General features: G+C 51.6%; 97 protein-coding genes and 1 tRNA gene (1 of these 98 only partly in view). 41 read left to right on the top strand and 57 right to left on the bottom strand.

The features are described 5' to 3' along the window. The first annotated feature begins 23 nt into the window (after positions 1-23). A complete protein-coding gene (locus tag FH871_RS01220; protein ID WP_138989519.1) occupies positions 24-485 on the top strand; it encodes an Lrp/AsnC family transcriptional regulator in 462 nt (153 codons plus the stop codon). A gap of 50 nt (positions 486-535) precedes the next feature. Continuing rightward, positions 536-985: a hypothetical protein gene (locus FH871_RS01225; RefSeq protein WP_138989520.1), complete on the top strand. Its 450-nt coding sequence runs from the start codon at positions 536-538 to the stop codon at positions 983-985. A gap of 1 nt (position 986) precedes the next feature. On the opposite strand, the gene FH871_RS01230 is transcribed toward FH871_RS01225, so the two are convergent. After that, on the bottom strand, positions 987-1,622 hold the full coding sequence (locus tag FH871_RS01230) for a hypothetical protein (RefSeq protein ID WP_138989521.1): 636 nt from the start codon (positions 1,620-1,622) through the stop codon (positions 987-989). Positions 1,623-2,076: 454 nt separating this feature from the next. Here FH871_RS01230 and FH871_RS01235 point away from each other — a divergent pair, with 454 nt between their 5' ends. The 3 genes from FH871_RS01235 (at position 2,077) to bioB (ending at position 5,827) form a co-directional block, all read left to right on the top strand. Next, the gene (locus tag FH871_RS01235) at positions 2,077-3,393 is read left to right on the top strand and encodes a hypothetical protein (RefSeq protein ID WP_138989522.1); all 1,317 of its coding nucleotides are present in this window, start codon (positions 2,077-2,079) and stop codon (positions 3,391-3,393) included. 30 nt (positions 3,394-3,423) lie between these two features. Then, positions 3,424-4,716: a hypothetical protein gene (locus FH871_RS01240; RefSeq protein ID WP_138989523.1), complete on the top strand. Its 1,293-nt coding sequence runs from the start codon at positions 3,424-3,426 to the stop codon at positions 4,714-4,716. A 109-nt stretch (positions 4,717-4,825) separates the two neighbouring features. Beyond that, a complete protein-coding gene (gene bioB / locus FH871_RS01245; protein WP_114409402.1) occupies positions 4,826-5,827 on the top strand; it encodes a biotin synthase BioB in 1,002 nt (333 codons plus the stop codon). A 343-nt stretch (positions 5,828-6,170) separates the two neighbouring features. Here bioB and FH871_RS01250 read toward each other — a convergent pair whose 3' ends face one another. From FH871_RS01250 to FH871_RS01275, 6 genes are all read right to left on the bottom strand, one after another. Further along, positions 6,171-7,427 carry a glycosyltransferase family 4 protein gene (locus FH871_RS01250; RefSeq protein ID WP_138989524.1) on the bottom strand — a complete coding sequence of 419 codons (1,257 nt, stop codon included), beginning with the start codon at positions 7,425-7,427 and terminating at the stop codon, positions 6,171-6,173. 60 nt (positions 7,428-7,487) lie between these two features. Further along, positions 7,488-7,985, bottom strand: a complete 498-nt coding sequence (locus tag FH871_RS01255) for a metallophosphoesterase (RefSeq protein WP_138989525.1) — start codon at positions 7,983-7,985, stop codon at positions 7,488-7,490. A 109-nt stretch (positions 7,986-8,094) separates the two neighbouring features. Then, on the bottom strand, positions 8,095-9,552 hold the full coding sequence (locus tag FH871_RS01260) for a TolC family protein (protein ID WP_138989526.1): 1,458 nt from the start codon (positions 9,550-9,552) through the stop codon (positions 8,095-8,097). Then, positions 9,530-12,718: an efflux RND transporter permease subunit gene (locus FH871_RS01265; protein WP_138989527.1), complete on the bottom strand. Its 3,189-nt coding sequence runs from the start codon at positions 12,716-12,718 to the stop codon at positions 9,530-9,532. The genes FH871_RS01260 and FH871_RS01265 overlap by 23 nt, the downstream gene beginning before the upstream one ends. Before the next feature lie 107 nt (positions 12,719-12,825). After that, complete coding sequence (locus tag FH871_RS01270) at positions 12,826-13,977, bottom strand: efflux RND transporter periplasmic adaptor subunit (protein WP_138989528.1); 1,152 nt, start codon at positions 13,975-13,977, stop codon at positions 12,826-12,828. Between the two features lie 154 nt (positions 13,978-14,131). Then, positions 14,132-14,476 carry a hypothetical protein gene (locus FH871_RS01275; protein ID WP_138989529.1) on the bottom strand — a complete coding sequence of 115 codons (345 nt, stop codon included), beginning with the start codon at positions 14,474-14,476 and terminating at the stop codon, positions 14,132-14,134. A gap of 349 nt (positions 14,477-14,825) precedes the next feature. On the opposite strand from FH871_RS01275, the gene FH871_RS01280 reads away from it, so the two are divergent. Continuing rightward, positions 14,826-15,389, top strand: coding sequence for a DUF1697 domain-containing protein (locus FH871_RS01280; protein WP_138989530.1), 564 nt, complete (start codon positions 14,826-14,828; stop codon positions 15,387-15,389). Positions 15,390-15,421: 32 nt separating this feature from the next. On the opposite strand, the gene FH871_RS01285 is transcribed toward FH871_RS01280, so the two are convergent. After that, entirely contained in the window at positions 15,422-17,095 is a 1,674-nt protein-coding gene (locus tag FH871_RS01285; RefSeq protein WP_138989531.1) for a fatty acid--CoA ligase, read from the bottom strand. 95 nt (positions 17,096-17,190) lie between these two features. Next, the gene (locus FH871_RS01290) at positions 17,191-18,432 is read right to left on the bottom strand and encodes a NupC/NupG family nucleoside CNT transporter (protein WP_138989532.1); all 1,242 of its coding nucleotides are present in this window, start codon (positions 18,430-18,432) and stop codon (positions 17,191-17,193) included. Between the two features lie 280 nt (positions 18,433-18,712). Here FH871_RS01290 and FH871_RS01295 point away from each other — a divergent pair, with 280 nt between their 5' ends. After that, on the top strand, positions 18,713-20,317 hold the full coding sequence (locus tag FH871_RS01295; protein WP_138989533.1) for a hypothetical protein: 1,605 nt from the start codon (positions 18,713-18,715) through the stop codon (positions 20,315-20,317). An 83-nt stretch (positions 20,318-20,400) separates the two neighbouring features. Here FH871_RS01295 and ppk1 read toward each other — a convergent pair whose 3' ends face one another. Then, positions 20,401-22,599 (bottom strand): polyphosphate kinase 1, encoded by a 2,199-nt coding sequence (gene ppk1 / locus FH871_RS01300; protein WP_229316929.1) that lies wholly within the window; start codon positions 22,597-22,599, stop codon positions 20,401-20,403. Between the two features lie 1,199 nt (positions 22,600-23,798). Continuing rightward, positions 23,799-25,799 (bottom strand): DNA topoisomerase (ATP-hydrolyzing) subunit B, encoded by a 2,001-nt coding sequence (gene gyrB / locus FH871_RS01305; protein ID WP_138989535.1) that lies wholly within the window; start codon positions 25,797-25,799, stop codon positions 23,799-23,801. A 266-nt stretch (positions 25,800-26,065) separates the two neighbouring features. On the opposite strand from gyrB, the gene FH871_RS01310 reads away from it, so the two are divergent. Next, complete coding sequence (locus tag FH871_RS01310; RefSeq protein ID WP_138989536.1) at positions 26,066-26,686, top strand: hypothetical protein; 621 nt, start codon at positions 26,066-26,068, stop codon at positions 26,684-26,686. A gap of 134 nt (positions 26,687-26,820) precedes the next feature. Here the strand turns inward: FH871_RS01310 and FH871_RS01315 are convergent, their stop codons facing one another. From FH871_RS01315 to FH871_RS01360, 10 genes are all read right to left on the bottom strand, one after another. After that, positions 26,821-27,627: a LytTR family DNA-binding domain-containing protein gene (locus tag FH871_RS01315; protein WP_138989537.1), complete on the bottom strand. Its 807-nt coding sequence runs from the start codon at positions 27,625-27,627 to the stop codon at positions 26,821-26,823. 20 nt (positions 27,628-27,647) lie between these two features. Beyond that, a complete protein-coding gene (locus tag FH871_RS01320) occupies positions 27,648-30,791 on the bottom strand; it encodes a two-component regulator propeller domain-containing protein (protein ID WP_138989538.1) in 3,144 nt (1,047 codons plus the stop codon). 248 nt (positions 30,792-31,039) lie between these two features. After that, complete coding sequence (locus FH871_RS01325; protein ID WP_138989539.1) at positions 31,040-31,420, bottom strand: hypothetical protein; 381 nt, start codon at positions 31,418-31,420, stop codon at positions 31,040-31,042. A gap of 202 nt (positions 31,421-31,622) precedes the next feature. Beyond that, the gene (locus tag FH871_RS01330; protein WP_138989540.1) at positions 31,623-32,414 is read right to left on the bottom strand and encodes a M23 family metallopeptidase; all 792 of its coding nucleotides are present in this window, start codon (positions 32,412-32,414) and stop codon (positions 31,623-31,625) included. A gap of 84 nt (positions 32,415-32,498) precedes the next feature. Next, positions 32,499-33,209: a DUF6089 family protein gene (locus FH871_RS01335; protein WP_229316931.1), complete on the bottom strand. Its 711-nt coding sequence runs from the start codon at positions 33,207-33,209 to the stop codon at positions 32,499-32,501. A 32-nt stretch (positions 33,210-33,241) separates the two neighbouring features. Then, positions 33,242-34,231 carry a DUF6089 family protein gene (locus tag FH871_RS01340; RefSeq protein WP_138989541.1) on the bottom strand — a complete coding sequence of 330 codons (990 nt, stop codon included), beginning with the start codon at positions 34,229-34,231 and terminating at the stop codon, positions 33,242-33,244. 187 nt (positions 34,232-34,418) lie between these two features. Continuing rightward, positions 34,419-35,303: an NAD kinase gene (locus FH871_RS01345; protein WP_138989542.1), complete on the bottom strand. Its 885-nt coding sequence runs from the start codon at positions 35,301-35,303 to the stop codon at positions 34,419-34,421. Between the two features lie 92 nt (positions 35,304-35,395). Next, positions 35,396-36,064, bottom strand: a complete 669-nt coding sequence (locus FH871_RS01350; protein WP_114409423.1) for a CBS domain-containing protein — start codon at positions 36,062-36,064, stop codon at positions 35,396-35,398. 160 nt (positions 36,065-36,224) lie between these two features. Continuing rightward, the gene (locus tag FH871_RS01355) at positions 36,225-37,022 is read right to left on the bottom strand and encodes an alpha/beta fold hydrolase (RefSeq protein ID WP_138989543.1); all 798 of its coding nucleotides are present in this window, start codon (positions 37,020-37,022) and stop codon (positions 36,225-36,227) included. A 52-nt stretch (positions 37,023-37,074) separates the two neighbouring features. Further along, positions 37,075-37,650: an aminodeoxychorismate/anthranilate synthase component II gene (locus FH871_RS01360; protein ID WP_138989544.1), complete on the bottom strand. Its 576-nt coding sequence runs from the start codon at positions 37,648-37,650 to the stop codon at positions 37,075-37,077. Between the two features lie 81 nt (positions 37,651-37,731). Between FH871_RS01360 and FH871_RS01365 the strand changes: the two genes are divergently transcribed. From FH871_RS01365 to FH871_RS01380, 4 genes are all read left to right on the top strand, one after another. After that, on the top strand, positions 37,732-39,000 hold the full coding sequence (locus tag FH871_RS01365) for an NAD(P)/FAD-dependent oxidoreductase (protein ID WP_138989545.1): 1,269 nt from the start codon (positions 37,732-37,734) through the stop codon (positions 38,998-39,000). Between the two features lie 42 nt (positions 39,001-39,042). Further along, positions 39,043-39,840: a hypothetical protein gene (locus tag FH871_RS01370; RefSeq protein WP_138989546.1), complete on the top strand. Its 798-nt coding sequence runs from the start codon at positions 39,043-39,045 to the stop codon at positions 39,838-39,840. Positions 39,841-40,003: 163 nt separating this feature from the next. Further along, positions 40,004-40,960, top strand: a complete 957-nt coding sequence (locus tag FH871_RS01375) for an esterase-like activity of phytase family protein (RefSeq protein ID WP_138989547.1) — start codon at positions 40,004-40,006, stop codon at positions 40,958-40,960. Between the two features lie 222 nt (positions 40,961-41,182). Continuing rightward, positions 41,183-41,725, top strand: a complete 543-nt coding sequence (locus FH871_RS01380) for a C40 family peptidase (protein WP_138989548.1) — start codon at positions 41,183-41,185, stop codon at positions 41,723-41,725. Here FH871_RS01380 and argB read toward each other — a convergent pair. From argB to FH871_RS01430, 10 genes are all read right to left on the bottom strand, one after another. Further along, complete coding sequence (argB, locus tag FH871_RS01385; RefSeq protein WP_138989549.1) at positions 41,722-42,519, bottom strand: acetylglutamate kinase; 798 nt, start codon at positions 42,517-42,519, stop codon at positions 41,722-41,724. The two genes, FH871_RS01380 and argB, sit on opposite strands and share 4 nt — an antisense overlap. Beyond that, positions 42,516-43,463 carry an N-acetylornithine carbamoyltransferase gene (locus tag FH871_RS01390; protein WP_138989550.1) on the bottom strand — a complete coding sequence of 316 codons (948 nt, stop codon included), beginning with the start codon at positions 43,461-43,463 and terminating at the stop codon, positions 42,516-42,518. The genes argB and FH871_RS01390 overlap by 4 nt, the downstream gene beginning before the upstream one ends. A gap of 28 nt (positions 43,464-43,491) precedes the next feature. Continuing rightward, entirely contained in the window at positions 43,492-44,619 is a 1,128-nt protein-coding gene (locus FH871_RS01395) for an aspartate aminotransferase family protein (protein ID WP_138989551.1), read from the bottom strand. A 147-nt stretch (positions 44,620-44,766) separates the two neighbouring features. Next, positions 44,767-45,924 carry a hypothetical protein gene (locus FH871_RS01400; protein ID WP_138989552.1) on the bottom strand — a complete coding sequence of 386 codons (1,158 nt, stop codon included), beginning with the start codon at positions 45,922-45,924 and terminating at the stop codon, positions 44,767-44,769. Positions 45,925-46,139: 215 nt separating this feature from the next. Further along, positions 46,140-46,868: an alpha/beta fold hydrolase gene (locus FH871_RS01405; RefSeq protein WP_138989553.1), complete on the bottom strand. Its 729-nt coding sequence runs from the start codon at positions 46,866-46,868 to the stop codon at positions 46,140-46,142. Positions 46,869-47,000: 132 nt separating this feature from the next. Next, the gene (locus FH871_RS01410) at positions 47,001-47,648 is read right to left on the bottom strand and encodes a hypothetical protein (protein WP_138989554.1); all 648 of its coding nucleotides are present in this window, start codon (positions 47,646-47,648) and stop codon (positions 47,001-47,003) included. A 224-nt stretch (positions 47,649-47,872) separates the two neighbouring features. Beyond that, positions 47,873-48,511, bottom strand: a complete 639-nt coding sequence (locus tag FH871_RS01415) for a hypothetical protein (protein ID WP_138989555.1) — start codon at positions 48,509-48,511, stop codon at positions 47,873-47,875. Between the two features lie 135 nt (positions 48,512-48,646). Beyond that, positions 48,647-49,882: an ATP-dependent Clp protease ATP-binding subunit ClpX gene (clpX, locus tag FH871_RS01420; RefSeq protein ID WP_138989556.1), complete on the bottom strand. Its 1,236-nt coding sequence runs from the start codon at positions 49,880-49,882 to the stop codon at positions 48,647-48,649. Between the two features lie 240 nt (positions 49,883-50,122). Beyond that, entirely contained in the window at positions 50,123-50,587 is a 465-nt protein-coding gene (locus tag FH871_RS01425) for a heme-binding domain-containing protein (RefSeq protein WP_138989557.1), read from the bottom strand. Between the two features lie 103 nt (positions 50,588-50,690). Further along, complete coding sequence (locus tag FH871_RS01430; protein WP_114409442.1) at positions 50,691-51,365, bottom strand: ClpP family protease; 675 nt, start codon at positions 51,363-51,365, stop codon at positions 50,691-50,693. A gap of 228 nt (positions 51,366-51,593) precedes the next feature. Between FH871_RS01430 and FH871_RS01435 the strand changes: the two genes are divergently transcribed. Next, positions 51,594-51,992 carry a helix-turn-helix domain-containing protein gene (locus FH871_RS01435; protein ID WP_138989558.1) on the top strand — a complete coding sequence of 133 codons (399 nt, stop codon included), beginning with the start codon at positions 51,594-51,596 and terminating at the stop codon, positions 51,990-51,992. A gap of 98 nt (positions 51,993-52,090) precedes the next feature. Here the strand turns inward: FH871_RS01435 and tig are convergent, their stop codons facing one another. After that, complete coding sequence (tig, locus tag FH871_RS01440) at positions 52,091-53,449, bottom strand: trigger factor (protein WP_138989559.1); 1,359 nt, start codon at positions 53,447-53,449, stop codon at positions 52,091-52,093. A 115-nt stretch (positions 53,450-53,564) separates the two neighbouring features. Next, positions 53,565-53,646 (bottom strand) — tRNA-Leu (locus FH871_RS01445). A 259-nt stretch (positions 53,647-53,905) separates the two neighbouring features. Here FH871_RS01445 and FH871_RS01450 point away from each other — a divergent pair. The 4 genes from FH871_RS01450 to FH871_RS01465 all read left to right on the top strand — a co-directional run bounded on the left by FH871_RS01450 (position 53,906) and on the right by FH871_RS01465 (position 59,533). After that, on the top strand, positions 53,906-56,152 hold the full coding sequence (locus FH871_RS01450) for a bifunctional (p)ppGpp synthetase/guanosine-3',5'-bis(diphosphate) 3'-pyrophosphohydrolase (protein ID WP_114409445.1): 2,247 nt from the start codon (positions 53,906-53,908) through the stop codon (positions 56,150-56,152). A gap of 130 nt (positions 56,153-56,282) precedes the next feature. Beyond that, positions 56,283-56,801, top strand: a complete 519-nt coding sequence (locus tag FH871_RS01455) for a Fur family transcriptional regulator (protein ID WP_138989560.1) — start codon at positions 56,283-56,285, stop codon at positions 56,799-56,801. Between the two features lie 93 nt (positions 56,802-56,894). Beyond that, positions 56,895-58,178: an adenylosuccinate synthase gene (locus tag FH871_RS01460; RefSeq protein ID WP_138989561.1), complete on the top strand. Its 1,284-nt coding sequence runs from the start codon at positions 56,895-56,897 to the stop codon at positions 58,176-58,178. A gap of 107 nt (positions 58,179-58,285) precedes the next feature. Continuing rightward, complete coding sequence (locus tag FH871_RS01465) at positions 58,286-59,533, top strand: sulfite oxidase (RefSeq protein ID WP_138989562.1); 1,248 nt, start codon at positions 58,286-58,288, stop codon at positions 59,531-59,533. 109 nt (positions 59,534-59,642) lie between these two features. Here FH871_RS01465 and rodA read toward each other — a convergent pair whose 3' ends face one another. The 5 genes from rodA to FH871_RS01490 all read right to left on the bottom strand — a co-directional run bounded on the left by rodA (position 59,643) and on the right by FH871_RS01490 (position 66,245). Continuing rightward, entirely contained in the window at positions 59,643-60,923 is a 1,281-nt protein-coding gene (gene rodA / locus FH871_RS01470; protein WP_255516843.1) for a rod shape-determining protein RodA, read from the bottom strand. A gap of 45 nt (positions 60,924-60,968) precedes the next feature. Further along, on the bottom strand, positions 60,969-62,927 hold the full coding sequence (gene mrdA / locus FH871_RS01475) for a penicillin-binding protein 2 (RefSeq protein WP_138989563.1): 1,959 nt from the start codon (positions 62,925-62,927) through the stop codon (positions 60,969-60,971). 172 nt (positions 62,928-63,099) lie between these two features. Beyond that, positions 63,100-64,125 (bottom strand): SMP-30/gluconolactonase/LRE family protein, encoded by a 1,026-nt coding sequence (locus FH871_RS01480; protein ID WP_138989564.1) that lies wholly within the window; start codon positions 64,123-64,125, stop codon positions 63,100-63,102. A 141-nt stretch (positions 64,126-64,266) separates the two neighbouring features. Beyond that, entirely contained in the window at positions 64,267-65,007 is a 741-nt protein-coding gene (locus FH871_RS01485) for a LytTR family DNA-binding domain-containing protein (protein WP_138989565.1), read from the bottom strand. After that, positions 65,004-66,245: a histidine kinase gene (locus FH871_RS01490; RefSeq protein ID WP_229316933.1), complete on the bottom strand. Its 1,242-nt coding sequence runs from the start codon at positions 66,243-66,245 to the stop codon at positions 65,004-65,006. The genes FH871_RS01485 and FH871_RS01490 overlap by 4 nt, the downstream gene beginning before the upstream one ends. A gap of 574 nt (positions 66,246-66,819) precedes the next feature. Here FH871_RS01490 and FH871_RS01495 point away from each other — a divergent pair. Further along, positions 66,820-67,566 (top strand): AraC family transcriptional regulator, encoded by a 747-nt coding sequence (locus FH871_RS01495; RefSeq protein WP_138989566.1) that lies wholly within the window; start codon positions 66,820-66,822, stop codon positions 67,564-67,566. Positions 67,567-67,596: 30 nt separating this feature from the next. Further along, complete coding sequence (locus tag FH871_RS01500) at positions 67,597-68,751, top strand: NAD(P)/FAD-dependent oxidoreductase (protein ID WP_138989567.1); 1,155 nt, start codon at positions 67,597-67,599, stop codon at positions 68,749-68,751. Between the two features lie 612 nt (positions 68,752-69,363). Here the strand turns inward: FH871_RS01500 and FH871_RS01505 are convergent. From FH871_RS01505 to FH871_RS01515, 3 genes are all read right to left on the bottom strand, one after another. Next, a complete protein-coding gene (locus tag FH871_RS01505) occupies positions 69,364-70,593 on the bottom strand; it encodes a PepSY domain-containing protein (protein WP_171062725.1) in 1,230 nt (409 codons plus the stop codon). A 1-nt stretch (position 70,594) separates the two neighbouring features. Then, positions 70,595-72,982, bottom strand: coding sequence for an outer membrane beta-barrel family protein (locus FH871_RS01510; RefSeq protein WP_138989569.1), 2,388 nt, complete (start codon positions 72,980-72,982; stop codon positions 70,595-70,597). Between the two features lie 154 nt (positions 72,983-73,136). Then, the gene (locus FH871_RS01515) at positions 73,137-73,835 is read right to left on the bottom strand and encodes a FadR/GntR family transcriptional regulator (RefSeq protein ID WP_138989570.1); all 699 of its coding nucleotides are present in this window, start codon (positions 73,833-73,835) and stop codon (positions 73,137-73,139) included. A gap of 210 nt (positions 73,836-74,045) precedes the next feature. Between FH871_RS01515 and FH871_RS01520 the strand changes: the two genes are divergently transcribed. Next, complete coding sequence (locus FH871_RS01520; RefSeq protein WP_138989571.1) at positions 74,046-75,482, top strand: DUF1800 family protein; 1,437 nt, start codon at positions 74,046-74,048, stop codon at positions 75,480-75,482. A gap of 13 nt (positions 75,483-75,495) precedes the next feature. Next, entirely contained in the window at positions 75,496-76,719 is a 1,224-nt protein-coding gene (locus tag FH871_RS01525; protein WP_138989572.1) for a DUF1501 domain-containing protein, read from the top strand. Positions 76,720-76,805: 86 nt separating this feature from the next. Here the strand turns inward: FH871_RS01525 and FH871_RS01530 are convergent, their stop codons facing one another. Continuing rightward, entirely contained in the window at positions 76,806-78,332 is a 1,527-nt protein-coding gene (locus FH871_RS01530; RefSeq protein ID WP_138989573.1) for an aldehyde dehydrogenase (NADP(+)), read from the bottom strand. 4 nt (positions 78,333-78,336) lie between these two features. Continuing rightward, complete coding sequence (locus tag FH871_RS01535; protein ID WP_138989574.1) at positions 78,337-79,191, bottom strand: fumarylacetoacetate hydrolase family protein; 855 nt, start codon at positions 79,189-79,191, stop codon at positions 78,337-78,339. A 184-nt stretch (positions 79,192-79,375) separates the two neighbouring features. Here FH871_RS01535 and recO point away from each other — a divergent pair, with 184 nt between their 5' ends. Then, positions 79,376-80,068, top strand: a complete 693-nt coding sequence (recO, locus tag FH871_RS01540; protein WP_138989575.1) for a DNA repair protein RecO — start codon at positions 79,376-79,378, stop codon at positions 80,066-80,068. Between the two features lie 104 nt (positions 80,069-80,172). Here the strand turns inward: recO and lptB are convergent, their stop codons facing one another. The 5 genes from lptB to mazG form a co-directional block, all read right to left on the bottom strand. After that, complete coding sequence (gene lptB, locus FH871_RS01545; RefSeq protein WP_138989576.1) at positions 80,173-80,904, bottom strand: LPS export ABC transporter ATP-binding protein; 732 nt, start codon at positions 80,902-80,904, stop codon at positions 80,173-80,175. Positions 80,905-80,952: 48 nt separating this feature from the next. After that, positions 80,953-82,686, bottom strand: coding sequence for a single-stranded-DNA-specific exonuclease RecJ (recJ, locus tag FH871_RS01550; RefSeq protein WP_138989577.1), 1,734 nt, complete (start codon positions 82,684-82,686; stop codon positions 80,953-80,955). A gap of 110 nt (positions 82,687-82,796) precedes the next feature. Beyond that, the gene (locus tag FH871_RS01555; RefSeq protein WP_138989578.1) at positions 82,797-83,891 is read right to left on the bottom strand and encodes a T9SS type A sorting domain-containing protein; all 1,095 of its coding nucleotides are present in this window, start codon (positions 83,889-83,891) and stop codon (positions 82,797-82,799) included. Positions 83,892-83,941: 50 nt separating this feature from the next. Then, positions 83,942-85,099 carry a T9SS type A sorting domain-containing protein gene (locus FH871_RS01560; RefSeq protein WP_138989579.1) on the bottom strand — a complete coding sequence of 386 codons (1,158 nt, stop codon included), beginning with the start codon at positions 85,097-85,099 and terminating at the stop codon, positions 83,942-83,944. Between the two features lie 146 nt (positions 85,100-85,245). Continuing rightward, positions 85,246-86,097: a nucleoside triphosphate pyrophosphohydrolase gene (gene mazG / locus FH871_RS01565; protein ID WP_138990220.1), complete on the bottom strand. Its 852-nt coding sequence runs from the start codon at positions 86,095-86,097 to the stop codon at positions 85,246-85,248. Between the two features lie 159 nt (positions 86,098-86,256). Here mazG and FH871_RS01570 point away from each other — a divergent pair, with 159 nt between their 5' ends. The 4 genes from FH871_RS01570 to FH871_RS01585 all read left to right on the top strand — a co-directional run bounded on the left by FH871_RS01570 (position 86,257) and on the right by FH871_RS01585 (position 88,499). Continuing rightward, the gene (locus tag FH871_RS01570; RefSeq protein ID WP_138989580.1) at positions 86,257-86,922 is read left to right on the top strand and encodes a DUF1361 domain-containing protein; all 666 of its coding nucleotides are present in this window, start codon (positions 86,257-86,259) and stop codon (positions 86,920-86,922) included. Then, positions 86,906-87,298 (top strand): diacylglycerol kinase family protein, encoded by a 393-nt coding sequence (locus FH871_RS01575; protein ID WP_138989581.1) that lies wholly within the window; start codon positions 86,906-86,908, stop codon positions 87,296-87,298. The genes FH871_RS01570 and FH871_RS01575 overlap by 17 nt, the downstream gene beginning before the upstream one ends. 251 nt (positions 87,299-87,549) lie before the next feature. Further along, positions 87,550-88,203, top strand: coding sequence for a hypothetical protein (locus tag FH871_RS01580; RefSeq protein WP_138989582.1), 654 nt, complete (start codon positions 87,550-87,552; stop codon positions 88,201-88,203). Further along, positions 88,203-88,499 carry a transcriptional regulator gene (locus tag FH871_RS01585; protein ID WP_138989583.1) on the top strand — a complete coding sequence of 99 codons (297 nt, stop codon included), beginning with the start codon at positions 88,203-88,205 and terminating at the stop codon, positions 88,497-88,499. The genes FH871_RS01580 and FH871_RS01585 overlap by 1 nt, the downstream gene beginning before the upstream one ends. Before the next feature lie 55 nt (positions 88,500-88,554). On the opposite strand, the gene FH871_RS01590 is transcribed toward FH871_RS01585, so the two are convergent. Then, positions 88,555-88,947, bottom strand: a complete 393-nt coding sequence (locus tag FH871_RS01590) for an Hsp20/alpha crystallin family protein (protein WP_114403912.1) — start codon at positions 88,945-88,947, stop codon at positions 88,555-88,557. A 266-nt stretch (positions 88,948-89,213) separates the two neighbouring features. Here FH871_RS01590 and FH871_RS01595 point away from each other — a divergent pair, with 266 nt between their 5' ends. The 3 genes from FH871_RS01595 (at position 89,214) to aspS (ending at position 92,803) form a co-directional block, all read left to right on the top strand. Next, positions 89,214-89,903, top strand: coding sequence for a polysaccharide deacetylase family protein (locus FH871_RS01595; protein ID WP_171062726.1), 690 nt, complete (start codon positions 89,214-89,216; stop codon positions 89,901-89,903). A gap of 3 nt (positions 89,904-89,906) precedes the next feature. After that, entirely contained in the window at positions 89,907-90,959 is a 1,053-nt protein-coding gene (locus tag FH871_RS01600) for a glycosyltransferase family 1 protein (RefSeq protein ID WP_138989585.1), read from the top strand. Between the two features lie 74 nt (positions 90,960-91,033). Next, positions 91,034-92,803 (top strand): aspartate--tRNA ligase, encoded by a 1,770-nt coding sequence (aspS, locus tag FH871_RS01605; RefSeq protein ID WP_138989586.1) that lies wholly within the window; start codon positions 91,034-91,036, stop codon positions 92,801-92,803. 101 nt (positions 92,804-92,904) lie between these two features. Here aspS and FH871_RS01610 read toward each other — a convergent pair whose 3' ends face one another. After that, positions 92,905-93,396: a DinB family protein gene (locus FH871_RS01610; protein WP_229317055.1), complete on the bottom strand. Its 492-nt coding sequence runs from the start codon at positions 93,394-93,396 to the stop codon at positions 92,905-92,907. Positions 93,397-93,614: 218 nt separating this feature from the next. On the opposite strand from FH871_RS01610, the gene moeB reads away from it, so the two are divergent. Beyond that, entirely contained in the window at positions 93,615-94,760 is a 1,146-nt protein-coding gene (gene moeB, locus FH871_RS01615) for a molybdopterin-synthase adenylyltransferase MoeB (RefSeq protein ID WP_138989588.1), read from the top strand. Here moeB and FH871_RS01620 read toward each other — a convergent pair. Continuing rightward, complete coding sequence (locus FH871_RS01620; protein ID WP_138989589.1) at positions 94,703-95,146, bottom strand: hypothetical protein; 444 nt, start codon at positions 95,144-95,146, stop codon at positions 94,703-94,705. The genes moeB and FH871_RS01620 overlap by 58 nt on opposite strands. A 78-nt stretch (positions 95,147-95,224) precedes the next feature. Here FH871_RS01620 and FH871_RS01625 point away from each other — a divergent pair, with 78 nt between their 5' ends. After that, complete coding sequence (locus tag FH871_RS01625) at positions 95,225-95,626, top strand: T9SS type A sorting domain-containing protein (RefSeq protein ID WP_138989590.1); 402 nt, start codon at positions 95,225-95,227, stop codon at positions 95,624-95,626. 84 nt (positions 95,627-95,710) lie between these two features. Here FH871_RS01625 and FH871_RS01630 read toward each other — a convergent pair whose 3' ends face one another. Further along, positions 95,711-97,825: a TIM-barrel domain-containing protein gene (locus tag FH871_RS01630; RefSeq protein WP_229317057.1), complete on the bottom strand. Its 2,115-nt coding sequence runs from the start codon at positions 97,823-97,825 to the stop codon at positions 95,711-95,713. Between the two features lie 334 nt (positions 97,826-98,159). Here FH871_RS01630 and FH871_RS01635 point away from each other — a divergent pair, with 334 nt between their 5' ends. From FH871_RS01635 to FH871_RS01650, 4 genes are all read left to right on the top strand, one after another. Continuing rightward, complete coding sequence (locus FH871_RS01635; RefSeq protein ID WP_138989592.1) at positions 98,160-98,960, top strand: hypothetical protein; 801 nt, start codon at positions 98,160-98,162, stop codon at positions 98,958-98,960. Between the two features lie 146 nt (positions 98,961-99,106). Further along, positions 99,107-99,928 carry a hypothetical protein gene (locus FH871_RS01640; RefSeq protein WP_138989593.1) on the top strand — a complete coding sequence of 274 codons (822 nt, stop codon included), beginning with the start codon at positions 99,107-99,109 and terminating at the stop codon, positions 99,926-99,928. A 109-nt stretch (positions 99,929-100,037) separates the two neighbouring features. Beyond that, positions 100,038-100,940 carry an AraC family transcriptional regulator gene (locus tag FH871_RS01645; protein ID WP_138989594.1) on the top strand — a complete coding sequence of 301 codons (903 nt, stop codon included), beginning with the start codon at positions 100,038-100,040 and terminating at the stop codon, positions 100,938-100,940. A gap of 84 nt (positions 100,941-101,024) precedes the next feature. Beyond that, positions 101,025-101,870, top strand: a complete 846-nt coding sequence (locus tag FH871_RS01650) for an oxidoreductase (RefSeq protein ID WP_138990221.1) — start codon at positions 101,025-101,027, stop codon at positions 101,868-101,870. Between the two features lie 94 nt (positions 101,871-101,964). Here FH871_RS01650 and FH871_RS01655 read toward each other — a convergent pair whose 3' ends face one another. Next, on the bottom strand, positions 101,965-103,383 hold the full coding sequence (locus FH871_RS01655) for an alpha-L-fucosidase (RefSeq protein WP_138989595.1): 1,419 nt from the start codon (positions 103,381-103,383) through the stop codon (positions 101,965-101,967). A 74-nt stretch (positions 103,384-103,457) separates the two neighbouring features. Between FH871_RS01655 and FH871_RS01660 the strand changes: the two genes are divergently transcribed. Next, the gene (locus tag FH871_RS01660; RefSeq protein ID WP_138989596.1) at positions 103,458-104,819 is read left to right on the top strand and encodes an amidohydrolase family protein; all 1,362 of its coding nucleotides are present in this window, start codon (positions 103,458-103,460) and stop codon (positions 104,817-104,819) included. A gap of 16 nt (positions 104,820-104,835) precedes the next feature. Here FH871_RS01660 and FH871_RS01665 read toward each other — a convergent pair whose 3' ends face one another. Further along, the gene (locus tag FH871_RS01665) at positions 104,836-105,747 is read right to left on the bottom strand and encodes a metallophosphoesterase (RefSeq protein WP_138989597.1); all 912 of its coding nucleotides are present in this window, start codon (positions 105,745-105,747) and stop codon (positions 104,836-104,838) included. Between the two features lie 118 nt (positions 105,748-105,865). Between FH871_RS01665 and FH871_RS01670 the strand changes: the two genes are divergently transcribed. Then, positions 105,866-106,396: a PolC-type DNA polymerase III gene (locus tag FH871_RS01670; RefSeq protein WP_114403925.1), complete on the top strand. Its 531-nt coding sequence runs from the start codon at positions 105,866-105,868 to the stop codon at positions 106,394-106,396. Positions 106,397-106,413: 17 nt separating this feature from the next. Here the strand turns inward: FH871_RS01670 and FH871_RS01675 are convergent, their stop codons facing one another. Then, positions 106,414-107,079 carry a M15 family metallopeptidase gene (locus tag FH871_RS01675; protein WP_229316935.1) on the bottom strand — a complete coding sequence of 222 codons (666 nt, stop codon included), beginning with the start codon at positions 107,077-107,079 and terminating at the stop codon, positions 106,414-106,416. A 148-nt stretch (positions 107,080-107,227) separates the two neighbouring features. Here FH871_RS01675 and FH871_RS01680 point away from each other — a divergent pair, with 148 nt between their 5' ends. The 4 genes from FH871_RS01680 to FH871_RS01690 all read left to right on the top strand — a co-directional run bounded on the left by FH871_RS01680 (position 107,228) and on the right by FH871_RS01690 (position 112,508). After that, entirely contained in the window at positions 107,228-108,463 is a 1,236-nt protein-coding gene (locus FH871_RS01680) for a nucleoside recognition domain-containing protein (protein WP_138989598.1), read from the top strand. Positions 108,464-108,596: 133 nt separating this feature from the next. After that, positions 108,597-108,770, top strand: a complete 174-nt coding sequence (locus tag FH871_RS33030) for a hypothetical protein (RefSeq protein ID WP_171062727.1) — start codon at positions 108,597-108,599, stop codon at positions 108,768-108,770. A 232-nt stretch (positions 108,771-109,002) separates the two neighbouring features. Then, positions 109,003-111,999: a glycoside hydrolase family 3 N-terminal domain-containing protein gene (locus tag FH871_RS01685; protein WP_138989599.1), complete on the top strand. Its 2,997-nt coding sequence runs from the start codon at positions 109,003-109,005 to the stop codon at positions 111,997-111,999. Positions 112,000-112,025: 26 nt separating this feature from the next. Continuing rightward, positions 112,026-112,508, top strand: a complete 483-nt coding sequence (locus FH871_RS01690; protein WP_229316937.1) for a DinB family protein — start codon at positions 112,026-112,028, stop codon at positions 112,506-112,508. A 51-nt stretch (positions 112,509-112,559) separates the two neighbouring features. Here FH871_RS01690 and FH871_RS01695 read toward each other — a convergent pair whose 3' ends face one another. Further along, the gene (locus FH871_RS01695; protein ID WP_138989600.1) at positions 112,560-113,204 is read right to left on the bottom strand and encodes a hypothetical protein; all 645 of its coding nucleotides are present in this window, start codon (positions 113,202-113,204) and stop codon (positions 112,560-112,562) included. A gap of 1,451 nt (positions 113,205-114,655) precedes the next feature. Beyond that, positions 114,656-115,343: the 3' portion of a PAS domain-containing sensor histidine kinase gene (locus tag FH871_RS01700; protein ID WP_138989601.1), read on the bottom strand. The gene runs 641 nt beyond the window's last position; only the last 688 of its 1,329 coding nucleotides appear in the window; its start codon lies beyond the right edge, outside the window; it ends in the stop codon at positions 114,656-114,658.

Below are 115,343 nucleotides of genomic sequence, written 5' to 3' on the forward strand. Positions count from 1 at the left end.
CACAAACAGAAAGAAATTTTTCCGTGGAAAAACCAGATCACATAGACGTTCAGTTGCTTAAACTGTTGGGAGAAAATTCGAATGTGACCATCAAGGAATTGGCAGATCAGGTAAACCTGTCGCACACACCGGTTTTTGAAAGGGTGAAAAGATTGGAGTCGAATGGTTACATCAAAAAATACATCGCCATCATTGATGCGGAAAAGCTCAATTACGGGTTAATTGTTTTTTGTAATATCAAGCTTAAGCAGCACGATAGAAGTATTGGTCATGAGTTTGTAAGCGATATTCTTAGACTGGACGAAGTCGTCGAATGCTACAATATTTCCGGGGATTTCGACTTTCTATTGAAAGTGTATGCGAAAGACATGAAGCACTATCAGGATTTTGTATTCAACAAACTTGGTTCGGTGACAAGCATTGGAAGCACCCACAGTACCTTTGTGATGTGTGAAAACAAAAACTCCTATAACGTTAATTTGTAGTCTGTGAATCCGGCTCGTCTCGACCGATTGAGCAGAAAAACCCAAAGCCCATGCGATATTTTCTGCCTTCAGGACTCCTGATTTTGATCCTCAGTAGCTGCGGTGACGGTTCCCGCCGTTCGGAAACTACGGAAAACCGGGCTGATTCGCCGGTTACGTCTATCGATACCGTTTGCTACCGGCAGGTGGTGGGGCGCGATACCACGCTGCTCCGGCTGGTCATTCAGGGCGCCGACGTAACGGGCGAACTGGCTATTTTGCCGGATGAAAAAGACCGGGCGCGGGGCCCGTTGAAGGGTACCTTGATGAATAATCAGATCCGGGCCAACTGGCAGCGTTCGGGCGAAGGCGTGACGCAACCGCACGAGATCACCTTCACGCTCACCGGCGATGCCATTACGTGGCACGAAGGCGAGCGTGTTGAAACAGAAGGACGGTGGGTGTTGAAAAAACCGGAAAGCGGTTTTAGGTATACGTTACTGAAGACAGAATGCCGGTAGATTATTCCAGCCCCAAATCGGTCAGGATTTTCTGCGTTTTGGCGTCGTAACTCTCCACGGTTTTCAATTCGATGGCGAAGGAGTTGTTTTTGCCAAACGAACTCGCGTCGATGATTTTGGAAACCCGGTAATCCAGTTGTTCGGGCTTAAACCGGACGTTAAACAACGGCTTCGGTTTGTTGGGATACTGGCTGTGGTAGAGCAGTTGCTTCATCGCGAGCGGGCGTTTTTCGGGCGCCACCGACTCCAGCAAATCACCGAGTTCACTCTTCATTTGTTCATACCATTCGGCCACCACTTCGGCCGGCAATTCAGCTTCCCACTGCGAAATGTGCTGCCATTCTCTCAGCACACCCACCACTAATTTTTTGGCCGACCCTTTGCCATTTTCAGCAAAACGGAGGGTATACAACAGAATGGGAATTTCCAGATTCTGCTCCGGCCCCAATCCTTCAATGTAGGCATACTGATACCCTTCGTACGAATGCCGTTCGTTTCGGAACCATTCTTCAATGCCAAAGCCGTAGGTTGCTTCGAAAGCCGTCCGGCTTGAGGTGGCATTATCAGACTTATAATTAGGGCCGGATGGTTCTTTGTAGCCCCTATTATTATTCGTTAAACGAGCAAGATAAAACATACTATTAGGTTTTGATACTATGTAAATTTGTATTTTCGTTTAAATCAAAAAACGATTGCACTTTCCTTTCAATCCTTATGAAGCACTTCAACGTCTCTCGAAAAACCGAAAATTTGAATCGCAAAAAGCCTGTAGTGAACAAAAAGATCACTTAGGCAGACTTCATCACGCTGCGGTTCTACAGAAAGGATCAGCTAGTAATCAGTAGATTAGTGAACGAAACATTCGCCAAAAAACCGGTAACCGCCTTGACGCTGGTTTTGGTTTTATCGTACCGGTTGGATAGCCTGTTGGGCGGTGTTCACAAGTCAAGATCGTAGTTCTACTGCAAAGGTCGCCAAATCTGACAATTTAGCCAACAATTTTTACGACTGGCCGAGTATGATTTTTTTTATTTGGCAGCCACAGCGACAATACCGAACTTTACCCCGAATTAAAACCACCCATTCGTTACATGCTATTTTTTGAGGATACGGTTTCAGTCGTAAAAGTCGTCGTTTCATTACTTCTCGCCCTGGCCAGTTGGCTTCTGATTCGATTTCCCGCTCCTTTCCGCCACCACCTGAACCCACGGCCCGCTTTGACGCTCTGGGTTTCGTTCATCGTTTTCCGGGTTATTCCGTTCCTGATCGTGTATCTGATCCTGGATTTTGCCCCCCGCAGTGATACCGAATTCTTCTACAAGAAGGCCATTGCAGCTTTTGCGGGCAAAATGGTCTACCGGGATTTTCTCTCCTACCACGGCCCGCTGTTTGGCTACCTCATCAGTCTGCCGCTCTACTTGTGGTACAATGCCAAAATTCTGATTCCCTTCATGGCGCTCATCGAGTTTGCCATCGTCTGGGCCACCTGGCGTTATTACCAGGCCAGCCGACCGGATTCCCTGCTGATGGCGGTTTTGTATTTTTTATTGCCCATGCCATTTGTCGCCATGATCCTGAGCAGCGAAGAAGACGTCTGGTTCTGGGGCGTGGGACTCATCACCCTGCTCTACACCCATCGTACGCAGAGCAGTCTGTGGATCGGGATCATCTGGGGGCTGTCGATGATTGTCATCAAAAGCATGATTATCGTGCTGCTGGTGCCGGTTTTCTTTCTGGTCGACAACAAATTCAAGTACGTGCTGGGGCTGGCAATCGTTGGCGTTCCGTCCATCGTCATCCTCTATCTTCTGATGGGTGATGCGTTTCTGATGCCGCTACAACATTCCGGCTACCACATGACACCCAACATCGTCAGCATCACCCGGCCATTTCTGAGCAGTCTGTATAACCAGATGAGCCTGACGCGGCTCAACACGATCAGCCTTTTCATCACCATGGCGTTGTCGTCGTGGGTAGCCATCCGGTTCCGGCACCTGGGCTATCGGCAGATTTTTCCTTCGCTTTACATCCTAACGTTCGGCATCTTCATGCTGGCGCAACCCAGTGCCCCCGGCTTTTACCTGTTCATGTACATGATCGTGGTGCTGTTTGAAGTGGCCCGACTGGAAGATAAAGCGTTCCATTTTCAGCTCATCCTGCTCAACTTCCTGATTGTCATTCAACCCATCATCTGGGTAATCTATGTCGGGATGCTGAATTATGACGACTGGCAAACCGTTTTTGCCGCCCCGGTGAACACCGCCGATTATCTGATTCAGATCATTGAGGTGGGGCTTTTGCTTTCTTTGGTCTGGCGCACGTTTAACCACCTTAAATCACTGGACCGGGCCACGAGCCCATCCTTTCCGCCCCAATCCTGGTCGACGGGTCGTTCGTCGGTTTCGTAAGGCGGGTTTTCTTTTCATAGAACGTCAACTATGTTTATTGTTTACGCGAAGGCCGTAACCGCCTTCCTCCTGAGTGCCGTGCTGCTGGTTGCGTGGTTCAAACGCCCGGTCCTTGAGTCGTTTCTGGACGAAAAGAAGGTGCCCTGGCTGGTGATTTTCTGGGTTCTGCTGCGGCTGGTTCCGTTTGTGGTGATTTATATTTTTTTCGACTTTTCGCCCCAATCGGACGTCGCCAACTATTATTACCCCATTGGCATCTCCGCCAAATTGCGGGAAATACCGTACCGGGATGTCCTGAATCCGTATTCGCCCTTCTACGGTTTCTGGATGGAAATTCCGCTGATTTTCTGGGATAATACCCGCTCGCTGGTGCTGTTCTTAACCCTGATCGAACTGGTAGCCGTGTGGCTGACGTACCGAACCTATAAAGGCGTTTTACCCCGCGCAGAACGGCTTTTCCGGGTCTTATTTTACATGATGCTTCCCGTTCCTTTCGTGATGTCCATCTTGAGCGGACAGGAAGACGTGGCACTCTGGATTTTTGCCCTGCTGGCCATTGTCGCCCTCCAACGCGACGGCAATGCGTACCTCTGCGGTTTACTGCTGGCTTTGGGCATTCTATCGACCAAAGCGGTTTTTATCCTCATCATTCTGCCATTTTTCCTCCTCACCCGCCGGCTGATTCCATTGATGGCGGGTCTGGCCACGCTGGCTATCCCGGTTCTGATTTTCCTGTACATTAAAACCGGTTCGCTGTTTATCGAACAACCGCTGGAAGAAGGAAAATACCTGAAAGCACCCAACTGGGCTTCCCTGCTGCATCCTTTTACCTCCGGTTTCATCAATGCCGAACTGTCGGTCTGGAACTACGCCGGGCTGGTCATTTGTCTGCTGGTGGGGATTCAGGTGTTGCGGTTAAGAGGAAACCACGATTACCGAACGTATTTTCCGCTGTTCTACATCGCCACGTTCAGCCTGATGACGGTGGTCCAGAAAAATGCCGTTGCCAACTATACTTACCTGTTTATGTTGCCCCTGGTGTTTCAAATGGTCGACTTCCGCGACCGAACGTCAGTGGTTTTTCTGCTGGTGTTCAACATCGCAGCGGCCATCCATCCGTCCCTGTGGTGGCGAATCGGGCAGCCGTATTATCAAACGGTGAGCGAAATTTTCAGTAAACCGGTTTATATCCTGGAATATAGCATTGAGCTTTTCATCGTCGTTTACCTGCTTTATCTGGTGGTAAAGGCGCAAAAACAGCTCAAACTGGCTCCGCAGTTGGCTCCTATTCCACCCCTAAAACCCGAACCAACCCGGATGTAAGTTTCAGAAACCGGTAGACATCGGTGGATTGAAGTGGCTTTGTGTTTGCGCTAAACTCCTCCACCCCCTATATTTGGCTTTATTACCTGACAAGCTCTAGATTGTTGCTATGACTGACGTTCGTACTGACTGGACCCGCGACGAAATCGCCGATATTTATAACTCCCCTGTTCTTGATCTGATTTACCGGGCCGCCACGGTTCACCGCCAGCACCACGATCCGCAGGAAGTGCAGGTTTGCACGCTTCTTTCGGTCAAAACCGGGGGCTGTCCGGAAGACTGTGCCTATTGTCCCCAAGCCGCGCGCTATCATACCAGCGTGAAGGTTCATAAACTCATGGAAGTGGACGAAGTGCTGACAGCCGCCCACCGGGCGAAGGAGTCGGGCAGCACGCGTTTCTGCATGGGAGCCGCCTGGCGCGAAGTCCGCGACAACCGGGATTTTGACAAGGTGCTGGAAATGGTGCAGGGCGTCAACCGGATGGGCATGGAAGTGTGCTGCACGCTTGGGATGCTGACGGAAACGCAGGCAGAAAAACTGAAAACCGCTGGTTTGTACGCCTATAACCACAACCTCGACACCAGCGAAGAATACTACGGCGACATCATTTCGACCCGCACCTACGACGACCGGCTGGATACGCTCGGCAACGTTCGGCAGGCCGGCATCTCGGTCTGCTCCGGCGGCATCATCGGCATGGGCGAAAGCCACCAGGACCGCATCGGAATGCTGCTCACCCTGGCCAATTTGCCCGAACACCCCGAATCCGTGCCGGTCAATGCGCTGGTTCCCGTTGAAGGCACTCCGCTGGAAGACCAGCCCCGCGTATCGGTTTGGGAAATGCTTCGGATGATTGCCACCGCCCGGATCATCATGCCCAGAGCGATGGTACGCTTATCGGCGGGCCGGGTTCGGATGAACACCGAAGAGCAGGCCTTGTGTTTTCTGGCCGGTGCCAACTCCATTTTTGCCGGCGATAAACTGCTGACTACGCCGAATCCGGAAGAAGACCAGGATCGGCAATTGTTCCAAACGCTCAACATCCGTCCGCGCAAGGCGTTTAAGGATGCGGAGAAACCGGCGGTGGTTTTTGAGCAGATTCCGCTGTAAACGGTTTTCGATAGAGATTTTGGTGGTACGGCAAGGTGATTGATCGCCTTGCCGTTTTTTTTATGTTGTTAATAAATTAGTTATAAAAACCGCAAGCCCACCGTTTCAACTGTGGGTTCGTGAGAAGAAATTAATTGAATGGTTGAAACCGTTTTAACGGTTTTGAGGCTCTTGAATCGTTAAAACGGTTCTCAACATTGAATCTATTTTGGTAATTTCCCACGGTTATAACCGTGGGCTAATAATTAACCTCCTACATCTCTACAATTTTGACATTTAAAGAGATGGCTAGCAGAATTAGGGGCATAAGCGAATAGCTCCAATCACTATCTTAAAAAAGTAACTACTTCACAATCACATCCTTTTCTTTCCCAATCGTGTTGAACAGGGCGTCCTCGATCCGGTCGATGGCCTTTTCAAACGTCCACTGCTCCTGAACAATCCGCCGGGCATTGCGCGAAAGGCGATCCGCCAGGCCACTATCCGTCAGTACCCGCTCCACCGCCTGCGCCATCTCCTCCGGTTTTCGATTGACTAACAAGCCGTTGTAATTTCCAATGACGGTTTCCCGAACTCCTCCTTCCGCTACGGCTACCACCGGCAAACCGCAAGCATTGGCCTCCAGCGGAGCCAGGCCGAAGGGCTCTAAAGTCGATGTATACAACAGACAGGACGCCGTGTTGAGGAGTTGCACCAGTTCCTGATGCGGTATTTTCTCCCGGGGTTCAAAGTTCACCCGCAGCGACTGGCTCAGGTCTTTCAACTTGTCGACATACGCCGTGTCGCCCATATCGCCCACCCAGATCAGTTTCGGGCGGATGGCTTCGGGAATCAGCGCCAGCGACTCGATGGCCAGATCGGGCCGTTTGTGCTGAAAAAACGCCCCCAAGCCCATGACAAACGGTTCGCGGGGTAAATTTTGATAGGGAAACAGGCTGGCGTCGATGCCCAGATAACAGACTTCACCCGCGCCACCGTAGGCCCGAAGAACGTTTTCGTTGCTGAAATAAGAATTGACCAGCACTTTATCGTAACTGCGGTAGTTCTGAATTTCTTCCCGTACCCGCACGCGTGCCTGACGAATCTTGAATATATCGTCCCAGTACTGGCTTCGGTAGTCGGATTTTCTCCAGTTTCCGTTGGCCGGTGGAAGTCCTTCCCAGATCAGTTCCGGTGACGATTCAAAGAGCGTGCGATTGGGTTCGCCCAGGTAAAGGGCTTTCGGAATAGTAACGAACCGCCCGATGTAAGGCATCGAAAAGTTGATGCAGGAATTGGCAAACAGGACGTCAAAACCGGCCGCGTTGATCTGATCGGCGCAGCGGCTGCAAAAGTCAAGCATCCGCCGGATGCGGGTTTCCGGCTCAAATTTCAGCGCCCAAAGCTTGTCCCGGTATTCGTCCCGGATGCGGATGTCCATCGACAACGGCAGGATGTGCGTCTTATCCACATACCGGTCCACGTCCAGAAACTTCGTATCGGCGACCGAAGACGTCCACACTTCAATGGAATGACCGCGCTGGGCAAGCCCTTTAATATGCTGGTGCAAAGCCCGGCTTCCGCCCCCGCTCCGCAGATTATGCCAAACTGCAATTTTCATCAACTACCACTCATTCAGGTAAACCAGTTGCCAATATAGTATTAATTTTCGGCAACTTTTTTACCGCTTACCCAATTCTATCACTTCCATATCCCGGACCCGACCCGCATCAAGCGTAAAGCGCAGCACGGTTCGAACCGGGTGAAAACCGTGCTTTCCGGCAGCTCCGGGATTGATAAACAGCAGGTTATTGATTTTAGGATCGCGGGTAACCTTTAAAATATGGGAATGACCACACACAAACAGATCGGGTGGATGCTGAATCAAATCGGGCCGGACAATAGGATTATACCGGGGCGGTGTGCCGCCGATGTGCGTCATCCAGATGGAAAGCCCTTCCAGATCAAACCGCTGGTGTTCGGGACATTCGTGGGTTACCTCCCTGTCGTCGATGTTGCCGAAAACACCCCGGAACGGTTTGAAAGCCCGTAGGTCGTCAATAATCTTCACCGAACCAATGTCACCGGCATGCCAGATTTCATCGCATTCCGCGAAATGGGTGAACAGGTACGGGTCTAAAAAACCGTGGGTGTCGGAAAGCAGGCCGATGCGAGTCAAAATAGAGAAGGGTTATTACGCAGCGTTACACAGAGAAAATCAGAGTTACGCAGAGTTCAAATTGATAACTCTGATTTCCTCTGATAAACCCTGTGTAACAACATTTAGTTTACTGCCAGCCGCCCCCCAGTGCCCGATACAGGTCGATGACCGATAAGAACTGCGCCCGTTTGGTGCTAATCAGCGAGAGTTCAGCCGCCAGCACACTGCGCTGCGCCGTGATTACTTCCAGGTACGAAGCATAGCCCGTCGCGAATAATTCGTCGGAAATCGTGGCCGCCTGACCCAATACCGCCACTTCCTGGGCCTGCAGCTCCGCCACCTTGCGATAATTTTCAATGCCCCGCAAACTGGTGGTCACTTCACTAAAACCGGTCAGCACGGTTTTCTGGTACCCGTAAAACGCTTCCCGGCTTTGGGCAACCGACAACGAATAGTTTGATTTCAGGTACCGGCGGTTGAAAACCGGAGCCGCCAGCCCGCCCAGCACACCGATTGCCAGCGAAGCCGGGTCGAGCAAAACCGACGCCCGGAACGCATTCAGGCCCACGTAGGGCGTCAGTGTCAGGGACGGCAAGAACTCCGCCCGGGCCACCTCCACGTCGACGTTCGCGGCTTCCATCGCCAGTTCGGCCTGCTGGATATCCGGTCGGCGACGCAGCATCTGGCTCGGAATCCCGGCCGAAAGCTGGGCCGGCAATTCCTGGTTGCTGATGGTTTTAGTCCGTGCGATGGGCTGCGGAAACCGGCCCAGCAACTGATTCAACTGGTTTTCGGTCTCCACAATTTGCTGCTGCACCTGCGCTTCGAGACTCCGGGTGTTGAGCAATTGCGCATTGAATTGCTGAACGGCGAGTTCGGTAACGCGTCCGGCGGCTTTCTGAACTACCACCAGTTCGGACGCCCGTTGTTGCAACGCCTGGTTTTCGCGAAGAATCTCCAGTTCGCTGTCCAACGCCAGGAGCCCGTAATACAGGCGGGCGACCTCGGCAATGAGTGAGGTAACGATCAGTTGACGCCCTTTTTCGGATGCCAGAAAGCGCACGTAAGCCGCTCGTTTGCGGTTTCGCAGTTTCCCCCACAGGTCAATTTCCCAGTTGCTTCGAAAACCGAGAAAGTAATCCGGCGTTGCATCGGGAATACGTTGTTTACCATCGATGTTGGGCGACAGGTTGGTGTCAAAATTTCCCACACCGTTCAAGGTGTAACGACCAAACCGATCGACGCCGGCGGCAGCCACGGCACTGACCGAAGGCACCAGCGCGCCCCGGCTGTACTCAAAATTAGCACGCGCCATTTCGATGCGCTGTGAAGCAATCTGCAAATCCGGGTTTCGGGCCAAAGCCGTATCGATCAGACTTTCCAGGTCCGGGTCCGAGAAAAACGCTTTCCAATTCAGGTTGCCAACCGATGTCGAGTCCGTGTTTCCGGTAAACGACGTGGGCAGCGTCCTGGCTTTCGGCAGTTGCAGGGGTTCAGAAACCCGGCAGCTACTCAATAGAAAAAGCGGAATGAGATAAAAAACGAATTTTTGATAACTGGATTTATGAATGAACGGTCGTTCCATTTTCGTGAGTTTGAGTTAATACCGGAACCTGATCCAGCCCGTCGTCTTTGGGCGGTTTGGCTTGCAGCAGTTGGGCGAGTTTGGCAAATGCAACATACAGCCCCGGAATTAGAAAAAGTCCGAACAGCGTTCCGATGAGCATACCGCCCGCAGCCGCCGTCCCGATGGAACGGTTACCGAGCGCCCCGGCACCGGAAGCAATACAAAGCGGAATCAATCCGGCAATAAACGCGAAGGAGGTCATCAGAATCGGTCGCAGACGCGACATGGCTCCTTCCATCGCGGCTTTCAGGATCGACATTCCCTCCTGCTGTTTCTGGTTCGCAAACTCTACGATCAGGATGGCGTTTTTACCCAGCAAACCGATGAGCATAACCAGTGAAACCTGCGCGTAGATGTTGTTTTGCAAACCGGCCAGTTGCAGACAGAGAAACGACCCGAAAATACCGGCGGGCAGCGACAGCAAAACCGCCAGCGGCAAAAACAGACTTTCGTACTGCGCCACCAGCAACAGATACACGAAGACCAGACAGATCACAAAAATCCAGATGGCCTGGTCGCCCGACAACACTTCTTCGCGTGTCATCCCCGACCAGTCGAACGTAAAACCGCGCGGCAGTTTTTCCCTGGCCACTTCCTGAATCGCCTTGATGGCATCCCCGCTGCTGTAGCCGGGCGCCGACTCGCCGTTGATCATGGCCGAGGTGAACATGTTGTAGCGGGTCAACTGCTCCGGGCCGTAGACCCGTTCCATCGTGATAAAATTGGAATACGGCACCATTTCGCCCTGCTTGTTCTTCACCCGCAGGTTCAGCACATCTTCCGGTTTGGCCCGGTATTTGGGTGCGGCCTGAACCATCACCTTGTACATCTGATTGAAGCGGATGAAATTGGACGCATAAAAGCTCCCCATCAGCGTCTGGAGCGTGCTCATCGCGTTGTCGATGGAAACGCCCTTCTGAGCGGCTTTATCCTGATCGACGTGCAGCACGTACTGCGGAAAACTGGGGTCGAAACTGGTGAACACCCGGCTGATTTCCGGTCGTTTTTCCAATTCGGCAATAAATTCGTCGGTTACTTTTTTGGTCTTTTGCAGATCATCACTCCGGGTGCGGTCCTGCAACCGGATTTCAAAACCGCTCGAATTACCAAAACCGGGTACCGTGGGTGGCGAAAAGAACTGGATGCTGGCGTCGTTGATGTTCTTGGTTTTATCGGCCAGCAAGGCAATCACATCGTCAACCGACTCTTTGCGTTCGTCCCAGCTTTTGAGGTTGATCATACCCATCCCGTACGACGCTCCGGCGCCGTCGGTCATCAGACTCAAACCCGCCAGCGTCGATACGTTCTCGACCGATTCGAGCTTGGAAGCCGCCTGCTGCACCAGATCCATGACCTCCTCCGTCCGTTCCACGGTGGCCCCAACGGGCGTGGTCACGTTCACGTAAATCATGCCCTGATCTTCCGTCGGAATAAAACCGGCGGGCAAAATGGTGTTGATCCCCCAGGTAGCCGCCACAAAAAGCAGCAGAACGCCCCAGGTCACGACACCCCGATTCACAAACGGACGCAAACCACGCCGGTATTTCCCGGCCAGAGAGTCATATCCCCGGTTAAATTTGGCAAAAAACCGCCCCAGCAGTCCCTTTTGTTCTCCGTGAACAGGCCGTAACAAGAGAGCACACAAAGCGGGTGTCAGGGTCACGGCGTTGATCCCCGAAATCACAATGGAAATCGCCAGCGTCAGCGAAAACTGCCGGTAGAAAATACCGACCGGCCCCGACAGGAAAGCGACCGGAATAAATACCGCCGACATCACCAGTGTAATGGCAACAATGGCTCCGCTGATTTCCTTCATGGCCGCAAACGTTGCCGCCCGCGGAGACAGGTGTTCTTCGGTCATTTTGGCGTGAACGGCCTCGACGACCACAATGGCATTATCGACCACAATCCCAATCGCCAATACCAATGCGAAGAGTGTAAGCAGGTTTACCGAGAAACCGATTACGTCCATGAACGCAAACGTACCGACCAGCGCCACCGGAACCGCCAGGGCGCAGATCAGCGTCGAACGCCAGTCCTGGAGGAACAGAAAAACGACGATGAACACCAGAATGAAGGCTTCAAACAGGGTGCGAACTACCTCGTGAATCGAGGCATCCAAAAAGCGCGACACGTCGTAGGCAAAGTTGTAAGTCATGCCCGGCGGGAAAGTCGTTTCTTTCAGTTCGGCCAGGCGTTTTTTGACATTGGCAATCACCTCCTGCGCGTTGGAACCCGGTCGCTGTTTCAACATGATAGCCGCCGAGGGACGACCGTCGTTTTTAGACAGAATACCGTAGTCCAGCGATCCGAATTCAACTTCGGCCACGTCTTTCAACCGGAGAATCGAGCCGTCGTCCAGGGTGCGGATCGCGATGTTTTCGTACTGCACGGGTTCAATAAATTTCCCCGTATAGCGCAAGACATACTGCAAAACCTGGGCATCACGGTCGGCACTTTCACCCGCTTTTCCGGGAGCCGCTTCCACGTTTTGTTCCCGAATGGCCGCGATGACTTCATCGGCAGAAACGTTGTAAACCGTCATGCGGTCGGGCTTGAGCCAGACCCGCATGGAATATTCCCGCGCACCCAGAATATCGACAAACCCGACACCGTCGATGCGTTTGAGTTCCGCCAAGATGTTGATATCGGCAAAGTTATAGATGAATTTCTCATCCGCCGTTGAATCCGTGCTGATCAGGTTCAGGTACAACAACATGCTATTGACCTCTTTCTCCGTCGTTACCCCCGCCTTGATCACTTCTTCGGGAAGTTCATCCAGCACCGTCGTTACCCGGTTTTGAACGTTCACAGCCGCCAGATCCGGATCGGTGCCGACTTTGAAGAAGACCTGAATCAGGGTAGAGCCGTCATTTCCTGAAATGGCGGTCATGTAAGTCATATTCGGCACACCGTTGATGGCCCGTTCCAGTGGCATGGCAACGGCTTTGGTGCTCACTTCGGCATTGGCTCCCGTATAACTAGCCGTTACGACAACAGACGGCGGAACAATATCGGGGAACTGGGTAACCGGTAAATTCATCAGCGACAGTACGCCCAGCAACGTAATCAAAACCGAGATTACGGCGGAGAGCAAAGGCCGTTTTATGAAGGTATCAAACATAATTTCGTGCTGATAAATCTAAAGTACAGGCATTCCTCCGATCGCGGATGCGACCAAAGGTTGCTCTGTACTGAAGAGTGGGGTGTAATGATCGAAAGTCTGGCCGGTTAGTTGGCAACGACTTCAGTCTCGGACTTTGCGGGGTTTAAGGTCAGCAAACTCTCGGGCGACAGTGCCTGCGGAACAATTTGCATCCCATCACGGATGTTCTGAATGCCTTCGTAGACGATCTTTTCGCCGGGTTCCAGCCCCGATTTCACGAGGTAAAACTGGGCGACGCGGCTCTGGGGAACGAAGCTCCTCATTTTCACTTTGTTAGACGCATCAACCACGTAAACGTAGTTTTTATCCTGGATTTCAAATACCGCCTTCTGGGGAACCAGAACGGCATTATCCACCTCATTTTTCAGGCGAATCTTGCCCGTCGCGCCATGCTTGAGCATTTTGTCAGGATTTGGAAAACGAGCCCGGAAAGCAATCGTGCCGGAGCCATCGTCGAACACGCTTTCCATCGTTTCAATTTTACCGGCCTGCTTGTAAGGGGTATCATCGGCCAGGAGCAGCGTCACTTCCTGTCCACTGCTGCTGTGTTTTCCTTTTTTGATGTATTCCAGGTATTCTTTTTCCGACACGTGAAAATACGCGTAGACTTCGCGGATGTCCGAAACCGTTGTCAGCAGCGCACCTTCTTCGATCAAACTCCCCATTTTAGACGGAATCCGGTTGATCACACCGTCAAACGGAGCACGGATGCTGGCGTGAGCCAAACGCAGCGAAGCATTTTCCTGGGCCGACTGGGCCTCTTCAATGGCGGCTTTGGCGGCATCCAGTTTCGACTTCGACAGTTCCAGTTCAGAAGCCGAAATCACTTTCTTGTCAACCAGCAACTTAACACGACCCAGCTCTACCTCGGCGGTTTTGGCTTCGGCCATCGCACTCTTCAGATTGGCTCTTGCCTTGGCCAGTTCGGCCTGATACTCAGCCTGGTTGATCTGGAACAGCAATTGTCCTTTTTTCACCTGACGACCTTCGTCAACATGTATTTTATCTAGAAACCCGCCTACGCGGGCACGAATTTCCACGTTCCGGACGGCCTCCACATTGCCGGCGTATTCACGCTGCAGGGTGGTCGACTGTCGTGTAATTTCAAAAATGGGGAGAGCCGGTTTTTCAACCTCGGTTTTCTCCTCAGCCTGGCTGCTACAACCCGTGATAAAAGCACTGATTGATAGCGCAATGGCAATGATGTATCCTTTCATGTTTGTGATATGATTTCTCGTTAAGCGTTTAAGCGTATAGGGAAGTCAGGACATGCTCATCCCTGAACAGAGTCCGACCTGAATTTTCAGTAAAAAGGTAACCAGGATATTGTTGTACTGAATTGAAAGCGCTCCGCCTGAGCGGAAAAACCCCTTAGGCTTGAGGTGGTGGAGAGTTTATCTCCTGAACATGCGAAAACACACGAATGGACTTCAGTCCAACGGGTCGGGCAGCCAGGTGCCAGTAAACAGGCTTCAAGGAAAAAGAAAAAAGAGGGGCAGAGAAATAATCGTGTTCAATATTGGCGACGTCAGATTCTTCTTTGGCATCGTCCTGCTCCGGGAGGGCGTCGATAATCCCAAGCCAGTTTTCAAGAATTAATTCACCGATGCTTTCGATTCGGTTAACGGACAAGTCTTCTTTTTGGGCACCATGAAGCATCCTCGGCGAAAAATGTTCGGGCACATCGACACTAATGTTGATGATGTGCAGCGCCATTAGCCAGCAGAATAACCGGTGCAGAAAGAAGTTTTTTCTCCGTTTACTCATTTGAGTGTTGTATCCTTAATCGTTACAAAATTAAGTACATATATCGGAAATATGCAAATATAATTCGTAAAAACGGCCATATTTGCAAATAGTTACTGCTTTTTCTCCGATCATTACAATTTAACAGAAGTAATTTTACCGTTTTACGATAGCGTGTACTGCATTTGTAAGTATTCTCTATAAAAAGAAACACAGAAGCGGGAAAAGAGTTCGACTTATATTCATTCCGCTTTGAATGTTGGACTGGTTCACATAAAATGCGCCTGTTATTTTACGCACAACTTACTAGTCTCACTGTATGAAAACCGCCCTTGCTATTCTTCGTGGCATCAATGTCAGTGGTCAAAAAAGAGTCCCCATGAATGAGTTGAAGCACTTGTTCGGGGAATTGAATTGTCAGCAGGTCAAAACGTACATTCAAAGCGGTAACGTTGTCTTTACCCATTCTGCTACCGATGAGGAGCAACTGGCGAGACAGATTGAGCAGAAAATTGTTGAAACATTTGGCTTTCAGGTGCCGGTTTTGACCCGGTCATTGAGCGAACTGGCCGACATCGTTGCCCAAAATCCTTTTCTTCAGGAAGATCATACCGACATCGACAAGCTTCATGTCACGTTTCTGTCGGATGCGCCTGATGCCTTAAAGCGTGATAAAATAAAAGAGTTAGCCGTCGGCGCCGACCGGTTTGCCCTCTCCGGAAAAGAAATATACGTGTACTGCCCCAATGGCTATGGCAACACCAAACTGAGCAATACCTTTTTTGAAAACAAGCTCAAGGTGACAGCCACGACCCGAAACTGGAAAACCGTTCATGAGCTTTTGAAAATGATGCAATCATTGAATCCGAACACGGAACGGTAGCAAACAGGATTTTTCTGGTCCGGAAGTCCTTTTCAGGAGAATAGCAGTGTTTTCATCTCGGCCCGGATCTTCTTTTTGTCGATTTTACCAACGCTGGTTTTCGGAATTTCATTGACCAGCACAATGCGATCCGGCACGTACCATTTGTTGATGTCCCCGCTCGCAATCTGCCCCTGCAAGGCGGTTTTGATCGTTTCAGACGTTACTTTGCCCACATACTCCGGTTTCAACACCACCAGCGCGTGCGGGCGTTCACCCCATTTTTCGTCCGGAAACCCGACCACCGCCGACTCTCCCACGCCCTCGATTTGCGACAGACAGTTTTCAATTGCCAGCGACGAAACCCACTCGCCACCCGACTTGATGACGTCCTTGGTGCGGTCGGCAATGATCACCCAGTTGTCGGGGGTAATGGCCGCCACATCGCCCGTGTGGAGCCAGCCGTCGCGCCAGAGTTCTTCGCCCCGCTCGGTTTCCTTGTAATAGCCCTGCGTGAGCCAGGAGCCCCGCGCCGTCAGTTCGCCCAGCGAATGGCCGTCGTGCGGAACCGGCTGTCCCTCATCGTCCTGCAACTGAATGTCGATAAAGGGCGCAATGCGACCAGCCCGCGTCCGAAACTCCACCTGCTCGTCGATGGGCAACGCACGTTCGGCATCATTCAGGTAGGTGAGCGACAGAATCGGAGCGGTTTCAGACAATCCATAACCCGCGTAGATCTGAATGCCCAGTTCCAGGGCGGCTTTTGCCAGCCCTTTTGTCAGCGCCGAGCCGCCGATGATGACCTTCCAGCGACTCAAATCCACCTGTCTGGCAACCGGGCTATTCACCAGCATGGTCAGAATCGTCGGAACACAATGCGAGAGGGTCACTTTTTCTTTCAGGAGTAATGTCAGAAGCATTTCGGGCTCATACCGCCCCGGATACACCTGCCGCGCCGACAGCATGGTTGCCAGGAGCGGAAAACCCCAGGCGTGGACGTGAAACAGGGGCGTGATGGGCATGTATACATCATGGGTCGAATGAAACGCGACGGCTTCATACCCGCAGATGTAGGTCACCAGCCCCATCGTGTGCATGAACAACTGCCGGTGCGAAAAATAGACTCCTTTGGGGTTGCCCGTGGTGCCGGTGGTATAAAAGGTCGTAGCCCAGGTATTTTCGTCAAAATCCGGGAAAACGTACTGGTCCGAAGCGGTTTTCAAGAGACTTTCGTATTCGCCGACAAAACCGTCCGGAATCACAACCTCCTGATTTTGATATACTTTATCGCTCACCAGAATGAACGTTTCTACCGTCGTGAGCTGGCTTTTGATCGCATCGAGCAACGGCAGAAAATCTTCATGAATTACCACCACTTTGTCTTCCGCATGGTTCATGCAATACAGAATCTGGGCGGGAGACAACCGCACGTTAATCGTGTGCAGAATAGCACCCAGGCACGGAATGGCAAAAAAACACTCCAGATACCGGTGACTATCCCAATCGAAAACCGCTACCGTATCGCCCGGCTTCACCCCGCTGGAAGTCAGCAAATTGGCCAGGCGACGAACCCGCTGGTTGAAGTCTACGTAATTCATACGGAACAGGTCGCGGTAAACAATTTCCCGCTGCGGCTCGTATTTGAGCGACTGTGCCAATATCGTTTTTACCAGAAGCGGTTGCTCCTGAGCCGAAGCCGTGCGGGGAATCAGTTTCGTCGCGATCATCACAAGAGGAATGGGAAGGCCAGTAATAGGACAAGAAAATCCTGCTGAAATTATAGAATTTCAGTCAAATCCTGCCGTCCTCTAGCGGTTTTATTTTACAGCAGCAAACCGGCAAGCGTTGCCGACATATACGACGCCAGCGTTCCGCAAATCAGGGCTTTGAAACCCAGTTTGGCCAGATCGCTCCGGCGCGAAGGGGCCAGTTCGCCAATACCGCCCACCTGAATGGCGATCGACGAAAAATTGGCAAATCCGCAGAGCGCAAAGCTGGTGATGGCGATGGTTTTGGGGTCGAGTGTGTTTTTGATTTTCACCAGGTCGAGATACGCTACAAATTCGTTCACCACCATCTTGGTGCCCATCAACGACCCCGCAGCCTGAATATCCTTCGACGGAACGCCCATCGCCCAGGCAAAGATGGAAAAGACATGGCCCAGCAAAAAGTTGAGACTCAGGTTCGGAAATCCGAAAATGTAATACCCGATCCGGAAAAGAATGCTATCGAGCAAGGCCATCAGAGCGATGAAACCGATCAGCATCGCAATCACGTTGAATCCCACTTTCAACCCTTCAGCCGCGCCGGAAGCAATGGCATCGAGCAGGTTGGCGTGGCTTTTTTTGATTTCCAGCTTCACGATGCCTTCCGTTTCCGAAACTTCGGTTTCGGGAAAAACGATTTTGCTGATCACCAGCGCACCCGGTGCGGCCATCAGACTGGCGGCCAGCAGATACGGTGCCGGAACGCCCAGCGAAATGTAGACCGCCAGAACGCCCCCGGCAATGCAGGCAAAACTGCCCGTCATCGACGCCAGCAATTCCGATTGCGTCATGGTTTTCAGATACGGTTTGATCATGATCTGCGCTTCGACCTGTCCGACAAACGTACTCGACACATTCGACAGTGCCTCGGCACCACTGACGCCCATCAACCATTTCATGAACAGCGCCAGCACCGCTACAACCCGCTGCATGATGCCCAGATGGTAGAAAATATTGACCAGAACCGCTACGAAAATGATGGTTGGAATGACCTGAAAGAAGAAAATGAAGCCATTTTCGGGACCAAACGCTTTGCTGAGCAATTCGCGGTTGACCAACGGAGAAAAGACAAATTCAGCGCCCTTGACTGATTTCTGTAACAGCCGGTCGACAAACTGCCCCAGTGTCTGGAAAATCTGCTGACCAATGTCCGTTTTCAGAATAAAAACCGCCAATCCAAACTGGAGTAACAACCCGACTCCCACAGTTCGATAGTTAATTGCTTTGCGGTTATTTGACATGGCATAGGCGATGCCCAAAATCAATACGATGCCGATCAGTCCGGTAAAACGGCTCATTCAATACGCTGGTTAGTTGAAGTGTACGGTAGTTTACAAAAAACTTGTGAAGATAAGAAGGAATGCCGGGTCCCGAATGCGAATTAGCCGGTTTTCTCATCGGGCAACGGTTTATTTCCTGTTCGCCAATGTCGTGGCTTCTCCCATGTTCAGTGTCTCACATCCCGTTGCCATTCTCTTTTTTCTACTAATTATCAGACAAAAACAAGGAAATTTTGTTGTCTTATTATCTCTGATTATCAGTGAATTAAATTGAACTATTCCAATAATTATTTAATATATGAAAAAGATAGTATTTTCTTTTTTTCTGACAACGCTGCTGTTTCTCAGCAACGCCTGTCAGAATCCGCTGGATGATGTGGGAATTGGATTTAAAGACCCCATTGAAAACGGAATTGTTGAGCTCCGGTTTCAGAGTCTGAAAGGACCAATGCCAAAAGAGATTGAGCTAGCGGTGGCCGGAGTCGATGCCGACCAAATTGTGACAACCCTCAATACAACGAATTACAAAGTAAATGCGGATGGCGTGCTGATTCTGGCGGCTTCTCCCGAGGCCATGTATTCGAAAAACGATCCGCTTCATTTTGTTGTTGCCGCCCAATCAGCGGGTTATCTGGACATTATCCAGCCAGTTGAACTGGCCGACACCGGCCGACACCGTTTGTCACCCAAGTGGCTCAAACTGAGTGATCCGCCCACCCACCTATCGGCGACGCAGGTAGAAGCGGTCGAACTACCGCTGGTTGCCAGCTTAGCCATCAAGACGCCCGTTGTCAACCAGAAACAGGATAATGTAACGGTTCGGATCGAACCCGGTTCTGATTTTAGGGAAGCCGATGGAACCATATTGCGTGGCCCTTTGACGGCGGCTTTGCTCCACATTGAAAACCGGGGTAACAACCCCGCCGATTTTCTGCCGAATGGTGCCATTATGTCGTCGGTTACCAGTGCTGGCGGAGAAAAGTTGGGATCATTGCAACTCAGCCAGATTGCGGGGGCTTTCTCGCTGGAATTCTACGATGACCAGTTCCGGCTGGTTCAACAGGTTTCGAAACCGGTTTCCTGTGTCATGACGCTCAATCCAGCCACCATCAACCCCGCCCTGGGTCGCCCGCTTCAGCCGGGCGACGAAATTCCATTGTATCGCTATGACCGGGTTAGCAGCCGCTGGCAGCAGGAAAAACCGGGAGTGGTTACCCGAAATGCTTCCACCGGACAACCGGAATGTACCCTTTCGATCGCACATCCGGCTCTGTGGGTGGCTGGCTGGACCCAGGCGGTTTGCGACGAGGGGCCCATTTTTACGGTAAGTAGTAAACTGAATCAGGTTGACATCCAGTACCTCTGCAAGGTGGTCGATGCCGATACGCGGCAGGAACTGAGCTCGTTTTATACGCCGTTGAACAACGGTAGCCGCATTGTCCTGACGAATCTTTTGCAGAACCGGCAAGTCCGGTTGCAGGTTTTTGCCTTCAACGATGCATACAGCAGCGGTAATCCGGGACAGCCGGTGCTTGAAACCGCGCCCCAGCAAACCTGCAACCGCAGCCCCCAAGTCCTGGATTTGCAAAAATTAGCGGTTCCACCGCCCATCACCGTAAGTTTTAATTTTGCCTGTCCGCCCCCCACGAAACTGAACGAATCCAAGTTGCCAGCCCGGATCCGTTTGCAATACAGTGAAGCCGGGAAACGGAATTGGCGCGATCTGGTTACCCTGGATCGGAAAAGTACCAAAACCGTATCCTATAAGCTACAGGTCAAAAAACCGTATGATATTCGGGTTAGCACCGATGGCGGAGCAAGCTGGCCGCTGGAGAAAAACCGGTTTGTGCCCGACCACAACACGCTGGCATTCGAGATTGCCTCGCCGGAGTTTTGTAACTAGTTGGTTACGGTGGCTGACGCGTATGAAGGGTGCGTCAGCCACCGTAGCGACGGCCCGGCGTAAACTAAATTCCGTAAACCGCATCAACTCGTATGAACCTCCGTTTCCGGCTGCGTTTCCGGTTGGGGTGGCTCAGGCTCGATTGGTTTTTCGTTCACGAATAATTTCGCCTGCATCACTTCTTTCTGCGTCACTTCAAAAAACTTCTTCTGAATGTTGAACGGCTGCTCTGTTTCTTCCTCTACGCAACATCTTACGTAAACCCCGTCTTCGTGAAGTTCATAGGCGTTTACGTTGTCACGCAGATTGTAGTCCAGCAGATGAATGGCCTGCTGTTTCACCCGTTTGTCCACCAGCAAAAACAATGATTCGATGCGCCGGTCGAAACTGCGTACCATGACATCGGCACTGCCACCGTAAATCTTCGGATCGTCGTTGTTGTGGAAATAAAACAGACGCGTGTGTTCCAGAAAGTCGCCGACAATCGACCTGACGGTAATGTTCTCACTCAGCCCCTGTCGATGGGGTCGCAGGCAGCAAATACCGCGTACGATGAGCCGAATGGGCACCCCCGCTTGAGACGCTTTATAGAGCTCATCGATCACCTCCTGATCTTCCAGGGAGTTGATTTTGATGCAAATGCCGCTCGGTAAGCCCGCTCTGGCGTTTTCGGATTCGGCCCGGATGAGCTTGACCAGCTGCTTCCGCATATCGCGCGGGGCGGTAATCAAATACTGGTAATCGTTGGGCAGCGAATGTCCGGTAATGACGTTGAAAAACTCGGAAATATCGTGCGTATACACCTCGTCGGTGGTCAGCAGGCCAATGTCGGTATAGAGTTTCGACGTCTCTTCGTTGTAGTTTCCACTCGACAGGTGGGCATACCGCACCACGCGCGAACCTTCACTCCGAACCACCAGTAGCAGTTTCGTATGCGTTTTATAACTACTGATCCCGTAAATCACAAAACACCCGGCTTTTTGCAGCCGCTGGGCTTCCCGAATGTTGTTTTCTTCGTCGAAACGGGCTTTCACTTCAAACAAAACCGAAACGTGTTTGCCGTTTTCGGCGGCTTTCAGCAAGGCTTCCGTGATCCGCGACCGTTTGGCCAGGCGATAGATTGTGAGTTTGATAGCCAGCACATTGGGATCTTCGGCAGCCTGTTCCAGCAGTGACATCACTGGCTCGAAGTTGTTGTAGGGATGATGGAGCAGAATATCCCGCTCTTTCATCAACTCGAAAATATCTGCATTTTTCTCCCGACGCATTCCCAATGCCGGTACGGGAGCCGGGGGCGTAGGTAGTTCATCGCGAAATTCCGGATGCCGAACGACTTGCCAGAGGCTGGTATAATCAATCAGTTGCGCATTTTCAAACAGATTGTAGTCATCGATTTCCCAGCGCTTTTTCAACAGATTTACCATCCATTCCGACGCATTGGGTTCGATTTCGACACGAACCACGCGACCCAGCCGACGGTTTTTGATCTTCTGCTTGATTTCGTCGATAAAATCGTTTTCGATGTCGTCGCTTTCCTCCAGCGTGAAATCACCGTTTCGCGTTATCCGCATCAGATTAACCGAGTCGATCTCCACGTTCCGGTATAACTTCTTGATTTCCTGACGGATAATCTCTTCAATCGGTAGAAAACACGTTTCGTCTTTGCGCTCAAACGGCATGAAACGGGGCAAGTTGGCCGGAATCTGAACGAACGATAACCGCTGGTTTTCGTCATCATCCCCGGCTTTCACGGGGCGGCTGGGGTCCTGGGTAACGACGCTGAAAATCAGCACCTTTGCCAGCAACATCGGAAAGGTGTGTGTATAGTCGTAGACCATCGGCGTCAGCATGGGATAAATGGTCCGGTCGAAATAATCGACCGCCTTTACCCGCTCGTCCTCGGTAAGGTCATTCAGTCCGACAAACCGAAAGTCGATGTCCTTGAACGAAGCCTTCAATTCGTCGAAAACCGCACGCTGGTCCCGGCTGAATTGCTGTGCCGCCGTCATCAGGGCTTTTCGGAAGGGAATTTCCCGCAAACCGGAGTAGTCGACGCGCTCTTTTCCGTAGTCAAGGTAATTGTAGAGACTCCCGATGCGAATGGTAAAAAACTCGTCCAGGTTCGACGCCGTAATGGCCAGGAACTTGAGTCGATCGAGCAAATGGCGTTCTGGCGTGCGGGCCTGATCCAGCACCCGGTCGTTGAATTTCAGCCAGCTCAGGTCACGGCTGATGTAGTTGCTCTGGTCGATGACATTCGCCAGTTTTTCGTTTATTTTCATAGCCTTACCATCTTCCGAATCGGATGGTAAAGTTACTTTACGCCCTGAGAAAAACGAGAAAAGATTCCCGAAAGAACCCTTCCTTTCCATATTATCTTTTTGTGAAGGACTTTTGCCGGTCATAGGTAGGGATGAACTTTATTGTATTCAAGTAACGCATAGTATGACAACTTCGTACGCTACTTTTTAGTTTATGGCACCTGTCTGTCACTTCCTACAAACAGATTCTGTACCAAAAGGGTCGTCTATTCAAAAAAAACGGTAAAGAAGAAAGCCGAAGCATTTTTCGCACTCATTCTTTCCATGCTATACTTTTTCAATTATTGTATACGCAAAAATAATTCATTTATAATTGAAAGCTTCAGTTGTGTTTTAGAAATTTTGGTACGAGAATTGTACATTATCAATCCATTCGCATACGAAATGGATTGGTTTTTATACTGACTGATCTACAAAATAGACTGACTTATAATGATTTGCACATACCATTCCGCTGAATAATAACCCGGTTAATCGGGTCTATTATTTATTCATCTATTATGCAGTGGGTTAGCTTAACAATAAAAAAACAAACAAATCGTTTTATTGGCAATACCAGCAACAAATTCTCTACAATCTGGCAATTTTTTAACCCAATGGGGTACACCTAGAACCGCATCACAATGCTGTTTTTGTACCGGATAGCCTTTTTTCACAGGCTATTTACTTAATTCAGGGTGATCTATTCTAAAAAAAACAGGCCTTTGACAGCCTTTTATGCTAAGCAGCAGTGAGTTGTTTAGCCACTTCATCTGCTCAGATTTAACAGTATACCTATGATCCAATCGTGTTTTGTCGCCTTTTAACATGCGCTATTTATTGAACCTTTTGGGTAGCAATTAAAAATTTCCGGTGGCACCAAGTCATTGACTCTACTGGTCGTTAATCCAAAAATAAAATCAAATTAATTCCCTCCGCAGTATGTGGCTAAAACCGAGAATACCCTGGCGTTTTTTTTCAGTAATCCTGGTTTATTTCACCATTCACTGGTTTATTGAAAGCCTACCCGATTTGATCCGTTATTTTTCTAACCGCCCCTAAAAACAGAAAATTCTGTTGTTCTTCCGAATGATGGTTTTTACCAGCAGGGGTTTCCCGGAACATTCCGGATAACCGTTCCTGAGTGAACAAAAAAAAGCGGGCTATTCGCCCGCTCTGTCTTACACGTCTACTTTTGCATATTTGGCGTTTCGCTCAATGAACTCCCGGCGGGGCGCCACCTCATCGCCCATCAGGGTTGAAAAGACGTGGTCGGCTTCGGCGGCCGACTCGATCGTCACCCGCTTGAGGCTTCGTTTCTCGGGGTCCATCGTCGTGCTCCACAACTGTTCCGGATTCATTTCTCCCAGACCTTTGTACCGCTGCACGTTCACGTTCTCCTCACGACCCGATCCGGCCAATTCCCGAATAGCGGTTTCGCGTTGTTGCTCCGTCCAGCAATACCGTTCTTCCTTGCCTTTTTTGACCAGGTAAAACGGCGGCTGGGCGATGTACAGAAACGCATTGTCGATCAGCGAGCGCATGTGGCGGAAAAACAGGGTCAGAATCAGCGTCCGGATGTGGCTGCCATCGACGTCGGCATCGGTCATAATGATCACCTTATGATACCGCAGTTTCTCCAGGTTCATCACGGTTTCGCCATTGACGCGTTCGTAGCGAATCCCGAGCGCCGTAATGATGTTCTTGATTTCTTCGTTTTCGTAAATCTTGTGCTCCAGGGCTTTTTCCACGTTCAGGATTTTCCCCCGCAACGGCAAAATCGCCTGGAAGGCACGGTTACGGCCCTGTTTGGCAGAACCGCCGGCCGAATCCCCTTCCACCAGGTAGATTTCGCAATTCTCCGGATTGGTGTCCGAACAGTCGGCGAGTTTACCCGGCAAGCCCATACCGCTCATGAAGTCCTTGCGGTCCGTCATGATGCGTTTGTAGGCCAGATCGGCGGCAATCCGGGCCTGTGCTGAAATCAACACCTTCCGAACGATCGACGAGGCTTCTTTCGGGTGTTCCTCCAGCCACATTTCGAGCATTTCAGCCACTGTCGAGCTAACGGCTCCAACGACATCGCTGTTCCCCAGTTTGGTCTTGGTCTGGCCTTCAAACTGCGGTTCAGCCACTTTCACCGAAATAACGGCGGTTAGCCCCTTGCGGAAGTCACTCCCGTCAAAGGTCACTTTACCGGAGTTTTTCCCCAGCAAATGCGCATTGCGTTCGGCATATCCTTTCAGAATCCGCGTCAAGGCGGTCCGGAATCCCTGCACGTGTGTGCCGCCTTCAATCGTATTGATGTTGTTGACGTAGGAAGAGATATTTTCGCCCGCTTCCATGTTGTAGACCATCGCCACCTGAACGGGTGTCGTACCGGTCTCGCGTTCCATGTAAATGGGCGACATGCCTTCCAGGGAAGGACGGCTTTCATCCACATACTTCACAAACTCGGTCAAACCGCCTTCCGAATAAAACTCCGTGTGAAGGGGTTCGCCCTGTTCGTTCATATCACGCAAATCGGTCAGGGTAATGCGAATGCGTTTGTTGAGAAAGGCCAGCTCGCGCAAACGACCGGCTACGGTATCGTATTTGTAAACGCTTTCGGTAAAAATCGAATCATCGGGTTTGAAGCGTACCGTTGTTCCGGTATCCGTTGCCGTACCGATCTCCCGAACGGGATAAACCGGCTGCCCGATGTGGTATTCCTGCTCGAACACTTTGCCTTCGCGGTGTACTTCTACGTGCAGAAACGTCGAGAGTGCATTCACGCAGGAAACCCCCACGCCGTGCAAACCACCCGACACTTTGTACGTATCCTTGTCGAACTTACCCCCCGCGTGAAGCACGGTCATTACCACTTCAAGGGCTGATTTGCCTAATTTAGTCTGCATTCCGGTCGGAATACCCCGGCCGTTATCTTTCACCGTAATCGAATTATCTTCGTTAATCGTAACCTGAATGGTATCACAATAACCGGCTAAAGCTTCGTCGATGGAGTTATCAACTACTTCCCAGATCAGGTGGTGTAACCCTTTGATACCAACATCGCCGATGTACATGGCCGGTCTTTTCCGAACGGCTTCGAGACCTTCCAGGACCTGGATATTGTCTGCATCGTAATTACCTCTGGAACGTTCTTCGGGTGTGATGTCGGCTTCAATTAATTCGTTTGTCATAGAATGCAATCAGTATAGCTCCGTTTTACGGAATTGTTATAAGAAATGCGGTTAAAAGGACGATTTCGGATAGTAAAAATACAAATTTTTCGGGTCATTTCCTAGCCCCGTTCGGCTTAACGTATAAATATACCTACAAAACAATGGACAGCAAAATTTTGTGGTTACGAATAGCGGTAAAAATGAGCGGGAATTGGCATTTTTAAAACTAAACCAATCCCTTTTTCGTCTATCTAAAGGGAACATCCATCAAGCATAGCAAGTACATGAGAAAACTGTTGTTTTTCGTAGCCATTTCCGCCTTCGCACTGACTTTCAGCCAATGCAGCGTCAACCGCCAGATCACGCAGGCCAAAGCCCTGGGCGATTGCAAATTCAATATCACATCGGCCGACAGCGTTTACCTGTCGGGCATCGACGTCCGGAAACTGAAAAATCTGGAAGATCTGAATCCCATGAAGTATCCGCAACTGGCCACGGGATTCATGACCAAAAGCATTCCGCTGAGCGCCCGGATCAACATCGACATCACCAATCCGACCAATAAAACGGCGGCCATCGACCAGTTGGAATACAAAATTATGCTGGCGGAACAGGAGCTTTTTAACGGATTTGTCAACCAGCGTATTGAAGTGGCCCCCGGTGGCGGCTCAACGCGCGTTCCGATCAAGCTGAACGCCAATGCCTACAAACTGATGACCGACGAAAAAACCCGCGATGCGTTCACGGATCTGGTGCGGAACATGAGCGGTTCGAACAGCGCCAAACCGTCGATGCTGACGATCAAAATCAAGCCAACCCTTGCGCTGGGGAATAAGAAAGTCAACTATCCCGGTTATATCACGATCGATAAGGAAATGACGAATAAGATTCTTTTGGGGCAATAACTACCAATAGCGAACACGGAATATTGAATAACGAATATCGAAGTACGGTGCAGGCATGATTTCGATATTCGCTATTCAATATTCCGTGTTTGATGTTCAATTTTCAATGTTATTCAATATTCCGTGTTCGTTCCTTACAAAGAATAGCTTTCCTCTACTTTCCACACATTACTCGCATAAATCAGCAGCTCGCGGACGCGGTGGCCGAGAACGAGACGGCATTTGGGCCGGGCGCCTTTTTCGAGGTAACTGATGGCTTCCCGGTTCAGAATGTGGCTTTTCCCGATCCGGATGAAAGCATCCGGGGGCAGAAGTTTTTCGAGTGCATCAAGCGTTAGATTCGGCACATTGAGGTGTTCCTGTTTGGAGCAATAGACGTTGATCTGCTTGTTGGCCGATTCGCAGTACATGATGTCGGCGACCTCAATGCGATGAAGCGCCACCGAATTCTGAAACGTCAGAAACCGGGGACCCGACAAAACCGCCGACTCCGGGTTCTGGCTGAACGCCCTTTCCAGTTGAGCCGTCAACTCGATTTCATGCTCTTTGTCGGCCTTCCACTTGTGATAAAACAGCCGGAATTTCGCTTTCAGAATCAGCGGATCGATGGGCTTCACCACAAAATCCGAGTGCAGATGCGGGGCGGCTTTTTGAACCGCCGTGAGTGCATCGTCGGGATAGCCCGAAATGAAAATGACGCCGTAAAACTGTTGCTGCAAGGTGAGTTCATCCAGCAATTCGAAACCGCTGCGGATGGGCATCTTGATGTCCAAAAAAATCAGATCCGGTTTTTGTTCCGCAATCAAATCCAGCCCCTCCGTCACATTGCCGGCCTCGCCTACGACACTCACTTCCGGCACAGAGGATAACATGCTGCGCAACGTCCGACGAACCGGCAGCTCGTCGTCGACAATGACCGATCGTACCATCAATGCGTTCATAGTGAGTCGTTTAAAAAAAATCAGGAGATCGATTCGTCGGAATCGACCAAATTCTCTTCCGGTGGCAAAACCGGGTAAAGGGGTAAAAGAGCCTCCAGCCGAACCCCCGACACTCCGGTTTCAAAGTTAGTCAAATCGGTTACGTGCTGCGAACTTTTCAAGGCGTTATACTGGTTAAGCTGGTCGAAAACCGCCTGGTTGATAGCCAGCCCCCGGCCCGTGCTCCGGCGCCGGTATTGCCGGGCTTTCACCAGCCCAACTCCATCGTCTTCCACTTTGATTTGCAGATACCCGGCAGACTGGCAAACGAAAAGACGCACGGTTCCACCTTCGGGTTTATGTTCCAGCCCGTGTTTGATGGCGTTGGAAACATAGCCCTGAATCAGCATTTTGGGCAGGTTGGTCTCCATCGGAATGCCTTCGCACACCTCGATTGTAAACTGAACCCGGTCGCCAAACCGCAATTTTTCCAGATCCAGGTAATTCCGCACAAACTCCAGTTCCTCCTGAAGCGTCCAGAAAACCCGGCTGCGGGTCATCAACTGATTCCGGAAAATGGAGCCAAATTTGGCCAGATAACTCACCACCGTGTCCGGATCCGACTCATAGGTAATCGACTGAATGGCGGTCAGGAAGTTGGCGACAAAATGCGGATCGATCTGATTCGTAATGGCTTTCACCTCCAGCAAAGCCCGCTTCCGGCTGGCTTCAGCCAGTTGACGCCGGATTTCCGACTCCTGTTTTTCCCGGTTGGCGGCTTCCACTTCCAGTTGCGCCACCCGACGCTGAATCTGGAGCTGTTTCAACCGGCGTTGCGCCAGCACCCGCACCTGCCGCAGACGCCCGTAAAACAGCCCGCCAACCACCAGAACGATCGCCAGCGTTCGGAACCCCCAGGTGGCATACCAGGGTGGGGCAATGCGAAATTCCTGCACAATAGGTTCGGTATTCCATAGGCCCTCGGCGCGCAACACCTGAAGGGTCAGCCGGTAGGAGCCGTCGCCCAGGTTTTGCAGGGTGAACGAATTTTCACGGATCGGTTCCGACCATTCGGGGGTTGTCGGGTTGCCATCCAGACGTTCCAGGCGGTAGTGGTAAGTCGTACTCGCCAATAAGTCCGTGCTCCCGGTTTTCTGAAGTTGAACCTCCAGGTCGTTTTCGCTGGATTTGAACGCTATTTCACCGGTTTGCGTCTCCACCACCCGACCCGACCGCATATCCCGAAATGCCTGAATCCGGGTTGGCACCGGTTTTAACAACTGAAAAAGCCGCTTTTCCGAAATCATCATCATGCGGTCGCGCGTGGCAACCCACAGCCGTCCGTGTGAATCGAGCAGAATACCATTGAAAATGCACTGACTGCCGCGAAATCCGTTTTCCCGGTCAAAATACGCAAGCCACTCTTCGCCCGTTTCATAAAACCGCTCCATATCGAACACAAACAAGCCTTCCAGCGTCCCAACCAGCAGGAAACGGCCCATGGGTCGGCAATAGGTAATGGTTCGCTGGATGAAGCCGGGAGCGATCCGCCGGTATGTTTTATAATCGTACAACCAGAGTCCATCCCCGGTTGAAAGCCACAGGTTCCCGCGTTTATCACGCCGGACTTCGGCCAGCGTTTGGGTCGGCAATCCCTTATTTTTTTGGGTAAGCTGCCGGAAGGATCGGCCGACCCCATCCCACAACAGCGTTTTATTCAAACCCGAAATCCAGAAACGCCCGAATCGGTCGGTTTCAATGTTTTCATACTGGTCGGGCGGCATCGCCACCACATCCAGAAGTGCCAGCGTCCGGCGGTTGTAGATGAATAAATTCGTGTTGGAAACAACCAGGTAGCGGTTTCGACGGACATCGTCGTAAAAACCCAACGGCAGCGTAGCCGTGTCGGAACCCGGCAACCGGCGGAAATCCCGGCCGTCGAAACGGAAAATTCCTTTTTTCGGTTCGGCCACCAGCATGATGTTTCCATCGGCATCCATCCGGCTTGCGGGCTGAAAATAGTCGGCGGGCATCGATTTGCGATACGTCCGGTCGGCCACAATGCCCTTGTCAGTCAGGCGGCTTAGCCCTCTTCCCCAGGAGCCAAACCAGATGACGCCGTTCCGGTCTTCGGCCACGTTGTTGGTTTCTTCCAGCCAGCCTTCCGAGTTGTCGAAATATTGCCAGCCACTCATTTTGATGTTGATCAGCCCATGATGCGCCGTACCGACCCAAAGATCGCCCCGGTGATCGAACAGCAGCCGGTTGGCGGGCGACGAGCTGATGTGGGAGTTGGTCACCGTTTTGCCATCGTACCAGCAGATGTCGAGGTCACCCTTCGTTTTCTGAAAAGCCAGTTCGCCATTGAGGCCAATGGCACACAGCGATACTTCGGAAACCGGCACCGGCACCTCATACAATTTACTCACCGTCTGGTTTTCAATCCGATAAACCGTCGACCCGGCCATCGCATAAAAACGACCAGCCGGATCGGTCAGCAACTGTGTCAAGGCAAGCCGGTCGACCAGCAAGGTCAGGCGGTTGTTCTTCACTTCCCACAACCGGCCGTCATCGGTCAGCAACAGCATCCGGCGATTGGGCCAATCGGTCAGGATGCCCCGAAACCGTTGTTCCGGATTGGTAAAAAACCGTCGGGTCACATCCTGCATCCGGTCTTTCTCCCAGCAATACAGCCGCTGGCCAACGTTCCCCGGTTCCATTCGGGCGGCAAACCACAGCTTGTTTTCGTGGTCGGCGGTCATGAACACCACTTGCTGCTGGGGTTCTTTCCGGCCGTAGTTGACCGAAAACTCCTTGACGGTCAGTCCTGTTGTGGTGATGTTGTTCATCCGGAACAGGCGGTTTCCCGCGCAGGCCCACACCGTTCCGTCGGGCGCATCGGTCAGGTTGTCACCCCCGTCCGGCAAGGCCGGAATTTGTCGCTGGTTGATAATCGGAGGAACGCCGTTGAAATAATTGAGTCCGAAATACGTACCGATCCAGATTCTGCCAACGCGGTCCTGATACAAACCCGACACATAGACGTACGACAAACCGTCGTAGACGCCGTAAGTTCGGTCGGAGAATTGCTGGGCCACGCCCACGCCCGTCCAACCGCAACTCACCAATCCGATCAAAAGCCGGATCAGGCCATAGTTTCGTTGAAAGAGTAGGCAGAGGGGCATGGCAATGCGATAGAATGATGACAATCAAGGTACAAAGGATGTCGCGGTATCACAATGGGGTGTGATCCTCAACCGATGAAAATGGCTTTTGGACGGTCATAACGAACCGATCACTTCCTATGATTTTTCAGATTTACCCCAAAACCAGACGAGCCACACTGCGCAGTGTGGCTCGTCTGTTCGATGAGTGTGGCTAAAAAACGATGGGTCCGCGGTACGTCAAGATGGTTGACAGGCGCGATTGACGCTTACAGGTCGGAGGTCAGGCGGGTTCTTTTGCAACTGCCCACCTCAAACCGGACCGAACTCGACCATTTGGTCACCTGCTTGCCATTCAGCGTTGCGACCGCATCGAGCGAGTAACTGCCAACCGGTCGGCTGATGTTCAGAACGACGCCCGCCGTTTCTGACCCGCAGGGTGGCACACTTTGCTGGGTCGTGGCCAGATACGGTTTGGAGAGCAATCCAACGGTTTTCCCGTCCAGTTTCACTTCGACCTGGTCAAACTTTGAAGCCGACAGGCTGGTGTAAATCAGATAAGAGCCTAAATCCTCCGGTTTTACCTCGTTAGAATCTTTACAGCTAACAACAGCAAGAAGCGTAGCAAGTGCTAAAACAAATTTTTTCATGGCAGTAGTAAATGTTGTTGGTGATTAATGAGTCAAAATTAATCACAACTGCCCGCAGGATCGGGCAATGCCTTACCAGCCAGACGAATAGCTACCTACAGCCGATGAAAGAGTGAAACGGAGCGATGTATTATTGAACGGCAAAAAGAATTAAGAGTGAAGAGTTGGCTGACGAATTACACTCTTAATTATTCACTCTTCACTAATTAAAGTTTTTGGCTGTGAGAAGCCACTCGTAGGGGTTTTGGGGTTGCGGGAGTCCGTCGGCCTGGAGTTGCAGGTACATGATGTGCAGATGCGTTGGCGAACGGGTTGCGTAGGCATTGAAACCGGTACGGCCTACTTCGCTAATCTTTTGCCCCGATTGTACCCAGTCGCCCGGCCGAACCACAATGGCGTTGTTGTGGGCATAATACCACAAGCCGTCGAGAATGGGGTCATAGATCCAGATCCAGTTGCCCCCCCGGTATTCCTGCCCTGGCGTCCAGGCGGTTTCGATGGCCAGCACCACGCCACTGGTCATCGCCAGCACATCAGCCGGGCGGTCGGTGTTGTCGTCGATGCAGTCCTGGTTGCGGTCGGAAATAAAAATGTCCTGCGCGGGGTGGCTGCCCCGGACGTTGTAATCGAATAGGTCGAAGCCCCTGGCCCGGTAGCCTTCTCCGCGTGAACCACCAATGGCGTCGGGGGAATAGTTGCGAAGGGGAAACGAAAAATAGGCGGTTTGAAGAATGCTGTCGCGTCGGGTGCTGTCGAGTCGGAAAGGTTCGGCGGTGCGGAATTTCCCGCGCAGGCCAAACATGATGTCACTAAAGTGTTTGCGGGCCGAATCCGGAAGCACACTTTCTTCCCGAATCTGGGTGTAAAGCCGCTGAAACTGGTAACACATCGAATCGACCGGCGGAATGTCGGACCCGGCCCAGGCCACAGTTTGCGACGAAGCTGAATTTGATAAACCAATCCACAAAGCGCTTAGGACGCCGATCCACCGCATAGTTTCCCAAAATCCTGATTTCACAATAACGAGTTGTATTCGATCCGCTGAAGGCCGAAAATACGCAAAAAGTCCCGAATATGGTTATTCAGGGCACGTAATCCGGTAGAAACGGTAGGTCAACGTGACGCCGAGGTAGGTGTATGTATCTTTGGAAACGGGGTCGCCGTTCCGCAATTTATCCGTATCACCAAAGGTATTGGCCCCGAAATTGTCCAGGTAATCGGATCCGGAAAACCGGGTTCCGTATTCAAGCCCCAGACTCCAGGGTCGTTTAAATTCGTACTTCACGCCCACGCCCAGCGGGAAATGGAAGAGCGATTTTCGCTGGTAGCCCGGACTCCGGGGGTTGGTCTTAAAGGTGAACAGGCCCAGTCCGCCAAATACGTAGGGCGTCCAGTTCTTCACTTTCCGCTGACTGGCATAATTCAGGAAGTTGTATTCCATCAACACGTTCAGTTCCCGGATCGAGGTCTTAAATGACAGATCACGCGCCTGTTGAAACGGATCGTTAAACCGGCTGTCTTTCCCGGCAATCTGCCCTAAACCGGCGTTGATCCGCACCGTGAACGGCTGACTGACGTTGTAACGCACCAGCAAATTACCGGCGGGGCGAATGTTTCCCGGAATCAGGCTGGGGGCCAGGTCGCCCTTGTAAATCATCCCGCCCAGACCGGCACCCACTTCCCAGGTCGGAGTCGATTGTGCCCACGCGCTACAGTTCATCACCAGACAAAAAACCGTTATCACCCAGCCATCCGTCAGAAAACGGACGACCGACTTACGATCAGGCACCAAAATATACGGGCAGACAGACAAGGGGTAATTTATTTGATCGGTGGGCATTTAATTCGTGGCGTCAGAACGTAATGTACCTGAAAGCTAATGGTCATGTAGCCATCGTTGAAAACCCCGTCGGCCCCCCGCGTAGAATAAGCAGGATCAGCGGCCAGCACGCCCATAGGGTCGGTCGTGTTCAGGTAGTTTTGTAATTCAGCAACGCGGTCGCCCCCTTTCCGGGCAGCGGTCGGCTCCAGACGGCGGTCGGACATCACCCGCGCCAGATCGTCTTTCAGGATGGTTGGATCCGGGTAGGCTCCGCCGGCATCGTCCAGGTAATCGCTGGTCGTATAGCGGAATCCAATTTCACCGGCCAGACCAAACCGGTCGTTCAGCCGGTATTTCACCCCAAAGCCCACCGGAATTGCCAGGGTGACCAGGGAATACGGTTTTACGCCGTTTTGCCCCTGCCCTTCCGTTCCGAGCGGTTGCAGTTTTACCCAGCGTTGCTCCGTGTCGTCGGGCGTGGTGCCGAAACCAACCGGGGTTCGGGCTTCCGGGCTGTGGGCAACGGCCGCAATTCCCAGAAATACATACGGCGTCAGTTTGGCACGGTAATTCGGATTGCGTCCGTCCGGCACAAACTGATAAATCCCGGAGAGGGCAAATTCTTTCAGATCATTGCGAAAATGCAGGTTCCGGGCGTATTGAACAATCCCGGAATTGAGGTCTTTGCGGTTGTAGGTATAATCGTCACCCGCGATTCGCGCCCAGGTAAACGACGCACGCGCGGCCAGCTTCGGCGTAAAGTGCCGGGTATACATGGCCCCCGCGCTCCAGCGCATCATTAGAAATGTGGATTTAAGGGGTTTGCGATACCCGGCAATCTCGCCGTAATAGCTGGCGGTTCCCAGTCCCAGACCCACTTCCGAATAAGGTACAAAGGGATTTCTGCCATTTTGCGCCTGTGCATCGACCGGTTGCATCGCCAGACAGGTGGCAGCAATCAAACTGGTAATCAGTAGGTTATTCTTCATGTTTCTTTGCTTACTACCGCACCGGAAACCCGGAGCCTCTGATTCATCGACTGGAATTTTGACCGGTTTGGCCAATCTCCTCCTCTGAAACGCCCGTTTTTGGTATTTTATTGGGTCGCTTGCTAAAACTGTTGCGCATTCTGAGCGAAAGAAGGCTCCAGATTGCTGTAAAGGTATTTTGTCCGGTTTAATTTCGAATATCCCAGCCCCAGCTTAGCTTGTTTCGCAGCGTATTCAGAAAACTGTCATCGCTCATCTTAACCAGTTTGGCCGCAAACGTTTCTTTTCGGACACTCAAACGGGTACCGGTGTTGATGGTACGAAAACGGGAGTCTACCGAAACCAGAAACGTATTGCTGCGACTTTCCACTTCAAACGACAATTGCGCCGAATCCGGCACCACCATCGGCCGGACGTTCAGGTTGTGCGGGCTGATGGGCGTCACGATGAAGTTGCTGTTGTGTGGCAGCAGCAGCGGCCCTCCACAACTCAGCGAATACCCGGTCGAGCCCGTAGCCGTTGAAATGATCAGGCCATCGGCCCAGTAGGAATTCAGAAACTCACCGTTGAGGTAGGTATGAACGGTGATCATCGACGACGTTTCGGTTTTGGTAATGGTCACATCATTGAGTCCGAACGGAACCCCGTCGAAGAGGTCTTCGTCTGATTGAAGATTCACCAGCGTCCGTTCATCGAGCCGGTAGTCGCCGATCGACAGAGCTTGCAGCAGTCTTGGCAGCATTTCCGGATTTTCGGGTGAAATGGTGGTCAGAAAACCGAGCCGGCCAATGTTGATGCCTACAATCGGAATACCGCGCGGCCCGGCGTGGGTGAGCACTTCGAGCAGCGTTCCGTCACCGCCGAGGCTGAACGCAAAATCGGCGTCGAAAATGTTGAGGTACGAGGTATACGTTAAGGTAGAATGGTGGGCGATACCGGCAGAATCCAGGAACGAACGGTAGATTTCAGATAGCTGCACTTCTATTTGCCGCCGGGCCAGCTCATCGAACATGGATTGGATGAACGGGGTAGCCAGGTCGGCAAAATTGCGTCCGTGAATAGCAATTTTCATAAAAATCGTCAGTCAGTTCGTCAGTCAGATTTGCAAAGATGAGAGAAAAGTCCAAGAATCTGCTATCGACTGCCGACGGAATGCCGGATGAATTACGAATCCAGGTACCGGAGCAACAAATCGAGTCGTCCCTGGTCGATGGATTCGATGGGGGTATTGGCAAAAGCCGCTTCGATGGAGTAGCCAAAGCGTTCGAGTGTGGCAACCACCGGCGTAATGTCTTTGCGATTGAGTTTGAGCGTGAGCCGCGATTTATCGGGCATTCCGTAGGCAGCGCCCGCAAAGTAACTGCTGATGATCCGGACGTTGTTCGATTCGACCAGCCGACTGATTTCGGCCATCGAGTAATCGCGTTCGTTGATGGAGAGAATCAGAATGGCGCCCGCTTCCTGAACGCCCAGCAATTGGGCAAACTGTTTGAGGAGTTCAATGGCAGAAACCGTCCCGACAAACTCCTGTTCGTCGTTCACCACCGCAATCACCTGCAGCCGGTGTTCGGTAATTAAACTCAGGAGTTCGTAGAGGTGCTGGGATTCATGAACCGACAGGTGCTCGAAAAGCCGCATGACCTCACTCAACTGGTGGGTATCATCCGGCACATCCATCAGCAGGTCTTCATTGACGAGGCCCTTGTACTGGCCCTGATCGACAATGGCCAATTGGCCAACACGGTGTTCCTGCATCCAGTCGAGGGCCTGCCCAACGGTATCCGTCGGCTTCAGGGCCGGTATCATCGGGTCTATTAGTTCGGAGGCCAGCATCGATGTCGGTTGTTTACTACTCTGTACCTGTTTATTGTCCAAAAGCATCCGGAAAATTTCTGGAAGAGATCTCCGATGTTGTGTAACTGGAACAGTATAGTTGAAAACTAAGAAATTTCCGTTAGAGTTTCAAAATCTTTTCGGAAATTTCTTAATTCCATCAGGCAATGGTGAGATCGCTCTGCCGACTGGTAGCATTCAGGGGTTGTCGGATGAGCCAATCGGTCAGCAGCGTATTGAAACGATCCGGATGTTCCATCATGGGCGCATGACAACATTTATCAACAAAGTGCAATTCTGAGTTGGGAATCAGGCGATTGAATTCGTGGGCTACTTCCGGTGGCGTAATGGTATCGTTCAGCCCCCAGATCAGGAGGGTGGGTACGGTAATGTGCTGGATTTCCTTCGCCACATTGTTGCGTTGGGCCGATTTGGCAATGGCCACAATCCGCAGGCATTTCGGAATGCTGTTGGTAATTTCGAAGACTTCGTCGATCAGTTCTTTCGTCGCTACTTTCGGGTCGTAGAACGTGTAAGCAACCCGTTCGGCAATGTAGTCATAGCTGCCCCGTTTCGGGTAAGAACCGCCCATCGAGTTTTCAAACAACCCGGAGCTGCCCGTCAACACGAGCCGTTTCACCATATCCGGATGTTTCAGCGTGTACAACAGCCCGACATGGCCGCCCAGGGAGTTCCCCAGCAGCGTCAGATTGTCCAGATCTTTGAAAGCCAGAAACTCTTCAATAAACTTCACAAGTCCTTCCAGTCCGGCTTCCCGAATGGGCATTTCATAAATTGGCATCACCGGAATTACAACCCGATACCGGTCAGCGAAGGCGTTGATCACGCCGTCCCAGTTGCTTAAAGCGCCGAATAATCCATGAAGTAAAAGCAATACGTCGCCTTGTCCTTCATCAATGTAACGGAAGTTACCTTCTTTCCGAACACGATAGTTCATAGCGGTCTTGGTTTTGTCGTAGAAAAATTGGAAAAGTACAACGAAATGGTCACTATTTAGTTGTTTTCACAAAGGTAATCCAATTTTTTAAAATTGCTAATCCGTACTGGGTCAATGCCGCTTCGGGGTGAAACTGAATGCCCCAAAGGGGCAGATTTCGGTGCCGAAACGCCATGTTTTCGCCCTCATTCGTAGTGGACAGTTCGGTCAGTTCGGCGGGCAGGTCTACCAGCACCAGCGAATGATACCGGGTAACCATGAACTCGTCCGGCAAATTAGCTACCAAAGCATCCTCAGCCGATTTCCTAATCACCGATAGTTTTCCGTGCATCGGTTTGGCCGCCTTGACCAGCCGGGCGCCGTAATATTCGCCCAACGCCTGATGACCTAAACAAACACCCAGCATCGGAAGTTGCTCGTGGTAGTGTTCGATTACGTTTAACAGACAACCCGCCTGTCGGGGTGTTCCGGGGCCGGGCGACAAAACTACGCCGTCGTACGATTCCGCCGTGATCTTGTCCAGCGACGCCGTATTGCGCACCACCCGACACGTTGCCCCGGCCTGTTTCAGGTAGTCGACGAGCATGTAAGTAAACGAGTCGATGTTGTCCAGTACGAGTAAATGCATGGGGGATGAGAAACTAAAAGTACAAAAGTAATCATCCTATCCGGTAAGCTGTATTTTTGTAAAAAAACGAACTGAATCCTGATGCAGTCCAAATCTTCTGTAGTCATTGTGGGAGCAGGCATGGCCGGCCTGACCTGCGCCGTTTACCTCCGCCGGGCCGGTATCGAGGCCACCTTACTGGAAGCCTCCGACGGCGTCGGTGGCCGCATCCGGACGGATGTTGTCGATGGTTTTCGGCTCGACCGGGGTTTTCAAATCCTGCTGACAGCCTATCCCGAAGCGCAACGGTTGCTGGATTACGGTGCATTGAAACTACAGCCGTTTCGTTCCGGTGCGCTGATCCATCAGCCCGCGGGCGGCTGGATTCCGTTCATCAATCCGCTGCGCGAGCCGTCGGGTCTGTTTCAAACCCTGGCTTCCGAGGCAGGAACCTTCAGTGATAAACTGCGGATTGTCGAACTGATGCGGTACGTATCGGGGATCTCGAGCGAGACTTTTTTTCAACAGGAAGCCACCGATACCGAGACTTTTCTGGAAGATTTCGGATTTTCGGAACAGATCATCAACCGGTTTTTCCGGCCATTTTTCGGCGGTATTTTTCTGGAAGATGCCCTGGCTACGTCGAGCAATTTCTTCCAGTTCTGTTTCAGGAATTTCTATACGGGTGACGCGGCTCTGCCAGCCGCGGGCATGGAAGCCATTCCGCAGCAACTGGCCAAACGACTGAGCCCGGCTCAGATCCGGCTCAATGCGCCGGTGCGGCAAATCCGGGATTCTACCCTCACACTGGAAACCGGTGAAAGCCTTCAGGCTGAAGTGATTGTGTTGGCCGTGGATGCGTCAGCCGCCAACCGCCTGCTGGGCCTTGAAAATCCGGTGCGGCTGTTCAATGCCACCACCAACACGTATTTTACGGCCCCCCAGTCGCCCAAAGCAAAACCATCCGGTGCTGAAAAACTGTTGTTGTTGAATGAAAACCGCCAATCCGCCCTTCATAACATTGCCATTCTGAACGACGTGGCTCCCTCCTACGCCCCCGACGGCCGGGCGTTGATTTCGGTCAGTACGCACGGACTGGAAGTGGTGGATGAAAAAGCCCTGGCCGAACGGATTCAGAAAGAACTGGTCGGCTGGTTTGGTCATGAGGTCGACCAATGGCGCTGGCTGAAAACCTACCATATTCCGGAAGCCCTCCCAACCTATTATCCGGGCACGCAGCACGCTCCGCTGAAACGCGCCGAAAATCTGTACCAATGCGGGGATCAAACCGCCTATCCATCGCTCAATGCCGCGATGCAGACCGGGCGGAACGTCGCCGAGCTGATCATTGCGCATGAAACCGTTGAATAGGCACCGACGCACGGTTTTCCGTATACCCAAAAACAGATTTTAATGCGTTGGTTTGTCCGCTTCCTGGTGTTTCTGCTGATTTTGCCGCTGGCGTACTTTGCGGCCTTTCCGCAGATTTTTCGCTGCCAACTTCTGGAGTATACCGCTGACTTTCAGCGGCTCACAGCCAATGTATGGGTCGACGCCAGCACCCCGGAACGCCAGCGAATTTATTTGCTTTTTGAAATCAATGAAGCGAAAAAGCGGCTTGAACAGTTATGGAACAGTCCGGCGAAAGGCCGGGCTACGGTGATTTTTTGTCAGTCGCCCGAGCAATACCAGCAGTATTGCCACGATGGCGAAGGCGCGGGTTGCAGCCTCGGAACGCCCTGGGGCGAATCGTGGATCATCATCAATCCGTATGGCCGCAACCCCGACGTGCTGGCCCACGAGATGTGTCACGACGAGCTTTTTACCCGCCTGGGCTGGCTGAAAACCCAGCGCCAGATTCCGCAGTGGTTCAACGAGGGGCTGGCGCTGCTGATCGACCAGCGGTTTACGACGGCCACCGACAGCCTGCGTCGCCACGACGAATTCCAGGATCACTGGGAGGAGCAATCGCACGGGCAGCAGGTGGTTTTGAAGCTGACCGAACTGGAATCGCTGAAAGATTTTTTTTCGGGAAATTCCAACCGGGTCATGCTGGCGTATATGACCGCCGGTCGGGAAGTGTCCCGCTGGCTGGCGGTGGTGGGCCGCAACGGATTGACGAAACTGGTCGACCAGTTGAAAGCCGGCGACGATTTCGAGACGGTCTACCAACGGCTGGAGCGGGAAGCGAAAACCGGTAAAAGAAGTTGAGCGCACCGGAAATTTCGATGCGCCGGGCCACCGAAACCACTATGGTTCACCCCTACTTTCGGATGCGATCTGCAATTCCGGCCAAAGAAGTGTAACTTGACCAAAAAAGCGAAAACCATGAAATCGCTTTCTGCTGATCATCACCGACTCCGTAACTCGTTTCATGAAGAACTTACCGGGCCTTCTCTTTAGCCTATTCGGTTTGGCTTTCACATTTCCAACCCACAGCCAGACCGTATCCTTCACGCTCAAAGACTACCTGACACTGCCCCGCAGCCGCAACCTCCACAATATTTCCGGAATAGAATACATTTCGGAGCGACAGGAATGGCAGTTGGCCGAAGACCGGGGAGCGTACCACCTTTTCAGAACCATTCACCAGCTTTCCGACTGGGTTTGCGAGCCGGATTCGAGCTTTCAAACGGGTCTTTTCCTCGAAGCCGTGCGGTATGATCCGGCCCTGGATACCTATTTTTTTGCCGTCGAAAATGAAAAGGAGTCCTACGTTGGTTTTAAACGACATTCGCTCCCGCAGCCGGGCGATGCCATCCAGCGACTGACCTTGCCCCACGCCATGCCCATTCCCCAAAAAAACAAAGGCATTGAAGGGCTGGCCGTAACTCCGCAGTATCTGTGGGTTGCACCCGAAGCCGGTTCGCGGGAAGAAGCCCGGGTTGACCATCCGCTGATTCATTTTTACCGGTACAAAAAAAGCAACGGCTCGGTGGTGTTCGACGCTGAGTTCAGTTACGAGATCGACCGGAATGTCTGCCCAAGCGACTCCAACGAAGCCCTCGGTGGGGTGTCGGAGATTATTTCCGTTCCGGGCGACGAAACCCGGCTGCTGGTGCTGGAACGCTGTTACGAAAAAACCACGAAGGCCGTCACCGTAAAACTCTACGAAGCGCAGGTAGACGAAGCGCGTCGGCAACTCCTCAAACGGAAAGACAAACCGGCTTTCGATTTCAACGGGCGGAACGGTTTTCGGCCCGACAACCTGGAGAGCATGGCCTGGGGCGAAGACGTCGATGGCCGGAAAATGCTGGTGGTGATGTCGGACGACAATACCGGTAAAAACCAGTGGACCCAGGTTGTTTTGCTCGAAATGCAGCCCAACTGACTTTTTAGTAAGCGGCATCAAGTTCTCCTCCATTTCCATCCCTCTAATGGGTCCCAAAAACCGCTTGCCCTCAGCAGCTTAGCCCTACTTCTACGCCTGGTGAAGCGTAAAAGCCCGCCATTATTTATTTGTTACCAAGGTGTAAAAAGGAGTAAAATGTTTGGACTTTTTAGCAAACGGTTCTATTTTTAGAGATCGAAACTTGACTTGACCTACTAATTTATGATTAGAAAAGTGCTCCTGACGGCGCTTTGCGTTGTCTCGTTTGGCATTGCTCAAGCCCATCGCCCGCTAAAACGAATCGCGAAAAAACACCCGGTAAACCATCCCGTTTCGGCGGATACCACCGATCGAACTGCTTTTTACGAGCGAATTCCCCTGGTTCACGACATTCTCGGCTACGCCAAAAAATACATTTCTTCGCGGTATCGCTCCGGCGGTTCGTCCCCACGCGGCTTCGATTGCTCCGGCTTCACCCGGTTTTGTTTCAGTAAATTCGGGATTACCTTACCGCATTCCAGTGCCGCTCAGGGCAATGTCGGCGTCAAAATCGATCAGGAGGTAGCCCGCCCCGGCGACCTTATTTTCTTCAAAGGCCACAGTTCACGCAGCAGTCACATCGGACACGTCGGCATGATTGTCGAGATTGTGGGCGACCGCATCAAGTTCATCCATTCGGCCTGGAACGGCGGGGTGCGTTACGACTGGCTGCACGCGAGTTACTACCAACAGCGTTACGTCGGCATCCGGCGGGTGGTTGGCTAGGCGGGAACGCCCGAACGCAAAACCGTACCGACGCCATTCCCGCTCACCGCTTCGGCAACCTGATTGGCGTGGCAGATAATGACGCGTTTCACCCCCTTTTCAACCGCTTTGAAGGCGTTGTCCAGCTTGGGAATCATGCCTTTGTTGATAACTCCCTGGCTTTTGTAATCGGCGTAGATTTCGGGCGTCAGTTCGGCAATCACACTGTCGTCGTTGTCCGGATCGGACAAAACACCCTTCTTTTCGAAGCAATAGACGAGCGTCACCTCGTTGCGAACTGCCATGTCCACCGCAATCGCCGATGCCATGGTGTCGGCATTGGTATTCAGCAAACTTCCGGTGCGGTCGTAGGTCAGGGGCGCAAAAACCGGGGTCAGATTCTGCCGGACGAAATACTGAATCTGGCCGGAATTGACCTCTTCGATATCGCCAACAAAACCGTAGTCGATGGCCCCCACTGCCCGTTTTTTCGAAAGGACGGTATTGGCATCCGCACCGGTCAACCCGATGGCATCGACGCCAAGGGCCTGTAACTTCGCCACAATCTGCTTGTTAACCAGCCCGCCGTAAACCATCGTTACGACATCGAGCATGGGCTGGTCCGTAATCCGGCGTCCCTCGACCATCTTGGTCGAAATGCCCAGCTTTTCGGCGACCTGAGTGGCAATTTTACCGCCCCCGTGAATGAGAATTTTATGCCCGTGAATCCCGCGAAACGAAGCTAGAAAGTGGTTCAGTGCGTCGGGATTATCGATGACGTTTCCGCCTATTTTAATGATTGTCAGACTATTCATAATCCTTGCAATACGCCTTTCAATACCGCCTGCGCCGACCATTCCCGGTTGGCGGCCTGTTCGATCACGAGCGATTGCGGGCTGTCCAGTACCTCATCCGTTACTTTCATATTGCGTCGAACCGGCAGACAGTGCATGAATTTACCGTTGTCGGTCAGCTTCATTTTATCCATCGTCACCATCCACGACGCATCCTGGGTCAACACCTGTCCATACTGCTGGTAGGACGACCAGTTTTTGCCGTAAATAAAATCGGCGCCTTCAAATGCTTCGTCCTGGTTGTAGGACACGCGGGCGTTGCCGACAAACTCCGGCGCCAGATCATAGCCTTCGGGGTGCGTCACCACAAATTCGGCATCCATGTGGTTGATCCACTCACAAAACGAGTTGGCCACGGCCTGCGGAAGCGGTTTGAAATGCGGCAGCCACGTCAACACGATTTTAGGACGTTTCCGGACTTTGAACTCTTCGATGGTGATGCAGTCGGCCAGCGATTGCAGCGGATGGCGCGTGGCCGATTCGAGATTGACGATGGGAACGCCGGCGTATTTTTTGAACTGGTTCATCACCACTTCCCGGTAATCCTGCTCGCGGTCTTTCAGGCCGGCAAAGGCCCGAACAGCCACAATGTCGCAGTATTTTCCGACCACGGCGGCCGCTTCCTTGACGTGTTCGGCCTTGTCGCCGTTCATAACGGTTCCTTCTTCCATCTCCAGCCCCCAGCTATCCTGCCCGACGTTCATCATGATGACGTTCATGCCGAGGTTCTGAGCGGCTTTTTGGGTGCTCATGCGGGTCCGCAGACTGGAATTGAAGAAGATCAGGCCAATCGTTTTGTTTCGGCCCAGCGACTGATCGGCAAAAGGATTCTGTTTGGCATTCAATCCCTCCTGAATGAGGGCATTCAAATCGGTTACGTCGTCGTACGCTAAAAAATTGGTCATTTCTAGTAGCAGAGTCAGGTTTAAGCGGTTAAGAAACTACGCGCACTTCTTTGCTCAATGCTTCCAGAAATACATCGACTTCTTCGCGGCCCAGCGCCAGCGAAGGCAGCAGGCGAATGGTGTTTTTTCCCGCAACGCCCGTAAAAATGCGGTGTTCGAACAGCAACGAATTCCGCAGGGATTCGACCGGGAAATCATATTCAATCCCGATCATCAGTCCCCGGCCCCGCAGGTCTTTGTAACCGCCAATCTGCCGAACGCCGTCCATAATATATTCACCAATTTGGGCGGCATTTTCGATCAAATTCTCTTCCTGCATGATGTCCAGAACCGCAATACCGGCCGTACAGGCCAGGTGGTTGCCGCCGAAGGTGGTGCCGAGCAAACCGTAGGTCGCATGGAATTTGGGCGAAATCAGCACCCCGCCAATCGGAAAACCGTTGCCCATGCCCTTCGCCATCGTGATCAGATCCGGCGTGATGCCGCTGAACTGGTGGGAGAAGAACTGGCCCGAACGACCATAACCGCACTGAACCGCGTCCAGGATCAAAATGGCGCCGGTTTCATCACACTTCTGACGCAGGGCTTGCAGAAATGCATCGGAAGCGACCTGAATCCCGCCAACGCCCTGGATGCCTTCGATGATAACGGCACAGGTTTCGTCGGTAATACCAGCCTTTGCGGCTTCGATGTCGTTATACGGCAGGAACGTAACGTGTTCATTGTAGTTGATGGGGGCTACGATGGACGGGTTGTCCGTAGCCGCTACGGCTCCGGCGGTCCGGCCGTGGAACGACTTTTTGAAAGCCACCACGTTTTTCCGACCCGTATGGAACGACGCCAGTTTCAGGGCATTCTCGTTGGCTTCGGCCCCGGAATTGCACAAAAACAGCGCGTAATCCGGGTAGCCCGACATCGTGCCCAGTTTTTCCGACAATTCTTCCTGCTGCCGAATCCGTACGGAATTGGAATAGAACGAAATCCGGTTCAACTGCTCCGTCAACGCCCTGACGTATTTGGGATGGGTATGGCCGACTGAAATAACCGCGTGACCACCGTATAAGTCGAGGTAACGATCCCCCTTGGTGTCCCATAAATAGCTGCCCTGCGCCCGAATGGGTTCGATGTCGTAGAGCGGATAGACGTTGAAAAGCATTTTGAAACTGGATTAAGCGAATTACTAATTTCAGGTACTTGATTTTCAGCCTGCAATTTTACGCATTCTGGCGATAAATCGTTGCTAAAAATGTAAAAAGCAGGCCTGACTGCCTGCTTTTGATAACCATCAATAGCGGACAGAGGTTCAAAGTCGGCCGGTGGGTCGTTTACCCGTCTCCAAAACCGCCACCTGATCGGGCGAAAAGGGAGCTTCGTGTAGGGCCGCCGATTCGTGGTAGCAGCGGAAAAGGTCGGCAATGAAGTGAATCCGCTCGGGCAGATCGGCCCAGTCACGCGCGCCGGTTTCCAGCAAGCTGTTGGCCGTAGGGTCGATTTGTAGCAGCAGCGTTTGCAAATCCGGGTTGGTAATCAGCCGGAGCGATGCCGGAAAATCCACCAGCAAATCGCGGCCCAGCCGCAGGCGCACATTGGGCGGAAAAGACATCGTCATCAGTTGTTCGGTCACCACCAGCCGAATCTGCTGGTGGATGGCCGCCACCAGCGATTCGATGGCACGGTCCAGGGGGGCAATCTGGCCGATGGTTTCCAGAAAAAACAACCGCATTCGGCCCAGCACACTGCCCGCCGGAAACACAAGTTCCATCAGGCGGTTTTTCAGCACCGCCGGATCGATGGGAGTCAGGTGGAGCGATTCGGCAATTTCGGGTTGCAAGCGGGTTTGTTCGTGAAAACCGATCCGGAGATTCGCCAGCAGCCGGAGTTCGGCCTGTTGCTTCGGATCGGTTTCAAACCAGGACTGGTAATACGACGTGAAAGCCTGCCGCAGATATTGCTGCCCTTCCGGTGGGTTGCCGGGCCGGAGTTCCCGTAAAAATTGTTCGAGATGAGCCGGATCGTAAACCGGATCCGGCTGACAAATCGCTATAAACCGGGCAAACGCGCGCCCGATTTCGATAAAAACCTTCCGGTTTCCCCGGCTCACAGCCTCGCTCGCCCGGTTGAGCGCGGTCACCACAACGGTGTTCCAGATCAGGGCGCGAATGGCATCCGGTTTCTGTTTGGCACCCAGTTGCCGCACCAGACCAATGATTTTCTGAATGGCCTCGCCGGCTTCCGACTGAATGCGCAAACGGGCTTCCAGTTCCCGGACCACATCTTCCCGGCGGATGGTTTGCCCGGCCTGTTTGGAAGCCCAGGTGGCGTAGGTACACCAGTTGGCTCCCCCGCCTGCGCGTTCGGCAAAAGCCGACGAAAGTTCGTAGTAACACTGTGTAATCTGCAGGTTTCGAACCACCGGGTCGGTCAGGGCGGCAATCCGTTCGACATCGGCGACCGTAGGCATGCGTCTGCTGCGTAAAGGGATGTGGTGAATTGCGGATTCCGACATAACTTCCATCCGTAGATATGGGCCTAAAGGTATCGCAAACTACCCAGAACCAGCCGGGTGATTTATTAATCGGTCATCCGGCTTTTATCCCCTTTCTGTTCGGATTGCCGTAAAACGAAAAGCGGTATCAGGTTTCCCCCATACCGCTTCGGATTCCTTCAATGGTATCGTTATAAACCGGCCACAAAGTCCCGGAGGGCCATTATCACGTCGTCCGGGCTTTCGATCATGCCCAGGTGGCCGGCATTTTCCAGGACAACGGTTTTCGTATTGGAAACCGCGGTGAACAATTCCCGGCTTTTTTCAATCGGTACGATCTGATCCTGCTGGCCCGCAATAATCATTACCGGGAAAGCGGCCTCTTTCAAAACCGCCGTCCGGTCGGGGCGCGAAGCCATGGCCTTGACCCCCGCAATGAGGGCTTCTGCCGGAAGTGTCGAATACTGTTGTACGTACTGCTGCACCACATCCGAATGGTTTTTACGGAAGGTTTCCCCGAACATTTTAGGAACGGTTTGTTCGATAAAGGGCTTCGAACCGTTGGCCTGCATGGTGTCAACCGCCTTCTGCCGGGCCTCTTTTTTGGCTTCATCGTCGGCAAAAGCCGTTGAATTGAGCAACACCAGACCGCTGACCCGCTCGGGATGCTGTTCGGCAAAAGCCAGCGCAATGTAGCCCCCCATCGAATGACCAACCAGCACGCACGATTCAATTTCCGACGATTGCACCAAACTAAACAGATCCTCGGCGTAGGCATCCATCGATTCGTGGCGGGTTTGTTGAGAAAGATCGGGTTTCACAACGCGGTAGTGGGCGGCCAGCTTGTCATAGACTGCGTTCCAGATGGCCGCATCAACGCCGTGGCCGTGAATCAACACAATTACTGGTTTCTCACTCATCGTTCCATTGCTTTTAAGGTGTGTACTGCTAATAACCGGAAAGTCTGAAAACAGTTCGGCGTAGTAGCCGACCCGAAAGTCGATTACTACGCCAAACTAAGTTGTCTTTATGACCAAGTCGGGGGCGATTCGCTACGCCTGCGCGAGCACATCCACCAGAATCAGTACCAGACCGGCAATCAGTGCTAAAAGACCAATCAACGACAAGACCGGAATTCCCAAAATAACTAAAATCAAACCAACTACGCCGAGAATAACACCCGCCCGGAGCGTCCGGCTCATGGCTTTTGCTTCGTCCGGAGCCAGCGAGTTTTTGATTTTCTTATCGATTTTCTTCATCATCATCCGCTCCGCCAGATTCATTTTGTGCGTCGAGGTCAATGCTGAAGCCGATGTTTTCGTGGTCGTGGTAGCGGCTTTGGCACTCGCTTCCGCCAGCATGGTTTGAACGCGGGCCATCCGCTTCTCCAGCTTTTTGTTACCAGCCAGTTTATTATCATTGCGAGCAACGGTTTCCTGGAGTTTCTGCTCAACGTTTTTCAGCGCTGCCGCCGTAGTCAGGGGCGTTGCCTGCTCAGCGGGCGTCAGGACCGGTGCTTCTACCGATGCCACCGCTACGTCTTCCACCGGAGTCGGCACGGCCTGAACCGCAGAAACCTCCTGACGGCTGCCAAAGCGTTCGACCGGCATTTTCTGATAGGTAGCATAGGGACGGCTACAGGCACTCAACAAAGCTGAAGAAAGCAGTGCATACACTGCCAGTTTGGAAAATGTTCTCATGAAATGTAAATTGGAGATTAGATGAGTAATGTGTATTCGTTGTAACTGGGGGCAAAAAAGCAGAATGATTATCAACCCTGCAAAACTTGACTCTATTTTTTACAAAAAACTCTACAGGCAACGGGATAAATTTATTTACCGCACCCAAAAACGGTCATTTTACGCCAGAAAGGCGGAAATGCAGCGCGCCCGGTTTCGAAAAACCGGGCGCGTTATACGTGCCGTCAGACGATCAATCCGACCAGCAGCAGGACAAGTCCAACAATGAGGAGCGTGATCCCGATGGCGTTGGAAGTCGTGGCTAAGTATAAAATCAAACCGACCAGAGCCACAATGGCACCCACGGTCACGATGACGTTTACGGCTTTGGGAGCGTTGGGGTGGTTGGGTGCGAGGGCTCTTTTGATTTTTTTATCGACGTTTTTCAACATCAAGCGTTCGGCCAGATTGGGCTTTTTGGCCACACCAGCTTTGCGGGCATCCATCGCCGTTTGCGTGTTTTCAGCTCCCAGCATTTTCTGAATGCGGGCCATGCTTTTCTGTAGCTTGTTGCTCGTCACCTTGTTGGCACTGCTGGCGACAACCTGATCAACGGCCGCTTTGGCTTTTGCGGCATCCGCTGATGGTGTGCTGACGACCGTAGGCAGAGAAGAAGAAGGGATAATTGCCGCGTCTGGTTGGGTGGTGACAAGGGCTTTTTCAGTAGACACCACTTCAGTAGGTACTGCTACCGGGGTTTGGGTTTTCCGGCTGCCATAATGCTCGACAGGCATTTTCTGGTAAGTGGCATACGGACGGCTGCAGGCGCTGAATAAAACCGTGGCGATCAACGCATAAATCACGTTTCGGGAAGAAGTTTTCATACGGGTATAATTGAGGTTTTGACGAAGCATGATGGTTGCTTCGTATCCAAAACTTCCCAAAACCGGATTTGTTCTGTTTCCCAAAAAAAATCTGACGGACTGGAACCGGGTCGATTCCGGTTCCAGTCCGTCAGGCTAGGCGGCTGACCGCAGAACGTGCAGCGACGACTTCCCGAATTTTTCCCGGGCGTAATCGACTGTGATGGTCAATTCCTTCACTTCCTTCGTGGAGGGCAGTTCGTACATGGCATCCGTAATGATCGACTCGCAAATGGAGCGTAATCCCCTGGCTCCCAGGTTATACACCATCGCCTGATCGACTACGTAATCGAGGGCCAGATCGTCCCAGTACAATTGAATATCTTCCATCTGGAACAGCTTGGCATACTGCTTGGTGATGGCGTTTTTAGGTTCCGTCAGAATCCGGCGCAAAGCCTCAGAACTGAGGGGTTCGAGGTAGGTCAGGACGGGCAAGCGCCCAATTAATTCCGGAATCAGACCGAACGATTTCAGATCCTGCGCCGATACGTGCCGCATCAAATGCGCGCGCTCCAGCGATTCGTTCAACCGGCGGCCACCCGAAAAACCGATGGGCCGGGCATTAACGCGCTTGCCGATGTGCCGGTCGATGCCGTCAAAGGCTCCTCCGCAGATGAACAGGATGTTTTCCGTGTTGAGCGCAATCATGCGCTGGTCGGGGTGTTTGCGCCCGCCCTGGGGTGGCACATTGACGATGGACCCTTCCAGCAGCTTCAACATTGCCTGTTGTACGCCTTCTCCGCTCACGTCACGGGTGATGGACGGATTGTCCGATTTCCGGGCAATTTTGTCGATCTCGTCGATGTAAACGATGCCCCGCTCGGCGTTCTCGACGTTGTAGTCGGCGGCTTGCAACAAACGGGTCAGAATGGTTTCCACATCCTCGCCCACATACCCGGCCTCGGTAATGACCGTGGCGTCGGCAATGCAGAAAGGCACCTGCAAAATCTTCGCGATGGTCCGCGCCAGATAGGTTTTGCCGGTTCCCGTATCCCCGACCATCACAATATTCGATTTCTCAATCTGAATTTCGTCATCCGTTGGCGGCTGCATCAACCGTTTGTAGTGGTTGTAAACGGCAACGGTCATCACTTTTTTGGCCTCGTCCTGCCCGATGATGTATTGGTCCAGGTAACTTTTCATCTCCATCGGTTTGACGAGATTGAAGTTGGGGCGGTCTTCCGGATTCGACCGTTTGGGTTTGGTTTCTTCCAGCACCACCTGATGGCCCTGCTCGATGCAGAAATTACAAATATGGGCATCGATGCCCGACAGCAGGAGGGACACCTCGTTTTTCCGTCGTCCGCAGAACGAACAGCTCACTTGTGGCATAAAAATTTTTCTAAACGATTTAGATCGCGTTTTCGCTTAACGTTGGGTATCAGTCGCCGGGTTCCGGCTCAACTGATAAAAAAGCAGAACCCACTGGGGGAACCGGGTCGTGCCAAAACAAATATACTAGAAAATTCGGTTGGGTAATTGATGAGGGTGCATTCAGAAAACGATACGAGCTTGGAAAGCAAACCGAACCCGGTTTTGCGCCCCAATCCAGCCGCTTTTTGTGGAGACTTTTTATTTTTCGGGAATGACCCCCAGCCGCGCCCGCTCCGTTTTGACCCATTCGACAATCAGTTGCTGCTGGGCCTCGCTCAATTTGGCATCCTGATGAATCAGCGTATAGGCTGGCAAAGGCATGTGCCCTTCCTCCACTTCTTCCGCCATTTCCTCCAGCTTGTGATCCATGCGCTTTTTGTCGTACTGGGCAAAATTGGAGAAATTGAGTTCGCTTTTGCCCTCTTCGACGTGATTGGCCAGCCACAGGCTCACCGGACTGACGCTGGCATACCAGGGGTAAGTCGTATGGTTGGAGTGACAATCATAGCACGCCCGTTTCAGGGTGGTCATCACCGCATCCGGTACCGTTACAAAATGCGTGACGTCCTGGGGCGTATCTGCGGGTCCTTCATTTTTTTCGGGCCGAATGAATTGAATACCAACGAATAACACGATAATTCCGATCAGGATATTCTTTTTCATAGCCGTAGTTTAGAGGAAGACGCTAAAATAGTGACTTTCCCGGTAAAAAAAACGGAAACCGTCGCAGACAGTTTCCGTTTTGGGTATCCGATTCTTCCGGATCTTATTTTTCCCGACGCAATACCTCATCGATCAGGCCGTATTCCTTGGCTTCTTCAGCCCGGAACCACTTGTCGCGGTCGGAATCTTTTTCGATTTGCTCCTTCGTTTTTCCGGAATGATCCGCGATGATTTCATACAGTTCATCCCGCAATTTTACGATTTCACGGGCGGTGATTTCGATGTCGACCGACTGGCCCTGGGCTCCCCCCGACGGCTGGTGAATCATCACCCGGGCGTGGGGCAGTGCCGAGCGTTTGCCGGCAGCTCCTCCACAAAGCAATACCGCACCCATCGATGCGGCCAGGCTCGTACAAACCGTGGCGACGTCGGGCCGGACATACTGCATGGTGTCATAAATTCCCAAACCGGCATACACCGAGCCACCGGGGCTGTTGATGTACATCAGGATATCCTTTTTCGGGTCGGCAGATTCCAGGAAAAGCAACTGTGCGACAATGATGTTGGCGATGTTATCATCAACGCCCATCCCCATGAAGATGATCCGATCGGCCATCAGCCGGGAGAAAACGTCGACTTCACGGAAGTTCATCGGACGTTCTTCAATCACGGAGCGGGTCATATTTTCAACGGTATGGTTCACGTAGCCATCCACCGTCAACCCGTTCAGACCCATGTGGTGAACGGCAAATTTGCGGAATTCATTTCCTTGATTCATACTGATTATTCTTCTGTTTAGCGCAACGAAAATACAAACTTAACGCACTCTCTGGTATCCGGTTGTCAGCCTTCGTTTTTTTTTCCGGAACAAAGGCAGGTTGATGACTGAAAACCGGTTTTGAAACCAACTTCCCCTTTGTCCGTGTTACGATACAAAAATGGGCAATCAAACCCGGTTTTGATAGTCGGTTTGACTTATTATATTATCAGAATTTCTTGAGACGTCATGACGATAAGTTCCCAAATCCGTTTACTGCGCCAACAGAAGGGGTATTCGCAGGAAAATATGGCCGATATGCTGGGACTCTCCACCACCGCTTACGGAGATATTGAGCGGGGCAAAACGGACGTAACCATCTCGCGCTTGCAGCAAATTGCGACCGCACTCGGCACCACGGCGGCCCAGTTGCTGTCGGGAGAAATCCCCCCGCATCAGGAATTGTATCCGGCGGAAGTGGTTCACCAGGTCGAAACATTGAAATCCGCGCAGGAGCGAAAAGACCTGGAAATCGAAAAGCTCCGGATGGAAGTGGCCTACTGGAAACGGAAAGCCGAAGACATGGCCCTCGTCGAAGTCGTCCGCCATCTCGTTCCACCGACCGACCGAAACCGAATCGGGTTTTAATCCCCACCCTGTTAGCGCCGGGCCGAGTTTCGGCCGAAGACCCTGACAGCGGTGGGCATTAAAACCCGATCTCTACCAAATCGATTACCGCAACCGGTTTATACCGGTTGGCGGGTGCTCACCAATTCCTTAAACTCATCCACGGAAACCGTTCTTGGCTCCAGCGTCAACTTGCTTTTGATCAGCTCGATCACTTTATCGTCGGAAAGGCGGTTGTACATTTTCATGTAATTTTCGCCTTTTTCATCCATCAAATACTGCTGGGCAATCTTGTCGATGCTCTGGTTCATCGACTCATCGTCGCCGTAGAAGCCGAACTGTTCGCGCACCATGCCCCGCGTCACGTTCAGCACATCTTCGTACGTCACGTTGATCTCGTTCTGGCTGGCAATTTTGTTTTTGATCAGTTGCAGTTTCACCGAACGGGCGAAGGCATCGTATTGCTCTTCCACTTCGGCTTCCGTCACACTGCCTTCGTTGGTGGTCAGCAACCACTGCTTCAGGAAATCATTCGGCAGTTCAATGGTAATATTATCGAGCAAAGCCTGTTCAATATCAAGCCGTTCCAGTGTCGCCGACTCACGTCCGTAGTTGCCTTTGATCACCTCCAGCACTTTTTCACGAAACTGCTCTTCCGTTTCAACCGCATCTTTCCCCAACACTTTATCGAAAAACTCCTGGCCGATTTCCGCCGGTTCGCTGCGGGTAATGTCATCGACGGTAAAGGTAAATTCACCTTCCAGATTGGCGGCTTCCTCCCCTTTCAGGCCGGTAGCCAGCCCGCGGGATTTTTCGTCAACAAATGTTTTCTGAATATCGAAGGTGACGGTATCGCCTTTTTTCAGACCCACAAATTTCGGCAGTTCTTCGGCCGCGATTTGCTTGGTTGGGAAAGCGGTTTTGGTGGCAAACGGTTCGCCGTCTTCTTTCGCCTGTTGCTTCAGTTCGCCGTAAATCATGTCGCCTTCGGCTGATTCTTCGACGTGCCCCTGACCGCTAAACCGGGTTTTCAGTTCTTCGATGGTTGAATTCAACTCGGTTTCACCCGCTTGAATTTCGTACGATGGTACCGGTGGCAAAGCGTCGAAATCGACTTCAAAATCCGAAGCCAGGCCCAGGTTATAATTGAATTCAAACTCATTCTGGCTATCCCAGTCGATGGCGTCGGCCTGCTCACGGTCGGGCAGCGGGTCGCCAACCACCTGCAATTTATGGTCGCGGATGTAGTTGCTGACCGTGTTTTTCAACAACTCGTTGATTTCTTCCACCAGCACACTTTTGCCGTACATTTTCTGAATCAACGAGGTAGGCACTTTGCCCGGACGAAACCCTTTGATGCTGGCCCGACGTCCGTAGTCTTTCAATTTCTTATCTACTTCCGGCTGATAGTCGCTTTTCGATAGCTTGATTTTCAGCGAAGCGTTGGTTTCCGTTGATTTTTCTAATGCAATTTCCACAGAAAAATATTGAGTGATTGAGTGAATGAAAGAATGAGTGAATTAACAAACGCGGATATAGAGATAAAAATCTATTCGCTCATTCGCTAATTCACTCATTCACAATTAAAACTTGTACGGGCGGAGGGACTCGAACCCCCATGCCTTGCGGCACCAGATCCTAAGTCTGGCACGTCTACCAATTTCGCCACGCCCGCGAATATCTAGTTGGGGCTTTTAGTCGTTAGGGTAGTGAAGCGTTCTGTATTCGCGCCCAAAGCCCATCCTGTTCTAACTCCCAAACTAATTTTGGCCTGCAAAAGTACAAATGATTTCTGTATTGAGCAACCACTTCCTGAACGAGGATTATTTTTTCTAACTATTCCTTTGATTTGCTGAGTCAGTTTTCTAATATTAATGTATATCCTGTAGCCGAAAGTGATGCAGCGTATAACCCAAGAAGAAGGACGCACCCCTATGGACATAACCGCTGAACCGGTCATCGATCTTGACCAGGAACGGAAAGAAATTTTGAAATGCTACCGCCGGTTACTGCGGGAAGCGAAACCGATGTTGAAGGATAATGACGCCAAATTGATCAAAAAGGCGTTCAATACGTCCCTGGAAGCCCATCAGAGCATGCGCCGACGGTCGGGCGAACCCTATATCTATCACCCGCTCGCCGTTGCCCAGATTGCCGTTGAAGAAATCGGATTGGGGACCACCTCCATCGTTGCCGCCCTGCTGCACGACGTCGTGGAGGATACCGACATGACGATTGCCGACATCGACCGGCTCTTCGGTCCGAAGGTTGCCAGGATCATCGACGGCCTGACCAAGATTTCGGGAAAATTTGAATACGGCACCTCGCAACAGGCCGAGAACTTCCGCAAAATGCTGCTGACGTTGTCGGACGACGTGCGGGTGATCCTGATCAAACTGGCCGACCGGTTGCACAACATGCGGACGCTCGACTCAATGCCCCGCGACAAACAGCTCAAAATTGCTTCCGAAACGATTTACATCTACGCCCCGCTGGCCCACCGGCTGGGGTTGAACGCGATCAAGTCGGAACTCGAAGACCTGTACTTAAAATACGCCGAACCGGAAGCCTATAAGGACATTGCCCGGAAACTGCGGGAAACCAAAACCGCCCGGGATCGCTTCATCGCCCGCTTTATTGAGCCGATTGAAGAAGATTTGAAAGAAATGGGCTACGATTTTGTGGTGAAAGGCCGCCCCAAGTCCATTTATTCCATCTACAACAAGCTCAGCAAACAGAAAAAACCGTTCGAGGAAATCTTCGATCTGTTTGCCATCCGGATCATTCTGAACGTACCGCCCGAAAGCGAAAAAGCCGGTTGCTGGCAGGCCTACTCCGTCGTAACGGATCATTACAAACCCAACCCCGACCGGTTGAAAGACTGGATCAGCACCCCCCGCGCCAACGGCTACGAGTCGTTGCACACCACGGTGATGAGCAAAGCCGGGCAGTGGGTCGAAGTACAGATCCGGACGGCCCGCATGAACGAAATCGCCGAAAAAGGGTATGCCGCTCACTGGAAATACAAAGGCAACGAAACCCAGACCGGGCGTGGCATCGAAACCTGGATCAGTCAGGTGCGCGAAATGCTCGAATCGGCCAGTAACGAAAAAACCGGGGCCATCGAGTTTCTGGATGATTTCCGAAGTAACCTGTACAGCGAGGAAGTTTTCGTCTTTACGCCCAAAGGCGACTTAAAGGTGTTGCAACGGGGCGCCACGGCCCTGGATTTTGCCTTCGACATTCACACCCAGATTGGGGCGCGGTGTATGGCGGCCAAGGTCAACACGACGCTGGTGCCGCTCAGCCATGTGCTCAACAATGGCGATCAGGTCGAGATCATTACCTCCAACAAGCAAAAACCGAACGAGGACTGGCTGCGGTTTGTGGTAACGTCGAAAGCCAAAACCAAGATCAAAGACCTCATCAAGGAGGAGAACAAACAGCACATTACAGACGGGCGCGAAGCCGTGGCCCGAAAATTGAAAACGCTTCGTCTGGAAATGACGAACGAGGTTCTCAATCAGCTTCGGGCGTATTTCGGTTCCAAAACATCCAATGATTTCTTCTACCGCGTTGGCAAGGGGCACATTGATGTTCAGGAGCTGAAGCGGTTCAAGTCGGACAAGGAATCCAAGGAAAACCGCCAGAACAAACTCAATACTGACACGCTTCAGGACGGAAAACAGTTTGAAAAAGAACTGAAGAAACTCCACGGCGAGCGGGCCGACGCCGACATGCTGCTGATCGGCGAAGACATGGACCGGATCGATTACACGCTGGCAAAGTGCTGCAATCCGATCTCGGGTGACGACGTTTTCGGGTTTGTGACGGTCAACGAAGGCATTAAAATCCACCGAACCACCTGCCCGAATGCCGTTGAACTGATGTCGAACCACGGCAACCGGATTATCAAAGCCAAGTGGACGTCGCAGCGCGACCTGGCTTTTCTGGCCGGTTTGCGGATTACGGGCACCGACCGCGTGGGTCTGGTGAACGACGTGACCAAAATCATCAGTAACGAACTGCACATCAACATCCGGTCGATCACGATTGACTCGAAAGACGGAATTTTTGAAGGCACCCTGAAGTTATACGTTCACAACACCCGTCACCTCGAAGAGTTGATGAAAAAACTCGAAAAAGTCGATGGAGTCGTGAAAGTAGCCCGGTTTGATTAATTTTGTACTGCATTAGCGAGTTCTGGGATTTTGGAGTGGATGGATATGGGTGCAAAAAGTCTCGTATATACTTTACTACCAGCTTCTTAAGCTCAACACGCCGAACTCCGGAATCCATAAATGTGAAGTTATGCCCATAGCGAAACAAGCCAACCTCGATGCCGCAAAGAAAATTTTTACGGCGTATTTAGAAAGCAAAGCCCTGCGGAAGACCCCGGAACGCTTCGCTATTCTGGAAGAGATCTATAACCGTGAAGATCATTTTGATGTCGATGAACTCTACATCTCGATGAAAAATAAGAAGTATCAGGTCAGTCGGGCGACGGTTTACAACACCCTCGATGTGTTGGTGGATTGTGATCTGGTAACGAAACACCAGTTCGGAAAAAACCTGGCGCAATACGAGAAGTCGTACGGTTACAAGCAGCACGATCATATTATCTGCACGGATTGCCACCACGTGATGGAGTTCTGCGATCCACGCGTCCAGAATATTCAGTCACTGGTGGGTGACATGCTGAAATTCAACGTGATGCACCACTCGCTGATTTTCTACGGTAGCTGCCAGCGCGACCATTGCGAAAACCGGACCAAAAGCGAGGAAGAAAAAGATCTTCAGGAACACGGCGGACAACCGCTGGTGTCATAGGAATTACTAATTATGGGGCAATAGCACCCAAACACTTCGTTTCAACGACTAAAACCTAACTCGATGAACGCAGTCATTTTTTAAATTTTTATTATGGTAGATGTATTACTCGGCCTGCAATGGGGCGACGAAGGTAAGGGGAAAATTGTGGATGTACTGGCCCCGCAGTACGAAGTGGTGGCCCGGTTTCAGGGTGGACCGAATGCCGGTCATACGCTGGAATTCGACGGCTATAAGCATGTCCTGCACCAGATTCCGTCGGGAATTTTCCGGACGGACATCAAAAATATCATCGGAAACGGCGTTGTTCTCGACCCGATCGTGTTCCGGAAAGAGATCGACGGTTTAGCCAAATACAAGCTCGATCTGACGCGTAACCTCTTTATTTCCAAAAAAGCATCGATTATTCTGCCGACCCACCGGCTGCTGGATGCGGCTTATGAACTGTCCAAAGGCGAATCGAAAATCGGTTCGACCCTGCGCGGAATCGGCCCAACGTACCAGGACAAAGTAGCCCGTCAGGGTCTGCGCGTTGGCGATGTGCTTTCCCCGAACTTCCGTGCTAAATACACCAAACTGGTTGACCTCCACAAGATCACGCTGGACCACCACCAGTTTGATTACCAGTCGGTTCTGCCACAGGCCGAAGCGGAATTCTTCGAAGCGGTGGAATTCATGAAACAGTTTCAACTGGTTGAAAGTGAATACGAAGTCAACCGGTCCTTAAGTGCGGGTCAGAAAGTGCTGGCGGAAGGTGCGCAGGGATCACTGCTCGACATTGATTTTGGCTCCTATCCTTTCGTCACCAGTTCGAACACGATGTCGGCGGGTGCCTGCACCGGCCTGGGCATTGCGCCCCGGCAAATTGGGGAGGTGTTCGGTATTTTCAAAGCCTACTGCACGCGCGTTGGCAGCGGACCCTTCCCCACCGAACTGTCGGACGAAACCGGCGAACGGATGCGGGCGGAAGGCCGGGAATTCGGCGCAACGACGGGTCGCCCCCGCCGGTGTGGCTGGCTCGACCTGCCCGCCCTGAAATACGCCATCATGATCAACGGCGTGACGCAACTGATTATGATGAAAGTCGATGTCCTGAACATTTTCGACACTATCAACATCTGTACGCACTACCAGTTGCCGGACGGCACAATTACGGAACAATTGCCTTATGACCTGTGTGATACGGCTGTCGTCCCGGTTTATAAGGAATTCAAAGGCTGGAAAACCGATCTGGCTAACTTTCATATCTACGAAGAAGTGCCGACCGAACTGGCTGCTTACATCGACTTTTTAGAAGCCGAACTGGGCCTGCCGATCAGCTTTATCTCGACCGGCCCGGATCGGGGCGCGATCATTCACCGCGAAGCCGTCGTATAACACCCGGTTTATACTACTGATTTGAGAGACCTGCAAGGACGAAAGCGCCCTGTAGGTCTTTTTTTATTACTTTTGAGCCATTCAACCCAATCCTTTTACTTGCTTTCATGAATCGATCATCGCTCTTCAACCGTCGGGGTTTCCTCAAAAAAAGTACGCTGGCCACGATGGCCGGGATGCTGGGCACCAAAATTGCCTTCGCCGACCGCCTGCCGACCGGCTATATTCCCCTTGCTTTTCAGGAACCGGGTCACGCTGAACCCAACCCGATGCTGATCAAAAACAAGGACCTGATCGTGCTGAACGACAAACCGTGGAACGTTGAACCGCCTGCCCATTTGCTCGACGATGCCATTACGCCCGCCGATAAAATGTTCATCCGAAACAATGGTCTGATTCCCGAGAGTGTCGATGCCGCCAACTGGAAACTTACGATTAACGGCGAAGCAGTAAAAGCGGCTAAAACCTATTCAATCAACGATTTAAAGAAGAAGTTTAAAACCTATTCCTACCAATTGGTGCTCGAGTGCGCTGGTAATGGGCGGTCGGGCTACGCCCCCCAAACCGCCGGAAATCAGTGGAGCGACGGTGCCGTAAGCTGTGCCGAATGGACGGGCGTCCGGCTGAAAGACATTCTGGCGGATGTCGGTTTGAAAGACGATGCAGTTTACATCGGATATTACGGTAAAGATTTGCACATCAGCCAGGACCCGACCAAACCGGTTATTTCGCGGGGTGTTCCGATCAAAAAAGCACTGGAAGACGAAACGCTGGTGGCCTGGGCCATGAATGGCAAGGACATTCCGCTGACGCACGGGCACCCGCTGCGGCTGGTGATTGGCGGCTGGCCCGCTTCGGTTTCGGGCAAGTGGCTGCACACCATCGCCATTCGTAACAAGGTACACGACGGGGCGAAAATGACGGGAAAAAGCTACAAGGTACCGATCAATCCGGTTCAGCCGGGTGTCGATCCGCCGGAGGATCAGTTCAGGATCATCGAATCCATGCCAGTCAAATCCCTCATCACGTTTCCCAAAACCGGGGCGATGGTGGATCTGGGCCAGTCGATCAGCCTGCGCGGCCACGCCTGGGCGGGCGACCGGGCGGTGAAAACCATGCAGGTTTCCTTCGACTTCGGCAGTACGTGGCAACCCTGCAAACTCCAGAACCCCAAAAACCGGCTGGCGTGGCAGCAGTGGACGGCAGAGCTAAAACTTCCGCAGAAAGGCTACTATGAAATCTGGGCGAGGGCCATCGACGATGCGGGCGTTTCACAGCCCATGGTCATGCCCCAATGGAATCCGGAAGGCTACTGCAACAACGCCTGCCACCGGATTGCTGTCAAGGTTGTTTAGAAAAGTAATTTCTAATGTAAAATGATGAATGCCAAATGTAAAAGTGTTTCAGATCGAGCACTTTTACATTTGGCATTCATCATTTTACATTGGAAATTACCTTGTTCCTTTACCGCGTAAACATTCCCACCCGGCGGGAATCCAGTTTCAGGAAAATAAACAGCAGAATCGAAAACGACCAGAGCGACGAACCGCCGTAACTGAAAAACGGCAGCGGAATGCCAATGACCGGCATCAGGCCGATCGTCATCCCGATGTTAATCATCAGGTGAAAAAAGAGAATACCCGCCACCGAATACCCATACACCCGGGCGAAGCGCGTTCGTTGTTTTTCGGCCAGGATGACAATCCGGCACAATAGAAAAACAAACATAATTAACACCACTGCACTTCCGATAAAACCGTGTTCTTCGCCAATTGTGCAGAAAATGAAATCCGTACTTTGTGCGGGTACAAAGTCCAGTTTGGTTTGGGTTCCTTCCAGAAAACCTTTTCCCTGTAATCGCCCGGAACCAATGGCAATCTTGGCCTGCGTCACGTTCCAGCCCACGCCCAGCGGATCGGCCGCCGGGTTGACCAATACTTTGATCCGGTTCTGCTGGTGCTTTTGCAATACACTGTTTACAAAGAAATCGACACCGGCCACAATCGCAATCATCGAAACCGCCGTGATGCCGATGATCATCACATTCTGCACCGAACGCTGGTAGCGGGGCGTCAGGAAGAAAACCAGCAGACCGAGGACCAGAATAACCCCAAACAAAATGAATTTCGGCACAATCAGCGTCAGAATGAACAGGGCCACGATCACAATGGCGATCAGCGGGTAGATTCCCGGCAGCCCTTCGCGGTAGAGCATGATGATGAAGGAAGCAAACACCAGCATCGAGCCAGTTTCGTTCGACGCAATGATGAGCAAAGCCGGCAAGGCAATGATCCCCGCACACGAGAGCTGGTCTTTCAGTTTGGTCAGGTTGACGTTCGGATAGTCGATATACCGTGCCAGGGCCAAAGCCGTACCCAGTTTGGAAAACTCGGCAGGTTGAATGGAAAAAGCCCCCAGTTTAAACCACGATCGCGAACCGTTGACATTGGATCCCGCTACCAACACCAGTAACAACAACAGGATCGTAATGCCGTAGATGACAAAGGCAAATGTATCCCAAAACCGGTAGTTGATCACCAGAATGGCAATAATGAGCAATACCGTTGTGCCAATCCACATCAATTGTTTACCCGCTTCCGTGGACATATCGAACAGATTCGTCTGGGTTTCGGGGCTGTAAACGGCCGCGTACACGTTCAGCCAGCCCATCAACACGCAGGCAATGTAGAGCATGAGCGTTACCCAATCGATGTTTTGCGTAATTTGCGGTTCTCTCGAAACCAAAGGAATGATGACCGGGTCGCCGGTCTGCTTATAGAAGATGAATACTTAATTTCCGTTGGTAGTCACCGGCCGGGAAGCCAGCGAGTGGGTTTCCGGTGGGGCAGGAACGGTTTTCACGATCATCGGTTTGGCCGTGCTGTCCTTCGGCGGTTCTACAAACTTTCTGGGTGCCGGTTTTTTGGGTGGCGTAATCGCGGGAAGGTAGTTGGCTTCCTTCACTTTTTTGTCCAGCGCGTGGTTATCGACCCGTCGTTTGATGTATTTTTCGATCACGAGCGAAGCCACCGACGCTGCGGCAATTCCACCCCAACCCGCATTTTCAACGAAAACTGCAATGGCAATTTTCGGATTTTCGCGGGGTGCAAAGGCAACAAAGATGGAATGATCTTTCCCTTTCTTGTTTTGGGAAGTACCGGTTTTTCCACACATCGTAATGCCCGGAATCACGGCGGCCAAGGTGGTAGTGCCGTGTTCAACCGCGCCCTGCATCCCTTCTGCGACGATTTCAAAATGGCGCGGATCAATACCGACATCGTGTTTTTCGAGGTATTTCGGGTCAATCCCTTTCCCCGGCTCACCAATGCCACTCACGATGTGGGGGGTGTAGAACCAGCCCCGGTTGGCGATGATCGCAGCGACATTGGCCATTTTCAACGGGCTGATCAGCAACTCGCCTTCACCAATGCTGAGGGAATATACCGTCGAAAATTTCCAGTGCTTTTCACCGTAAAGTTTGTCGTATAACTCCGCATCCGGCAAGCTTCCTCGCAGTTCGCTCGGCAAATCGATGCCGAGCCGACTCCCGATCCCAAACTTCGCGACCATGTCGTGCCAATGGTGCAAGCCCATCGCCGACGCCTTGAAGGTATTTCGCTCCGCGTTGTTGTAGAGCAGCCGCCGGAAAACGTGGTAAAAGTAGGGATTGCAGGAATACTGAACCGCCCCGGAAAGATTCAGTCGGCCCGACCGATTGCAGTGGCACTTCATGGGCGAACCGGCGTGGCTGAAAATCGAACCGGGCGACACCGCGCCGTCCTGCAAAGCCACCAGGGCCTGAATCAGTTTAAACGTCGATCCGGGCCGGTAACTTGCCATCACCGGACGATTGATCAGCGGTTTATACGGATTTTTGGCCAGCTTGGAATAGCTTTTTGAGAAAAACCGGCTCGATAGCAAATTCGGGTCGTAGGTTGGCGCCGACACCATGCACAAAACCTGGCCGGTCGATGGTTCGATGGCGACAACACTGCCCACTTTGTTCTGCATCAGTGTATCGGCATACTGCTGAATTTCGACATCGATCCCGGTATGCAGGTTTTTGCCTGCAATGGCCAGCGAATCGAACGCGCCGTCTTTCCAGGAGCCTTTCACCACACCGTGGACGTTCTGCATCACGAATTTAATGCCCCGCTGCCCCCGCAAAACGGATTCATATTGTTCTTCCAGGCCGCTGCGGCCAATATAATCCCCCTGTCGGTAATACGGTGTTTCCTGTTCGTCAAGCTGCTTGCGGCTGACCTCGCTGACGTAGCCCAGCGCATTCGCCATGGTGTGGGCCGGATACGTCCGCATCGAGCTTGTGACGTGCTCGAAACCGCGGTAATCCACCAGCGCATCCTGAATCCGGGCAAAATCTTCTTTCGACAACTGCCGCAAAAACAACGACGGTTTTCGGTAAGAATGCGCCTTGGCTGCCGCCATAATGCTGTCAAATTCGGTGCGCTCCAGGCTCAGCAAGTGACAGAAGGCTGCAGTATCCGGAATTTGTACTTTTTGGGGGGTGACGTACAGATCGTACACCGGCGTATTGTAGACCATAAATTTCCCGTTCCGGTCATAAATCTGACCGCGATACGGGATCTCGATGACCCGTTTTATGGAGTTACTCGACGATTCCAGTGAATAACTGTCATCCAGGATTTGCAGATAAAACAAACGCGACAGATAGACCAGTCCAACCAGACAGAAAACGCCGATGACAATGTATTTTCTGTTCTCAATCATAACCTTATAACCCAGAAATCCTCACTACACATTTCATACCAGCTTCAGTACAAATATAGCGAGATTAAGAACAGCGTGAAGAATTATGAGTGAAGAGTTAAGAATAAAGTACTTGGCTCTCCGGAATCCCGGATCAAAACCGGGGTTCTGGAGAGGAAATCGAGGGCGGTTTTCAGAACCCTCTGGTTAGGGTTTTGATCCGGATGAGGTACATATCGGCGGTAATGTAGAGCGTCGAACCGTCGTTGCCGAAGGCGCAGTTGGCCGTGGCGACGCCGGTCCGAATCCGGCCCAGCAACTTGCCGGGACCATCGGCCCGGTCGGGCGCAACGATGAGTATGCCGCCCGGCCCGCTCGACCACACATTGCCGGCTTTATCGACTTTAAGACCATCGGGCAAACCCGGCAGTTTTTGTTTTATTCCTTCACTGGCGTCGTAAAAAATCCGCCCTTTGCCCACCGTTCCGTCGGCCTGAACGGGATAGGCCATGATATACGGTTTTTGTGGATCCGACTGGGCAATGTACATCGTTTTTTCGTCGGGCGAAAAGGCAATTCCATTCGGGCGGGTGAGGTCGTTGATGAGCAAGGTCACGTTGCCGTCGGGTTCCACCCGGTAGACGCCGAAAACGTCCAGTTCCCGCGCTTTGGTATCTTTTTCCCGGTTCGGCAAACCGTAGGGCGGGTCGGTAAAATACACACTGCCGTTCGAATGCGGAGCCACATCGTTCGGGCTGTTGAAACGTTTGCCCTTGTAATGGTCCGCCAGCGTTTTCTTGCCGCCCGATGCGCCCCCCAACACCAGCGCCGAGACGCGCCGGTCGCCGTGTTCCGCCGAAATCAGCCTGCCCTTGCCGTCTACTGCCAGCCCATTGCTGCCGGGTTCATCGCTGTAGTGGCCAACGCCGGTGTAGCCCGACGGTTTGATAAATGGCAGACAACCGTCTTTCTCCGTCCATTTGTAAACCGTATTTTGCGGAACATCCGAGAACAGCAGATAACCGCCCTCCTTGACCCAGACCGGCCCTTCGGACCAGACGAAACCGGAAGCCAGCACTTCCATTGGGGCGTCTTTCGCAATCAGCGCATCCAGTTTGGGGTCGAGTCGTTCAATGGAACCGATGGTGGGATAAGGCGTCTGGGCAAAAGCGACACCGGCAAGCCCGGTCAGCAGGACCGACAACATACTTCGTTTCATAATTTTCGGTAAGGCGTTAGGATTCAGGGGCAAATTACAAAAATATCCGGTTTCGGCCAGCCGACATCTGTGGGCCATCCGAAACCGGAATAAACGCTGTAAACCGTATTGAAACGGGTCGGCGTGAACCGAAAACCGTCCTTAAATTTTCTCCAGCAAGTTTAGAAACTCCTGTTTCTTGTTGCGCGACACCGGGATGTTTTTGTTGTTTTCCATGATCACCTCACCCCCATCGCCCCGGATGTAACGCTGAACGTAACGCAGGTTGATGAGGTAGCCGTGGTGTACGCGGCAGAATCCCTTGGTTTCCAGCACATCTTCCACTTCTTTTAAGGTCTTGGAAATCAGAACGATTTTGCCATTGGTCAGGAAAAACCGGGTGTAACCGCCGTCCGATTCGCAGTAGTAAATTTCTTCACTGTTGATGATCTGCAGTCCTTCGAGCGTGGGCAACGCGATGCGGTCACCGGTTTTCTGGCGGTGCAGGTAGTCGACAAAACTCTCGACTTTGGCCGGGGTCCGGGTCAGCCGCTCCTGCTCGGCTTTCTGAACGGCTTTCACCAGTTCATCTTTATCGATGGGTTTCAGGATGTAATCCAGCGCGTTGTGCCGAATGGCCTTGATGGCGTATTCGTTGTAGGCCGTTGTAAAAATAACGTCGAATGTATTGAAACGGCAGGCTTCGAGCATATCGAATCCGCTCATGCCGGGCATTTCGATGTCCAGAAAAACCAGGTCCGGGTGGTGCATTTCAACGGCCTGGTAACCTTCGATTCCATCCACGCAGGACGCCAGCAACTGCACTTGCGGGCAAAACCGCTGGAGCAACAAGGCAAGTACGTCCCGGCAATGTTTTTCGTCATCGACAATAATGGCTGTCATGGTTGTTTAAGTTTCATGGTAAACGTAACACAGGTTCCCGCTGGCGCTCCCACCGAATCGACCAGATCGGCCACGTCGATCCGGGCATCGACGCCGTAAATTTCATTGACAATCTGCAACCGTTCTTCCGCAATCCGGCTGCCGTGGGCTTTGTGGGCCATCAGTCCGTTGCCCTGCGACTGTTTCGACGCTTCGCGGCCAATGCCGTTGTCGGCGATGCAGATCACCAGAAAACCGGCCACCTGCTGACAATCGATCTGCAAAAGCGGGTTTTCGGTTTTCTGCTGCAACAACCCGTGCCGGATTGCATTTTCGACATACGGCTGCAACAGCAAGGGCGGCACGTGAACGGTGTCCTGGCTGATGGCGGGGTTGATCACCAGTGAAAAGTCAAAAGTATTGTCACTCCGCAACTGTTCCAGTTCGATGTACGTCTGCAGGGCCTTCAGTTCACTGCGCAACGACACCCACTCGGTTTGGGTGTTGTCGATCATCTGCCGCATCAGCCGCGAAAACTTGGTCAGATACAGCGAAGCTTCGTCTACCTCGTTTTGCAGAATAAATTTATTGATGGCATTCAGGCTGTTGAACACAAAGTGTGGATTCATCTGCATCCGCAGGGCCAGCAGCTTGGTTTCTGCAATCCGTTTGTTGTTTTCCAGCAATTGCCGCTCGGTTTGCTGATACGCCTGTTCAATCTGTACGCGCCGGATTTTCTGGGCACACAGACGGGCAATGCTCGTCAGAATGTGCAGATGACGGGACTGAAAAAAGTTCTTGTCGGGGTGTTCCGCGTCAATGATGCCGATCACCTTTCCTTCCAGCAGAATCGGTACGGTAATTTCGGAAAACCGCATTTCGTCGTCCCGAAGATAGCGGGGGTCCTGCGAGGTATCGCCGATGATCTCGGCTTTTCCCGTCAGCAACACCGAGCCTACTATTCCCTGCCCGATGGAAATTTCAATGGGCTGGAGAATTTCGTACGACCGGGGATTTTTGGGACCGTGGGCGGCTTTCTGCACCAGCACGTTCCGTTTCTCATCCAGCAGATAAACCACACAGTCGACGAAGTTAAGCCGGGCGATGCAGTTCTTTGCAACGTCCCACAGCACCTCTTCGACGGTTGTTTGATCAATGAGTGAAATCGCAAAAAAATTGATGGCTCGTTCGGTTTCGAGCTCTTCTTCTAACGCCTTTCTTTCGTGATCCGCCGTTTTATTTTTCTCATGTTTTGACACATTTAGTCTGGTTGATGTCCTTAAAGCTATAGTGAATTCTTTAATCGAAAGTAGGGCTAATTGCGCTCTTTTGAAAGAACGGATGAATAACTGGTCGTTTCCGGCCCATAACTTGTTGAAATACGCCGGTAAGTCGCTTCCGGTTCTTATCCAGCGGCACAAAAAAGCGCCCGGCCAGGGCCAGGCGTTTTAAACACTACAAAATACACACTACTTACTATCAACGACATAGGTCGTCTTGTCAGATTTCGACCCGCTATAGCGGTTTTGATTGAATGGCTTTCCCAAAAGTAGCGGAGCTTCCCCCGCCCTCCCAACCGGAATCAACAACGGGGGTCTTCGGGTTGACAGTTGCCGGGTCTGAATCGGTAAGTAGCCTGCCAGCCGGTTTTCACTTCGCAGACGAACTGGCGTTTGAGCGGGGCGACACCCCAAAGTTCGTCCGAGACCGCTTGGCAAACTTTGATCCGGGAAATGAGTCGATTTTCCGGGCGACCTGCGTTTTTTTAGTTTTTTTCCGGTAGGTTAACGGTCATATGGCCGCCCTTGGCGACTTGACACGACCATGCCGACAATGACAGGAATTGAATACCAGGAAATCAAACCGGAGGCCCCGCTTTCTGATTTCGTCGATAGCTTTTGGATGCTGTCCAATCATTCTGGTCAGGAAAAACCGGTGATCATTGTGCCGGATGGCCGAATTGATCTCTTCTTCTCTTTTCAGGAACCGTATGAACTTACCCTGTTGGGACTGGAAAGCGAGCCTTCCCCCGCGAGCCTGACTCCGGGAAGCCGCTTGTTTGCCGTTAGTTTCAAATTACTCGCAATTGACTACCTTTTTGATCGAAAATTTCCCACACTGGTCGATTCCGTGTACCGTTTACCGCCGGATTATTTCGGAATTACAACCCACGACTTCAAGGCATTCGATCACTTTTGTGGTGTCCTTAGCAACCATTTTATCAGTCGGCTACCCGCCGATATAGACCCCCGAAAGCAAAACCTCTTTGCGCTCATGTATTCTTCTGATGGCTCAATCCCGATTCAGGAGATTGCTGAAACCGTAAACTGGAGTAGCCGACAAATAAACCGGTATTTCAACCAGCGATTCGGCATCTCCCTCAAAGCGTACTGCACGATTCTGCGGTTCAGGGCTTCTTTCCGGCAACTCAAAGAAGGCAAGCTTTTTCCCGAACTGGACTTCACGGATCAGTCCCATTTTATTAAAAATGTCAGAAAGTTCGCCGGTGTGACACCACGGGAACTGAGCAAAAACGAAAACGACCGATTTATACAATTTTCAACCTTGCCGAAGAAATAGTTTTGTGGCCTAAAACAAACGTTTCAGACCATGTTGTTGAACAACAAAAAAATAGCAATCGTAGGGGGAGGACCCGGCGGTTTAACCCTGGCGCGGCTTTTACAACTTAACGGAGCAACGGTAAAGGTATACGAAAGGGATTTCAATGCCGAAGTCAGGGTTCAGGGCGCCACGCTCGACCTGCACGAAGAATCGGGACTGGAAGCCCTTCGCCGGGCGGGATTAATCGATGCTTTTTACGCCAATTACCGCCCGGAGGCAGGCAAACTGCGGATTTTAGACAAGCACCTGGTCGTCAAAATGGATACGCATGCCGGAGACGATTTTGAGGAAAACCGCCCGGAAATAGATCGTGGGCCGCTCCGAAATATACTTCTGGCTTCCTTACACCCCGAAACCGTCGTCTGGGATCGTCAACTGGTTACCATGACGGCGCATCAGGACGGCTGGCTCTTACAATTTAAAAACGGTACCAGTGCCACTGCGGATCTTGTCATCGCGGCTGATGGCGCACGATCTGCCATTCGCCCTTTTATTACCGCGATCAAGCCGGTTTATGCAGGTATTACCATCGTGGAAGGCACGGTGTATCATTCCGAAAAAAATGCACCGGGATTAACGCATCTTCTGAACGGTGGAAAAGTATTTGCCTTCGGCGACGAAAAATCGTTGATTTTGAGTGCAAAAGGGGATGGCAGTCTTTCCTTTTACACCGGTTGTAAGGTACCTGAATACTGGATTCGGGAGAGCGGTATTGATTTCAGCAGCAAGGCGCAAGTCTTCGACTGGTTTAAAATGGCATTTGCATCCTGGGACTCTACCTGGCAGGAATTGTTCGAAAGCGATGACGTCTCCTTCGTACCCCGGCCCCAATACCATTACCCCATCAACCAGCAATGGCCGCCACTGCCCAACCTGACCATGCTCGGCGATGCGGCCCATGTGATGCCGCCCTATGCCGGTGAAGGGGTCAATATGGCCATGCAGGATGCGTTTGAATTGGCAGAATGTCTTTCTGACAATCATTTTCCTGATCTTCAAACCGCTATAGCCGCTTTTGAAAAACAGATGTGCGCGCGGGCTTCAGAAATCACAAAAATGACGCTGGAGGCCACCAAAATGCTTCACTCGGATGATGCCATCCCAAAACTGATTCACGCATTCAGCGCTTTTGAAAAAGACTAATCAATCCTTGAAGACCAAAAACCGGTTTCAGCGAACTAGTGTTTATGCCGATTGCGCTTCCTTGATCGGCATAAACACTAGTTCAGGCTTCAGCATCTGCCATTTACTGCACAATTCCGGGAAACGTAACCAAATACTCGTAAGTCGTTAGCATTCAACAGGGTATACGTATCCTGCTTTGTAACATACCCGTCGTTATTGATCGCGTATTGGGAATACGTATTGCTGAACAGACTATACGGCGCAAAAGCTTCCCGTTTTTCGCCCTGTGCAGGTGTTTGCTGTACTGGCCAAAAACCGTTACATAGGGATCTACCTGCATTTCCTCCGGGTTTAGCGCATTCCGGTCGTTCCGAATCGGGTCGCCAAAAGCCGTGTATTCAAGCGTAGATTCACGGATTTTCACATTCTGGGCGTTGAACTCCGTTGTTTTACCACCAGAATTTCGTCGTCAAGGCCGACGGTTTGGGGTTGTTCAGTTGCGGATTGACGTGGCGAAACCGGCGTTTCGCACTCGCAGGATACCAACCCGGTCAACGCTGAAAAACAAAGAAACAAGGTGGTAATCTGATCGATTGGCTCATTCTTTGGGGCAATTTGCCAAAGATTTTGTCACGCTTTCACCGGAACCCTCGGTTGATAAACCGGTTTTCGCTTCACTTCCTGACTGGCCGGAACTGGAACCCTCCGGGGCCTGGCTACCGGTTTTTTGTATTTTTTCTGATACCAGATCAGGAACCCGGACCAGGGCAGGGTGGCCGAAAACAGGCTGGCCAGAAACATCAGAATTTTCCCAAACAACCCAAATGCCTGACCGGTGTGCAGATCCCGGTTGGCGTGCTTGACGTTGTCGGCGGCCGAATAGTCGTTGAACAGCTCCGATTTCAGCAGCTTCCCGGAATATTGATCAAATTCGAACACGTTCTGTTTTTTGACAATCTCGTATGGATACCGTAGATTGACCTTGACCACATCTTTTTCATGTTTGGCAAAATTGATGTGGACTTCGTTCCAGCCGGGATGATGGGGCGCGACGGTTTCGAAAGCCTGCACCGGACTGAACACCCGCCCCGGCTGAACGACGGAAACCGGCTTTTTCAGCTCTTTTCTGGCATCGCCCAAAACCGCATACACCAGCTTTTGAGACGGTTTTATGGCCCACCAAATCCCTGTAAGCGTTACCAGCAGGAGCGGAAAGACGAAGTAGAAACCGAGAACGTTGTGAAAATCGTAATTGATTCGCTGCCATTTCGCATCAAATTTCAGCGTAAAAGCGGTTTTAACCTGATTTTTCTTCCGTGGAAACCACAGCACCAGCCCCGAAATCAGCATGACCAGGAAAATCACGATGTTCACCTTGATGATCCATTTGCCAACTTCTCCGAGCAACAGGGTCTTGTGCATTTTTTCAACCGTGTGCAGAAAATCCTGATCCATATTCCACGGTCCCAGCACCGCGCCGGTATACGGATTCAGTGAAACGACTGTTCTCTTTCCCTCATATTCTTCCTCATCCTCTTTGCCCGGTTTCTTATGGCTCACGGCATTTTTGTCGACCAACCGGGCAATGATGGTTCGGTCGGCGGCCGAAAACAAGCGGATCTGCTCGATTTTCTGGCCGGGAAACCGTTGCGTCACCATCGCCGTTGCCTGCGCCAGCGAGAGTTTAGGGCGGTTCTGCGGTTCGACAAAGCGAAATTCCTTTTGGGTGATGTTCCGGATTTCTTCCTCAAAAACGAAGAGGCAACCGGTGATGCTCACCACAAAAACCACAATCCCCGACGCCAGCCCAAGCCACAGGTGGAGTAAACCGCTTAGTCGTTTGAACGAACCTTTTTTCATATCAGAAGCTGTACGAAAGATTAAGGAAAACCTGACGGCCCGGAATATCCTGGATTTTCTCGCTGGTCTGGGCGGTCGTATACTCGATGGTCTGTTTGTTGTTCGTGTTGAATACATCCATCACGCGGACGCTCAGCACCACTTTTTTCTGTACAAAATACCGGGATAAACTGGCATCCCAGTACGCCAGCGTCTTTTCTTCTTTCTGGCTGGAAACCTTGGGGCCAATGCCGTTCCAGGCCACCTGAAAAAAGGTATTGCGTCCGATCGTCACGTCCGAAATCAGCTTCGCGCACCAGTCAAACTGGTCTTTGATGGCATCACCCCCGCCCTGGTTTTCGTCTTTTAACTGGGAGTCGAAGCGGGAATAACTTCCGTTGATACTCCAGAACGATAACGGTTTAACGGCCGCAATCAATTCGACCCCCTGGATGTAGGCGGCATTGAAATTGTCCGGTTTTTCGAGCACCACACCCGGCGACACATCGTACAATACTTTCTGGATCAGGCCGTCGATCTGACGTCGGAAAAGATTCACGCCCACATTCCATTTTGCTGCGGTTTTCATGTAGCCGAGTTCAAAACCCCAGGCTTTTTCCGGCCGCAACAACGGGTTGCCGGTTTTGATTTTAGCCACATCCGAGCTATCGACAAACGGACTCAGGTCTTTAAAACTGGCCCGCCGGATTTTCCGATCCACCGAAAACTTGATGAATTGCGTCGTGTCCAGATTGAAGATAAACGACGCACTGGGCAGCGGAATCAAATAATTGCCGTGGGTGGAATAACTCTGTTCGAGCGTCTGGTTGTGAAAATCGGTATACTCCGCCCGAACACCGATCACGCTCCGCAACCGGCCTTTGGTAATGGCCGACTGAACATAACCGGCCGTGATTTTTTCGGAACTCGTAAAGTTATTGGCCGGGCTCTGGGTTCGGAGAAACAGGTTTTTAGCGTAGTCGAACTTGTCGACCAGTTGAATGTTTTCGCGGACGCGGCTGCTGTATTTCAAACCGGCGTTCCAGCTTACGATGTGATTGGAATGCAGTGAATAATCGGCCTGAACGAAGTCATTCCGGTCGTAATTGTTCTCATACGTATTGGTTTTAGCCGGTTTGGCATCGGACGGCAATCCCTCGCCATTTAATTTCTGATCGGTCTGGTATTTGGGTTTGGGGTAATCGCCATCGACGTGGTTATACGAAACCGTCAGCCGGCTTTTGGGGGAAAGTTTCTGCGAAAAATTCAGGATGTATTCGTTGAAACTCCAGTCTTCCGTCTGATCTTCCGTCCGCAGGGTGCGGCTTGAAAAGGAGCGGTCGGCTTTCAGTACTTTGGTATCCTGGGTTTTGATTTTAAGCTCCCGCTGCCATCCTCTCACGTATTCGGCTTTCAGATCGGCGCCTTTCCACAAATCCCAGCGGGTTCCCAGTTTGATGTTATCACTCGTTATTTTGCGGCTTTCTTTGGAAAAAATGTCCTGATAACCCGTCACCTCCCCATTTTTCAATACCGTCACCCGGTTGGTTTCCGTCATGGAATTATCCCCGGTGAGCAGCACTTCGTTGCGATCATAGGCACCGTAGAACTCGCCTTTGCCAAATTTGTGAGAAGCCTGTAACGAAGCATTGTAACCGCCCAGGCTGTTGATGCCGACCATCGCCTGACCGTGGGTTCCGTACCGCGAATTTTTCTTGAGAATGATGTTGACGACCCCGTTCATGCCATCGCCGTCGTATTGAGCACCCGGACTGGCAATAATCTCGATGCGCTCAATGGCCGAAACCGGAATCTGGTTCAGGACCACTTCCCGGTTATTCCCCGTAATCCCCGCATTTCTTCCGTCGATCAACACCAGCGTATACGATTTTTCCAGGCCCCGGTAGCGAATGTCGCGCGGCACACCCGGAGGGCCTCCCATCGCAACCGACGGCATCAGCCGTAACATATCACCCACCGAAGATCCTTTGGCAATTGGCAAATCCGCTGCCTGATAAACGATCTTACCCGGTTCGATGCAGGTCACACCAATGTCGCCTTTGACCACGACTTCCGAAAGTTGCGATACGGCGGGCAGCAGATCCAGGTTCAGACTGATCACCTGATTATCGCGTTCGATAACGATAGGTCCCTGTTCGCGGCTTTCGTAGCCGATGCCGCTCGCTTTCAGGGTATAAGACCCTTTGTTGAGTTTATCAAACAGATAATCTCCGTTCTCCCCGGCAACCACCCCTTTTACGAAAACGCCCTTTTCGAAAAGTTGGAGTGAGCCGTAACTCACCGATACGGTATTGTCTTTTTCCCCGATTTTGCCGCGAATCTGGGCTTTCTGCGCCCGGGCCAGTAAACAGGTTAAACTGAAGAAGGCGAAAAGTAGGTATTTTGGCATCAAGTTAGCGGATAGGCTTCCGGACTATTATTAACTAGACTGGTTATTAATAGTGGCAAAGAAAAGCGCTGATCTCATACCTGACAACTTAATTTAGATTTATTTTAAATAAACAACAGAAAAGCGTATCCTGTCCATTGGAAGTACAATTTTTTCAGGAGAGCAACACAAAATGCGGTTCCAGGTGCTTCAGCATCCCACTGGCAAATTCGGCTGGCGTCCCGGTTTTTAGAATATTGATTAAGTCCTGGTGCGTGACGGAACCGACGGCGTGAAACTGGTGGCTGGTTTCGTATTCAACCACGTATTCGAAAACCGGCATCAGCATCGCCTGAAACCGCTTGATGGTTTCATTCCCGGCCATTTCATACAAGGTGGAGTGAAAAGCGATTTCGCATTCAACCTTTTCCGGTATGGAACTCACCTGACTTTCCCGCTTCACCACCTCCTGAAGTTTCTGAATGCCTTCCTCGGTTTTGCGGGCAAACAGCAAAGCCGCCTGCCCTACTTCCAGCACCAGCCGGAACTCAAAAATCTGCTTGCGGGTGTCGGCTCCCAGCATGTGCGGCTGCATCATGCGCTCCAGTCCGCTCAGGATGTCGGGTTGCGCCAGGATCATCCCCCGCCGTTTTTTGGTTTCAATGATGCCCAGCATCCGAAACCGGCTCAGGGCCTCACGCACCACATTCCGGCTGACACCCAGTGCTTCGGCCAGTTCAATTTCCTTCGGAATTGCGTCACCGGGTTTGAAGGCTTTGTTGGCTATGTATTCACGAAGCCGTAACTCAACCTGATCCGCCATGGAGGTTGAAATAATGGGCAACATCCCCAGCGAAGATTCTACTTTTTCCATCTTTCACGCACGTGTTGGTGTGCTTTTTGAAAAACTAAGGTATTATAAAAAAAGATATGTAGTACATTCCAACAAGCTCAGGCGACCAGAAACTTTTTAGGCCATCCCCTAAAACCGCAACCAGCAGGTAGGCCGTTTTGGTTTGTAACTTAAACAACTAAAGACTAAACTTCTAGTCGTTTAATTTGTCCAAACCCGAAATACGGATTTATGAAGGAGCGAGTCAACAAGCAACACCTCTTCTGGCGGGCGGGTTTTGGCGCAACGCCGGACCAACTGCGGGAAGCCGATCGCCAGCCGCTGCGGAAAGTAGTGAGCCAGTTGTTCACCAACAGCCGAGCATTTACGCCCCTGTCGGTGGTGAGTGATGACCAGCCCGACAAAAAAGAGTTGAAAAGCCAGTTTAAAGAAGGCAAACTCGACCGGGAAATGCTGAAAGATCGCATCCGCGAAAACCGGGAAGCCATCCGGGATCTGAATGTGCTGTGGGTGGAACAAATGGCCTCGGGCCGGGCTGCCTTGCGGGAGAAAATGGCGCTGTTCTGGCACGGCCATTTTGCCTGCCGCAACCAGAATAACGTCCGAATGGTGCAGCAGTATACGAACCTCATTCGCGAACAGGCGCTGGGCAACTTCGGCGATTTGCTGATGGCGGTTTCAAAATCCCCGGCCATGCTGCAATTCCTGAATAACCAGCAAAACCGCAAGAATGCACCCAACGAAAATTTTGCCCGTGAGGTGATGGAATTGTTTACACTGGGTCGCGACAATTATACCGAACACGACATCAAAGAAGCGGCCCGGGCTTTCACCGGCTGGGGATACAATCCACAGGGTGAGTTCATTTTTCGCCGGAATGTACACGACGATGGCGAAAAAACCGTGTTCGGAAAAACCGGCCATTTCCAGGGCGACGACATCATCAAACTCCTGCTGGAGCGGAAAGAAACCGCCACCTTCGTGACCACCAAACTCTACCGGTTTCTGGTTACCGACGAAATCGCCCCCGATTCGGCAGACCAGCAACGAATCAGTCAACTGGCCGACCAGTTCTACCGGAGTGGCTACGACACAGCCGGTTTGCTGGAGACGATTTTCACGAGCGACTGGTTTTATGAGCCGAAACACATCGGAGGGCGCATCAAGTCCCCGGTGGAATTGCTGGCCGGAATGCAGCACAGTCTGGGGATTCATTTTGAACAGAAACAGCCGGTTTTATACGTTCAGCGCACGTTGGGACAGGTTTTGCTCTATCCGCCGAACGTGGCTGGCTGGCCGGGCGGACGCAACTGGATCGACAGTTCGAGCCTGCTGTTTCGGATGAAACTCCCCGATCTGGTGCTAAAAGCCGGTGAAGTGACGATCAAACCCAAAGACGATGGTGACGTGAATACGGCCCTGCTCGCCCGAAAAGTAAACCGCCTGTTTGCTTCCACCATCGACTGGCCGACCTTCGAAAAAGCCTTCCAGAAAGGCAGTGAGGAATACCTGCTGGATGAACTGGCTTCGTATTTTTTGCCGCAGCCCCTGAGTCCTTCGCAGCGGAATTTACTCCTGAAAAAGGTAAAAAAAGAAGCCCCCCGCAGCGAACAAATCCGAACCCTGACAGCCCTCCTCCTCTCCTTACCCGAATATCAACTGTGTTAAAACCATCCAATCCATGCACCGTCGGAAATTTTTCAAAAATTCAGCGTTTGCTACAGTGGGCACCCTGCTGATTCCCAGCTTCCTGAAAGCGTATGAAAGCAAGCATCTGGGATTGAACCAGCCTGTGGGCAAAACGCTGGTGATCGTTCAGTTGTCGGGTGGAAACGATGGATTGAATACCGTCGTACCGTTCCGCAATGACATTTATTACCGCGAACGGCCAACAATTGCCATTGCCCCGGAAAAAGTATTGAAGCTTAATGACGAGATTGGTTTCAATCCGGCACTCGAAGCATTGAAAGGTCTTTACGATGACGGTTTGGTAACAGTGGTCAACAACGTCGGCTACCCCAACCCCGACCGTTCCCATTTTCGCTCGATGGACATCTGGCAAACCGCCAGCGATTCGGATAAGTACCTGACAACGGGCTGGTTAGGGCGCTATCTGGATGCCAATTGCCAGGGAAACGACTGCATTGTACACCGGGCAATCGAAGTGGATGACACGCTGAGTCTGGCCCTGAAAGGCCAGGATCTGAACGGTTTGGCGTTGCTCGACCCGAAGAAACTATACAACCAGACCCGCAGCGGTTTGGTAGCCGAGCTTTCCAACATAAAGCCCGCTGCGGAGGTAGTAGCCTCGCACCCGAACGTTTCGTATTTGTATAAAACCCTGGCCGAAACCGCTTCGTCGGCTGAAGTTATTTACGACCAGTCGAAAGTTACCCACACGAAAACCGTTTACCCAGCCAGCGAGTTGGGCAACCGGCTAAAAACCGTCTCGGAACTGATTACGTCGGGCGTCAACACAAACGTCTATTACATTTCCATTTCGGGATTTGATACGCACATCAATCAGCCGGGGCAGCAGGAACGGCTGTTGCGCCAGTATGCGGAAGCCGTGGCGGCTTTTACCAAAGACCTGAAAACCAATGGAAAACTAAACGATGTGCTGTTGATGACTTTCTCGGAATTTGGTCGCCGGGTGAAGCAGAACGCCAGCAACGGCACCGACCACGGCACGGCCAATAACCTGTTTCTGGTTGGCGGAGGACTCACCCCGGGCCGGGTTTTCAACGAAGCACCGAACCTGACGAACCTGGATGAAGGGGATTTGAAGTATACCGTCGATTTCCGGAGCATCTACGCGACCTTGCTCCGCGACTGGCTGAAAGTGGATGATCAGGCGGTTTTAGGGCGGCAGTTTGAGACGTTAAAGGTTGTTTCGCAGAGTTGAGCGGAGGACATCAGAGTTAATCAGAGAAAAATAGTGAAAACTCTGATTAGCTCTGATGTCCTTCGCTTAACTCTGCGAAATAACTTTTATTTTTTCCACTCTCCATCCACTAATCGAAAGATCGCCAGTGGGTTATCGGCTTTCAGCGCATCGGGCAATAACGCATCCGGGAAGTTCTGGTAACAAACCGGACGTGCAAACCGCCGGATGGCGTTCGTACCCACCGAGGTCGAGCGAACGTCGGTGGTGGCCGGATACGGCCCACCGTGGTTCATGGCATGACTTACTTCTACCCCCGTCGGGAAACCGTTGATCAGCAAACGGCCCACTTTCTGCTCCAGAATTTCCAGTAAATCAGCGTACTCCAGCAATTCTTCAGGCGTTCCGTAGACCGTCGCGGTCAGATGGCCTTCCAGCCCCTGCGCCACGGCCAGCATTTCTTCTTTCGTATCCGCCGTTACCAGCAGGCTGCTGGGTCCGAATACTTCTTCCGTCAATTCCGGATTTTCCAGCAACACATCGGCTGTGGTCGATAAAAGCGTCGGCTGAGCAGCCGCAAAACCATCGACTGCGGTTTCGGATTTACTGGCGATGAGAACCCGCGAAAACGAGTTGAGCTTTTCGATGCCGGCCGTATACGCCTGATAAATTCCTTTCGTCAGCATCGGCGTCGGCTGCGTCTGCGACATGGCCAGGCGAGCTTGACTCACAAAGGCATCCCCCCCATCCGATTGTTTGACAATGGCCAAACCGGGATTCGTACAAAACTGCCCCACACCCAGGGTAACCGAATCGACGTAGGCTTTTGCCAAGTCCAAACCCTTCTGTTTCAAAATGGCGGGCAGGAAAAACACGGGGTTCGTACTGCCCATCTCGGAATAAACCGGAATCGGTTCCGGACGGCGGACAGCGGCATCGTAAATCGCTTTCCCACCCCGAAACGAACCCGTAAACCCGATGGCCTTGATCTGTGGGTGTAACACAATGGCCATCCCCACGTCGATGCCCGTACCTTGAACCATCTGAAAAACACCTTCCGGCAATCCGCTGGCTTCCACGGCTTTCCGAATGGCCTGACCCACCAGTTCCGAGGTGCCGGGGTGAGCCGGATGGGCTTTCACAACCACCGGACAACCGGAAGCCAGGGCCGAGGTGGTGTCGCCACCGGCCACCGAAAACGCCAGCGGAAAGTTGCTCGCGCCAAAAATACCGACCGGTCCGAGCGGAATCAGCATCTGCCGCAAGTCGGGCCGGGGCAGCGGTTGACGGTCGGGCAGGGCGGTATCGATGCGGGCATCCACCCACGAGCCTTCGCGAAGGTACTGCGCAAACAGCCGCAACTGCCCCGTCGTCCGGCCGCGTTCGCCCGTCAGACGGGGCAGCGGCAGGGCGGTTTCGAGGTTGGCGCGTTCGAGTAATTCCGGCCCCAGGGCCATGATTTCGTCGGCAATGCGTTCCAGAAACTGCGCTTTGGCTTCACCGGAGAGTTTGCGATAAACCGGGAACGCTGCGGCTGCTAATTGGCAGGCCTGGTCTACTTCCTGACTCGTAGATTCACTGAAGGCCCCGTCTAATGCTTCGCCGGTGGCCGGATTAATAGCTTGAAAAGTCATGCTTCTAATTTTGTACCGTATTGATTAACGTACCGATTCCTTCAATCGTAATGTGGACTTCGTCACCCACGGCCAGCGTAAAATCATCGCCGGGAACAATGCCGGTGCCGGTCATTAAATAACACCCATGCGGAAAAGTAGTTTCACGAAAGAGGAATGAAACCAGTTCCGTGTGCTGCCGTTTCATGCGGTTGATGGCAATGCTTTCGTCAAAAACCGCCTTTCCGTCGCGCCGGATTTCGATTTTGATCAGGGTCTCGGGCGAAATCGGAGCTTCCGGAACGTAGAGACAGGGGCCAATCGCAGCCGCGCCATCGTAGGTTTTGGCCTGGGGCAAATACAGCGGATTTTCGCCCTCGATGCTCCGCGAACTCATGTCGTTGCCAACCGTGTAGCCCACGATTTTTCCGTTCGAAGTGATGAAAAGCGTCAGTTCCGGCTCCGGCACGTTCCAGGTAGAGTCTTTCCGAATGCGAACCGCATCGCCCGACCCAACCGCCCGTGCGGCTGTGGATTTGAAAAATAATTCGGGCCGTTCGGCGTCGTAAACGCGTTCGTAAAAATCACCGCCCCCGGCATCTTTCGATTCTTCCATGCGGGCATTGCGGCTTTTGAGGTAGGTTACGCCCGACGCCCAGATTTCCTGCTGGCTGATCGGGGGTAACAATTGGGTTTCGGTCCAGACACGGTATTCGTCGGAAGCGGTCGTGGAAGGAATTTCCTGCTGAAGAAAATTGTACAGGTCGTCCTGATTAATGAGGTAATCCCAGTCGTCGCTCGGCGCGCGGTGAAAGCGGGATGGTCCGTCGGTGCGGTTATCTTCAACTACGATGCCCTGGCGGGTGCGGTATAGTTTCATGAAGGATCAAGGAATTGAGTGTTGACTTAAAGACCGCAAAAATGGACATTTTTACGGAGGATTTTAAGAAATTTCGAATGGAAAATCGCACAAAAGGCATTAATTTAGGATGGAATTAGCAGCGCTCAACCGGCCATTCCCCCCTTCCACACCCAGTACCGGCTGAGAACTTTTTACTGAAAAAATGCTCCACAAAACCCGAGGCATCGTTCTAAGTTATTTTCGCTACCGCGAAACGTCGATTATTGTCCGCATTTACACGGAGGAATTTGGGTTGCACAGCTACCTCGTCAACGGAGTACGGTCGGCCAAAAGCAAAACCAACCGGATCGCCTTTTTCCAGCCGTTGACCTTGCTGGACATGGTGGTCTATTACAAACCCGGCAAAGATTTGCACCGGCTTTCGGAGGTGAAGGTCAATTTCCCGTTTCAGCACATTCCGTTCGACATTGCCAAATCCAGCATGGCACTGTTTGTCAGCGAGATGTTAACCAAAACCCTGAAGGAAGAAGCCAGCAACCCGGCTTTGTATTATTTTTTAGTGGACAGTATTCTGTACCTGGAAGAAGCGGAAGCCGATTATGAGAACTTTCACCTTTCTTTTTTGCTGAAACTGGCTTCTTTTCTGGGGTTTGGCCCGGCCAGCGCCCGTGAGTTTGAAGGGCAATTGCAGGAACAGAAATACCCGTTTTTGCCCGACGAAGCGGCCGAAAAAGCCCTGAATCACTTCCTGCGCCAGCCACTGGCCACGCCCATCAAAATCTCCCGATCAACCCGCGCCGAGTTGCTGGATGCGCTCGTGGCGTTTTACCAGATCCACATCGACGGTTTGGGAGAAATCAAGTCGCTATCAGTGTTGCGGGAGGTGCTGAGTTGAGGAAGTTGTTACACAGAGTAGATCAGGGGAAATCAGCGTTACACAGCGTTTTTTTCTCTGATAAACCCTAATTTCCTCTGATCAACTCTGCGAAATGATCCCTTTCAAATCTTCCGTTTCAACTCGAAATTCTGCCCCAGATACACCCGCCGAACCTGTTCGTCGTTTGCCAGATCTTCGGCGGTTCCCTGTTTCAGGATTTTCCCTTCAAACAGCAGGTACGCCCGGTCGGTAATCGAGAGTGTCTCGTTGACGTTGTGGTCAGTGATCAGAATACCGATGTTCCGGTGTTTGAGTTGGGCGACAATGCTTTGAATATCCTCAACAGCGATGGGGTCAACCCCGGCAAAGGGTTCGTCAAGGAGAATAAACTTGGGATCAACCGCCAGACTCCGGGCAATTTCGGTACGACGGCGTTCACCGCCCGACAATACTTTCCCCTTGTTTTTGCGAACGTGCGTCAGGCTGAATTCTTCCAGCAACTGCTCCACTTTGTCTTTTTGCGCCTGCCGCGACAGATCGGTCATTTCCAGCACCGCCAGCACGTTTTCTTCCACCGTCAAATCCCGGAAAATCGATGCTTCCTGCGCCAGATAGCCGATTCCCAGCCGGGCACGCTTGTACATCGGCAGGTTCGTAATGTCCTGATCATCGAGATAGACTTTACCGCTATTCGGTTTGATCAAGCCCACCGCCATGTAAAAGGAGGTGGTTTTTCCCGCGCCGTTGGGGCCAAGCAACCCAACAATTTCGCCCTGTTCAACCTGGTAAGTAACGCGGTCGTTGACCAGCCGGGATCCGTATTTTTTAACTAAGTTTTCGGTTCGAAGAATCATGGTTTTCGTGCTCCGTTTGTCGCCGGTTTTCCCAGCAACTGACGTTGTCTATTGCTCAACGCCGACGGTCGCCTTTATATCTTTCAAATATAACTGCAACGATTTGTTCCCGTTATAATTATTCTCTTCAATCTGGTAACAAATGGAAAAGGGCTGGTCGCGCCGGAGAAACAGGGCGTGGTGAGCCATGTTAAAACCGATGGCCGTAAACCGCTGATACGAACCGGCTTGCTGCACGGTCATTTTCAGGTGCTTTTCCTTCATGATATACGGTTCTCCCACCAGAAACACCTCGCTGGTTGAAAAAACCGGGGCCATATTTTGCGGCCCAAAAGGCGACATTTGTTTCAGAACGTTGTAGAATTTCTGGTCGATGGCGTCAAAATCAAGCGGTAAATCGATTTCAATCATCGGAACCAGTTGCTCGGCCTGAATGCGCCGGGTCACGACTTCCTCAAACTTCTGCTGAAACGCTTTGATGTTTTCCAGCTTGAGCGTCAAACCGGCCGCAAAGGTGTGACCGCCAAATTGTTCGAGCAGGTCCGAACACTCCTCAATGGCTTCGTAGACATCGAATCCCGGCACCGACCGAGCCGAGCCAGCCGCCCGGTTGTGCGATTCCGTCAAAATAATGGTAGGGCGGTGGTATTTTTCAATGCAGCGCGATGCCACGATGCCAATCACGCCTTTGTGCCAGGTATTGTTAAAAAGCACCGTACTTTTTGCGTTCAAAAGCCATTCGTCGCCCTGAATCATGGCCAGCGCCTGTTCGGTAATGCTGGAGTCATATTGCCGGCGGCTGTTGTTGTGTTCATTAATGGCAAACGCGAAGTCGGTGGCTTCTTCCTCGGTTTCGGCCAGCAACAACTGGACGGCGGCTTTGGCGTGCTTGATCCGACCGGCGGCATTGATCCGGGGTCCCAGTCCGAACACCACATTGGTAATGTCCAGTTCGGAGCTAAACCCGGCCACTTTGATGAGCGCCTGGAGGCCAAAACCGGGCGAAGCATTCAGTTTTTTGAGTCCGTAATACGCCAGAACCCGGTTTTCGCCCACAATCGGCACAATGTCCGACGCGATGCTGATTGCCAGCAAATCCAGATAGCCAAACAAACGATCCAGCGGAATTCCTTTGAACACACACAAGGCCTGCAGCAATTTGAAGCCAACGCCACAACCGGTCAGTTCTTTGTAGGGATACTCACAATCGGAACGCTTGGGATCAAGCACAGCCGCAGCCCGGGGCAGTTCGGCACCGGGGCGGTGGTGATCGCAGATGATAAACTCAATATCTTTTTCCAGGGCTTCGTCCACCCGATCAACGGATTTGATGCCGCAATCGAGGCTGACAATCAGCGAAAAACCGTTTTCGGCCGCCCACTCGATGCCCTGAGACGAAATACCGTAGCCTTCTTTATACCGATCGGGAATGTAATAATCCAGATGAGGATAAAGGGTTTTCATGAAGCCGTAGAACAACGCCACCGAGGTCGTTCCGTCCACGTCATAATCACCGTACACCAGAATCTTTTCCTCCCTCACCATCGCCATCTGCAACCGCTGAACCGCTTTGTCCATGTCCTTCATCAGGAAAGGGTCATGGAGATGCAGAAGTTCGGGGCGGAAATAGGTGCGGGCCTGGTCAAAAGTATGCACCCCCCGTTGGACCAGCAACATGGCCATAAACGGATTTACTTTCAGCTCGCGAGTCAAATTTTCAACCGCCAGTAACTCCTCCGGTGACTCCGGAACCGGTCGGTATAGCCAGCGTTTCTCACTCATCCTGCAAAGTAAAAAGAAAAGGGAGTACGGAAAACAAAAATCAGCAAGGTCTTGAAGGCAGGGTCGCCCAGACGGGGACTGTTTTGCTACCGGTTTTCCCAACGACGGTTTTATCGAACCACAACCCGAACGGTTCGTTGCTGGTTCTGTTGTCCGGCGCGAAGCAGATACAAACCCGGTTTTAACCGAACAGCCGGACGAACCCGCCAATCGGTTGCGGACAACTGAATCAACTCAAACGAAAGGAACTGGCCGGTGGTGGTTAGGAGCTGCAAACTGGCCGGATCGACGTTGGAAACGTTTAGCCGGATTTCGTCTCCGGACGTCGGGTTATCGCAAACCACGAACAACGCGTCGGAACGGCTGACAAAGACCATTTTGGAAACCTGCGATGCCCCATCGGTGTCGACCTGCCGAAGCCGGTAGTAGCTCGTTCCGGCGAAGGGTTCGCCATCGGTAAACGTGTAAACCCGCTTGCTGACGGCGTTGCCAACGGCTGTCACCTGCCCGATTATACCAAATTCTTGGGCATCAGCACTGCGTTCGATCACAAAATGACTGGCTCCCCGCTCCCAGACGGTTTCCCACGTAAGCCGATTGCCGTTGCGTTCTGCTGCGCCCCGAAAATAGGCTAATTCAACCGGAAGGGTGCCATTCGAGCTTACCGTAAAATCATCGATTCGAAAGGCGGTCGCACAGGATGCCCCAGCCGGGGGCGTATACCGGAAACGAAAAGTAAGACTAGCCTGATTTTCGGCGGAGGCCGGTAATGTAAAAACCGATAATCCCCAGGTGGTCGTTGCCACGCTCGAAACGTCGGAGGAGATGCTGGTCCAGTTTGTTCCCCCATCGGTGCTGAATTCAAAAATGACCACTTGTGGGCCAAACGCGTTCGTTTTTCGGCGACCAAAACCGACCATGATGTTCGTCTGACCCACAGTGCTGATGGCTGGCGATGTGGCGGTGTGCTCGGTATTGCCTCCGCATTCGCCAAAAGACAAATTATTGCCGCCCGAAGCCACAATGGGTGTGGTGTAACCGGAGCTGGCGGAGGTTGTCGTTACGCTGATAGCAGTTGAATTGCTGGCGGTCCAACCGCTTAGTCCGGATGTAAAATCCTGGGAATAAATAGTCTGTGCCGATACCAGTTTCGGCGCGAGGACAACAAAAATTGCCAGGCTGATCAATCGTAAAAAATGTTGCATGGTGTGGTGTGTTAAACAGGATGAGAAATCAAATGGCTTCTCCCGCTGGGTTAGTGAACCAGCAGACGCACAGCTTTTAGACCCGGTGCGTGCAGGATGTACACCCCGGTTTTCAGCGTTTTTTGAGGTAGCAGCGTAATATGGCCTGCGGCAGATTCCTCCAGTCGAAAGGCTATTTTTTGACCGGTCAGGTCGGTCAGTTGCAAGGTGGCCGGATCGAGTTCGTTGCATTGCAAGCCGATGGAGTGACCGTCGGACGGATTAGGATAAACGGCAAGATCCGGCAGGCGGTTGTCGTGCCGAAGGGCGATGATTTTGGAATAGTGCGTCGAACCGTCTCTGTCGACCTGCTGCAAGCGGTAATAATTGGTCATCTGGTGCGACTGGTCATCCACAAAGGAGTAAAACTGTCGGCGGGTCGCATCACCGCTGGCCATTACCCGGCCAATCGGCGTAAAGTCAGACACGTTTAAACTATGTTCCACCGAAAAATAGCGGGCGTTGCGCTCCGAAGAGGTTTCCCACGTAAGCTGAACGACACTGCCGATGGATTTGGCCCGGAAATAGGAAAGTTCGACCGGCAAGACGACGCCGGTCCAGTCCATGTCACCGATGGTGAAACCTTGTGGCCGGGGATCAGCACCTGCCATTGGCCCATTACCAAATACAATAGTGACGGTTTTAACTTTAGTAAGAAAACGGACCTTATTGACATCGACAGAAGGACTAGGGGTATTTGCAAGAATTTCATTGCCATTGACAATATATCCCGTTCCGGCTGGAATGACTGGTGTGACCGAATTACCAAACTCATCAACGGCAATAATCGTTATTTTGTCCTGATAATAACTTTGAGGATTGGTAAAATCAATTTTGTACTGAAGCGCGATTAGTGAAAATTCCAGACCGGTAACCGGATCACCGAATGTAAAACTATAATTTTTGGTTTCACTTGGACTATTAAAATCCACGCTGGGTGTCGATAAACCCGTACCTGTCCGATTCGGTGAAGCATTAGAAAATTGCCCTGGACCACTTACACTAATATCCACATTCACTGCCGGTGTACCAATGCCCATATAAGAATGAGAGGCAGCACCATCTGGGTAGAGGGGCATCGTTGTATTAAAATCCAAGTCCTGCGCAACAGCAGATGAAAAATTCAACAGAGCGAAAAGCCCGGCGGAAAGTAGATAACCGTATTTCATAGCATAGAAGTTTAGCTGTTCGAAATCCGAATTCTAACACTCCTGAGACGTACGGTTTTGAAGAAAGTAATGCCCTTTTTTTATAATAATTTCAAAATTGACAAATGTCACTTTTGAAGTAAAATTTATGCTTATTTCCGTATACTTCAAGTAAACTGTTTGGCTTCCTGCCAATACACTTCCATTTCTTCCAGCGTCATATCTTTCAGTTGCTGGCCGTTGCTGCGGGCCTGTTCTTCCAGGTATTGAAAGCGTTTGATGAACTTTTTATTGGTGCGTTCCAGCGCGGTTTCGGGGTTGATGTCGATGAAACGGGCGTAGTTGACCAGCGAAAACAGCACATCGCCAAATTCTTTTTCGGCGCGTTCGCGGTCGATGATCTCGTCGGTTTCGGCATTAAATTCATCTTTAAACTCCTGCATTTCTTCCTCTACTTTTTCCCAAACCTGCTGTTTTTCCTCCCAGTCAAAACCGGCACCCCGTGCTTTTTCCTGAATCCGCATGGCTTTCACCAGCGCGGGCAGCGAGCCTGGTACGCCCGCCAGCACCGATTTATTGCCTTCTTTCAGCTTCAGTTGTTCCCAGTTCTGCTTCACTTTTTCCTCCGTATCGGCCACGACGGTGTTGCCGTTGGCGTCGCCATAAATGTGCGGATGGCGCGAAATCAGCTTATCGCACACACTGTTCAGAACATCGCCGATGTCGAACGTCGCCCCGGTTTGCGGCTCCGAAGCGATTCGGGCATAAAAAACCAGGTGCAGCATCACGTCGCCCAGTTCTTTCCGGATTTCGGGCAGGTCTTTTTCCAGAATGGCGTCGGAAAGTTCGTAGGTTTCTTCAATGGTCAGGTGCCGGAGCGTGTCCATCGTTTGTTTGCGATCCCAGGGGCATTGTTCGCGCAGTTCATCCATGATGGTCAGCAGGCGGTCGAAAGCCAGCAATTGTTCCTGCCGCCGGACGGGCATCGTTTCCAGTTGTTGATTCAGGTTGGTTTGCATCGGGATTGTTTTTGACAAAGTTACGAAGAGGTTAGGAGGGTTTGGCGGTTGGTTCAGGCAGCAAATTGCAGAAATCCTCCATTTCTAAATATTTTCCCCCATTCCCTTGCCCCGCATCACTTCAATGTGCTACTTTGTAGTTCAAAGTTCTTTCATGATATGTTAAGCAAACTACTTTCCGTTTACCGCTCCGGCGAAGGTCTGCGCATGTTGATCATGTTGTCCGTCATGAGCATCGCCATGGTGGTGTTTCGTCAGAACTACTGGTTCTTCAAGATGTTGAGCTGGAATCTGTTTCTGGCCTGGATTCCACTCTTTGTTGCCCTGTTTCTGCGCGAAGGGCTGGAAGACCGTCAGTTGCCGAAGTGGACGCTCTGGCCGGGGCTGGTCTTCTGGCTGCTGTTCCTGCCCAACTCCCCCTACATCATCACCGACCTGTTCCACGTCCGCCATGTTTCGGAAGAAACCGTGTGGTTCGATACGATGATGATTTTCATGTGTGCCCTCACGGGTCTGCTCGCGGGCCTGTATTCCCAACTGCTGGTTCACCGGATGCTCAGCGAGCGACTGGGTCGTATGCAGACGTGGGTGGTCATGATCGGGTGTTTGGTGCTGACCAGTTTTGGCGTTTACCTCGGACGGTATATCCGCCTGAATAGCTGGGATTTATTCACCGACCCGCTGGAATTGGCCCAACTGATCGGTAAAAGCTTAATCAATCCGTTTGCACTGAAACTCACACTTTCCTATACATTTGCGCTGGTGACGCTCTATACGGGCTTCACCCAGTACGTTCAACGCCGAACGCATGAGCCGCTGGATTGATGTTCGGAAGAATTTGCGAAGCTTTCGGTTTGCCGCCGAGGGCATTCTTGCCCTGTTCCGGTTTGAGAATAATGCTAAAATTCATTTACTGGCGGCTTTGGCTGTCGTTGTCGTCGGCATCTGGCTCCGGTTGGATCGGGTTGAATGGGCATTGATCCTCACCCAGGTCGGTCTGGTGCTGGCGGCTGAAGCGTTCAATACGGCCCTTGAAAAACTCGCCGATGTGGTTTCGCCCGGCCATCACCCGCTGATCAAAACTGTGAAGGATCTGTCGGCGGGCGCCGTGTTGCTGGTAGTAATTGTAGCGGTTGTAGTAGGTATCTTGATTTTTGGCACTAAATTGATAAAAATGATGAATTGGAGTGAATGGTTTTGAAGGTTTTCATAGTTACCAAGGGTAGGAATGGTTTTATGGTTCAGGATGGCTTTATGGTTGTAATGGTTAATAACGGTTGAATTGGTTGGTAAGGCTAATTATCCAGCTTATACGTACTCAAACCACGAAAACCGTCCCTGACCCCAAAAAAACATTTAACCATTTTAACCATCCTCAACCATATAACCATCCCAACCAATAAAACCATTTTTTAACCATAAAACCATCCTAACCATTTTAATTAGTTAACAATGTCCGATTCACACGAGCATTTACAGACCCTGACGGAGATTCGGAGCCTGATGGAACGATCCTCGAAATTCCTGTCGTTGAGCGGTTTATCGGGCATATCGGCGGGTATCGTAGCCCTCATCGGTGCCGGTGCCGCCTACATCCGGCTGCACAACAACAACCTGACGCTGATGAGCTACGAGCGCATCACCCGGCTCAACGGCCCGGATCGTCAGGATATGGTTGATTTCCTGATCCTCGACGGCGCCCTGGTGCTGGTAGCAGCCTTGCTCCTGGGAATATTTTTCACCGTTCGCAAAGCCCGCCGACAGGGCAATGGCGTCTGGAACAGCATTTCGAAGCGGCTGCTTTGGGCGCTGGCCGTTCCGCTGGTCACGGGCGGCATTTTTTGTCTGGCCCTGATCCGGTTTAACCTGATCTGGCTGACGTTTCCAACCACCCTCATTTTTTACGGCATGGCGCTCTACAGTGGCAGTAAATACACCGTCCGCGATGTGGAATACCTCGGTTTGTCCGAAATTCTGCTGGGCCTGGTGGCTCTGTTCTGGACGGGGTATTCGCTGTTGACGTGGGCGGTTGGGTTTGGTATCCTGCACATTGTGTACGGCACCGTGATGTATCTCAAGTATGAACGAGACGAACTGAAGCGCTGATGGAGTTCCTGATAGGCTTTAATAAAGCGTTTGAAAGTAAGGCCCGGTTAGGCATCATGTCGGTTTTGATTGTGAATGAAACCCTGAGTTTCAATTCCCTCAAAGAACTGCTCGACATGACCGACGGGAATCTGGCGACGCACCTGCGGGCGCTGGAAGAGCAGGGCTATGTCTCCGTGAAAAAGCAGTTTGTGGGCCGAAAGCCCAATACGACCTATACCGCCACCCCCGCCGGCCGCCAGGCCTTCACCGACCATTTGAACGCGCTGGAAGATTTTATTCGCGGTTCAATATAAAAAAAGCGGTCAATTTTTAGATTGACCGCCGGTTGTATTCCCTCTCTGGTTCCTATCAAAACAAATTCTGGATTTCTACTTTTCGTTGGGAGTGATGTCCGTCCTTAAACGGCAGATTGATCACCACATGGCCCTGCTCCTGAACGGCTTCAATGTGTTCCGCATCGACAAAGTCCGGAATATCCAGCACCCTTAAAAACATGGGTACCGCCAGACTCTGGCCTTCCACGGGATTTTTTTGTTGGAGCAACGTGTATAAAACCAGTTTTTTGCCATCGATCAACACATTGAACGCATCCGGACCAACGCCGGGAGCCGACAATTTGATCAACAAGCGGTCTGGCTCCTGCTCGGTTTCCATACGGGTCATGCTCGATCCGCCATACAGAGTATTCAGCAAATCGAATTGCCCACCCATTCCCTTCAGCGTGTTTTCTATCGGTTTCATAATCGTACTGGTTGGTTGTATACTGTTTGTTAAACAAATTACGTACCTAACTCGATCAGGCCGTATTTAGCGTCATTATGGCCGACAACCAGCGATATGGCGGAAATAAGCGGACAATTGGTCAGTAATTTGTTTTATAACGCAAATAATCGTGATTTTTGATCCGTGAAAACCATAAAATATTTATGATCGGACTGGTGGCCAGTCTTCTGCTGGTGGGTATACTGTGGTATTTTTTCCGCAGTTCGAACGCTTTGCCTGTGTTAATGTTCCACAAAATTGACCCCGAACGCCAGGATCCGCTAACGGTTTCAGTTCAACAGTTTGAACAGCGGTTGCAGTGGCTGATCGACCACAACTACCAACCCATTACGCTGAAACAGCTTGTGGCTTCGATTGATCAGAAACAGTCGCTACCCGCCCGACCGGTTTTGATTACCTTCGATGATGCGTATGTCAACAACCTGACGTATGCGCTGCCGGTTTTGCAGCGACTGAACCTGACTGCGGTGCTGTTTGTCCCCACGGCTTTTGTGGGCCAATGCAATCAATGGGACGGCTGCACCGAACCCCTGATGACCACTGAACAGCTTAAACAGTTGGCTCCCACCTTCGAACTGGCCTTGCATTCACACCAGCACCTTAATTATAAAACCCTGTCCATCAGTGATATTCAGGCCGACCTGACGCAGAATATAACGGCTTGCAATGCCCTGGAAATACCGTATGTTCGGGCTTTCGCCTATCCCTACGGTGGGCGACCGAAAGACCCGGCGACGAAACGGGCCATGCAGGACGCGATGCAACAGGCAGGTATCCGACTCGCTTTCCGGATCGGAAACCGCCTGAACCGTTTCCCGGTGAACAACCGGTTTGAATGGCAACGACTGGACATTCGCGGAACCGACTCCATGGCCCGGTTTGTCCGGCAAATACGGTTTGGCAAATTGATTTGACACATGACCTTATTCATCGATACCGAACGTCTGCGGGATTTAAACAGCGGTTTGGGGCAGTTCTGCCTGCAACTGGGCCTGGAACTGGTGCGGCAGCGACCCGATTCTGCCCAGCTCACGTTTCTGGTTCCGGAAGGACGACAGGGCATTTTCGGCCCGGATGTCGCCTATCAAACGGCAACCTGGTGGCAGAAATGGTATTCGCCGGGCCGCTACGACGTTTGGCATTGTATGCACCAGGATTCCCGGTTTCTGCCCGCTTCGAAGAAAAACCGCCTGATTCTGACGATCCACGATCTTAATTTTCTGGAACGACCGGATTATGACGACGCAAAAAAAGCCCGTAAACTGGCGGTTCTGCAACGCAAAGTCGACCGGGCCTCTGCCTTAACAACGATTTCGGACTATACCGCTTCGGTCGTCCGCCAGCACCTGACATTGCCCCGCATTCCGCTGTCGGTCATCCACAACGGGTATTCAGTTCCCAGCGACTCAATCAATCAGTCAGCCACCCAACCGCTCCCCATCCAGAATCCGTATTTTCTGTTTGTCGGCGTCATTCATCCCCGGAAAAACCTGCACACGCTCCTGCCGCTGCTCGAAGCTTTCCCGGAATGGCGGCTGGTGCTGGCCGGACCCGACGGTCATCCGTATGCCACCCACCTGCGGCAACAGGCTCAGCAACTGGAGATTTCGGATCGGCTGATTGTGACCGGTGCCGTTGATGAAGCGACCAAAAACGGCTTGTATCAGGCTTGCGATGCGTTTCTGTTTCCGTCACTTTCCGAGGGGTTTGGACTTCCCGTGGTCGAGGCCATGAGTTATGGCAAACCGGTTTTCCTGTCGCGACGCACGAGCCTGCCCGAAATTGGCGGGAAAGATGCCTATTATTTCGATTCAGAAGACCCGGAGTCGATGGCGGAAACCATTTTTGACGGCCTGAACGATTTCCGCGCCAATCCCTTCCGCGCCGACCGGCTCCGCCGGCAGGCCGCCCGCTTCAGTTGGGAAGAAGCAGCCCGGCAGTATTGGAAGTTGTATTCAGAAGTGTTGTAATCGATTTTACCATCGGCTTGATAGGCGGATATACTTTGGCTACCTTTGCGGCTTATTGAACCATTTTTAGCAGTATGCTACGTACTCATACCTGCGGAGAAATTCGCATCGAACACGTTACTAAACAGGTTATTCTTTGCGGCTGGGTGCAGCGCATTCGCGACAAAGGCGGTCTGATCTGGATCGACCTGCGCGACCGCTACGGCCTGACCCAATTGTTGCTCGAAGAAGGCAAAACCGACTCGGAAACCATTGCGATGGTTCGGACGCTGGGCCGCGAATTCGTTCTGAAAGCCACCGGCGAAGTGATCGAGCGCAAATCCAAAAATCCCAATCTGCCAACGGGTGACATCGAAATCCGGCTGGAAAAGCTGGAAATATTGAATCCCGCCAAACTCCCGCCGTTTCTGATCGAAGACGAAACCGACGGGGGCGACGACCTGCGGATGAAATACCGCTACCTCGATTTGCGCCGGAATCCCGTTCGGAAAAACCTCGAACTGCGTCATAAAATGGCCCAGCAAACGCGGATTTACATGGACGGCCAGGATTTTATCGAAGTCGAAACACCGGTTTTGATCAAATCGACGCCGGAAGGTGCCCGCGATTTTGTGGTGCCGAGCCGCATGAATCCCGGTGAATTCTACGCCCTGCCGCAGTCGCCCCAGACCTTCAAGCAACTGCTGATGGTGTCGGGTTTCGACCGATATTACCAGATTGTCAAGTGTTTCCGTGATGAAGACCTGCGCGCCGACCGTCAACCGGAATTTACACAGATCGACTGCGAGATGTCGTTCATCGAGCAGGAGGATATTCTTCAGATGTTCGAGGGTCTGGTTCGGCATCTGTTTGAAACCGTAAAAGGAATCGGGCTGGCCGAAGTACCCCGAATGACCTACGCCGAAGCCATGCGGCTGTATGGTTCCGACAAACCGGATACGCGTTTCGGTATGCCGTTCGTCGAGTTGAAAGGTGCTTTCGATACGGTGGATCTGACGTCGGGCAAAAACTTCGTGGTGTTCGATTCGGCGGAAATCGTGATCGGAATCAATGCCAAAGGCTGCGCCCACTACACGCGCAAGCAGATGGACGAACTGACCGACTTTATCAAACGTCCGCAGATCGGTGGAAAAGGATTGATTTACGTGCGGTATAACGAAGACGGAACGGTCAAATCATCGGTCGACAAGTTTTATTCGGAAGAAGATCTGAAACATTGGGTGGTTCAGTTCCAGGCCGAACCCGGTGATTTGCTGCTGATTATGTCGGGCGAAACCAACAAGGCCCGCAAACAACTGAGCGAACTGCGGCTGGAAATGGGCAACCGCCTGGGCTTGCGCGACCCCAATACGTTCAGTGCATTGTGGGTGCTGGATTTTCCGTTACTGGAATACGGCGAAGAAGAAAAACGCTGGTTTGCGATGCACCACCCGTTCACATCGCCCAAACCGGAAGATATTCAACTGCTGGAAACCGATCCCGGTGCCGTGCGGGCCAATGCCTACGACATGGTGATCAACGGCACCGAAGTCGGTGGTGGTTCCATCCGGATTTTTCAGCGGGAGTTGCAGTCACGCATGTTCGATCTGCTCGGTTTCTCCCCCGAAGAAGCCAAAGCACAGTTCGGTTTTCTGCTGGATGCGTTTGAGTTTGGTGCTCCCCCACACGGCGGTATTGCCTTCGGCTTCGACCGGCTTTGCTCCATTTTCGGAGGTGCCGATTCCATCCGCGACTTCATCGCTTTCCCCAAAAATAACTCGGGCCGCGACGTCATGATCGATTCCCCATCCGTCATTGCCCAGGGGCAGTTGGATGAGTTGCAGATTGCGGTGGCGAAAAAGTAGCTAATTTCAAATGTAAAATGATGAATGCTAAATGTAAAAGGTTCTGGCTATGAAGCACTTTTACATTTAGCATTCATCATTTTACATTTGAAATTTTTCCCCTAAAACAGCTTCTCATTTGGCGGTTTGATCCCCTTCATCCGGATGTAAATCGTGGCCTGTCCACGGTGGTGCGTCTGGTGTTCGAAGGCTTTGGCAAACACGGTTTCGCGGGACATTTCGCGCGGTCCCATCTTCACATTTTCGGCCAGTTGCGCATCGCTCAGTCCTTTAATGCCATCCAGCACAAAATCGTAGCTGTCCATGACGGCTTTCGTCAGCGCGGCTTTCGTTTTCAACTCATCCATCGTCTCCAGTTTTTTCCCCTGCATGGGGTTGGCTTTCCCGGTCGCGGCCGCCGTGAAGTTGTAGTTTGCCGCCGTCAAGTGCAGCATCTGTTCCGCAAAGCTCCGGATTTCCGGTGTCGGTTTGTAGCCCATCCCGTCTTCCGGCATGGCGTCCAGGTATTCCTTCGTAAACTCTTTGGCACGCTGCCATTCCGTCGTCATCTGGGCAACGGTTTTGGGTTTGATCGAAAAACCGCTGAATGCCATCCAGAGCATCAGGGCAAGGGCCGTAAATCCAAGTTTTTGTTTCATGACGAAAAGGTAATGGTTTGAGTACCAAAGTTAAACCCGATAAGTAGCTTTGCAAGTCCAAGGTCAGGATTTCTACTTAAGGGAGTGTCGTAAAATAAATTATGAACGCAAAATGTAAATCGAATTGCTTTTTCGTTTAAAATGTAGTGCGGTAACTCAACAACAAATCGACTATGCTCCGACCTGCAGAATACGCCCGTTACGAAAAACACCTGAATCTTCCCGAAATTGGCGTGGAAGGCCAACTGAAATTACAACAGGCTCGTGTGCTGGTTGTGGGTGCAGGCGGGTTGGGTTGCCCGGTATTGTTGTATTTGACGGCGGCCGGAGTCGGTACGATTGGGGTCATCGACCCGGACACGGTTGCCATCAGCAACCTGCAACGGCAGGTTCTGTATACGACCGAGCAGGTCGGCAAACCCAAAGCCACGATTGCCGTAAATTCACTCAAAAAAATCAATCCCGAAATCAGCTTCAACTCCTATGCGTATGCCCTCGACCGTTCCAATGCGCGCTCGCTGATCGAAGAGTATGACCTGGTGGTGGATTGCACCGATAATTTTACCGTTCGGTATCTGGTCAACGACGTTTGCGTGATGCAGGAAAAACCGTTTATCTACGGTGCCATTCACCGTTTCGAAGGCCAGGTAGCGGTTTTGAATGCCCGACTGGCGGCATCCGAAGTTCAACCCGAAGAAGTTCGGCGCGGCCCCACCTACCGGTGTTTGTTCCCCGAGTTTCCGAATCAGATGGAGATTCCGAATTGCGCCGAAACGGGCGTCATGGGCGTTTTGCCGGGGGTTATCGGTACCTATCAGGCCAACGAAGTCATCAAGCTCATTACCGGTATCGGCCACCTGCTGAACGAAGAACTCCTGATGGTGGATTTACTGGCGATGTCGTTCCAGAAAATTCGCGTTCGTCGGCGGCTCGATGCCGAAGCTGCGGCCCAAAACGCCTGGGAAGAAGGCCAGCGGGTTGCCGTCAAAACCGACGTTCGCAAAACCATCACGGCTACCGAACTGGCCGAGCGACTGGCACAGGAGGAAGATATTTTCCTGCTGGACGTCCGTGAGCGGCCCGAATACAACATTTGCCACCTCGATAATGCGGTGTTGATTCCGGTCAACATCATCGCCAACAACGTCAAACGCATCCCCGTCGACCGCCCGGTGGTGGTCTATTGCCACCACGGTATTCGCAGCCAGTACGTGGTCGACTATCTGCAAAAAGAATTCAATTTTACCAACCTCATGAACCTTCAGGGCGGCATCAATAGCTGGGCGCGCGATGTGCAGCCGGAGATGGAGGTGTATTGACGGTTTTTAATGACCCATCTGCAACTGCTGAATTGGCCAATGACAAACCCGGCTACAAACAGCAGACCGGAAGCGTGGTGGCTCACATCAAACACCAGTCGCTCAAACCCGCCAGCTTTCTCAATCTGAACCTGACTGACAAGCCGACTATGCGCATCCGTCAAACCGTCTTGCGACGGCTGACCTGAAAGACTGTATTCTTTCACGGAGGCCGTATAAGGCTGGTCCCGCGTCGGTGTCCAGGTACAAACCAGCAGAGCGATCGCCAATCCGGTGGCCAGAAAAGGGAACCGTCTGGTAAATGGCGGACAAAGCGAAAAGTTAAGCCACTTAAAATAGCAGCAGGAAAGTACCTTGTTTCCCAAAAGTAGCAGGGATTGACTCATTTGTGACAGGCTTTTGGCGGCCGGATGCGGACCTTTGAATCATCCAAAACGGACATCCAAACCAAAACATTATAAATCATGAAAACGCTCGTCAAATCCCTGCTCGTTGCCGCAACCTTAACCCTGACCACCTTCGCCGTTTCTCAGGCTGAACCCGGCAAACCGGTCGCTAAACCTAAAAATACTGCCGCTTTTCAGAGCAGCATGTATACCAATCTGGCCGGTAAACTCCAGATCGCCGTCAAGAAAGAAACCGCTGGCACCGTCGTGGTGCGGCTGGTCGACAAGGCGGGGAAAGAGGTCTTCGTTCAGCAGGTTGCCAAACGCCGGCCCGCGGCCCGTTTAAGCCTGGACGTTAGTGCGCTGCCCGATGGCGTATACCAGGTGGAAATCAGCAACGGGGTTGAAACCACCACCCAAGCTTTGACACTGGCCACTCAGCAACCCGTTGCCGCTCCCCGCTTTGTAGCCATTAATTGATGCCTTGAAAGCCATATCCAACCCAACCGAAAGCCGATCCTGAGCGGGATCGGCTTTCGGTAGTATAAAAACCCGGCGCTGTTTTCAATTCGTCATAAACCGCCACGTCACCTTCCCCACCGTATCCGGTTTTCCTTTTTCAGCCGCCGACATCCGGCCTTTCAGCGTGCCGTTTTTCTGCTTTTCAACCTCAATCAGTCGCCAGCTAAACTGACCTTTTTCGTAATCGAAGGTTTCTCCATCGTCGTCGTAGAGTCGGTATTGAGCCGGTTTTTCGCCGTAATGACGGATTTCCAGGTCAACTTTCTGACCCGGTTTGGGCGCGTGCAAGAGCGAGGGCATCATCGGAATAATGCCGCCATCTTTTACGAAAACCGGAATCTTGTCCAGGCCCGGCGTCACCGTAATCACCTCACCGGCCCCAGCAAACCGCCCGGTGTAGAAATCATACCAGTTGCCCTTCGGTAAAATTACCTTCCGCGACGTCTGTCCCGTAAACATCGGTGCCACCAGCAACTGATCGCCCGCCATATACTGGTCCTTAATTTCCTTCGTACTGGCTTCCTGATACGGATTTTCGCCCAGGTTCGTCACGGCGGTTTGCTTTTCCACCTTCTCAATAAAACCGTCTTCCAGGTTCAATGCCCGGAATGGCGGAGTGCCTTCAAAGTGGTACTTGGCAAATTCGGTGTACCAGTACGGCATCATCTGCATCCGCAGTTGGGCCACAGTCTTCACCTGCTCGGCCACGTCCGGAAACGACCACGGTTTGGTGCCATCGGCCCAGGCGTTGATCATCGCCATCGGCGAAAAACAAACCGACTGAAACCGGCGCAACCATTCTTCGCTGGTTTTGGAGGCACGAACTTCCGGTGTCCACAATACTCCGGCAAAACCGCTGTTGATCAGGCCCGTAATAAAATCCTGATGGCTGTAGTTATCGTTGTAAATCACATATGGAAACGACGAACCGCCCGCGTTAGACGCCCGCACCAGTCCGTAGGTTCGGGTGTTGCGGGCATGGTACAGGTCCGTACTTTGTTTCTGCACCAGCAAACCATAGGTCTGCCGCATCTGCTCGGCACTGATTCCCGACGGAAAAGTAGCCACATCGGGCCACAACCACGAATCGTTGCCATCGACCTCATCGATCTTGTAACCGCTTACGCCAATCCCGACGTGATCTTTATCAAACTGACGCCAGTAGATCGCCCGCGCCTGCGGAATCGTGAGATCGGGCACAGCCCCCACCCAAACCGTGTGTGAGCCGGTAAACGGTTTGATCTGCGCGTAAATCGACGCGTCGGGCGAAACGTAGGGATTCGTCCAGAGGTTAATCCGAACATTTTTGGTCAGCATGTCTTTTACAAAACCGGCGGGATCGGGAAACCGGGTTTTGTCCCACTCGAAGGTGCAGGGATACGATTTACTCTGCCAGCCGGGTTCCAACCCGATGAAATCCAGTGGATACTGCCTGGCTTCAAACTCGGCGGCTTCTTTTCTGACGCTATCGGCGGTGTAGAGCCGGTGAACGCGCTGCGTAAACCCCAGTCCCCAGCGCGGGGGCAGGCAACCGCCCCCATTGAACAGGTTAAACCGCTGTACCACTTCCATGGGTTTGGGGCCGCCAAATACGTACACCTCAACCCCCTCGGCCGGAACCAGCAGTTCGACGGCATCGGAATACGGGTGCGCCGACCAGTCTTTGTCGGTATTCCGGTCCTGGGCCTGGGGCGGATTTTTACTATCCTGTCGAACCCCGGAACCGGCATATACGGTAATGTACCGGGCCGAATTGATGAAAACCCCGTAGCCATTCGACGAAACGTAAAACGGTGTGGGCGAGTGCGTTCGGCCATTGTCGCGGTTGCCATAATGATCCATGTGCAGGGTAAGGATTTTGCCGCGTTGGTGAACCGTCTGGAAATTCAGGCCAAAACCGTACAACTGCTCCCCGCGTTCCAGCGGAAACCGCAGATAGGTTTTTCCATCTACAACCCGGACGGAAATGTCGTCTTTGGGCAACGGGAAAGCGGTTTTGCCCAATTTTTCGAGCGCAGCCCGATTGGGCTGAACACCGGCTGCCGTAAGCAAATTGTAGGCTTCCGGCTTGCCAACTGGCAATTTCCAGACGCCGGGCGCGGTTTCGGTCCAGATGGCTTGGGCGCGGAGGGCAACGCCGGTGGCCAGAAAAACCATCAGGAGAAAGATTCGGAGTTGCTTCATGGGAAACGATGGGTGTTTTTGAGAAAATGTGGAGGGCAACGTTTCTACTCCTAAAACCAATTAAATTGTAAAAAACGCCGATTGCAAATCGGCGACAGTGATTTGCGGGATTTCTCAACCCAGGATCATTTCCCGCAGAAAAAAAAAACAAAAAACGTTGTTACTTATTTGATTCTCAAGCGTCCTAACAACATTGCATTTTTTATGCATTATTTTTCTCAATACATTTCCAACTTTCTACGCATTTTGGGTGTCTTTACCGAAGAATTGTCATTTCTTCTATCATATACCTATTTCCAAGATTACGATGAAACTCTTTACTCAATCCTGTCTGCTGGTAGCAAGCTTTATTCTTTTGTTTATTTCCTGTACGGTGCAAGATCATTTGCAACCTTCAACTTCAAACTGCTTGCTCGTTAAGGTTTCTGAACAATACCAGGTTCTGGATGGGTCTAATCCAGAAGAGATTCTGGAGATTGAAGGTCAAAAAATCCCTATAAAAACTACTTCATCTCTTTTTTATAAATATGACCAACAAGGACGAATGATTGAACAATATGACGATCGGCATAAGTTTACTTTTCTCTACGAATATCTGCCGAACGCGGTCAAATGGACCAGTATTCCGGACCCCGACGTACCTTATTCAATGTCAGCTACGAATATCTTCAATCTAGACTCGCAAGGTTTTTTTTCAAGTGCCCTGAGTAAGTTTGATTCTGAAGGTTATCAAATTTATTATAGTGATGCTTATCTCTGGCATTTATATAAAACGATTATGGATGGTAATGTAACAAAGTCCGTTAGAACAGAGTCTGGTACTGAGCAAACCTACGAATATGAATATGATTTAACGCAGCTTAACAAAATACCAAACCCTAACCCTATCTTTGACGGAAAAGGAAACCGTAATCTGCTTATAAAGGAAAAATTCAATATTGGAAAGTCTAGTGGAACAGGATATTCTTCAATCACTGATTACAAGTATGTTTATGATCAGAATGGACAGATCAAAAATCGTGTAGGATTCAGAAAGTTATATAATTCAGCAAATGAATTAACCAGTACTGACCTAGTAATTACGGGATATAAGATTACCTGTCCGTAAACTCATCATTCTTCTTTTTCCACAGTTAAGTGTCTTTATTAAAAATTGACTAACGTGTAAGATTACGTTAATTATAAAATAGCCATTCCATTCACTCGTTTATTTCCAAGATTACGATGAAATTCTTTACTCAATCCTGTCTGTTTATGGCAAGTTTTGTTCTTTTATTTGGTTCCTGTACGGTGCAAGATCATTTGCAACCTTCTTCGGTTTATCAGAATTGCCATCTTTTCGTAGTGAGCCGCAACATTGCCGCGAAGCTTCTGCCTGGTGAAGACGTAAAAGTGGGAGATCTGCATTATGCGGCTACCATCTATGACGCAGGAAAGCCATTCATTGTAAGGGAAATTACGGTTGAAGATGGCAAAACCTATGCGATAGGAGGTTCTCCGTATGATCTTATCTATGAATATGATGCTGATGGAAAAGTGATAAGAACAGAGGATAATAATCCCAGTGATAAGTACCGCACCTACTTTGACTATTTACCCAACCAAATTAATACCAGAGAAGCTGCTTTCAAGCGTAGTAATGATATATTAACGACTCATATCCTGAATAACCAAGGGCTTGTAACCAATACAAGTTTTGAATATGGAGCCTTTGTAGCGTCAACGCCAATTTATGATGAAAATGGGTATGTGATCGAGCGCAAAAATTCCTCAGGTGAATCTGTTAAATACACGATAAAAAATGGCAACACCATAAAAAAAGAATTTGCTGGTGGTGCATCCACTGTCTATGAGTACGATTTATCCCGGCCAAATTTACCAAATCCTTTCCCATTTTTTGGCAAAGAAAACCGTAATCTGTTGGTAAAAGAGTCTACCTCTACCCAAGCTTCTCATATCGAATACAAATATTTATTCAATAACGACGGGCGCGTAAAAAGGATGATAACGAAAGTGATATCAGGAGGAGAAAGCTTTGTTCAAGGATTCACAGACTACGAATATAACTGTCAATGATAGTTCTCCCCTAATCCGCAGACGATGTCGACACCGTCTGCGGATTAGGGGAGAACGAAAGTAACACCCTTGATTGAGAAACCTGGTTTGAATTTTGTAACTTCGCGTTATGTCAAAACCGGAATCACTCGAAGATTTTTACCAGATCAAGTTCAACTGGCTGCCTGAGAACCTGCAACAGGACAGAGGGCATTTCAATGTGTTCAGGCTGGAGGATTGCATTGGGGAGGGGAAAGAACCGGTACAGTACAGCCGCCGGGATTTTTACAAAGTCACCCTGATCCGGGGCCGGAACGTGTATCATTACGCGGATAAAAGCCTGGAAGTCAACGGAACGACCCTGATGTTCTTCAACCCACAGGTGCCGTACAGTTGGGAATCGCTGTCGGAAGATACCAGCGGTTTTTTCTGCATTTTCAAGGAAGCATTTTTTACCGAAAAAATTAGGGGAAACCTCAACGAACTGCCGATGTATGCCATTGGCGGCAAACCGGCCTACGTTCTGAACAACATTCAGGATCAGCAAGTGAGCCAGTTGTTCGAAAAAATGCTCGCGGAAATCAATTCGGATTACCTGTATAAATATGACCTGCTGCGAAACTACGTGACGGAACTGGTGCATTATGCGCTGAAAATGCAGCCCTCCGAAACGCTCTACCAGCATACGGATGCGAAATCCCGGATTACGGCTGTTTTCACGGAATTACTCGAACGTCAGTTCCCCATCGAATCGCCTTCGCAACGGTTCCGGATGCGGTCGGCGAAGGATTTTGCCGACCAACTGGCCGTACACGTCAACCACCTCAACCGCTCCATCCGCGAAACCACCGGTAAAACCACCACCGACCACATTGCCGAACGGCTGGCGAGTGAAGCGAAGGCCCTACTGAAGCATACGGACTGGAACATTTCCGAAATCAGCTACACCCTCGGTTTTGAAGAACCGGCCCATTTCAACAACTTTTTCAAGAAGCACACCCACCTGACGCCCTCGGCATTCCGCACGGTTTGAATTTTGCAAGGATCGGTTTGAAAACCGCAATGCCCGGCCTGCCAAACCGGCCTACTTTTGCTGCATCATAAAACAAACAAAATGATGAGCACGCAAAAAGTATGGTTTGTCACCGGAGCTTCGAAAGGCCTGGGACTTTCGCTGGTAAAACAATTGGTAAACAATGGGTATCGGGTAGCCGCTACCTCCCGGAATCTCGACGACCTGCGCCTGGCCGTTGGCGCGACCGATGACCGTTTTCTGCCCCTGGCGGTCGATTTGAAAACCGAATCCAGCGTGGCCGAAGCGATTCGGAAAACCGTCGATCAGTTTGGTCAAATCGATGTGGTGGTCAACAACGCCGGTTACGGTTTACTCGGCAGCATCGAAGAGCTGACCGACGAGGAATCTCGCGATAATTTTGACATTAACGTTTTCGGTTCCCTGAACGTCATTCGGAAAGCACTGCCCTATCTGCGCGAACAGAAATCGGGACACATCATCAACATCTCCTCCATTGGCGGTTTTACGGGTGCCTTCCCCGGTTTCGGGATTTACTGCGCGACCAAGTTTGCGGTCGAAGGATTTTCAGAATCACTCGCAGCCGAGGCCAAACCGCTGGGTATCAACGTAACCGTGGTCGAACCCGGTTATTTCCGCACAGACTTTTTGACTTCCAGTTCATTAGGGGTTCCTAAAAACCAGATCGACGCCTACCAGGAGGTGCGGAATTCGCAGCAGGCCCACCAGCATCAGATCAATGGCAACCAGGCTGGCGACCCCGAAAAAGCCGTTGCGGCCCTGATCCGAATCGCATCGGAAGCCCATCCACCCCTGCATCTGTTTTTGGGTCAGGACGCGTATGATCTGGCCTACCAAAAAATCGACGCGGTTCAAAACGACCTGGAAACCTGGAAAGAAGTCACGGTTTCAACGGGTTTTGAAGCGTAAACAATCCGTGTCTAATTGGCTTTACAAGAGACCAGAACCAGGGGAACAGAGCCGGGCGTTGAGGCCCGGCTCTGTTCGCTTCTATCGATTCAGCCTAATTCTGCTCGTGATACACCCCAAATTCTGCAATGGCGGGTGGGCTGGTAAACGCATCCAGCAGAATGCGTACCCGGCTGCCTTTCACGGTATTGAACCGGTTGATCTTAGCGCGGCTGGTGTTGCTGCTGGTCAAAATGGGCTTCCAGTTTCCTTTCGTAAAATACTCCAGTCGATACTGGGTAATGGCGGGCTGTTTTTCCAGAACCGTAATCAGATTAAACGCTTTTTCCTGATCGAAAACCACTTCATACCAAGGCTTTTTCACCGACGGATTGGACATCCAGGCGGTTTTGAAGTTGTCGTCGTTGCCGAAATCCATGATCCACATATCGTTGCTCCAACTGGCGTTGCTCGGCTGGTGCTTGGCCAGGTTGGTCGAGATGATCGGCGCATCGAAAACCGGCAGAATAGCCCAGATATCGTTGTTCGGCCAGATTTCGCCGATTTTTGTCAGAGCCGCCAGCGCGTTGTCATCGATCAACCCCTCGCGGTTCGGAGCCACATTCAGGATAAAATTGCAGTAGGCTTTGTTGAACGGAATCAGGTTGTCGTTCACCAAAACCGCCGGATCTTTCACCGGCTCGTTGGGAAAGGCGGTTTTCCAGAACCACGCCTTGTTGATGGGCAGGCATGACAACGCAGGCAATCGGTTGGTTTCTTTCGAAATGTGCTGCCCCGCGCCCTGTTCATACGATTTGATGTCGGTATAAAACAAGGCTTCGGCGGGATATTTGGCCGCGTTTAAATCCATGACCAGACAGTTCGGCTGGATAGACTTGATGTGCCGGTATACTTCCTCAAACGGTATGTCATCGTACGAAATCCGCGACCAGGGCGCATCCCAGCCGTCGATGATGAGCGCCGAGATTTCGCCGTAGTTGGTTAGCAATTCCGTCAATTGTGCTTTCACCATAGCGACGTGTTTCTTCGTAATAAAACCGGGGCGCAGCTTGTGGTGCGTATCCAGAATTGAATAATACAGCATGACTTTCAGCCCGTTGGCACGAAACGCGTCGGCGTATTCCTTCACCACATCCCGTTTCAGCGGACTGTTCATCACGTTGTAATCGGTCGTTTTGGTGTCCCAGATGCAGAAACCGCTGTGGTGTTTGGTGGTCAGTGCGCCATACGACATTTTCGCCGATTTAGCGGCTTTGGCCCACTGATTACAATCCAGCCTGGTTGGATTAAAAAGCGAAGGCGACGCTTCCGGATCGGCCCAGTCGTCCTCCATGAACGTCGGGATGTTGAAGTGAATGAACATGCCAAACCGAAGATCGACAAAATCCTGCTGGCGTTGGGTCAGGGCAACGGGCTGCGACGACTTCGTTTGGGCTTTCGAACCCCATGGCAGCAGCGAAACGACCAAAACCATTCCGATAAAGCTTCCTTTTATAACTTTTTTAAAAGACATTGCGTATAAAAAAGGTGATTCCCGACAAATATACGTCAGTGTTCCCTATCCAGCTATTCCAAACCGGTATGATCATGCGCCCCCTCCTATCGTTTCTCTTCGTTCTCCTGACGCAGTCGGTCTTTGCGCAGGATCTGGTCAGCAATCGTCAGAAAGAAATCGTCTTCAAATCAGTCAACGTAATCCCGATGGATCAGGAGCGGGTTCTGGAGAACCAGACCGTTGTCGTGAAAAATGGCCGAATCACCGCCATGGGCGCGGAAGGTAAAGTAAAGTATAGCAAAGATGCCCAGGTGGTGGATGCCAAAGGGAAGTACCTGACACCCGGCTGGGCCGAAATTCACGCCCATGTGCCGCCGATCGATGACATCGAGCCGATGAAGGAGGTGCTGATGCTGTATCTGGCCAACGGCATTACGACCATTCGCGGGATGCTGGGTCACCCCCGACACCTCGAACTCCGCAGCAAAATCAACAGCGGTGACATTCTGGGACCGCATTTTTACGCGTCCGGTCCATCGTTCAGTGGGCAAACCGTGAAATCGGCGGAACAGGGAGCCAAAATGGTGCGTGACCAGAAAGCCGCCGGGTATGATTTCCTGAAATTACACCCCGGTTTAACCAAAGAGACTTTTCCGGCCATTGCCAAAACCGCCAAGGAAGTTGGCATTCCGTTTGTCGGCCACGTTTCGTTCAACGTTGGCGCCTGGATGGCCATCGATGCCGGGTATTCTTCCATCGACCATCTGGACAGTTTCATGGAAGCCATTACGCCCGGTTCCGACACGCTGGTCGAGCAGGAAACCGGTTTATTCGGCTCCTGGATTGGCTACCGCGCTGATCCGGCGATGATTCCGAAACTGGTAAAAGGCTTGCACGACCAGAACATCCGCGTGGTTCCGACCGAAGCCCTCGCCGAACGGTGGCTCTCGCCCCTCCCGGTAGAAGAATTTACGAAAGATCCGGAAATGAAGTATATGAAACCGGAGGAAATTCAGAACTGGACAAGGACCAAAAACAACTATAACAACAACCCGAAATTTACGAAAGAACGCGCGGAAAAGTACATCCAGATGCGCCGTAAAATCCTCTACGAATGCCAGAAAAACGGCGTCGATATTCTTCTGGGTTCTGATGCACCCCAGGTTTTCAACGTACCCGGTTTTTCGATTCACCACGAAATGAAGTTCCTCGTCGGCGCCGGGTTGACGCCCTACGAAACCCTGCGCACCGGAACCGTCAATGTGGCTTCGTACTTCAAAAAACCGGATTCGGGCGTCATCAAAACCGGTAATGTGTCGGATCTGGTCTTGCTCAGCGGCAACCCGCTGAAAGACATCAGCCAGACCAGAAACATCGAAGGCGTGATGATCGGGACCAACTGGCTGTCGAAAGCGTATATTCAGAAAGAATTGAAGAAGCTGGAGAAGAATTGAGTCAAAAGCCACTTTTTCAATACGCCACATACGTCCGCTCCACCCAACCATCGTCGAACAGGTCGATGAGGGCGTAACCGGCGCGGGTTTGGTGATAGGTCGGTTTGTCCCACCAGTCGCCGGAAAGTGCGCCGTTGCAGAGATACGTCACGCCGTTGTAATCGACCCGGTCGAGCAGGTGCGTGTGGCCGCTCAGACAGACTTTTACGTTGGAACGTTTGTGAAACAACTGGATCAAATCCGCAGCGTCGGTGTGCAGCAAACCGCCTGAAATTTCCCGACGGCCATTTTTCTGCACCCGTTGGTTGGAAAGCACCGACGCCGACAGAATGGGAATGTGCGACAGAATGAGCACCGGTTTTTTCGCATCGGTTTTCCGCAGATCTTTTTCCAGCCAATCGCGCTGCTGGTCGTCAAGCCGGGCCATATACCAGCCACCTTCGGGCCGGGGTTGTGTGCTGTCCAGTACCACAAAATGCCAGCCGCTGTGGTCGAAACTGTAATACCGGTTGGAAAGCCCCAACTGCTCCACGGCCCACGCTTTGCCGTAAAGCGGATCTTTTTTGGAACCGTTATAGCCCCAGACATCGTGATTGCCAATGCAGGCATGAATGGGCAGTGAATTTTCCGCTTTGATAATCCGGTTCCAGACGTTCCATTGTTTCCGCACCGTGTTTTTATCCCGCGACAGGGCGTCCATGATCGTGTCGCCCCCGTTCAGAATAAACGCCGGGCGGTCTTTCATCGACTGCAGGCGGTGCAAACATTTCGCCAGCGCAACTTCGGCATTGGCACGGGGCATCATGTGCATGTCGGTCAGATGCGCCACCCGCAGCACGCGTTTTCGCCGGTAGGTTTCGGGGAGTTCAGGTGTGCTCAGGCTGGTGGTCAACAGCCCGAGAGAGGCAAGTGCTTCGCGACGATTCATGGCAGGTTGTTTAGCGTTCCGGAGTCCCTTTCGTGACGTCCTGCTTCTGCAACCTTATTTTCGGGCATCCTTCCCCAAAATCTTACTGAAAAAAGAAAATAGTGTAACTTGCGAAACGATGTTTTCAATTGTTGACGTAGAAACGACGGGGGGAATCGGTGGACAAACCCGTCTGACAGAGGTGGCCATTTTTCGGTATGATGGTGTTGAGGTAGTCGATAGCTTTCATTCGCTTTTGAACCCTCACTGCCCCATTCCGCCCTTTATTGCCCGTATGACCGGCATTTCGGACGAAATGGTGCAGGAAGCGCCCGACTTTGCCGACGTTGCTCACCACATTGCGCGGGTAACGGAAGGAGCGGTTTTTGTGGCCCACAATGCGCCATTCGACTACGGTTTTCTGAAAAAAGAATTTGCCTGGATCGGCCTGCCCTTTGAGCGTCACCGGCTCTGCACCGTGCAACTCAGCCGCCGGATTTTTCCGGGATTGCCTTCGTATAGCCTCGGTAAATTGTGTCGTTCGCTCGAAATTCCGGTCAAAAACCGCCACCGCGCCGACGGCGACGCAGCCGCAACGGTAAAGCTTTTCGAGCTGCTGCTGATGAACGATATGCACGGACTGATCAAAACCTGGCGGGTTAGCGTTTAGTCGCTCCGGTTTCCGGCTCATTCCACAATTTTATACACCTTTTTGGCGTCGGCACGGGATAGCGCGTTGAAGTGCCACCACTCGGTTTTGAGGGACGAGAAGCCCGCCATTCGCATCACTGAGCGCAACAGCCGCCGGTTTTCAACCTGTTTTTGGGTCAGTTTCCCCTGCTTCAGCATCTGGAGTTCTTTATCGGGATGTCCCAATTCGCCGAAGTAATCGAATTTTGTTCCCATATCGAGCGGTTTTCCGGCTTTGGTCGCCAGCGTCAGATCGACGGCACAACCGTAGTTATGAACCGAGCCGTTGCGTGGATTGGAAACGTATTTCCCGCGTTCGTTGGGGGGCAGGTGGCTCAGCGTATTCCACAAATCCCACTGCACTGAGCGGGGCCGGGTAGCGTCATACACCAGCAGACGAAAATCCGGGTGTTTTTGCTGGAGAAGTTTGCTCGCTTTCGCCAGTTTTTGAGCCACCATCGGTTGCAAATACGCCCGCGTCAGGTCGCCATAGACGTCTTTTCCCACAAAATTATCGGTAGTAGAATACTTCAATTCGACCAGAACCGTCCGGTCAACCGCTTGAATATCAACCAATCCCTGCCGAATCAGGGCCTGCTCCAGTTTCCCCTGAGCCAGAAGAATAGTGGGAAATACCAGAAGAAAGAAAAGGCTGTTTTTCACTGACTTATTTTTTAACTCTGACGCTCTCTGATTAACGCTGTGTAATAACGGTTTCACAGAGTTAATCAGGGAACCTCAGAGGTGATCAGAGTTGATTCGTTGCGAAATAACGAAAAACCACCTATTTTGCCATGAACAACGTGTAAACATGGCCCTCAACTACATCTGGGTATCTTTTTTTCTGATTGCCTTTCTGATTGCGCTCTTTAAATTGATTTTTCTGGGCGATACCGAGATTTTCAAAGTCATTGTCGAGGGGCTGTTCGATTCCTCCAAAACGGCGGTGATGGACATTGCCCTGCCCCTGGCGGGCGTGATGACCTTCTTTCTGGGTCTGCTCAACATTGGCGAAAAAGCCGGGGCCATCAATTTTCTGGCGCGCATCATCGGCCCTTTTTTCAACAAACTCTTCCCGGAAGTGCCGAAAAACCATCCCGCCAACGGGCAGATGATCATGAACTTTTCGGCCAATATGCTCGGGCTCGACAATGCCGCCACGCCCTTCGGTCTGAAAGCCATGCAGAGTTTGCAGGAACTGAACCCGGAGAAGGAAACCGCTTCCAACGCCCAGATCATGTTTCTGGTGCTGCATACCTCCGGGCTGACCATCGTACCGCTCGGGATCATGGCGCAACGGGCCATTCTGGGGGCCAAAGACCCATCCGACATTTTCATTCCCTGCCTGATCGGGACGTATGTGGCCACGGTTTTCAGTATGTTTCTGGTGGCCCTGAAACAACGGATCAACCTGTTCAACGGGCTGGTGATAGGCTGGCTGGGCGGTATTACGGCTTTTCTCGCGCTGGCGTTGTGGTATTTGTCGTCGCTGCCAAAAGAGGAAATCGAGCAGATCTCGAAAGTGGTTGGCAACGTCATTCTGTTTGTGATCATCGTGGCATTTCTGCTCGGTGCGATGCGAAAGAAAGTCGATATTTTCGACACGTTTATCGAGGGCGCCAAAGGCGGTTTTGAAACTTCGATCCGGATTATTCCGTACCTGGTCGGGATGCTGGTTGCCATCAGTGCGCTGCGGAATTCCGGGGCAATGACCTACATCGTGGACGGGATGAAGTACGTCATTGGGTTGATGGGTGTCAACACGGATTTTACCGATGCGTTACCCGTCGCACTGATGCGACCCCTGAGCGGCAGTGCGTCGCGGGCGTTGATGATCGACGCCATGAAGGAGTTCGGCCCGGATTCGTTCGTAGGGCGGCTGTCCTGCATTTTTCAGGGGGCTGCCGATACGACATTTTACATCGTCGCGTTGTATTTTGGGTCGGTCGGCATCAAAAAAACCCGGTACGCCATCGTCGCCGGCCTGATTGCCGATGCCGCCGGCGTCATCGCCGGCATTGCGCTGGGGTACTTCTTTTTTCACTGAGCAACGTGGCAAAATGAATGCAACAGCGTTATACCAATTAGTGTACATCCATTTATCCATAGCCAGTCTTTCACCCCGAAGGGATTGCCACTGGCTAACCCCGGATGCAATTTGGGGCTAGCAAAATAGAAGTATGAATATCAACGAAATACGCGAACAGTTGCACCTGCTCATCGATGAAGTGGACGACATCTACGTCCTGAACGGCTTATACCGCAACCTATCGGCCGAAAAACGCCACCGCCAGGAATACGAACGGGAACAGGCGCAAAAGGCACAGGCGGCTCGCCAAAACCGCAGCAAATAACCACCCGAGGATTCAACCGAATCTCTCCGTTTTCGACATGGCGATGATCGTCTTCAGTCTCGTCATGGTTTGGGCATTTTCCGGACGTCGGCCATCGTGGTACAATCGGCGGGCAGCAAGCCTCGAAGAACCGGTCGTGCTGATTGCTGATTTGAAACCGGTATTTGAGCAAATTTAGCCCCTGATTTTGTTACTTTTGCTGAACCGTTGCATCAACAGGAATCCATCGCTTATGCTTTTCTCCGTCCGCTTACGTTTGCTGGCTTGTACGCTCTGTCTTTTCATTTCATTTCAGTCCGCTCATTCCCAGACGGTTCCCTCTTTTCTAAAAGCAAATCCACGCTGGGTCGATTCGGTTTTTAACGCCCTGACGCCCGATCAGCGGATTGCCCAACTGATCATGGTAGCCGGTTTTTCCAACCGCAGCAAAGGTTACGAAGATTCGCTGATGGCCCTGATTCAAACGTATCAGATTGGCGGAGCGGTTTTCTTTCAGGGTGGTCCGATCCGACAGGCGCGGCTGGTAAACCGGTTGCAAACCGTCGTAAAAGTTCCGATGCTCATTGCCATCGACGGCGAGTGGGGATTGGGTATGCGGCTCGACAGCACCGTGCGGTTTCCGTATCAGATGACGCTGGGGGCCATACAGGGACGCGATGATTTGATCTATAAAATGGGTGCCGCCGTGGCGCGCCAAAGCAAGCGGATGGGCATTCACATCAATTTTGCCCCGGTAGCCGATGTCAACAATAACCCCAACAACCCGGTTATCAACTTCCGTTCGTTTGGCGAAGACAAGGAATCGGTGGCCCGCAAGGCGCTGGCTTACATGAAAGGTATGCAGGACAACGGCTTGCTGACCTCGCTGAAACACTTTCCCGGCCACGGCGATACCGGTACGGATTCGCACTACGACCTGCCACTGATCTCGAAAAACCGCCAGCAACTGGACGAACTGGAACTGTTTCCGTTTCGGAAACTGATCGATGCGGGCGCTTCGGGTGTCATGATTGCCCACCTGAACATCCCGGCGCTGGACTCCACCCCCAACCTGCCCAGTACGCTTTCACGCCGGGTGGTTTCCGATTTGCTGAAAAACGAACTGGGTTTCGGCGGTCTCGTTTTTTCCGACGCCATGAACATGAAGGGCGTTACGAAATATTTTCCGTCCGGTATTGCCGACCGGATGGGCATCGAAGCGGGTATGGACGTGCTGGAATATACCCTCGACATTCCGCGCGCCATTGCGGAGATCAAACAGGCCATTGCCGACGGGCGGCTATTGCAAACGGACGTCGACGCCCGCTGCCGTAAAGTACTGGCGGCCAAAGCCTGGGTCGGACTGGATCGGTACAAACCCGTCAATCTGATGAACCTGGTTCGGGAGTTGAACGAACCTGAATCCAACCTGATCAATCGACTGCTAACGGAAGAAGCCCTGACGGTGCTGAAAAACGACAAAGAGCCGTCTGGTGAGCCCATCATTCCGGTATTGAATCTGGGTACCAAACGGATTGCCTCCGTTTCGCTCGATGCCCCGAACGAAACCTATTTTCAGAAAATGCTCGCCAATTATACCGCCATCGATCATTTCAATCTGGCAGCCACGACGGCGGACACCACCGTTGAGCGGATTCGGAACGACCTGAAACAGTACGATTTACTGCTCGTAGGCGTACATTTGAGCAACATTCGCCCGGCGGTGCAATACGGTATTACGCCCAAAACCGTCGCGCTATTGAAAGAATTGTGTGAAACCGGCAAAGCCGTCGTCTCGGTTTTTGGGAATCCCTATGCGCTGGACAAACTCGAAGGGCTGGACAAGGCAAAAGGGCTGATTATGGCCTACCAGCTTACCCAATTCACGGAAGAACTGGCTGCTCAGCTCATTTTTGGAGCCATTCCGGCAAAAGGCAAACTGCCCGTAACGGTCAATTCGCAATTCAAACTGAACGACGGCATCACCAACCCAGCCATTGCCCGGCTGAAATACACCATTCCGGAAGAGGTCGGCATCGATTCGTATTTCCTGACGGCAAAGATCGACTCGCTGGTGAAAGTGGCAATGGAGCAAAAAGCAACACCGGGTTGTGTCGTGGAAATGGCGAAAGACGGCAAGGTAATTTTTCGGAAAGCCTACGGAACGCACACCTACGAAGGGTTGACCCCGACGAAAGAAGACGATTTATTCGATCTGGCTTCCGTAACCAAAATCAGCACCTCGACGCTGGCACTGATGCGGCTGGTAGACGAAGGGAAGTTCGATCTGAACAAAACCATGGGTGACTACCTGCCGGATTTTAAACATTCAAACAAAGCCAATCTGATCTGGCGGGACGTTTTGGCGCACCAGGCGGGTTTAAAGGCATCCATTGCCTTCTGGACCGCAACCAAAAATCCCGACGGCACCTGGAAAGACCATACGTTTGACGAGGAAAAACACGGCCCGTATAAAGTAGAGATTACGGATAATCTGTTCATGCACCGAAAATACCGGAAAACCATCTTTGAGACCATTCGCGACTCGCCGGTCAGTGCCAAAAAAGACTACGTCTACAGCGATCTGTCGTTTATTCTGTATCCGCAGATTGTTGAAAAAATGACGCACCAGCCCTTTGAAGACTATCTGAAACAGAATGTTTACGAACCACTGGGCGCTACAACGCTGACGTTCAACCCGCTGCGGTTTTATCCCCTGCCGCGCATGGTTCCAACGGAATATGATTCGGTATTTCGCAAAACGCTGGTTTGGGGTCGCGTGCACGACGAAGGAGCCGCCATGCTCGGTGGTGTTTCGGGCCATGCCGGTTTGTTCGGTTCGTCCAACGACTTGATGAAACTGGTCCAGATGTATTTGCAGAAGGGGTATTACGGTGGAAAGCAGTTCATCAGTCCGGCCACCATTACGGAATTTACGCGCTATCAATTCCCGGAAAAAGGCAGCCGACGCGGCCTGGGCTTCGACAAGCCGACGTTCAAATATTCAGGAAACGCGCCTAAATACGCCAGCCCACAGAGTTTCGGACACTCTGGTTTTACCGGACCCTTTATCTGGGTTGACCCGCAATATAACACCTCCTACGTGTTCATGTCGAACCGGGTTTATCCGAGCCGGAGCCACACCAAGCTCATTACGATGAACGTGCGGACGAACATCGCCGATGCGTTGTACGAAGCAATTCGGCGGGGACCGACGTCCAATCTGGCGAGTATCCTGATGACGCCGTAAAAAGGAATCCATTTCGTATTTTTGTCTTGACTAATGCGGAAAACACCCGGCTGCGGATGAAAAACTACCTGATTCGCCTGGTTGACTACGAGCAGTGGGCCAACCGAACCGTGATCGATGCGCTCGACAGCGTGGCCAGTCCTCCGCTTCGGGCGGTGCAATTGATGGGGCATATTCTGTCTGCCCAGCAAATCTGGCTGTCGCGGGTGACGGGCGAAGTCAGTTACGTTGCCATTTGGGAAGACATTCCGATTGCCTGGATGGCTGAAACATCCGACCGGAATTTCCTGCGCTTGAAAACCCTCCTGGCAAATGAATCAGACGACAGCCTGAACCGGACTATTTCGTATACCACCTCAACCGGTCAACCTTTCAGCAGCCCCCTGATCGACATTCTGACGCAGTTGAGTCACCATGCCGCCTACCACCGCGGGCAAATCGTCCAGTTGATTCGCCCGCAACTTGACCAGGCTCCACTGACCGATTTTATTTTCTGGGCGCGGAACTGAGCCAGTTTACCGGGCAGCCTAGACGGTATGGTATCACCACCCTGCAAACGGTTATCGCAGCCTGTATGACTGTAAGGTCACCTCCATCGCTGCATCGAAACCGGATTTCCACCGGATTTTCTCATTAAACACAATAGACGTAACCCGTTTATTACGAACCTGTGACGTTTCCAGAAATTCTTTGGCGTCAGCCAGATGATCGACCCGGGCGTTCACCACCATCCCTTTCTCCAGCAACACGGGCACCGCCCGGTAGGTAACGGCCGGGTTATTTTCTGCCCCAATGGTCATGGTCAGTTGCGGAGGCTGAAAAAGGACATTCAGGATTTTTCCATACAGGGAATAGTGGATTTGGGTATAAATGACATGCAACAGGGAGTCTTTTTCCGGAAAATGCAGTGGTTCACCCATCCGCAGCCGGATGGTTTCTTTTCTGACAAGTTGCAGCGGCCGGATAGCATCCGTTTTTTTCAGAAAAAGGCATCCATTGGCCTCGTCGCACACGCGATAGCGTTGCAACACCGCCAACAGCGTTTGCGTCTCATCCGCAAGCGGGTATTTCCCATCAATACTTTCGTAGGAGTAGATAATCCAGTCGGGAGCGGTTTTGGAAAGATACTTCTGCCGATTCTTCGTATCGAGATACCAGTTGTAAGCCTGGTAGGATTGAATCACCGGGCGGGGATTGTAGTTCAATCCGTTAAAATAAATTTCTGAAATTTCATTGGGTATCCGGTCCGTCGTCTGATTCCCGATTTTTTGACGAATCCGGGCGGGGAATGTTGCTCTGGGGATTGGATACTTTTCCGTTAATGCTGATTGAAAATAATGCTTTAGTATGTATACTTTCTGGATAAACATCGTCGTATAATTTACCGATATTTTCCCGAAAACCGGTACATAAAAAACAAGATATAAACTGCTATTCAGGAGTAAAAAAACAAAGAACGTTTTCCGAATCCATTCTTCTTTTACGGAAACGATAATCAGCACCAGCAATAAGCTCGATTGTTTGATATAGACCGTTAAGTGGCCGCTATCGGCTCGGGTGAATGCATATTTCAGAAGAACGAAGGAAATGATCAGAAACCATACCAGACTGAATGAAGCAGCATAAGGATTATTTTTAGGCTTGTAAGCGGATGTCGCCAGGGTATAAAAGTAGAGCAAGATGGTTGCAATTTGCAAGAGATATATTCCATACGAGAGCAGTACGAGCCTGAGCCGGTTATCCGGATAAATTGCCTGCGATTCGTTATAACCGCTGATTATATACAGGCTGGAAATAAAGTAATTCACTAAATCGGTGTGCAAAAAATGAGCACCCATTATTAGTAAAGCCAGCAGAATCGCTACCTGATAAAGAAACCAACGTCCGTTTTTTTGTTTGCGCAAGTAAATAAAAACCAGTAACGAAACAATAAAACCCAGAATGAGAAGGCCGTAATTGGCCTTCATGAAAAAATTTACGGTGGAAAGGACAAATAAGTAGTAGAGCAAACCCTGTGTCGGCCGGTAGACATAGCGAACACCCCAGTAAATTACCGAATAAAACCACAGAAAATGCACCCATTCCCCATACATGCTGCTAATTAGGGCCCACAGGATGAAATAGACACCCAAATGCCATATTCGGAGCGGATTAGGCAACAAGTTATAGAGCAAAACGGCCAAATTAACCGCGAAGAAAAGATCGACGGCCAAAAGTTCCAGCCGGCCGGTTGTAATCGTATACCGCTGAAGCCATCGGCCCAACGGCCCATACGTATAAATAATATCCTGCCCCCAAATCAGTTTTTTTTGCTGACTAATTTCTAACGCAATACGCCATGAATTATCGATCCCGGCACTCGGTATATGGACGAAATCCAGGTACGGAAACGTCAAAATTAAAAGAATTAATATGTAACTGATTTTTATAAATTGGCTCTCAATTTTCGTATTGATGAATCTTTCAAATGGGGGTAAGAGATAGATTCGGCAATAGTTTATCGCTAATATCATACAAAAGTGGATGGTGGTTTTACATGGCGAACGGGATAGCTATTTATAAATTAGAAAATACTATAGAACCAGGTATTGTACATGCTTGCAAAAGCAAATATAATACCAATACGGAGAACTTGATTAGCAGGATGGTGAGTTAATCAGAAAATCATCGAAAACGTGCTGCCTTGTCCGGGAGTAGAGGTCACTTTTAATTGCCCGTTGTGAAGCTGCATAATCTGCCGGGAAAGGCTTAAACCAATGCCGGAACCGGTTTTTTTGGTGGTATAAAAGGGGATAAAAATCTTCTCGATGGCTTCCGGTTCGATGCCCGGCCCGTTGTCGGAAACGTAAATCATCAGCCGGTTGTCCTGCGATTTAACTTCCAGCCGGAGTTTCGGTTTTCGGTGTCCGTCCAAACTTTCCATCGCGTTCTTGATCAGGTTGATCAACACCATCTCGATTTGTCCGGCGTCGGCAAAAATCATCAGATACGATGGCACAGGGGGAGCCTGCAAAATAATGTGCCGTTGCTGCAACTCCGTCTGCACCAGCGCAATGACATTTTTGAGCAGATTCTCAACAGAGATTTCGGCCAGCCGCGGCTGCGGAATCGCCGTGAAATTGCGGTAGGCATCCACAAACCGCATGATGCCACGCCCCCGGTGTTCGATGGTCGTCAGGGCTTCGCGCAGGTCATTGACCGCTTCGGTATCCGCCCCGGCCAGTTCCGTATTGACAATCTGCTGCATGGTGCCGACCAGTGAGACAATCGGCGTAACCGAATTCATGATTTCGTGCCGCAGTACCTTGGTCAGGTTCTGCCACGCTTCCAGTTCCTTCTGCTGC

The sequence above is a fragment of the Larkinella sp. C7 genome, assembly GCF_006149005.1.
In the GTDB taxonomy this organism is placed as follows: domain Bacteria; phylum Bacteroidota; class Bacteroidia; order Cytophagales; family Spirosomataceae; genus Larkinella.

Coding starts and splice junctions, on each gene's coding strand:
- FH871_RS01235 (WP_138989522.1), top strand. CDS start 2,077: ATGCTATTTTTTGAGGATACGGTTTCAGTCGTAAAAGTCGTCGTTTCA.
- FH871_RS01375 (WP_138989547.1), top strand. CDS start 40,004: ATGAAGAACTTACCGGGCCTTCTCTTTAGCCTATTCGGTTTGGCTTTC.
- FH871_RS01625 (WP_138989590.1), top strand. CDS start 95,225: ATGAAAACGCTCGTCAAATCCCTGCTCGTTGCCGCAACCTTAACCCTG.
- FH871_RS01340 (WP_138989541.1), bottom strand. CDS start 34,231: ATGAAGAATAACCTACTGATTACCAGTTTGATTGCTGCCACCTGTCTG.
- FH871_RS01590 (WP_114403912.1), bottom strand. CDS start 88,947: ATGAAACCGATAGAAAACACGCTGAAGGGAATGGGTGGGCAATTCGAT.
- FH871_RS01650 (WP_138990221.1), top strand. CDS start 101,025: ATGAGCACGCAAAAAGTATGGTTTGTCACCGGAGCTTCGAAAGGCCTG.
- recJ (WP_138989577.1), bottom strand. CDS start 82,686: ATGAGTGAGAAACGCTGGCTATACCGACCGGTTCCGGAGTCACCGGAG.
- FH871_RS01435 (WP_138989558.1), top strand. CDS start 51,594: ATGACGATAAGTTCCCAAATCCGTTTACTGCGCCAACAGAAGGGGTAT.
- FH871_RS01355 (WP_138989543.1), bottom strand. CDS start 37,022: ATGAACTATCGTGTTCGGAAAGAAGGTAACTTCCGTTACATTGATGAA.
- FH871_RS01310 (WP_138989536.1), top strand. CDS start 26,066: ATGAGAAAACTGTTGTTTTTCGTAGCCATTTCCGCCTTCGCACTGACT.
- FH871_RS01285 (WP_138989531.1), bottom strand. CDS start 17,095: ATGATCGCGACGAAACTGATTCCCCGCACGGCTTCGGCTCAGGAGCAA.
- FH871_RS01585 (WP_138989583.1), top strand. CDS start 88,203: ATGGAGTTCCTGATAGGCTTTAATAAAGCGTTTGAAAGTAAGGCCCGG.
- FH871_RS01665 (WP_138989597.1), bottom strand. CDS start 105,747: ATGAATCGTCGCGAAGCACTTGCCTCTCTCGGGCTGTTGACCACCAGC.
- FH871_RS01290 (WP_138989532.1), bottom strand. CDS start 18,432: ATGAGCCGTTTTACCGGACTGATCGGCATCGTATTGATTTTGGGCATC.
- FH871_RS01345 (WP_138989542.1), bottom strand. CDS start 35,303: ATGAAAATTGCTATTCACGGACGCAATTTTGCCGACCTGGCTACCCCG.
- FH871_RS01495 (WP_138989566.1), top strand. CDS start 66,820: ATGACAGGAATTGAATACCAGGAAATCAAACCGGAGGCCCCGCTTTCT.
- FH871_RS01270 (WP_138989528.1), bottom strand. CDS start 13,977: ATGAAAGGATACATCATTGCCATTGCGCTATCAATCAGTGCTTTTATC.
- FH871_RS01660 (WP_138989596.1), top strand. CDS start 103,458: ATGCGCCCCCTCCTATCGTTTCTCTTCGTTCTCCTGACGCAGTCGGTC.
- FH871_RS01315 (WP_138989537.1), bottom strand. CDS start 27,627: ATGAACGCATTGATGGTACGATCGGTCATTGTCGACGACGAGCTGCCG.
- FH871_RS01225 (WP_138989520.1), top strand. CDS start 536: ATGCGATATTTTCTGCCTTCAGGACTCCTGATTTTGATCCTCAGTAGC.
- FH871_RS01455 (WP_138989560.1), top strand. CDS start 56,283: ATGCCCATAGCGAAACAAGCCAACCTCGATGCCGCAAAGAAAATTTTT.
- FH871_RS01520 (WP_138989571.1), top strand. CDS start 74,046: ATGAAGGAGCGAGTCAACAAGCAACACCTCTTCTGGCGGGCGGGTTTT.
- bioB (WP_114409402.1), top strand. CDS start 4,826: ATGACTGACGTTCGTACTGACTGGACCCGCGACGAAATCGCCGATATT.
- FH871_RS01350 (WP_114409423.1), bottom strand. CDS start 36,064: ATGCTGGCCTCCGAACTAATAGACCCGATGATACCGGCCCTGAAGCCG.
- FH871_RS01390 (WP_138989550.1), bottom strand. CDS start 43,463: ATGACCAATTTTTTAGCGTACGACGACGTAACCGATTTGAATGCCCTC.
- FH871_RS01395 (WP_138989551.1), bottom strand. CDS start 44,619: ATGCTTTTCAACGTCTATCCGCTCTACGACATCGAACCCATTCGGGCG.
- FH871_RS01460 (WP_138989561.1), top strand. CDS start 56,895: ATGGTAGATGTATTACTCGGCCTGCAATGGGGCGACGAAGGTAAGGGG.
- FH871_RS01635 (WP_138989592.1), top strand. CDS start 98,160: ATGAAACTCTTTACTCAATCCTGTCTGCTGGTAGCAAGCTTTATTCTT.
- recO (WP_138989575.1), top strand. CDS start 79,376: ATGCTCCACAAAACCCGAGGCATCGTTCTAAGTTATTTTCGCTACCGC.
- FH871_RS01570 (WP_138989580.1), top strand. CDS start 86,257: ATGTTAAGCAAACTACTTTCCGTTTACCGCTCCGGCGAAGGTCTGCGC.
- FH871_RS01425 (WP_138989557.1), bottom strand. CDS start 50,587: ATGAAAAAGAATATCCTGATCGGAATTATCGTGTTATTCGTTGGTATT.
- FH871_RS01555 (WP_138989578.1), bottom strand. CDS start 83,891: ATGCAACATTTTTTACGATTGATCAGCCTGGCAATTTTTGTTGTCCTC.
- FH871_RS01655 (WP_138989595.1), bottom strand. CDS start 103,383: ATGTCTTTTAAAAAAGTTATAAAAGGAAGCTTTATCGGAATGGTTTTG.
- FH871_RS01500 (WP_138989567.1), top strand. CDS start 67,597: ATGTTGTTGAACAACAAAAAAATAGCAATCGTAGGGGGAGGACCCGGC.
- FH871_RS01280 (WP_138989530.1), top strand. CDS start 14,826: ATGAAAACCGCCCTTGCTATTCTTCGTGGCATCAATGTCAGTGGTCAA.
- aspS (WP_138989586.1), top strand. CDS start 91,034: ATGCTACGTACTCATACCTGCGGAGAAATTCGCATCGAACACGTTACT.
- FH871_RS01685 (WP_138989599.1), top strand. CDS start 109,003: ATGCTTTTCTCCGTCCGCTTACGTTTGCTGGCTTGTACGCTCTGTCTT.
- FH871_RS01380 (WP_138989548.1), top strand. CDS start 41,183: ATGATTAGAAAAGTGCTCCTGACGGCGCTTTGCGTTGTCTCGTTTGGC.
- FH871_RS01260 (WP_138989526.1), bottom strand. CDS start 9,552: ATGGAACGACCGTTCATTCATAAATCCAGTTATCAAAAATTCGTTTTT.
- FH871_RS01595 (WP_171062726.1), top strand. CDS start 89,214: ATGTTCCACAAAATTGACCCCGAACGCCAGGATCCGCTAACGGTTTCA.
- FH871_RS01450 (WP_114409445.1), top strand. CDS start 53,906: ATGGACATAACCGCTGAACCGGTCATCGATCTTGACCAGGAACGGAAA.
- FH871_RS01600 (WP_138989585.1), top strand. CDS start 89,907: ATGACCTTATTCATCGATACCGAACGTCTGCGGGATTTAAACAGCGGT.
- FH871_RS01325 (WP_138989539.1), bottom strand. CDS start 31,420: ATGAAAAAATTTGTTTTAGCACTTGCTACGCTTCTTGCTGTTGTTAGC.
- FH871_RS01610 (WP_229317055.1), bottom strand. CDS start 93,396: ATGGCATTCAGCGGTTTTTCGATCAAACCCAAAACCGTTGCCCAGATG.
- FH871_RS01370 (WP_138989546.1), top strand. CDS start 39,043: ATGCGTTGGTTTGTCCGCTTCCTGGTGTTTCTGCTGATTTTGCCGCTG.
- lptB (WP_138989576.1), bottom strand. CDS start 80,904: ATGATTCTTCGAACCGAAAACTTAGTTAAAAAATACGGATCCCGGCTG.
- FH871_RS01525 (WP_138989572.1), top strand. CDS start 75,496: ATGCACCGTCGGAAATTTTTCAAAAATTCAGCGTTTGCTACAGTGGGC.
- ppk1 (WP_229316929.1), bottom strand. CDS start 22,599: ATGAAAATAAACGAAAAACTGGCGAATGTCATCGACCAGAGCAACTAC.
- FH871_RS01240 (WP_138989523.1), top strand. CDS start 3,424: ATGTTTATTGTTTACGCGAAGGCCGTAACCGCCTTCCTCCTGAGTGCC.
- FH871_RS33030 (WP_171062727.1), top strand. CDS start 108,597: ATGAATATCAACGAAATACGCGAACAGTTGCACCTGCTCATCGATGAA.
- argB (WP_138989549.1), bottom strand. CDS start 42,519: ATGAATAGTCTGACAATCATTAAAATAGGCGGAAACGTCATCGATAAT.
- FH871_RS01620 (WP_138989589.1), bottom strand. CDS start 95,146: ATGAGTCAATCCCTGCTACTTTTGGGAAACAAGGTACTTTCCTGCTGC.
- FH871_RS01430 (WP_114409442.1), bottom strand. CDS start 51,365: ATGAATCAAGGAAATGAATTCCGCAAATTTGCCGTTCACCACATGGGT.
- FH871_RS01415 (WP_138989555.1), bottom strand. CDS start 48,511: ATGAAAACTTCTTCCCGAAACGTGATTTATGCGTTGATCGCCACGGTT.
- FH871_RS01320 (WP_138989538.1), bottom strand. CDS start 30,791: ATGCCCCTCTGCCTACTCTTTCAACGAAACTATGGCCTGATCCGGCTT.
- FH871_RS01250 (WP_138989524.1), bottom strand. CDS start 7,427: ATGAAAATTGCAGTTTGGCATAATCTGCGGAGCGGGGGCGGAAGCCGG.
- mrdA (WP_138989563.1), bottom strand. CDS start 62,927: ATGATTGAGAACAGAAAATACATTGTCATCGGCGTTTTCTGTCTGGTT.
- FH871_RS01505 (WP_171062725.1), bottom strand. CDS start 70,593: ATGAAAAAAGGTTCGTTCAAACGACTAAGCGGTTTACTCCACCTGTGG.
- FH871_RS01535 (WP_138989574.1), bottom strand. CDS start 79,191: ATGAAACTATACCGCACCCGCCAGGGCATCGTAGTTGAAGATAACCGC.
- FH871_RS01480 (WP_138989564.1), bottom strand. CDS start 64,125: ATGAAACGAAGTATGTTGTCGGTCCTGCTGACCGGGCTTGCCGGTGTC.
- FH871_RS01530 (WP_138989573.1), bottom strand. CDS start 78,332: ATGACTTTTCAAGCTATTAATCCGGCCACCGGCGAAGCATTAGACGGG.
- mazG (WP_138990220.1), bottom strand. CDS start 86,097: ATGCAAACCAACCTGAATCAACAACTGGAAACGATGCCCGTCCGGCGG.
- FH871_RS01400 (WP_138989552.1), bottom strand. CDS start 45,924: ATGCCTACGGTCGCCGATGTCGAACGGATTGCCGCCCTGACCGACCCG.
- FH871_RS01465 (WP_138989562.1), top strand. CDS start 58,286: ATGAATCGATCATCGCTCTTCAACCGTCGGGGTTTCCTCAAAAAAAGT.
- FH871_RS01360 (WP_138989544.1), bottom strand. CDS start 37,650: ATGCATTTACTCGTACTGGACAACATCGACTCGTTTACTTACATGCTC.
- FH871_RS01575 (WP_138989581.1), top strand. CDS start 86,906: ATGAGCCGCTGGATTGATGTTCGGAAGAATTTGCGAAGCTTTCGGTTT.
- gyrB (WP_138989535.1), bottom strand. CDS start 25,799: ATGACAAACGAATTAATTGAAGCCGACATCACACCCGAAGAACGTTCC.
- FH871_RS01580 (WP_138989582.1), top strand. CDS start 87,550: ATGTCCGATTCACACGAGCATTTACAGACCCTGACGGAGATTCGGAGC.
- FH871_RS01410 (WP_138989554.1), bottom strand. CDS start 47,648: ATGAGAACATTTTCCAAACTGGCAGTGTATGCACTGCTTTCTTCAGCT.
- FH871_RS01515 (WP_138989570.1), bottom strand. CDS start 73,835: ATGGAAAAAGTAGAATCTTCGCTGGGGATGTTGCCCATTATTTCAACC.
- moeB (WP_138989588.1), top strand. CDS start 93,615: ATGCTCCGACCTGCAGAATACGCCCGTTACGAAAAACACCTGAATCTT.
- FH871_RS01640 (WP_138989593.1), top strand. CDS start 99,107: ATGGCAAGTTTTGTTCTTTTATTTGGTTCCTGTACGGTGCAAGATCAT.
- FH871_RS01405 (WP_138989553.1), bottom strand. CDS start 46,868: ATGAGTGAGAAACCAGTAATTGTGTTGATTCACGGCCACGGCGTTGAT.
- FH871_RS01510 (WP_138989569.1), bottom strand. CDS start 72,982: ATGCCAAAATACCTACTTTTCGCCTTCTTCAGTTTAACCTGTTTACTG.
- FH871_RS01365 (WP_138989545.1), top strand. CDS start 37,732: ATGCAGTCCAAATCTTCTGTAGTCATTGTGGGAGCAGGCATGGCCGGC.
- FH871_RS01645 (WP_138989594.1), top strand. CDS start 100,038: ATGTCAAAACCGGAATCACTCGAAGATTTTTACCAGATCAAGTTCAAC.
- FH871_RS01330 (WP_138989540.1), bottom strand. CDS start 32,414: ATGCGGTGGATCGGCGTCCTAAGCGCTTTGTGGATTGGTTTATCAAAT.
- FH871_RS01275 (WP_138989529.1), bottom strand. CDS start 14,476: ATGGCGCTGCACATCATCAACATTAGTGTCGATGTGCCCGAACATTTT.
- FH871_RS01485 (WP_138989565.1), bottom strand. CDS start 65,007: ATGACAGCCATTATTGTCGATGACGAAAAACATTGCCGGGACGTACTT.
- FH871_RS01630 (WP_229317057.1), bottom strand. CDS start 97,825: ATGGTTTTTCTGGCCACCGGCGTTGCCCTCCGCGCCCAAGCCATCTGG.
- clpX (WP_138989556.1), bottom strand. CDS start 49,882: ATGCCACAAGTGAGCTGTTCGTTCTGCGGACGACGGAAAAACGAGGTG.
- FH871_RS01670 (WP_114403925.1), top strand. CDS start 105,866: ATGTTTTCAATTGTTGACGTAGAAACGACGGGGGGAATCGGTGGACAA.
- FH871_RS01230 (WP_138989521.1), bottom strand. CDS start 1,622: ATGTTTTATCTTGCTCGTTTAACGAATAATAATAGGGGCTACAAAGAA.
- FH871_RS01560 (WP_138989579.1), bottom strand. CDS start 85,099: ATGAAATACGGTTATCTACTTTCCGCCGGGCTTTTCGCTCTGTTGAAT.
- FH871_RS01295 (WP_138989533.1), top strand. CDS start 18,713: ATGAAAAAGATAGTATTTTCTTTTTTTCTGACAACGCTGCTGTTTCTC.
- FH871_RS01265 (WP_138989527.1), bottom strand. CDS start 12,718: ATGTTTGATACCTTCATAAAACGGCCTTTGCTCTCCGCCGTAATCTCG.
- FH871_RS01680 (WP_138989598.1), top strand. CDS start 107,228: ATGGCCCTCAACTACATCTGGGTATCTTTTTTTCTGATTGCCTTTCTG.